107 protein-coding genes (2 of these 107 running past the window's edge) are annotated in these 115,343 nt (G+C 63.4%); 62 read left to right on the forward strand and 45 right to left on the reverse strand.

Annotated elements, in window-relative coordinates; translation table 11 throughout:
• From AAFG16_RS30825 to AAFG16_RS30835, 3 genes are all read right to left on the reverse strand, one after another.
• Positions 1-816: the 5' portion of a pyridoxal phosphate-dependent aminotransferase gene (locus tag AAFG16_RS30825; protein WP_342731324.1), read on the reverse strand. It extends 330 nt beyond the left edge of the window; 816 of the gene's 1,146 nt are visible here — the first part of the coding sequence; it begins with the start codon at positions 814-816; its stop codon lies off the left edge, out of view.
• 7 nt (positions 817-823) lie between these two features.
• On the reverse strand, positions 824-1,603 hold the full coding sequence (locus AAFG16_RS30830; protein WP_342731326.1) for an SDR family oxidoreductase: 780 nt from the start codon (positions 1,601-1,603) through the stop codon (positions 824-826).
• 67 nt (positions 1,604-1,670) lie between these two features.
• The gene (locus tag AAFG16_RS30835) at positions 1,671-2,348 is read right to left on the reverse strand and encodes a GntR family transcriptional regulator (protein WP_342731328.1); all 678 of its coding nucleotides are present in this window, start codon (positions 2,346-2,348) and stop codon (positions 1,671-1,673) included.
• 257 nt (positions 2,349-2,605) lie between these two features.
• On the opposite strand from AAFG16_RS30835, the gene AAFG16_RS30840 reads away from it, so the two are divergent.
• From AAFG16_RS30840 to AAFG16_RS30870, 7 genes are all read left to right on the forward strand, one after another.
• Complete coding sequence (locus tag AAFG16_RS30840) at positions 2,606-3,475, forward strand: ABC transporter ATP-binding protein (RefSeq protein WP_342731330.1); 870 nt, start codon at positions 2,606-2,608, stop codon at positions 3,473-3,475.
• On the forward strand, positions 3,472-4,257 hold the full coding sequence (locus AAFG16_RS30845) for a class II aldolase/adducin family protein (protein WP_342731332.1): 786 nt from the start codon (positions 3,472-3,474) through the stop codon (positions 4,255-4,257). Before AAFG16_RS30840 ends, AAFG16_RS30845 begins: the two co-directional genes overlap by 4 nt.
• Positions 4,258-4,280: 23 nt before the next feature.
• Positions 4,281-5,297: an ABC transporter substrate-binding protein gene (locus AAFG16_RS30850; protein ID WP_283080241.1), complete on the forward strand. Its 1,017-nt coding sequence runs from the start codon at positions 4,281-4,283 to the stop codon at positions 5,295-5,297.
• Positions 5,294-6,109: an ABC transporter permease gene (locus AAFG16_RS30855; protein WP_283080242.1), complete on the forward strand. Its 816-nt coding sequence runs from the start codon at positions 5,294-5,296 to the stop codon at positions 6,107-6,109. Before AAFG16_RS30850 ends, AAFG16_RS30855 begins: the two co-directional genes overlap by 4 nt.
• On the forward strand, positions 6,106-6,864 hold the full coding sequence (locus tag AAFG16_RS30860) for an ABC transporter permease subunit (protein ID WP_342731334.1): 759 nt from the start codon (positions 6,106-6,108) through the stop codon (positions 6,862-6,864). Before AAFG16_RS30855 ends, AAFG16_RS30860 begins: the two co-directional genes overlap by 4 nt.
• A 4-nt stretch (positions 6,865-6,868) precedes the next feature.
• Positions 6,869-8,173 carry an LLM class flavin-dependent oxidoreductase gene (locus AAFG16_RS30865; protein WP_342731336.1) on the forward strand — a complete coding sequence of 435 codons (1,305 nt, stop codon included), beginning with the start codon at positions 6,869-6,871 and terminating at the stop codon, positions 8,171-8,173.
• A gap of 69 nt (positions 8,174-8,242) precedes the next feature.
• Positions 8,243-9,103 carry an alpha/beta hydrolase gene (locus AAFG16_RS30870; protein WP_342731338.1) on the forward strand — a complete coding sequence of 287 codons (861 nt, stop codon included), beginning with the start codon at positions 8,243-8,245 and terminating at the stop codon, positions 9,101-9,103.
• An 80-nt stretch (positions 9,104-9,183) separates the two neighbouring features.
• On the opposite strand, the gene AAFG16_RS30875 is transcribed toward AAFG16_RS30870, so the two are convergent.
• The 10 genes from AAFG16_RS30875 to AAFG16_RS30920 all read right to left on the reverse strand — a co-directional run bounded on the left by AAFG16_RS30875 (position 9,184) and on the right by AAFG16_RS30920 (position 20,045).
• Positions 9,184-9,591 carry a Rieske (2Fe-2S) protein gene (locus tag AAFG16_RS30875; RefSeq protein WP_342731340.1) on the reverse strand — a complete coding sequence of 136 codons (408 nt, stop codon included), beginning with the start codon at positions 9,589-9,591 and terminating at the stop codon, positions 9,184-9,186.
• Positions 9,563-10,267, reverse strand: coding sequence for an ABC transporter ATP-binding protein (locus AAFG16_RS30880; RefSeq protein ID WP_342731342.1), 705 nt, complete (start codon positions 10,265-10,267; stop codon positions 9,563-9,565). The genes AAFG16_RS30875 and AAFG16_RS30880 overlap by 29 nt, the downstream gene beginning before the upstream one ends.
• Positions 10,260-11,042: an ABC transporter ATP-binding protein gene (locus AAFG16_RS30885; RefSeq protein WP_342731344.1), complete on the reverse strand. Its 783-nt coding sequence runs from the start codon at positions 11,040-11,042 to the stop codon at positions 10,260-10,262. The genes AAFG16_RS30880 and AAFG16_RS30885 overlap by 8 nt, the downstream gene beginning before the upstream one ends.
• Entirely contained in the window at positions 11,042-12,088 is a 1,047-nt protein-coding gene (locus AAFG16_RS30890) for a branched-chain amino acid ABC transporter permease (protein ID WP_342731346.1), read from the reverse strand. The genes AAFG16_RS30885 and AAFG16_RS30890 overlap by 1 nt, the downstream gene beginning before the upstream one ends.
• Positions 12,085-12,957, reverse strand: coding sequence for a branched-chain amino acid ABC transporter permease (locus AAFG16_RS30895; RefSeq protein ID WP_283080250.1), 873 nt, complete (start codon positions 12,955-12,957; stop codon positions 12,085-12,087). The genes AAFG16_RS30890 and AAFG16_RS30895 overlap by 4 nt, the downstream gene beginning before the upstream one ends.
• A 131-nt stretch (positions 12,958-13,088) precedes the next feature.
• A complete protein-coding gene (locus tag AAFG16_RS30900; RefSeq protein WP_342731349.1) occupies positions 13,089-14,243 on the reverse strand; it encodes an ABC transporter substrate-binding protein in 1,155 nt (384 codons plus the stop codon).
• Positions 14,244-14,335: 92 nt separating this feature from the next.
• Positions 14,336-15,535, reverse strand: coding sequence for a 2Fe-2S iron-sulfur cluster-binding protein (locus AAFG16_RS30905; protein WP_342731351.1), 1,200 nt, complete (start codon positions 15,533-15,535; stop codon positions 14,336-14,338).
• Positions 15,532-16,368 carry an FAD binding domain-containing protein gene (locus AAFG16_RS30910; RefSeq protein ID WP_342731353.1) on the reverse strand — a complete coding sequence of 279 codons (837 nt, stop codon included), beginning with the start codon at positions 16,366-16,368 and terminating at the stop codon, positions 15,532-15,534. Before AAFG16_RS30910 ends, AAFG16_RS30905 begins: the two co-directional genes overlap by 4 nt.
• Positions 16,365-18,758 (reverse strand): xanthine dehydrogenase family protein molybdopterin-binding subunit, encoded by a 2,394-nt coding sequence (locus AAFG16_RS30915; protein ID WP_342731355.1) that lies wholly within the window; start codon positions 18,756-18,758, stop codon positions 16,365-16,367. The genes AAFG16_RS30910 and AAFG16_RS30915 overlap by 4 nt, the downstream gene beginning before the upstream one ends.
• A gap of 9 nt (positions 18,759-18,767) precedes the next feature.
• Positions 18,768-20,045: an amidohydrolase/deacetylase family metallohydrolase gene (locus tag AAFG16_RS30920; RefSeq protein WP_342731357.1), complete on the reverse strand. Its 1,278-nt coding sequence runs from the start codon at positions 20,043-20,045 to the stop codon at positions 18,768-18,770.
• A gap of 156 nt (positions 20,046-20,201) precedes the next feature.
• On the opposite strand from AAFG16_RS30920, the gene AAFG16_RS30925 reads away from it, so the two are divergent.
• From AAFG16_RS30925 to AAFG16_RS30935, 3 genes are all read left to right on the forward strand, one after another.
• Positions 20,202-20,696 carry a MarR family transcriptional regulator gene (locus tag AAFG16_RS30925; protein ID WP_342731359.1) on the forward strand — a complete coding sequence of 165 codons (495 nt, stop codon included), beginning with the start codon at positions 20,202-20,204 and terminating at the stop codon, positions 20,694-20,696.
• A gap of 287 nt (positions 20,697-20,983) precedes the next feature.
• On the forward strand, positions 20,984-22,402 hold the full coding sequence (locus tag AAFG16_RS30930; protein WP_342731361.1) for a cytosine permease: 1,419 nt from the start codon (positions 20,984-20,986) through the stop codon (positions 22,400-22,402).
• A 21-nt stretch (positions 22,403-22,423) separates the two neighbouring features.
• On the forward strand, positions 22,424-23,362 hold the full coding sequence (locus AAFG16_RS30935) for an acetamidase/formamidase family protein (protein ID WP_342731363.1): 939 nt from the start codon (positions 22,424-22,426) through the stop codon (positions 23,360-23,362).
• 43 nt (positions 23,363-23,405) lie between these two features.
• Here the strand turns inward: AAFG16_RS30935 and hydA are convergent, their stop codons facing one another.
• The 5 genes from hydA to AAFG16_RS30960 are packed head-to-tail and all read right to left on the reverse strand — an operon-like array spanning position 23,406 to position 28,183.
• A complete protein-coding gene (gene hydA, locus AAFG16_RS30940) occupies positions 23,406-24,815 on the reverse strand; it encodes a dihydropyrimidinase (protein WP_342731365.1) in 1,410 nt (469 codons plus the stop codon).
• An 11-nt stretch (positions 24,816-24,826) separates the two neighbouring features.
• On the reverse strand, positions 24,827-25,564 hold the full coding sequence (locus AAFG16_RS30945) for an aspartate/glutamate racemase family protein (protein WP_342731367.1): 738 nt from the start codon (positions 25,562-25,564) through the stop codon (positions 24,827-24,829).
• 3 nt (positions 25,565-25,567) lie between these two features.
• The gene (locus AAFG16_RS30950) at positions 25,568-26,344 is read right to left on the reverse strand and encodes an ABC transporter ATP-binding protein (protein WP_342731369.1); all 777 of its coding nucleotides are present in this window, start codon (positions 26,342-26,344) and stop codon (positions 25,568-25,570) included.
• Positions 26,344-27,195, reverse strand: a complete 852-nt coding sequence (locus tag AAFG16_RS30955) for an ABC transporter permease (protein WP_235547275.1) — start codon at positions 27,193-27,195, stop codon at positions 26,344-26,346. The genes AAFG16_RS30950 and AAFG16_RS30955 overlap by 1 nt, the downstream gene beginning before the upstream one ends.
• Positions 27,179-28,183 (reverse strand): ABC transporter substrate-binding protein, encoded by a 1,005-nt coding sequence (locus AAFG16_RS30960; protein ID WP_283080262.1) that lies wholly within the window; start codon positions 28,181-28,183, stop codon positions 27,179-27,181. Before AAFG16_RS30960 ends, AAFG16_RS30955 begins: the two co-directional genes overlap by 17 nt.
• Before the next feature lie 202 nt (positions 28,184-28,385).
• On the opposite strand from AAFG16_RS30960, the gene AAFG16_RS30965 reads away from it, so the two are divergent.
• The 4 genes from AAFG16_RS30965 (at position 28,386) to AAFG16_RS30980 (ending at position 30,347) form a co-directional block, all read left to right on the forward strand.
• On the forward strand, positions 28,386-29,093 hold the full coding sequence (locus tag AAFG16_RS30965) for a GntR family transcriptional regulator (protein WP_342731374.1): 708 nt from the start codon (positions 28,386-28,388) through the stop codon (positions 29,091-29,093).
• A gap of 2 nt (positions 29,094-29,095) precedes the next feature.
• Complete coding sequence (locus AAFG16_RS30970; protein WP_342731376.1) at positions 29,096-29,845, forward strand: aspartate/glutamate racemase family protein; 750 nt, start codon at positions 29,096-29,098, stop codon at positions 29,843-29,845.
• A 95-nt stretch (positions 29,846-29,940) separates the two neighbouring features.
• Positions 29,941-30,078: a hypothetical protein gene (locus AAFG16_RS30975; RefSeq protein WP_283080265.1), complete on the forward strand. Its 138-nt coding sequence runs from the start codon at positions 29,941-29,943 to the stop codon at positions 30,076-30,078.
• 146 nt (positions 30,079-30,224) lie between these two features.
• On the forward strand, positions 30,225-30,347 hold the full coding sequence (locus AAFG16_RS30980; RefSeq protein ID WP_283080266.1) for a hypothetical protein: 123 nt from the start codon (positions 30,225-30,227) through the stop codon (positions 30,345-30,347).
• Between the two features lie 17 nt (positions 30,348-30,364).
• Here the strand turns inward: AAFG16_RS30980 and AAFG16_RS30985 are convergent, their stop codons facing one another.
• The 10 genes from AAFG16_RS30985 to AAFG16_RS31030 all read right to left on the reverse strand — a co-directional run bounded on the left by AAFG16_RS30985 (position 30,365) and on the right by AAFG16_RS31030 (position 39,562).
• On the reverse strand, positions 30,365-31,378 hold the full coding sequence (locus AAFG16_RS30985; RefSeq protein ID WP_283087012.1) for a formate dehydrogenase subunit gamma: 1,014 nt from the start codon (positions 31,376-31,378) through the stop codon (positions 30,365-30,367).
• 43 nt (positions 31,379-31,421) lie between these two features.
• A complete protein-coding gene (gene fdh3B, locus AAFG16_RS30990) occupies positions 31,422-32,018 on the reverse strand; it encodes a formate dehydrogenase FDH3 subunit beta (RefSeq protein ID WP_011088224.1) in 597 nt (198 codons plus the stop codon).
• A 12-nt stretch (positions 32,019-32,030) separates the two neighbouring features.
• Complete coding sequence (locus AAFG16_RS30995) at positions 32,031-34,973, reverse strand: formate dehydrogenase subunit alpha (RefSeq protein WP_342731380.1); 2,943 nt, start codon at positions 34,971-34,973, stop codon at positions 32,031-32,033.
• A gap of 2 nt (positions 34,974-34,975) precedes the next feature.
• Positions 34,976-35,194 (reverse strand): twin-arginine translocation signal domain-containing protein, encoded by a 219-nt coding sequence (locus AAFG16_RS31000; protein WP_283080268.1) that lies wholly within the window; start codon positions 35,192-35,194, stop codon positions 34,976-34,978.
• A 29-nt stretch (positions 35,195-35,223) separates the two neighbouring features.
• Positions 35,224-36,003 (reverse strand): Cro/CI family transcriptional regulator, encoded by a 780-nt coding sequence (locus AAFG16_RS31005; protein WP_342731382.1) that lies wholly within the window; start codon positions 36,001-36,003, stop codon positions 35,224-35,226.
• A 128-nt stretch (positions 36,004-36,131) separates the two neighbouring features.
• A complete protein-coding gene (locus tag AAFG16_RS31010) occupies positions 36,132-36,758 on the reverse strand; it encodes a DUF3306 domain-containing protein (RefSeq protein ID WP_342731384.1) in 627 nt (208 codons plus the stop codon).
• Positions 36,755-37,270, reverse strand: a complete 516-nt coding sequence (locus AAFG16_RS31015; RefSeq protein ID WP_342731386.1) for a DUF3305 domain-containing protein — start codon at positions 37,268-37,270, stop codon at positions 36,755-36,757. The genes AAFG16_RS31010 and AAFG16_RS31015 overlap by 4 nt, the downstream gene beginning before the upstream one ends.
• Positions 37,267-38,274, reverse strand: coding sequence for a DUF6352 family protein (locus AAFG16_RS31020; RefSeq protein WP_342731388.1), 1,008 nt, complete (start codon positions 38,272-38,274; stop codon positions 37,267-37,269). Before AAFG16_RS31020 ends, AAFG16_RS31015 begins: the two co-directional genes overlap by 4 nt.
• Positions 38,271-38,810 (reverse strand): DUF6505 family protein, encoded by a 540-nt coding sequence (locus AAFG16_RS31025; RefSeq protein WP_342731390.1) that lies wholly within the window; start codon positions 38,808-38,810, stop codon positions 38,271-38,273. Before AAFG16_RS31025 ends, AAFG16_RS31020 begins: the two co-directional genes overlap by 4 nt.
• Entirely contained in the window at positions 38,807-39,562 is a 756-nt protein-coding gene (locus tag AAFG16_RS31030; RefSeq protein ID WP_283080274.1) for a biotin/lipoate--protein ligase family protein, read from the reverse strand. The genes AAFG16_RS31025 and AAFG16_RS31030 overlap by 4 nt, the downstream gene beginning before the upstream one ends.
• Before the next feature lie 152 nt (positions 39,563-39,714).
• On the opposite strand from AAFG16_RS31030, the gene AAFG16_RS31035 reads away from it, so the two are divergent.
• Both AAFG16_RS31035 and AAFG16_RS31040 read left to right on the forward strand, forming a co-directional pair.
• Positions 39,715-41,685 carry a 4Fe-4S binding protein gene (locus AAFG16_RS31035; RefSeq protein WP_342731392.1) on the forward strand — a complete coding sequence of 657 codons (1,971 nt, stop codon included), beginning with the start codon at positions 39,715-39,717 and terminating at the stop codon, positions 41,683-41,685.
• 4 nt (positions 41,686-41,689) lie between these two features.
• On the forward strand, positions 41,690-41,983 hold the full coding sequence (locus tag AAFG16_RS31040; protein ID WP_283080276.1) for a hypothetical protein: 294 nt from the start codon (positions 41,690-41,692) through the stop codon (positions 41,981-41,983).
• Positions 41,984-41,987: 4 nt separating this feature from the next.
• Here the strand turns inward: AAFG16_RS31040 and AAFG16_RS31045 are convergent, their stop codons facing one another.
• Positions 41,988-43,268, reverse strand: coding sequence for a c-type cytochrome (locus AAFG16_RS31045; protein ID WP_283080277.1), 1,281 nt, complete (start codon positions 43,266-43,268; stop codon positions 41,988-41,990).
• A 198-nt stretch (positions 43,269-43,466) separates the two neighbouring features.
• On the opposite strand from AAFG16_RS31045, the gene AAFG16_RS31050 reads away from it, so the two are divergent.
• The gene (locus tag AAFG16_RS31050) at positions 43,467-43,703 is read left to right on the forward strand and encodes a hypothetical protein (RefSeq protein WP_283080278.1); all 237 of its coding nucleotides are present in this window, start codon (positions 43,467-43,469) and stop codon (positions 43,701-43,703) included.
• A gap of 760 nt (positions 43,704-44,463) precedes the next feature.
• On the opposite strand, the gene AAFG16_RS31055 is transcribed toward AAFG16_RS31050, so the two are convergent.
• The 4 genes from AAFG16_RS31055 to AAFG16_RS31070 all read right to left on the reverse strand — a co-directional run bounded on the left by AAFG16_RS31055 (position 44,464) and on the right by AAFG16_RS31070 (position 49,561).
• The gene (locus AAFG16_RS31055; protein ID WP_342731396.1) at positions 44,464-45,813 is read right to left on the reverse strand and encodes a carbohydrate porin; all 1,350 of its coding nucleotides are present in this window, start codon (positions 45,811-45,813) and stop codon (positions 44,464-44,466) included.
• Between the two features lie 142 nt (positions 45,814-45,955).
• On the reverse strand, positions 45,956-47,014 hold the full coding sequence (locus AAFG16_RS31060; RefSeq protein ID WP_283080281.1) for an ABC transporter permease: 1,059 nt from the start codon (positions 47,012-47,014) through the stop codon (positions 45,956-45,958).
• Entirely contained in the window at positions 47,011-48,537 is a 1,527-nt protein-coding gene (locus AAFG16_RS31065; protein WP_283080282.1) for a sugar ABC transporter ATP-binding protein, read from the reverse strand. The genes AAFG16_RS31060 and AAFG16_RS31065 overlap by 4 nt, the downstream gene beginning before the upstream one ends.
• Before the next feature lie 61 nt (positions 48,538-48,598).
• Positions 48,599-49,561, reverse strand: coding sequence for a sugar-binding protein (locus AAFG16_RS31070; RefSeq protein ID WP_283080283.1), 963 nt, complete (start codon positions 49,559-49,561; stop codon positions 48,599-48,601).
• 254 nt (positions 49,562-49,815) lie between these two features.
• Between AAFG16_RS31070 and AAFG16_RS31075 the strand changes: the two genes are divergently transcribed.
• Positions 49,816-51,084: an ROK family protein gene (locus AAFG16_RS31075; protein ID WP_342731399.1), complete on the forward strand. Its 1,269-nt coding sequence runs from the start codon at positions 49,816-49,818 to the stop codon at positions 51,082-51,084.
• Positions 51,085-51,201: 117 nt separating this feature from the next.
• On the opposite strand, the gene AAFG16_RS31080 is transcribed toward AAFG16_RS31075, so the two are convergent.
• The 6 genes from AAFG16_RS31080 to AAFG16_RS31105 are packed head-to-tail and all read right to left on the reverse strand — an operon-like array spanning position 51,202 to position 57,065.
• On the reverse strand, positions 51,202-52,251 hold the full coding sequence (locus AAFG16_RS31080; RefSeq protein ID WP_283080285.1) for a LacI family DNA-binding transcriptional regulator: 1,050 nt from the start codon (positions 52,249-52,251) through the stop codon (positions 51,202-51,204).
• Positions 52,248-52,892: a ThuA domain-containing protein gene (locus AAFG16_RS31085; RefSeq protein WP_342731401.1), complete on the reverse strand. Its 645-nt coding sequence runs from the start codon at positions 52,890-52,892 to the stop codon at positions 52,248-52,250. The genes AAFG16_RS31080 and AAFG16_RS31085 overlap by 4 nt, the downstream gene beginning before the upstream one ends.
• A gap of 10 nt (positions 52,893-52,902) precedes the next feature.
• Positions 52,903-54,000, reverse strand: a complete 1,098-nt coding sequence (locus AAFG16_RS31090; protein ID WP_342731403.1) for a Gfo/Idh/MocA family oxidoreductase — start codon at positions 53,998-54,000, stop codon at positions 52,903-52,905.
• Positions 54,001-54,023: 23 nt separating this feature from the next.
• Positions 54,024-54,872, reverse strand: coding sequence for a carbohydrate ABC transporter permease (locus AAFG16_RS31095; RefSeq protein ID WP_342731405.1), 849 nt, complete (start codon positions 54,870-54,872; stop codon positions 54,024-54,026).
• The gene (locus tag AAFG16_RS31100) at positions 54,865-55,803 is read right to left on the reverse strand and encodes a sugar ABC transporter permease (RefSeq protein ID WP_342731407.1); all 939 of its coding nucleotides are present in this window, start codon (positions 55,801-55,803) and stop codon (positions 54,865-54,867) included. Before AAFG16_RS31100 ends, AAFG16_RS31095 begins: the two co-directional genes overlap by 8 nt.
• Before the next feature lie 2 nt (positions 55,804-55,805).
• The gene (locus AAFG16_RS31105; protein WP_342731409.1) at positions 55,806-57,065 is read right to left on the reverse strand and encodes an extracellular solute-binding protein; all 1,260 of its coding nucleotides are present in this window, start codon (positions 57,063-57,065) and stop codon (positions 55,806-55,808) included.
• A gap of 162 nt (positions 57,066-57,227) precedes the next feature.
• Here AAFG16_RS31105 and AAFG16_RS31110 point away from each other — a divergent pair, with 162 nt between their 5' ends.
• The 22 genes from AAFG16_RS31110 (at position 57,228) to AAFG16_RS31215 (ending at position 80,719) form a co-directional block, all read left to right on the forward strand.
• Positions 57,228-57,986, forward strand: a complete 759-nt coding sequence (locus AAFG16_RS31110; RefSeq protein ID WP_342731411.1) for an SDR family NAD(P)-dependent oxidoreductase — start codon at positions 57,228-57,230, stop codon at positions 57,984-57,986.
• A gap of 249 nt (positions 57,987-58,235) precedes the next feature.
• Positions 58,236-59,486: an ABC transporter substrate-binding protein gene (locus AAFG16_RS31115; RefSeq protein WP_283080292.1), complete on the forward strand. Its 1,251-nt coding sequence runs from the start codon at positions 58,236-58,238 to the stop codon at positions 59,484-59,486.
• Between the two features lie 123 nt (positions 59,487-59,609).
• Positions 59,610-60,437 carry an AraC family transcriptional regulator gene (locus tag AAFG16_RS31120; protein WP_283080293.1) on the forward strand — a complete coding sequence of 276 codons (828 nt, stop codon included), beginning with the start codon at positions 59,610-59,612 and terminating at the stop codon, positions 60,435-60,437.
• 191 nt (positions 60,438-60,628) lie between these two features.
• Positions 60,629-61,639 (forward strand): branched-chain amino acid ABC transporter permease, encoded by a 1,011-nt coding sequence (locus AAFG16_RS31125; protein WP_342731415.1) that lies wholly within the window; start codon positions 60,629-60,631, stop codon positions 61,637-61,639.
• Between the two features lies 1 nt (position 61,640).
• Positions 61,641-62,723 carry a branched-chain amino acid ABC transporter permease gene (locus AAFG16_RS31130; protein ID WP_342731417.1) on the forward strand — a complete coding sequence of 361 codons (1,083 nt, stop codon included), beginning with the start codon at positions 61,641-61,643 and terminating at the stop codon, positions 62,721-62,723.
• Positions 62,716-63,498 carry an ABC transporter ATP-binding protein gene (locus AAFG16_RS31135; protein ID WP_342731419.1) on the forward strand — a complete coding sequence of 261 codons (783 nt, stop codon included), beginning with the start codon at positions 62,716-62,718 and terminating at the stop codon, positions 63,496-63,498. Before AAFG16_RS31130 ends, AAFG16_RS31135 begins: the two co-directional genes overlap by 8 nt.
• On the forward strand, positions 63,491-65,704 hold the full coding sequence (locus tag AAFG16_RS31140) for an ABC transporter permease (protein WP_342731421.1): 2,214 nt from the start codon (positions 63,491-63,493) through the stop codon (positions 65,702-65,704). The genes AAFG16_RS31135 and AAFG16_RS31140 overlap by 8 nt, the downstream gene beginning before the upstream one ends.
• Before the next feature lie 3 nt (positions 65,705-65,707).
• Positions 65,708-66,541: a phosphoenolpyruvate hydrolase family protein gene (locus tag AAFG16_RS31145; RefSeq protein ID WP_283080298.1), complete on the forward strand. Its 834-nt coding sequence runs from the start codon at positions 65,708-65,710 to the stop codon at positions 66,539-66,541.
• A gap of 26 nt (positions 66,542-66,567) precedes the next feature.
• A complete protein-coding gene (locus tag AAFG16_RS31150; RefSeq protein WP_342731424.1) occupies positions 66,568-69,474 on the forward strand; it encodes a flotillin domain-containing protein in 2,907 nt (968 codons plus the stop codon).
• A 9-nt stretch (positions 69,475-69,483) separates the two neighbouring features.
• A complete protein-coding gene (locus tag AAFG16_RS31155; RefSeq protein WP_157331006.1) occupies positions 69,484-69,921 on the forward strand; it encodes an SRPBCC family protein in 438 nt (145 codons plus the stop codon).
• Between the two features lie 2 nt (positions 69,922-69,923).
• Positions 69,924-70,367: an SRPBCC family protein gene (locus AAFG16_RS31160; protein ID WP_283080300.1), complete on the forward strand. Its 444-nt coding sequence runs from the start codon at positions 69,924-69,926 to the stop codon at positions 70,365-70,367.
• Between the two features lie 3 nt (positions 70,368-70,370).
• The gene (locus AAFG16_RS31165) at positions 70,371-71,189 is read left to right on the forward strand and encodes an FAD binding domain-containing protein (protein WP_283080301.1); all 819 of its coding nucleotides are present in this window, start codon (positions 70,371-70,373) and stop codon (positions 71,187-71,189) included.
• A 6-nt stretch (positions 71,190-71,195) separates the two neighbouring features.
• Positions 71,196-71,672, forward strand: a complete 477-nt coding sequence (locus AAFG16_RS31170; protein WP_342731430.1) for a (2Fe-2S)-binding protein — start codon at positions 71,196-71,198, stop codon at positions 71,670-71,672.
• Positions 71,673-71,684: 12 nt separating this feature from the next.
• Entirely contained in the window at positions 71,685-73,277 is a 1,593-nt protein-coding gene (locus tag AAFG16_RS31175) for a molybdopterin cofactor-binding domain-containing protein (protein ID WP_342731432.1), read from the forward strand.
• 1 nt (position 73,278) lies between these two features.
• Positions 73,279-74,301 carry a molybdopterin cofactor-binding domain-containing protein gene (locus AAFG16_RS31180; RefSeq protein ID WP_342731435.1) on the forward strand — a complete coding sequence of 341 codons (1,023 nt, stop codon included), beginning with the start codon at positions 73,279-73,281 and terminating at the stop codon, positions 74,299-74,301.
• A 10-nt stretch (positions 74,302-74,311) separates the two neighbouring features.
• Positions 74,312-75,193 carry a MoxR family ATPase gene (locus AAFG16_RS31185; RefSeq protein WP_342731437.1) on the forward strand — a complete coding sequence of 294 codons (882 nt, stop codon included), beginning with the start codon at positions 74,312-74,314 and terminating at the stop codon, positions 75,191-75,193.
• Complete coding sequence (locus tag AAFG16_RS31190; RefSeq protein WP_342731439.1) at positions 75,190-76,311, forward strand: VWA domain-containing protein; 1,122 nt, start codon at positions 75,190-75,192, stop codon at positions 76,309-76,311. Before AAFG16_RS31185 ends, AAFG16_RS31190 begins: the two co-directional genes overlap by 4 nt.
• A complete protein-coding gene (locus tag AAFG16_RS31195) occupies positions 76,308-77,192 on the forward strand; it encodes an amidohydrolase family protein (protein ID WP_342731441.1) in 885 nt (294 codons plus the stop codon). Before AAFG16_RS31190 ends, AAFG16_RS31195 begins: the two co-directional genes overlap by 4 nt.
• A gap of 30 nt (positions 77,193-77,222) precedes the next feature.
• Positions 77,223-78,071 (forward strand): MBL fold metallo-hydrolase, encoded by an 849-nt coding sequence (locus AAFG16_RS31200; RefSeq protein ID WP_063694536.1) that lies wholly within the window; start codon positions 77,223-77,225, stop codon positions 78,069-78,071.
• A 72-nt stretch (positions 78,072-78,143) separates the two neighbouring features.
• Complete coding sequence (locus AAFG16_RS31205; RefSeq protein WP_342731447.1) at positions 78,144-79,718, forward strand: isochorismatase family protein; 1,575 nt, start codon at positions 78,144-78,146, stop codon at positions 79,716-79,718.
• Between the two features lie 3 nt (positions 79,719-79,721).
• Positions 79,722-80,348, forward strand: a complete 627-nt coding sequence (locus AAFG16_RS31210) for an NAD(P)H-dependent oxidoreductase (RefSeq protein WP_342731449.1) — start codon at positions 79,722-79,724, stop codon at positions 80,346-80,348.
• 26 nt (positions 80,349-80,374) lie between these two features.
• Complete coding sequence (locus AAFG16_RS31215) at positions 80,375-80,719, forward strand: hypothetical protein (RefSeq protein ID WP_342731451.1); 345 nt, start codon at positions 80,375-80,377, stop codon at positions 80,717-80,719.
• A 35-nt stretch (positions 80,720-80,754) separates the two neighbouring features.
• On the opposite strand, the gene AAFG16_RS31220 is transcribed toward AAFG16_RS31215, so the two are convergent.
• The 3 genes from AAFG16_RS31220 to AAFG16_RS31230 all read right to left on the reverse strand — a co-directional run bounded on the left by AAFG16_RS31220 (position 80,755) and on the right by AAFG16_RS31230 (position 84,451).
• On the reverse strand, positions 80,755-80,955 hold the full coding sequence (locus tag AAFG16_RS31220) for a hypothetical protein (protein WP_283080311.1): 201 nt from the start codon (positions 80,953-80,955) through the stop codon (positions 80,755-80,757).
• Between the two features lie 481 nt (positions 80,956-81,436).
• Positions 81,437-83,260, reverse strand: coding sequence for a glutamine--fructose-6-phosphate transaminase (isomerizing) (glmS, locus tag AAFG16_RS31225; RefSeq protein ID WP_342731453.1), 1,824 nt, complete (start codon positions 83,258-83,260; stop codon positions 81,437-81,439).
• A 207-nt stretch (positions 83,261-83,467) separates the two neighbouring features.
• Complete coding sequence (locus AAFG16_RS31230; protein WP_342731455.1) at positions 83,468-84,451, reverse strand: aldo/keto reductase; 984 nt, start codon at positions 84,449-84,451, stop codon at positions 83,468-83,470.
• 350 nt (positions 84,452-84,801) lie between these two features.
• Between AAFG16_RS31230 and AAFG16_RS31235 the strand changes: the two genes are divergently transcribed.
• Both AAFG16_RS31235 and AAFG16_RS31240 read left to right on the forward strand, forming a co-directional pair.
• Positions 84,802-85,809, forward strand: a complete 1,008-nt coding sequence (locus AAFG16_RS31235) for an SDR family NAD(P)-dependent oxidoreductase (RefSeq protein ID WP_342731457.1) — start codon at positions 84,802-84,804, stop codon at positions 85,807-85,809.
• Between the two features lie 404 nt (positions 85,810-86,213).
• Entirely contained in the window at positions 86,214-86,450 is a 237-nt protein-coding gene (locus AAFG16_RS31240; protein WP_283080315.1) for a hypothetical protein, read from the forward strand.
• A gap of 102 nt (positions 86,451-86,552) precedes the next feature.
• On the opposite strand, the gene AAFG16_RS31245 is transcribed toward AAFG16_RS31240, so the two are convergent.
• Positions 86,553-87,206, reverse strand: a complete 654-nt coding sequence (locus AAFG16_RS31245) for a response regulator transcription factor (protein WP_283080316.1) — start codon at positions 87,204-87,206, stop codon at positions 86,553-86,555.
• Between the two features lie 296 nt (positions 87,207-87,502).
• Here AAFG16_RS31245 and AAFG16_RS31250 point away from each other — a divergent pair, with 296 nt between their 5' ends.
• Positions 87,503-88,576, forward strand: coding sequence for a response regulator transcription factor (locus AAFG16_RS31250; RefSeq protein WP_342731460.1), 1,074 nt, complete (start codon positions 87,503-87,505; stop codon positions 88,574-88,576).
• A 265-nt stretch (positions 88,577-88,841) separates the two neighbouring features.
• Positions 88,842-90,089, forward strand: coding sequence for a hypothetical protein (locus AAFG16_RS31255; RefSeq protein ID WP_342731462.1), 1,248 nt, complete (start codon positions 88,842-88,844; stop codon positions 90,087-90,089).
• Between the two features lie 18 nt (positions 90,090-90,107).
• Here the strand turns inward: AAFG16_RS31255 and AAFG16_RS31260 are convergent, their stop codons facing one another.
• Positions 90,108-91,106 carry a glycosyltransferase gene (locus tag AAFG16_RS31260; RefSeq protein WP_342731464.1) on the reverse strand — a complete coding sequence of 333 codons (999 nt, stop codon included), beginning with the start codon at positions 91,104-91,106 and terminating at the stop codon, positions 90,108-90,110.
• Positions 91,107-91,531: 425 nt separating this feature from the next.
• Between AAFG16_RS31260 and AAFG16_RS31265 the strand changes: the two genes are divergently transcribed.
• From AAFG16_RS31265 to AAFG16_RS31330, 14 genes are all read left to right on the forward strand, one after another.
• The gene (locus AAFG16_RS31265; protein ID WP_342731466.1) at positions 91,532-92,302 is read left to right on the forward strand and encodes an FkbM family methyltransferase; all 771 of its coding nucleotides are present in this window, start codon (positions 91,532-91,534) and stop codon (positions 92,300-92,302) included.
• Between the two features lie 265 nt (positions 92,303-92,567).
• Complete coding sequence (locus AAFG16_RS31270; RefSeq protein ID WP_342731468.1) at positions 92,568-93,872, forward strand: lipopolysaccharide biosynthesis protein; 1,305 nt, start codon at positions 92,568-92,570, stop codon at positions 93,870-93,872.
• A gap of 199 nt (positions 93,873-94,071) precedes the next feature.
• Positions 94,072-94,974, forward strand: coding sequence for a thioesterase domain-containing protein (locus AAFG16_RS31275; protein ID WP_342731470.1), 903 nt, complete (start codon positions 94,072-94,074; stop codon positions 94,972-94,974).
• Positions 94,928-95,938 (forward strand): NAD(+) synthase, encoded by a 1,011-nt coding sequence (gene nadE, locus AAFG16_RS31280; RefSeq protein WP_342731472.1) that lies wholly within the window; start codon positions 94,928-94,930, stop codon positions 95,936-95,938. The genes AAFG16_RS31275 and nadE overlap by 47 nt, the downstream gene beginning before the upstream one ends.
• A gap of 5 nt (positions 95,939-95,943) precedes the next feature.
• The gene (asnB, locus tag AAFG16_RS31285) at positions 95,944-97,959 is read left to right on the forward strand and encodes an asparagine synthase (glutamine-hydrolyzing) (protein WP_342731474.1); all 2,016 of its coding nucleotides are present in this window, start codon (positions 95,944-95,946) and stop codon (positions 97,957-97,959) included.
• Positions 97,956-99,521, forward strand: coding sequence for an AMP-binding protein (locus AAFG16_RS31290; RefSeq protein ID WP_342731476.1), 1,566 nt, complete (start codon positions 97,956-97,958; stop codon positions 99,519-99,521). The genes asnB (AAFG16_RS31285) and AAFG16_RS31290 overlap by 4 nt, the downstream gene beginning before the upstream one ends.
• Positions 99,522-99,573: 52 nt before the next feature.
• Entirely contained in the window at positions 99,574-99,852 is a 279-nt protein-coding gene (locus AAFG16_RS31295; protein WP_283080326.1) for an acyl carrier protein, read from the forward strand.
• A 314-nt stretch (positions 99,853-100,166) separates the two neighbouring features.
• Positions 100,167-100,883 (forward strand): sugar phosphate nucleotidyltransferase, encoded by a 717-nt coding sequence (locus tag AAFG16_RS31300; protein WP_283087013.1) that lies wholly within the window; start codon positions 100,167-100,169, stop codon positions 100,881-100,883.
• Between the two features lie 44 nt (positions 100,884-100,927).
• Positions 100,928-102,067, forward strand: coding sequence for a DegT/DnrJ/EryC1/StrS family aminotransferase (locus AAFG16_RS31305; RefSeq protein ID WP_342731479.1), 1,140 nt, complete (start codon positions 100,928-100,930; stop codon positions 102,065-102,067).
• A complete protein-coding gene (locus tag AAFG16_RS31310) occupies positions 102,064-102,819 on the forward strand; it encodes a sugar transferase (protein ID WP_342731481.1) in 756 nt (251 codons plus the stop codon). The genes AAFG16_RS31305 and AAFG16_RS31310 overlap by 4 nt, the downstream gene beginning before the upstream one ends.
• Positions 102,773-103,846, forward strand: coding sequence for an NAD(P)-dependent oxidoreductase (locus AAFG16_RS31315; RefSeq protein ID WP_283080329.1), 1,074 nt, complete (start codon positions 102,773-102,775; stop codon positions 103,844-103,846). Before AAFG16_RS31310 ends, AAFG16_RS31315 begins: the two co-directional genes overlap by 47 nt.
• Positions 103,847-103,907: 61 nt before the next feature.
• Positions 103,908-105,179 (forward strand): polysaccharide biosynthesis/export family protein, encoded by a 1,272-nt coding sequence (locus AAFG16_RS31320; protein WP_283080330.1) that lies wholly within the window; start codon positions 103,908-103,910, stop codon positions 105,177-105,179.
• 267 nt (positions 105,180-105,446) lie between these two features.
• Positions 105,447-106,106, forward strand: a complete 660-nt coding sequence (locus AAFG16_RS31325; RefSeq protein ID WP_283080331.1) for a helix-turn-helix transcriptional regulator — start codon at positions 105,447-105,449, stop codon at positions 106,104-106,106.
• Positions 106,107-106,352: 246 nt separating this feature from the next.
• A complete protein-coding gene (locus AAFG16_RS31330; protein WP_342731485.1) occupies positions 106,353-107,540 on the forward strand; it encodes a glycosyltransferase in 1,188 nt (395 codons plus the stop codon).
• On the opposite strand, the gene AAFG16_RS31335 is transcribed toward AAFG16_RS31330, so the two are convergent.
• Positions 107,516-107,809, reverse strand: coding sequence for a hypothetical protein (locus AAFG16_RS31335; protein ID WP_342731487.1), 294 nt, complete (start codon positions 107,807-107,809; stop codon positions 107,516-107,518). The genes AAFG16_RS31330 and AAFG16_RS31335 overlap by 25 nt on opposite strands.
• Here AAFG16_RS31335 and AAFG16_RS31340 point away from each other — a divergent pair.
• From AAFG16_RS31340 to AAFG16_RS31355, 4 genes are all read left to right on the forward strand, one after another.
• Positions 107,801-108,793: an O-antigen ligase family protein gene (locus tag AAFG16_RS31340; protein ID WP_342731489.1), complete on the forward strand. Its 993-nt coding sequence runs from the start codon at positions 107,801-107,803 to the stop codon at positions 108,791-108,793. The two genes, AAFG16_RS31335 and AAFG16_RS31340, sit on opposite strands and share 9 nt — an antisense overlap.
• Before the next feature lie 3 nt (positions 108,794-108,796).
• Positions 108,797-110,785 (forward strand): asparagine synthase (glutamine-hydrolyzing), encoded by a 1,989-nt coding sequence (asnB, locus tag AAFG16_RS31345; RefSeq protein ID WP_342731491.1) that lies wholly within the window; start codon positions 108,797-108,799, stop codon positions 110,783-110,785.
• Between the two features lie 11 nt (positions 110,786-110,796).
• Positions 110,797-112,671 carry a hypothetical protein gene (locus AAFG16_RS31350; RefSeq protein ID WP_342731493.1) on the forward strand — a complete coding sequence of 625 codons (1,875 nt, stop codon included), beginning with the start codon at positions 110,797-110,799 and terminating at the stop codon, positions 112,669-112,671.
• 329 nt (positions 112,672-113,000) lie between these two features.
• Positions 113,001-115,343, forward strand: the 5' portion of a protein-coding gene (locus AAFG16_RS31355) for an AMP-binding protein (protein WP_342731495.1). 264 nt of this gene lie beyond the right edge of the window; the window shows 2,343 of its 2,607 coding nt (coding positions 1-2,343); it begins with the start codon at positions 113,001-113,003; its stop codon lies off the right edge, out of view.

Below are 115,343 nucleotides of genomic sequence, written 5' to 3' on the forward strand. Positions count from 1 at the left end.
CTTCTTCATCCACTCGGCCTTGACCGACAGTCCCGCCTGCGCTGCGCGCTGGGCGATGACGCTCGCACCGAGCACGCTGGTGGAGGTCTGCGCCAGCTCCTCGAACAGATCAGGCGCTGCGACGAGCGCGCCGATCCGAAGGCCGGCAAGCCCGAGCCATTTGGAAAAGCTGGTCGAGACCACCGAGCCTTGCGGCGCTACGTGGAGCGCCGGCGTGTGGCCGTCGGCGAAATCGCGGTAGGTGCAGTCGTGCACCAGCAGCGCGCCGCAATCGCGCGCGATCGCGGCAAAGCTCTCGATCTCCTCTCTTGTGTAGCGGATGCCGAGCGGATTGTTGGGATCGACGAGGTAGATGATTGCGGTGCGCTCGTCGACATTCGCCTTCAAGGCTTCCGGCGTCAGGCGGTAATTGCAGGCGGGATCGTAGATGGGGATCTCGATCACCTCGGCGCCCTGCTGACGCGCGAACAGGCATGGCCATTTCCAGGTCGGATCGGTGGTGACAAGCGTGGTGCCGGGCTTGCAGCGTGCACGGCAGATCATCGCCAGTGCGTTGACACCGCCCTCGGTCACCAGCGCTTCCGCACCCGGTGTGCCGAGATCGGCGACGATCGCCTCGCGCAACGCCTCGAAGCCGAGCGGCGGGGCATAGGCGTTGAACTCGCCCGCCTCGATCGAGCGCAGCATCGCCTCGCGCACAGCGGGGTGGCTCTCGATATGGTTGGTGTTCTGGCCGAGCCAATAGAGTCCCGGCGTCGCCGAGAGCTCGTCGAAATAGCGGTTGCGGACCAGTGCGGTGGATTGAGGCTTCGACATCGACGCCTCAGATCACCGAGCCACGTGCGGCGATGCCGCCGTCGATCGTCACCACGGTGCCGGTAATGTAGCCGGACCGCGGCGACGACAGGAAGGCGACGAGATCGGCGACCTCTTCCGATGTCGCAGGCCGTTTGCCCGGATATTTGTCGAACAGCTCCTCCCAGCGGCTTTCGTCGCCGAGCATGTCGATCGCCTTGCGCTTCATGATCTTGAGCATACGGTCGGTGGCAACCGGCCCCGGATTGACCGCGACGACGCGCACGCCGTGGTCGAGGCTGCGGCCGCCGAGCGCCTTGGTGAAGGACATCAGCGCGGCATTGCCGGTCGAGCCTGCGATGTAGCTTGCGTCCCAGTTCTCGCCGGAATTACCGATGATGTTGATGATGACGCCGTCCTTACCCTTCATGCGCGGATAATAGAGACGCGACAGCGTGATGTAGCCGAACACCTTGAGATCGAAGCCGCGCCGCCAGGCGGCGTCGTCGAGAATTTCCAGCGAGCCTGCGGGGATGTCGCCGGCATTGTTGATCAGGATGTCGATGTCGCCGACCTCGGCCGCGAGCTTCTCCATCGCAGCCGTGCTCGACAGATCCAGCGCATGGATGGTGATCTTCACACCATGACGGGCCTCGAGCTGCTTCTTGGCCTCGAGCATCGCCTCGCCGTTGCGGGCGGCGAGATGCAAATGGCACCCCTCCGCGGCGAAGAGTTCGGCAACCGCAAGTCCAATTCCTTTCGACGCGCCGGTAATCAAGGCGATCTTCTTCGTCAGCTTCAGGTCCACTCCGGGTCTCCAGGATGCGAGCTAGATATACAATGTCTAGCAATTTGCATACCAAGAGGCCGAGAGGTCATTCGAAGGCGGCGAGGAAGTCCAAGAGGTTGTCGCCGAGCAGATTGACGTGGTCCCTCATGGCGCTGTGCGCCCGCTCGGGATCGTGGGCCAGGATCGCCTGCATGATCGCCTCATGCTCGCGGACGGTGTCGGCAATCCGGTTCGGCATGCGCGTCACCCGGCGGCGATAGGCAGCCACCTGATTGCGCAGCTTGCGGGTCTGATCGGCCAGGAAGCTGTTGCGCGAAGCCTCGTAGATCGCTTCGTGGAATTCCTGGTTGATGTCGTAGAAAACGTCTATGTCGCCAGTTTCACCCGCCGCCACAAGCCGCTGGTGAATCTCGTTAATTTCTGCGCCCCAAGCCTGAGAGACCCGCCGGGCGGCGAGCCTTGCACACAGCCCCTCCAGCTCCGCCATCACCTGAAACATCTCGATCAGCGCCTGCGCCTTGATGCTGCGGACCGTCGCGCCCTGTCGGCCGCGCAGCTCGACCAGATTGTTGGCGGCCATCAGGCGGAACGCCTCCCGCACCGGTGTGCGCGAGACGCCAAAACGCTGGGCGATCTCCTGCTCGTCGAGCCGGCTACCCGGCCCGAGATGGCCTGCCGCGATCGCCCCCTCGAGCTTCTGGCGCAGGCTCTCGGCGAGCGTCATTCCGGGGCTCGCGGCAAGCGTTTCGTGCCCATTTTTCACGCGTCTGCCTCCGCCATGTGCACCAATATCCGCCACTATGTTTCTCCGATGCCAATATAAGTATACATATTGACGCTCACATCTCAACGAAACGAGCTGTTTTCTCTCGGAGATGCGCGTGTCTCCGACAGATCCACCGTCCATCTCGCAAGTCTTATGCCTGATTTGCCCGGAAATCGCACTGGCACACGAGTTGCTAAGAGATTTTAACGCGGCCCGCTTTCGTATGCGAATGGCCGCCGCCATTATACAAGGACATGCTGGTGCAGGCCGCTCGCCTCCCCGATCCCGGACCGACTATCGAAGCCCCGCAGGCTCACCCGAAGCCCGAGCCGCTGCTCGAGCTGCGCGCGATCAGCAAGACCTTCGGTGCTGTCGCGGCCCTTTCGGGGCTTCAGGCGAGCATCGCCCCCGGCGAGTTCGTCACGGTCGTCGGTCCCAGCGGCTGCGGCAAGAGTACCCTTTTCAACATCGTCGCAGGCCTGGAAGAGCCGGATGCCGGTGGCATCCTGCGTTTCGAGGGCAAGAGCTGCCACGCCGCCGACCTGCTCGGCCGCGTCTCCTTCATGCCGCAGCGCGATTTGCTGTTTCCCTGGCGCAACGTCGTGGACAACGCCATCCTCGCGCTCGAGGTCGAGGGCATACCGCGCGATCAGGCGCGCGCCAAGGCGCTGAAGATGCTGCCCGAGTTCGGCCTCGCCGGCTTCGAGAAACAATATCCCAATCAATTGTCCGGCGGCATGCGCCAGCGCGTCGCCTTGATGCGCACCTTCCTGTTCGAGCGCGACCTGATGCTGCTCGACGAGCCGTTCGGCGCACTCGACGCGCTGACGCGAGCGATGATGCAGCGCTGGCTGCTCGATGTCTGGCAGAAATACCGCCGCACCATTCTCTTCATCACCCATGACGTCGATGAAGCGATCTTCCTCGGCGACCGTGTGCTGGTCATGACCGCGCGTCCCGGCTCGGTGAAGCTCGAACAAATCGTCGATCTGCCGCGACCGCGTAAGCCCGAGATCGTCACCTCTCCCGAATTCGTGCGGCTCAAGCGCACGCTGCTCGATGCGATCGAGGAGGAAAGCATGAAATCGTTCCAGTCCTCGATCGCTCAGGAGAAGTCGCAGTGAACGCGATGTCAGCCAGAGAGCACGCGCCACATGGCATCGAACCCGCCGAGTGGGATGCCCGCATCAAGCTCGCGGCCTGTTATCGCATGGTCGCCAAGCTCGGCATGGACGATCTGATCTACAATCACATCTCCCTGCGCGTGCCCGGTAACGACGATCAGTTCCTGATCAATCCCTACGGGCTGCTGTTCGACGAGATCACGGCGTCGAGCCTCGTCAAGATCGACACCAAGGGCAACAAGCTCGACGACAGTCCGCAGGCCGTCAACGTCGCGGCCTTCGTGATCCATGCTGCGATTCACACGTCGAACCATGACGCGGCCTGCGTGCTGCACACCCATTCCGACGCGAGCGTCGCAGTCTCCGGGCAGGAGAAGGGCCTGCTGCCACTTAGCCAGTTCGCCATGCGCTTCTACCACCGCCAGGCCTTCCACGACTACGAAGGCGTCGCCATCGACCTCGACGAGCAGACGCGCCTCGTGCGCGACCTCGGCCCGCACAAGGTGATGCTGATGCGCAATCACGGCATCCTCACCGTCGGCCGGACGCCGGGCGAGGCCTTCATGCTGCTCTATTATTTCGAGCGCGCCGCGCGGATCCAGCTTCAGATGCAGGCGGCGGCCGCAGCCGGCGCCACGCTGGTGATGCCGCCGCACGAGATCTGCGAAAAGGCCGCTCGCCAGTTCTGGCAATTGCAGGGCGACATCCTCGTGCCAGGCGAACGCGAATGGCCGGCGCTGATGCGCCAGCTCGACCGCACCGATCCGTCTTACCGCAATTGATTTTCACCGCCTGGAGTATGACCATGTTGAGCCGACGCCACGCCTTCGCCGTCCTCTCCGCCATCGCACTGGCGACCGGCTCCCTTGTCACGGCTGCGCCAGCAGCCGACTTGCAGAAGGCGAGCCTGCGCCTGAAATGGTTGCCGCAGGCGCAGTTTGCAGGTTTTTACGTCGCGGCCGCCAAAGGCTACTACAAGGCCGAAGGCATCGACCTCACCATCAATCCCGGCGGCCCCAATCTGCTCACCGAGAACCTGGTCGCGACCGGCGCCGACACATTTGGCTTGTCCGGCGGCACCGACAGCGTGTTCGCGGCGCGCGACAAGGGCCTGCCGATCGTCTGCATCGGCGTGTCGCACCAGATCACTCCCTTCATCTTCGTCACCCGCAAGGACGGGCCGGTGAAGACGATCCAGGACTTCAAAGGCAAGACCGTCACCACCTGGTTCACCGGCGCCAACCACGTGCTCAACGGCATGCTGGCCAAGGAAGGCGTCAAGCCGGACGAGCTGAAGATCCAGCCGCAACAGGTTTCGGTGACGCCCTTCGTCGACGGCAGCGTCGATGTGGTCACCGCAACCTATTACAACGAGTTTTACACAATCCAGTCGCGCATGCCGAAGGACAGCCTGAAGACCTTCGTCGCCGAGGATTACGGCATCACCTTCCCGCGCGACACGCTGATCGTCGCCGAGGCGACCGCCAAGGAGAAGCCGGAGCTCGTCAAGGCATTCCTGCGCGCTTCGCTGAAGGGCTGGAAGGACGCGTTCTCGGATCCCAAGGGCGCCGTCGACACCGTGATGGCCGCAGCCCCGACGCTCGACCGCGCGCAGCAGGAGTTCATGCTCACCGAGGTGAAGCGCTTGATGACATCTGGCGCGGCCGCCAAGAACGGCATGTTCTGGATCGACGCGGACGCGGTCAAGACCGCCCACGACTTCTTCCTGAAGTACGGCGTGATCTCCAAGCCGGTCGATCTCGCCGCGGCCTATGACGCCAGCTTCATCCAGAGCGTCCCGCAGGCGGACCGGCTGCCGTGAGCAGCCCTGCGGCGACATCGCTTGATGACGGGCGAGCGGCTGCACGGTCGATCACCATGCCGGATCCACTGCGCAAGGTGATCCGGCTGCTGCTCGGCCTTGCCATTGCGGCGGTGATCTGGGAAGGCGCGGTGCTGCTGTTCGGCATCCGCCCCTATTATCTGCCGCGCCTCAGCACGATCCTGATGGCCATGGCGGCGACGCCGCGCGCCTATGTTGACGGCTTCCTGCGGACGCTTGCCGAGACGCTGATCGGCTTCGCCTCCGGCGGCGCTTTCGGCGTGCTCATGGGCATCCTGTTCTTCCGTATCCGGGCGCTGCGCGAGATGATCTTCCCGATCTTCGTGGTGTCGCAGACCATTCCGGTCATCGCCTTCGGCGCGCTGGTGGTGCTCTGGTTCGGCAACACCTTACTCGCCAAGGCAATCATCGCATTCTACCTGACTTTCTTTCCGGTAACCGTGAACACGTTGCTGGGCCTCGAGACGGTCGACCCCAAGCAGGTGGCGCTGATGCGCAGCTTCGGCGCCTCCAACCGCCAGCTCCTGCTGCGCCTGCAGTTGCCAACCGCGCTGCCGCAAATCTTCGTGGCGTTGCGGCTCGCAGCGTCATTGAGCCTCGTCGGCGCCATCGTCGGCGAATGGTTCGGCGACACCACCGGCCTCGGCGTTCTGCTGCTCCAGGCCATGTTCACCGAGAACGTCGTGGCGATCTGGGGCGCTCTGCTCGCCGCGGCCCTGCTCGGCACGGGCTTCTATGCGGTGGTCGCCGCGGTCGAGCGGCGGCTGGTGTTCTGGAGCGCCGAGCAATGAGCCGCGCGATCGCCTCCCCCTCGCTCGCCGTTCAGCGCGGCTTTTTGGGCGCCGTCCTCCTGATCGCGTGCTGGGAAGGCACTGCGCGCGGACTGCATCTGCCGGCCTATGTGCTTCCCGCGGTCAGCGACATCCTCGTCGGCCTCTGGGCCAAGCGCGCAATCCTCATTGACGCCGCCGGCTACACGCTGCTCGAAGCGCTGGCCGGCTATGGGCTCGGCTGCCTGATCGGAATTGGCCTTGCCGTTGCCATCGCACTTGTGCCGGCGCTTCGCTCAGCAATACTTCCGCTCGCCACCGCGATCAATTCGGTGCCCGTGGTCGGCTATTCACCGCTGATCCTGCTGTGGTTCGGCATCGGCGTCAGCTCGAAGATCGTGATGGTGGCGATGGCGGTGAGCTTCACCATCCTGCTGTCGATGCTGGCCGGGCTCGACCGGGTCGATCGCCGCGCCGTCGACCTCATGAAGAGTTTTGGTGCCAGCCGCCTCAGCGTGCTCTGGCGATTGCGACTGCCAACCGCCCTGCCGCTGCTGCTCGCCGGCATGCGCGTCTCCACCGTACGCAGCGTCATCGTGGCGATCGTCACCGAGATGCTCGGCGCGCATGGCGGGCTCGGCTGGGTGATCTACCAGGCCGTGCTCCAGATCGATTTCGTCCAGGTCTGGTCGGCGATCTTCGTGGCGTCTGCGGCGAGCCTCGCCTTCTTCGGCCTGGTCGGCTTCCTTGAGCGAAAACTCTTGTTCTGGACATGACGCCATGAAACGACAGATGCATCTCGGCCTGTTCATCCTCGGCACCGGCAGTCATGTCGCGGGCTGGCGTTATCCCGGCGCAGTCGACAGTTTTCAAGACTTTACGGCGATCCAGGAGATCGGCCGCACTGCCGAGCGCGGCAAGTTCGACCTGATCTTCATGGGCGATAATCTCTATGCCGATGCGGCGGCCCATCCATCCTACACGCTGCGGCTGGAGCCGCTGACGATGCTGGCGGCGCTTTCGACATCCACCAGCCATATCGGCCTCGGCGCCACCGTCTCCACCACCTACAGCGATCCGTTCTCGGTCGCTCGCATCTTCGCGTCGCTCGATCACATCTCTAAGGGCCGCGCCGCGTGGAATGCCGTGACGACGGCCAATCCGGCCACGGCCGCGAATTTCGGCACCACCCATCCCGATCACGCCCGCCGCTACGAGATGGCCGGCGAATTCCTCGATGTGGTCAAGGGCCTGTGGGACGGCTGGGCCGATGACGCCATCGTCGCCGACCGCAGCAGCGGCCTCTACATCGATCCGGCAAAACTTCGCCCGATCGACCATGACGGCGCGTTCTTCAAGGTGAAAGGCCCGCTCAACATCGGCCGCAGCCCGCAAGGCCGTCCCGTCGTGCTGCAGGCCGGCGGGTCCGAGGCCGGTCAGGCGCTTGCCGCGCGCACCGCCGACATCGTGTTCTCGGTGGTACAGGATATCGAGGAAGCCAAGGCCGGCTACGCCTCGCTGAAGACCCGCCTGCCGGCGTTCGGCCGCGAGGCGGAGGATGTCACGGTGCTGCCGGGTGTGATGCCCGTCGTCGGCCGCACCGACAAGGAGGCCTTCGAGAAGCTCAACGTGCTCCAGAGCTTCGTCAGCGGCAGCAACGCGCTCGCGATTCTCTCCGACCGGTTCGGGCGTGACATGTCAGCCTACGATCTCGACGGGCCGATCCCCGACATCGCGCCATCAGACAGCTATCACAGCTTTGCCAGCGTCATGCTGGCCAAGGGCCGCCGCGAGAACATGACGCTGCGCGATCTCTACAATCTCACCGCCGCCGCCCGCGGCCATTGGGTGCTGTGCGGCTCGGCCGAGCGCATCGCCGACACGCTCCAGCAATGGTTCGAGGAGCACGCCGCCGACGGCTTCAACGTGATGCCGCCTTACTTCCACGAGGGCTTCGAGGACTTCGTTGAGCTCGTCGTGCCGATCCTGCAGGAGCGCGGGCTGTTCCGCAGCGATTATGAGGGCACGACCTTACGCGAACATCTCGGCCTAGCGCGGCCCGCCAATCCGTTCTTCACAGCTTAGAGCACGCGGGCGATCCGCAGTGCCACGGAAAACCGCAACAGTGGTGCGGACAAGCGCATCGGAGTGATTATGATTGAGAATGCTCATTCGACAGGTCGACCGCTCGATCCCCGTTCCGCATGGTCCGGGTTATCCCAGGCAGAACGCGACGCCGCCTACGACAACAACGCGGCCGTCAAGAACAGCACGGCCCTGATCGCCGAACGGAACGAAGCCTCCAGCCGGCTGCGAGGCACGCTGAAATCCCATCTCGATCTGGCTTACGGTCAGCGGGCGAACAACAAGATCGATCTCTACCCGGCCGCGAGGCCTGAGGCGCCCTGCCTGGTGTTCCTGCATGGCGGCTATTGGCAGCGCAATTCGCGCGAGTTGTTCGCCATGCTCGTCGAAGGCATCGCTGCCCATGGCTGGTCGGTTGCCATTCCCGGCTATTCGCTGGCGCCGGAGGTTTCCCTCACCGACATCGTCGCCGAAGTCCCGCGCGCGCTCGACTGGCTTGCCGCAAATGGCGCGTCCTATGGCGTTGCCGGACCGGTCGTCTTGTCGGGTTGGTCCGCCGGAGCCCATCTCGCAGCGATGGCGCTGAACCATCCGAGTGTCCATGCGGGACTGGCGATCTCAGGCGTGTACGAGCTCGCACCAATCCGCGATACCGGCCTCAACAACGCGCTGAAGCTGACGGACGAGGAAATCGCCGCGCTGTCGCCGCTGCGCCTGCCCGTCACACCGAAGCGGCTCGACATCGCCTATGGCAGCAACGAGCTGCCGGCGCTCGTGTACGATTCCATCAATCTCCACGACAAGCGCGCGGCGGCGAAGGCCCCCGGCAAGCTCATTCCGGTCGACGGCGCCGACCATTTCACCATTCTCGAGGCCCTGCGGCGGCCAGACGGGGTCCTCGTCGATGCCGTCCGCCAGTTGTTGGACTAAACGCGCGAAAACAACCCCATGCACAGTAGAGATGCCGTTGTTTTCAAAGACGAATTTTGCAGGCACGTCGACACCATCGATCATTTTGACTCGTCGGGCAAAACAGGGGCCTGACGCCGCGCTTGCTGCTGTCGCGCTTCCACGCAGATCTGGTCGCCCGTGATCCTTATCGGGTAAAGCCGCAACGGCGGGCTCGGCCATCCCGGATTGATCGCCCCGTCGCGCAAATCGAACGATGCCGCGTGACGCGGACAGAACAGCCGGCCGGCCCTCACCTGTCCGAAAGCCAGATCCGCCTGTTCATGCGGACACGCGCGCTCGCATGCGACGGCATCGCCGTCGTTCCAGATCACCAGCAGGTCGAGGCCTGCTATATGTACGCGAACGATCTTCTCCGCTCTCAGGCGGTCGAGATTGCAGACCGGCGTCCAGCCGAAGCCAGCCGAGCCGGCGGCATCGTCATCCACCGAGATAGGCCTTCCGCACATGCTCGTTCTCGATCAGCTCGGAGCCTGCGCCTGACAGCACGATGCGGCCATTCTCGAGCAGATAGGCGTGGTCGCACATCTCGAGCGCGGCGAACGCATTCTGCTCGACCAGCAGCACCGTGGTGCCGGCATCGCGGATAGCGCGGATGATCGCGAAGGTGCGCTCGACGATGTTGGGCGCAAGGCCGAGCGAGGGCTCGTCGAACATGATCAGCCGCGGTCGCGACATCAGCGCGCGCCCGATCGCCAGCATCTGCTGCTCGCCGCCCGACAGCGTGCCCGCCGCCTGCCGGCGCCGCTCGGCGAGCCGCGGAAATTCCGCGTAGATGCGGTCGCGGTCGGCCGCGATCTCGCCCGAACCACGGCGGAGGTAAGCCCCCATGTCGAGATTCTCCTCGACGCTCATGTGCGGAAACACGCGCCGGCCTTCCGGACAATGTGCAATTCCGCTGGCGAGCACGCGCGGAGGTCTCGCCCCGGTGATGTCGATGCCCTCGAACCGCATTTGCCCTGCGCGCGGCGGCACGAGGCCGGAAATCGCACGCAGCGTCGTGCTCTTGCCGGCGCCGTTGGCGCCAATCAGGGCGACGAGCTGGCCGGCCTTCACGTCGAGCGAGATGCCGCGCAGCGCCGTGACGCCGCCATAGCCGCACACCATGTCCCGGATCTCAAGCACGTCCCGCTCCATGTCCGAGATAGGCCTCGATCACGGCCGGATCGTTGCGGATCACATCCGGGGTCCCCTCGGCAATGATGCGGCCATAGTTCAGCACCACGATGCGGTCCGAAACGGTCATCACCATCGGCATGTCGTGCTCGACCAGCAGGATGGTGATGCCGCGGTCGCGGATGCTGCGGATCAGCTCGACGAAGCGGTGGGTTTCCGAGGCGTTCATGCCCGAGACGGGCTCGTCGAGCAGCAGCATCGAGGGCTCCGCCGCCAGCGCCAGCGCGACACCGACAAGGCGCTGCTCACCGTAGGACAGCGAGCCGGCCGCATCATGGGCGCGGCGTTCGAGGCCGACCCATTCGATCAACTCGCTGGCGCGCTGCCGCAGCCTGCGTTCCGAGGCGCGCGCGCCCGGCAGCCCGAGGATGGCATCGAGCAGCCGCACCCGGCCCTGACGATGCAGGCCGATCAGGAGGTTGTCGTAGACCGTGTCGTTGGGAAACACGCTGGTGCGCTGAAAGGTGCGTATCAGGCCGAGATCAGCGATCTGGTGCGGCTTCAACCCGGTCAGCGTCGTACCCTGATAGGTGATCTGGCCTGCGCTCGGCGTCAGGAAACCAGTCATGACGTTGAAGGCGGTGGTCTTGCCGGCGCCGTTCGGCCCGATCAGGCTGACGATCTCGCCCTCACCGACCGTAAAACTCATGTCGGAGATCGCGACCAGCCCGCCGAAGCGGACGGCGACCTGCTCGATGGTCATGGCAATGCTGCGGGCGGTCATCACGCCGGCTCCTTGGCACCGGTTTCGGTGAGCGCAACTGATGCCAACGGCGGCGCGCCGCTGCGCCGTCGGATGAAGCGCTGTGCGAGCGATGGCACGATGCCGCGGGGCAACACGAACAGGATTGCGATCAGCACGCCGCCATAGGCGATCCACTGCGCCTCCGGCGCCATGACCGGCCGCAGCGCGACCGGCAGCAGCCCGAAGATCAGGCCGCCGACCACGGGCCCGGCCAGCGAGCCCTTGCCGCCGCTGATCACCATGATGACCATGGTGACGGTGTTGATGAAGGCGAACACTTCGGGGTCGATGATCCGGATGTAGTGCGCATAGAGGCTGCCGGCCGCGCCCGCGATCGCGGCCGAGATCACGGCTGCAAGCGTCAGCGTCCTGGTGACGTCGATGCCGACAGAGACGGCAAGCGTCTCGTTCTCCATCAGCCCCCGCATCGCACGGCCGAAATGGGAATGAACGAGGCGGGCGATCAAGAGATAGGCGACCAGCGCCACGACCAGCACCAGATAGTAGTTCTGCATCTTGGTGCGCAGCGTCAGCTCACCAATCCAGGGCAAGGGCAGCGCGATGGATGGACTGTTGGTCAGTGCGAGCGGCCCCTGCGTCAGCTCGACCCAGTTCAGCGCGACCAGCCGGACGACCTCGGCAAAGGAGATGGTCACGATGACGAAATAGGCGCCGCGGACGCGGAAGGAGAGCAACCCGACGAAATAACCGCACAATCCGGCGACCAGGATTGCCAGCAAGAAGCCCGCAATCGGTGGCCAAGGCGCGTGAACCAGGCGGACGTCTCCGGGCAAACTGACGTCAAAGCCGAGCGACGTCAGCGCGCTGACATAGGCACCGATGCCGAAGAAAGCGATGTGGCCGAGGCTGAGCTGGCCTGTGAAGCCCAGCAGCAGATTGAGGCTCATCGCGCCGATGACGAAGATGCCGGTCGTGATCAGCGCGTTCAGGAGATAGGGATCGCGCAGCCAGAGCGGCACTGAGGCCAGGGCCGCGACGGCGAGAATGGTGACGGCGGCTCTCATCCAACCCGCTCCGCGCGCGCAAACAGGCCGGTCGGCCGGAAGATCAGGACTGCGATGATGATCACGAAACCCATGGCATCGCGGTAACCCGATGAGACGTAGCCCGCCCCCAATTCCTCGGCCAGCGCCAGGATGAAGCCACCGATCACTGCGCCCGTGATGTTGCCGAGGCCTCCAAGGATGACGATGGCGAAGGCCTTGACGGCGGCGAGATCGCCCATTTGCGGGAAGATCACGTAGACAGGCCCAAGCAGAGCGCCGGCGGCGGCGGCAAGGCTGGAGCCGATCGCGAAGGTCGAGGTGTAGATCATGTCCACGTTGACACCCATCAGCGACGCCGTGTCATGGTCCTGGAACGTCGCCCGCATCGCACGTCCCAGGCTGGTCTTGTTGATCAGCAGATAGGTGACCAAGATGAGCAGCGCTGCCGCAGCCAGAACAAACAGGCGCAACCAGGAGACCGACACCGGCCCGAGCACCAGCGGCGCCTCGGGGAATGGCGTGGCCACCGATTTGGCGACACCGCCCCAGATCCACAGCGTGCCGGACTGCATCGCGATCCAGGCGCCGATCATGACCAGCATCGTGGTATCGATGTCGGAGCCGCGCAGCGGTCGCAGCAATGTCAGTTCGATGGCTGCCCCGAGCAGCCACCCGGCAAGCACCGCAACGGGCAACGCCAGGAAGAAATTCAGCCCGAGCTGCTGCACCACGATGAACATGATGTAGGCGCCAAACGTGTAGAGCACGCCGTGCGTAAAGTTCACGACGTTCATGATGCCGAAGATCAAGGTCAGCCCGATGCCCAGCAGCGCGTAGGTGCCGCCGAGCACGAGCATATTGACCAGATGCTGAAGGAATTCGCTCAAAGCCGTTCCCGAATAAGTCGCACATGACGAGGGCGGTGATGCACCGCCCTCGTCGTCGACGAAGCGCGTTATTGTTTGAGCACGATCTTGCCGGAAAACCGTTTCACACTTTTCCGGATCATGCTCTAGATCTAGAGCGTCTTCAGCTCGACCTTGCCGTCGTTGATCTCGATGAGATAGACGTTCGGCTGGCTCTGCCCGCTCTCCTTGCCCTCGGGACCGGACTTGCGGAACACGATATCGCCGTTCAGTCCCTTGATATTGATGTCCCAGAGCGCCGCCTTGATTGCGGCTGGATCAGCCTTGCCGGCCTTCTCGATCGCCGCCGCCGCAGTGCGGATGCCGTCATAGCCGCGAAAACTCTCGGTGCAGCCGGCGAACTCGAAACCGCGCTTCTTCCATTCCGTGATGAAATAATTGGTGGCTTCCGGATTAGGCGTCTTGTCCGGGAACCACGGCAGGAACGTGGTCAGATGCATGGTGCCATTGGCGGCGGCACCGGCCTGGGCGATGATCTGGTCCGGGTTCTGCGAGCCGCCGGTGGTGATGATGCGCTTCTTCAGGCCCAGCGCGGCCGCCTGCTTGAAGATCAGGGTGAGCTGATCGACCGCTGTCGTGACGATCACCGTCTCGGAATCCGAGCTCTTGATCTTGGAGAGCTGCGCGCTCATGTCCTGCGCGCCCTGGTCCATGGTCTCGACCAGGCCGATGCTGATGCCCTTGTCCTTCATCATCTTGCTGAAGTCCTCGGCCGTGCCGCGGCCCCAGTCGTTGTTGATGACGAGGAAATCGACCTTCTTGAGCGCTAGTTTGTCGACGATGCCCTTGAACGCGGCGGCCTCGACCGCCGAGGGCGGCGAGATCCGGAAGATGAAGGGATTGCCCGTCGTCGTGATCTTGCCGGAGGACGAGGTTTCCACCACCATCGGGGTCTCGTATTCCATCAGCTTGGGCATCACCGCCAGCGTCAGGCTCGAGCCCCAGGCACCCATCAGCACCGGCACCTTGTCGCTGGTGATGAGTTTTTCGGCGACGGCGGCAGCCTCCGTGGGGTTGCTCTTGTTGTCCTCGATGACGAGCTCGATCTTCTTGCCCAAGATGCCGCCCTTGGCATTGATCTCGTCGGCGGCGATCTTCGCGCCGTTGACGACATAGGTCCCGGAGGCCGCGAACGCGCCGGTGAGCGGCTCATTGACGCCGATCTTGATGGTCTGCGCCCCTGCCGTGCCGCCGAACAAGGCCGTCGCGAGCGCGATGGCCGGAACCAGTCCGAGTGCTCGTGTCATGTTGTCTCTCCAAATCCCACGCTGTTGATATCCAGGGTCGTCCAATCCAAGGTCGTTCAAGGCTTCGTCACTCCACGGCGCCGGCTCGCCGATCATTCCGCGTCACCTTTTCCAGTGAGGACGCGGCCAAACATGCGCGCCAGCCGGGCACGCAAAACGTCCGAGACAATCGACCAGCCACTGAGCTCTGCCGCGGCCGCTTGCACCGACGGCGCGCCGGACATGTGGCGGTCGAGATTGCCCGCGAACTCCGCAACGAGCCGCTTGGCAAGATCCCGCACCAGGCCGGGCCGGCCGACCTGCGCCAGCATTCCCGTGAGCGTGTAGCCGATCGAGAGCTCGACGGCGGTCGCAGCGCCGCCTTCGAGCGGAAGCAGGCGATAGCGGATCTCTCCTTGCGTGGCCGAATGGCTGCGCTGGTCGGTGCCGACGCCGACGATGCGTCCCGATAGTGTTGCGGGATCGCGTTCGACGCGCGCGGCGCCCTCGAAGGACGCCGCGATCGGTCCGAGCCTGACGCTGATCATGCCCTCCACGCGCGCCGGCGTCGGCGGCGCCGTCAGCGATACGCCGGGCAGGCAGGACGCAATACCGGCGATGTCATCGAACATCGCGAACACCTTTGTGGGTGGGTGCGGCAGCGTGAAGCTCTGATCGAGAACGGTCGCCGGAAGGAAATCGGCAATTCTGACCTGTGCGGCGCCGTCTGATGCCGGCACTGGGACCTGCCGCGCAGGCCTCGGCTCGTCGCCACTGAACGTGGCTCGCCCCGATCCGGCGGGGCCGAGACTGGTCCGGCCGCCATCGGCAAGCGGCGCGATGTTGCGCGCACGCCTCGCCTCGATGACGGACTGGACGGCCCGCACAATCCCGACATAGCCGGTACAGCGGCAGAGATTGCCGCTGAGGCCGACACGGATGCGCCGCTCATCGGCATCGGGCAGACGCAACACCAGGTCGCGCGCCGAGACCAGCATCCCCGGAGTGCAATAGCCGCACTGAAGCGCATGCTCGCGGGTGAAGGCTGCGCGCAACTCGGTCGTGACCTCGTCATCATCGAGCCCCTCGATGGTGGTGATGTCGGCGCCCGCACAGGCCACCGCATAGGTGATGCAGGAGCGCGCCGGCACGCCGTCGAGCAGCACGGTGCAGCCGCCGCAGACGCCGTGCTCGCAACCGAGATGGGTGCCGGTCAAGTCCAGTTCATCGCGGACGAAATCGGCCAAGCTGGTCCGCGGCTCGGCCGAGACTTCGACCGCACGGCGATTGACCTGTAGTGCGATCGTGGTCATGCCGCGGCCTCCAGGACGGCGCGCTTCAACACGCTGACATGGATATGACGCTGCGCGGTGTCGTCGATGCCGGCTTTGGTCAGAAGGCTATCCGCGACGCGAGCGTCGAAGCGCTGCTTGTAGTCGGCCGCGATCCGCCCGCCGAACAGCTCCGCGGCATCGGTGACGACGATCGGCGTCGTGTCAATCGCACCGATCACGACACGCGCCGAGGCCGCAACTGGGTCGATCAGCACCGCGCCGATCGCGTGGGCGAACTCGCCGGTCTTGCGGCAGCTCTTGGCATAACCCCAATGGGCCGAGGCCGCGCGTGACGGGACGTGAATCGCCTCGACGATTTCGCCCGCATGCAGCGCCGATTCCAGGGCGCCGACGACGAAGGCCTCGATCGCCATCGAGCGAGCGCCGGCAAGGCTGCGCAGCGTCACGCGCGCACCCAGGGCGGCGAGCGACGAGATCCAGTCAGCGGCGGGATCGGCATGACTGAGCGAGCCGCCGATCGTGCCGCGGTTGCGCACCGCACGGTATGCGATGTTGGCGGCGACGCCGCGCATAGCGCCGCGAGTCACGTCGGCCGTGCGCCCGTCCTCGATGTCGGCATGGGTGACCAAGGCGCCGAGCACGAGTTCGCCACGAGAAACCTCGGCCCGCTTGAGCTCGGCCAGGCCGGAGATGTCCACGATCAGCTCCGGCTGCACCAGCCGCAGATTGAGCATCGGTCCAAGCGACTGGCCGCCGGCGATGATCTTTGCCGAACCGCCGCTTGCGGCCAGCATCGACAGCGCGGCGTCGAGATCGCCCGGCCGCTCATAACTGAAGGGCGCCGGTTTCATGCCGCGCTCCTCTCAGTCGCACGTGCAGCCAGAACGGCTTCGACGACGCGATGCGGCGTGATCGGCGACTGCATCAGCTCGACGCCGAGCGGACGCAGCGCGTCGTTGACGGCGTTGGCGATGGCGGCCGGCGGCGCAATCGCACCGCCCTCCCCGATGCCCTTCACGCCGAACTGCGTATAGGGCGACGGCGTTTCCATGTGATCGAGCCGCGCGGCCGGAACCTCGGTCGGGCCCGGCAGCAGATAGTCGGCGAGCGTCGTCGCCAGCGGCTGGCCGGAGGCATCGAACGGCATCTCCTCGTAGAGCGCGGTGCCGATGCCTTGCGCCAGACCGCCATAGATCTGGCCGTCGACCACCAGCGGATTGACCAGCACGCCGCCGTCCTCGACGATCACATAGTCGAGGATTTCCACCTCGCCGAGATCGGGATCGACCGCGACCACGGCCGCGTGCGCGGCATAGCTGAAGGTCCCGCTGTCGCGGACAGGCTTGTAGCCTTGCGTCACCTCGAGCCCGCCGGGATCGACATCGGCCGGGAGATCCTGGGGGCGACGATACCAGGTGTGGGCGATCGCCCTTAGGCTGACATTGCCATTGACGCCGCGCACTTCGCCATTCTGCAACACCACGGCGGCCGGATCGTGCTGCAACAGCTTGGCGCCGATGCGTCTTGCGCGTTCGCCAAGCTCGCGGCAAGCCGTCGCCACCGCGCCGCCGGCCATCACCATCGAACGTGAGCCCCAGGTTCCCGTCGAATAGGGCGTCATCGCGGTGTCGCCGAGGATGATGCGGATCTTTGCAACGTCGACGCCGAGGATCTCGTGCGCGACCTGGGCAAGCGTCGTTTCCATGCCTTGCCCGTGCGAATGCACACCGACGCGCAATTCGAGGCCGCCGTCCGGCGTCAAGCGTGCCGAGGCCTGCTCATGACCCGGCACCATGGGGATGCCCCAGCCGGAATAGACCGAGGTGCCGTGCGCCGCCTGCTCGCAATAGATGGAGACGCCGACGCCGATGCGGCGACCGTCAACCTCGCCCAGGCTCTGTTTGGCACGAATGGACTCGATGTCGATGGCGGCGAGCGCGCGCCGCATCGCTTCCGGGTAATCGCCGCTGTCAAAGTGCTTCCTGGTGATGTTGTCGAACGGCATCTGCTCCGGCAGCACGAGGTTGCGCAGCCGCACCTCGCCGGGCTCAAGCCCGGCTTCGGCCGCCACGAGATCAAGCATCAGCTCCAGCGCGAAGCAGACGCCGGTGCGCGCAACGCCGCGATACGGCAGGATCGGGCATTTGTTGGTAGCAACCGAGAAGGTGCGGCAGCGATAGGCCGGCATCTTGTAAGGGCCGGGCAAAATGCTCGCGACCTGCGCGGCCTCGAGACAGGCCGAGAACGGATAGGACGAGTAGGCCCCGGAATCCACGGTAGCCTCGCAGTCGATGCCGCGCAGCGTACCGTCACGGTCCGCATAGACTGTGATCTTGTAATGATGCTCGCGGCAATTGGAGCTGGCGACGAGATGCTCGCGGCGATCTTCGAGCCAGCGCACGGGATGCCCATTACGCATGGTCAGCCAGGACAGGCAGACCTCTTCCGGCAGCAGAATGCCCTTGTGGCCAAAGCCGCCACCGACATCGGGCGAGATGACGCGGATCTGGCCTTCTTCCATGCCGAGGCATTCGGCAAGGCCGCTGCGGGTGATGTGTGGCATCTGCGCCGCGGAATGCAGCGTGAGCTGATCGAGCCGTCGGTCGAAGGTCGCAACCACGCCGCGGCCCTCCAGCGGCGACATGCATTGCCGTGCCGTCGAGATCTCGCGCGTCACCTTGATCGGCGCATCGAGCGCGGCGGAGATGTCGACCTCGTAATTGGTCTCGAGGAAGACGTTGTCGCCCCAATGCTCATGCACCAGCGCCGAGCCGGGCTCGCGCGCCTTCAACATGTCGTAGACGGCCGGCAACTCCTCCAGGTCGAGCGTCACGGAGGCCGCGATGTCCTCGGCCTCGGCGCGCGTCGGCGCAAGGCACATCGCAACGAGCTCGCCGACCTGGCGCCCCTTGCCGGTGGCCAGCACCGGTTGTTCGGAGATCTTGAAGCCCGGCAGGCCTGATACCGCGCGGATCGGCTTGATCCCGACGAGATCGGCCGCCGTGAACACGCTGCCGCGATAACGCTCGGGCACATGGATGCCGCGAATGCGCGCATGCGCCATCGGGCTGCGCACGAAGGCAACGTCCTGAAGGCCCGCGAGCCTGATGTCGGCGACGTATTGGCCGCGGCCGCGCATCAGGCGGTCATCCTCCTTCCGCGGCAGCCGTGCGCCAACGCCCTGCCCTGACTTGCCCGAAGGAAACTCTCGTTCGTTGCGCACGCCGGCGTTCTCCCTCACCGCGCGGACTTATGCCGCGACGGCCTGCGGCAGGATCGGTGCGACCGCGTCGAAGCGCGTGCCGGCGCGCAGGCAGAAGGCCGGCTGCAGCAGGCGCTCGGCGATGACCTCGTTCTTCTCGTTGTCCTTCAGCACGAACCGGCCGTTCTTCTCCGTGAGCACGGAGACGTCGGCACCCATGCCGACCTTGAGCGCGCCGATCTCTTCGCTGCGGCCGAGCATCTTTGCGGGATTGGAGGTGACCATCGGCACCACCTGCTCCAGCGACAGACCGAGCGCCATCATCGAGCTCATCGCCTGCACCAGGCTGAACTTGGCCTGTCCTGCGAACGGATGGTTCTCCTCGTCCTCGTGCTGGTCGGGCGTTCCGGCCGGCGCGGGCACATGCGTGTTGTAGCCGTGAATATCGGCGCCGAGCGTGGTCGGGATGATGCCGGCAGCAATCGCCTTCTTGGCGAGCCGGTAAGAGAAGTGGCTACCGTGACCGACATCGACCTTCAGGCCGCGGTCGAGCGCGGCCTGGATCACCGGATGCACCTCACCCTCCCGGTTGACGAAGCCGCCAGGATGACGCGTGAACGGATGAGCGAGAACATCGCCTTCACGCAAGAGCGGGATCACGCGCGTAAGAATGGTGTCGGCATCCTCGCCATTGGCGCCGCTCTCGGGCAGGCCCCAGAGCTGGCCGAAATGCACGTAGACCGGAAGATCGGCGCGCTTGCCGATCTCAGCCGCCATCTCGATGACGCGAATGCCCCAGCGCGCGAAACCACCGATCTCGGCATGCGCCTTGATGCCGCGTACAATGTCGAGATTGGCCGTCGCCGCCTTGACCGTGGCGTCGATGTCGACGCCATCGGGACTGTAGAGCTGCGGATAGAAGTGCCCTTCGAGGCCGCCGACGAGGTAGGCGGACAGAAAGGCATAAACTCGTGAGGCCGCAGGCTCCGCGATGAAGTGACGAAAGCCGGGCAGCGTCATGCAGGACGGGCCGCCCTGGTCGACCAGCGTCGTCACGCCCGACTGCACGCCGACCATGTCCGGATTCATGCCGAAGCGGCCGGAGACATATTGATAGACATGTGCGTGGGTGTCGATCAGCCCGGGCAGCACCAGCTTGCCGCTGACGTCGACGACCTCCTTGGCGCTGGTCGGCAGAATGTCGGGCGCGATGGCTGCAATCCTGCCGTTGCGAATGGCGATGTCCCTGATGCCATCAACGCCGGAGGCCGGACAGATCACGCGACCGCCTCGCAGCAGAAGGTCGAAGCTGGCAGTAACGGACATGGGCGCTTTCCTCTTCTTGAACGAGCGACGCATCGCCCGAATTACGAAGCATGCTTCGCATTTTGACAAAAGCAAGCTTCGTGCCATGATCCGGCGGTGGCGGGCGCACTCGAATCGAGCTAAGCGCGGCGGGGTTTTGGCTTGGGAGAGTGTGCATTGCGGCAGGCGAAGACACGTCGCAGCGGGGGCAAACATCGCCCCTGGCCATTATCGCAACGTCCCGGATATCTGATCCGCCGGCTGCACCAGATTCACGTCGCGCTGTTTCAGGAGGCCTGCGGCGCGTTCGAGGTCACGCCGCTGCAATACAGCCTCCTCTCGGCGTTGGCGGTGCGCGAAACCGCCGATCAGACCACTTTGGCGGCCGATATCGCCCTCGATCGCACCACCACGACCGGGGCATTGAAACGTCTCGCGGCACGAAACCTGGTCGAGCGCGCAGTCAACAAGGACGATCGTCGGGCGCGCCTGTGCCGATTGACCCCGGCGGGCGCAGCCTTGCTGATCAAGATCGAGGGCGCGGCGCGACGGGCACATCGCGCAACGCTGGGAGACCTCAGCGAGCGGGAACAGGCGCAGTTCATCGAAATGATGCAGCGCATCGTGGCCGGCCACCCCAGTCGCGACAGTGCCACTGCCTTATTCGACTAGACGGAGCTGCCGCGCTTTTGGGTTGGGCTGCCCAATTTATCATCGTACCGCTGCTCAGTCATGCAACGTCCCTTGCCTCTCGCCCACCGGCTCGCGGAGGGGTCGCCACCTCGTGGTTGCGGCGACCATTTCATGCGCGAGGTCGAAGCGCGCTTGAGAATCCAACAGCAATCCGACGCAAGCGAGGATGCATCCGGCATCGATGCAGACCCTGCTCCGGCCGGCCACAACCGATGGCACGATTTATGCTGCGATGATGCGAAGCGTGCTTCGTATTGGGGGATGTCATGACGGATTCCGAACTTCGCGCTGATCTTCACAGCATCGAGCCAATTCCCGATGCGGACCGGGACTCAACCGGGCCGCAGCAGATGTGGATCTGGGCCGGCGCCAACATCGCGCCGGTGAACTGGGCGCTCGGCGCGCTCGGCATCATCCTCAAGCTTGGCCTGATGGAGACGATCGCGGTCATCGTGCTCGGCAATATCGTCGGCTGCGCGATCTTCGCGACCTTCACGGTGATGGGGCACAAGACCGGCGTCAACCAGATGGTGCTGAGCCGGTCCGCGTTCGGGGTCCGCGGCGCCTACCTGCCGAGCATCCTGATGTTCGTGATGACGCTGGGCTGGATCGGGGTCAACACGTACTTCCCGGTCAAAGTCTCGATGGGCATCCTCGGGCAGTTCGGCGTTCCCGACACATGGCCGGTCGAGATCGCCGTCATCACGCTGGTGATGGCCGTGCAGGTGCTGATCGGAATCTACGGCTTCTACGCGATCCGCACCTTCGAGAAGTACACGGTGCCGCCGACCATCGCCATCATGGTGCTGATGAGCGTTTTGGCGTGGACGCGTCCCGGCGTCGTCAACTGGAACTTGACGACCTCGCTGCCGCCGGGCGCGCATCTGGCGATGCTGACGCTGCTGATGACCGCGATCGGGGTCGGCTGGGGCATTTCCTGGGTGACCTGGGCCTCCGACTATTCGCGCTTCGTGCCGAAGAGCGTGTCGTCGAAGTCCGTGTTCTGGTACAGCTATATCGGCATGTTCGTGCCGACGGTCTGGCTCGGCATCCTCGGCGCGACCATCGCCTCGACGACGCTGGATACCGATCCCGCCAAGATGGTGAGCGCGGTATTTGGAGGCCCCGTCAGCATCCTGGTCCTCCTGATGGTGCTGCACGGCCCGATCGCGACCAACATCCTCAACGTCTATTCGGCGACGCTGGCGGCGCTGAGCGCGGGGCTGAAGTTCTCGCGCTTCTGGCTCACCGTCATCGTCGGCGTCGCCGGCTATCTGGTCACGCTGTACTTCATCTTCGCGCCGTCTTTCGCGAAAGCGTTCGACAACTGGATGGTCAGCTTGCTCTTGTGGATGAGCCCGTGGGCCGGGGTGGTGCTGGCCGACTTCTTCATCAAGCGGAAAGGCAAGATCGACATCGCCGAGCTCTATCGCTCGCCGGAGACCAGCGCCTATGGCGACATCAACTGGGCCGGCATGATCGCCTTCTTTGCGGGCCTCGTCGCCGGATGGCTGGTCGAAGACGGTCTCGTCGGCGCGCTGCAGGGGCCGGTCTCGATCAACCTGCTCGGCGGTGCCGACCTGAGCTGGCTGTTCGGCATCGGGGTTGCGGGCCTTGTCTATCTCGGATTGGGCAAGCTCGTGACGTCGCCCTCCTCAATCGTTGCGAGCAGCGCAGGCAGCTAGCACGGCAGTGACGGTAGATCTATGGACCACGTTCTGCGATCCATTCCCGGAAACGTCCAGTGGGGACTCTGGGACGGACGATTGAAGCCGGTGCTCCGGATCGCATCCGGAGACCGGGTGACCATCGAGACGCTTTCGGGCGAGTCGGACGATCTGCCCGATCCGTCGCTCGGCTTTGACATCGTTCCCGGACATGCGGAGGTGCTGGCAAGCACCGTTCGCGGTCCGGGGCCGCACCTTCTCACCGGGCCGATCCACGTCGAGGGCGCCGAGCCCGGCGACGTGCTGGAAGTGCGCGTGCTGAGTATCGAACTACGCTGCAATTGGGGCTGGAACCTCCAGGTGCCGATGCTCGGCACGCTGCCCGAGGATTTTCCCGAATTCCGTCGCATCCACATTCCGCTCGACCGCGCGCGCAACGTGGCGCGCCTGCCGTGGGGACAGGAGCTGCCGCTATCCCCGTTCTTCGGCAATTTCGGCGTCGCGCCGCCGCTCGCCTGGGGCCGGCTGTCGTCGAAGGAGCCGCGGGCGTTCGGCGGCAACATGGACAACAAGGAGCTCGGCGCCGGCAGCACGATTTATTTTCCTGTCTTCGTGCCGGGCGCGTTGTTCTCCGCCGGCGACGGCCATGCGCTGCAGGGCGATGGCGAGGTCTGCCTGACGGCGATCGAGGCCGCGCTGGCCGGCACCTTCGAATTCCACGTCCGGCGCGACCTTCGCCTCGCCTCCCCGCGCGCGGAAACCGCGGTCGACTGGATCACGATGGGATTCGATGAAGACCTCGACGATGCGGCCAAGGCGGCGCTGCGCGACATGATCGCGCTGATCCGCGAGAGGAGCGGCCTCAGCGCGCAGGACGCCTATACGCTTTGCTCGATCGCCGCCGACCTCAGGGTTACGCAGATGGTCGACGGCAACAAGGGCGTCCACTGCGTCCTGGCAAAATCCCGCATGCCCTGACTGCGTCCTTCGCCAGACCAGGCGCCGCGCGAGCTGCGCCTGGTCAGATCAGGCTCGACTTGCCGCGGCTCAGCACCTCACCCGAGCCCTTGTCGCCGACGATCTCGCCCTGGTCGTATACGACCCGGCCGCGGGCAATGGTGGTGACGGGCCAACCGGTGACATCAAAGCCCTCCCAGGGCGTATAGTCCGAGCCGTGGTGCAGATCGGCCTGCTGAACCTTCTTCTTCAGCCTGGGGTCCCACAGCGCGATATCGGCATCGAAGCCGATGCCGATCGAGCCCTTGCGCGGATAGAGACCGTAGATCCTCGCGTGGTTGGTCGCGGTCAGCTCGACGAACTTTTGCAGGGTGATGCGGCCCTTCGAGACGCCCTCGGAGAACAGGATCGGCAGCCGCGTCTCGACGCCGGGAATGCCGTTCGGCACCCAGCGGAACGAGGTGCGAGCGTTCGGCGTCAGCTTACCCTTGGGATCATCGTAGCGGAACGGGCAGTGATCGGACGAGAAGGTCTGGAACACGCCTGACGTGATGCCTTCCCAGATCGCCTGCTGGCTCTCGACATCGCGTGGCGGCGGCGAGCAGACATACTTCGCGCCCGTGATGTCCATGTTCAGGCCCTTCATGTCATCGGCCGTGAGCGTGATGTATTGCGGGCAGGTCTCGGCATGAACAGGCAAGCCGCGCTGCTGGGCCCAGCGCACCTGCTCCATCGCCTCGCGCCCGGAGACGTGCACGATCATGATGGGAACACCGATCACCTCGGCATGGCTGATGGCGCGATGCGTCGCCTCGCGCTCGACCGCCTGGGGCCGCGACGTGCCGTGATAGTAGGGCGCGATGTGGCCCTCGCGCTCGAGCCTGTTGGTGAGGAAGCGAATGGCGTCGTAGCCCTCGCAATGGACCATCACCAGCGCCTCCTCGCGGCGCGCAACCTCGAACACCTCGAGCAGCTGCCTGTCGCTGAGCACGAGGTCGTCATAGGTCATGAACACCTTGAACGAGGTGTAGCCGTCCTTGACGAGCGCAGGCAGTTCCTGGCCGAGCACGACCGCAGTCGGATCGGAGATGATAAGGTGGAATGCCGTGTCGATATAGCACTCGCCCTCGGCGAGCTTGCGATAGTTCTCGACACAGGTGCGCAGCGAGGTGCCTTTCTCCTGCAGCGCGAAGGGCAGCACCATGGTGTTGCCGCCGGCCGCCGCCGCGCGCGTGGCCGAGGCGAAGTCGTCGGCCATCACCACGTCGGGGCCTGAAGCTTGCGAGATGTGGACGTGGCTGTCGATGCCGCCCGGCAGCGCCAGAAGGCCCGTCGCGTCGATCTCACGGGCCGCGCCCTCGATGCGGTCCGAGATGCTGACGATGCGGCCGCCGCGAATGCCGATATCGGCGCGAAACTCGTCGCTAGCCGTCACGATAGTTCCGCCGCGAATGGCGAGATCGAGCTGCGTCACGTGCGTCTCCGTCACTTGATGATCGCCGATGTCTGGAAAATGCGTCCCCACTGCGCGAGGGCTGCGGTGTCGCCGCCGGCCAGCTCCAGCGTTCGCCACAGCGTGACCGCCACCGAATCGAGCACGGCAATGTTCAATTCCCGCTCGAGCGAGGCCGCAAGCGCCGCTCCATCGAGATTGGTGCAGAGCACAATTGCGGCATCGGCCCCCTCCGCCGCGACGGCGCGGATCATGCCCGCTATCGCCGCGGGCGTGACCTCGCCGAAGGAAAAGTTGTCACGCAGGCCGAGATGCCGCTCGGCATGCGGCGCGATGCCTTCCGTCGCCCAGACGTCGGCGATCCGTCGCTGCACATCGTCCGTGTAGGGCGATACGAGGCCGACGCGCTTGGCGCCGAGCGCGCGGGCCGCATCGATGCAGGCGAGCGTCGACGTCGTCGCGGGCTTGCCGGTGCGTGCGGTGATCGCCTCGCAAAGACTTCGGTCGCGGCCGATGCCGAGCCAACTCGCCGAGGTGCCGTTCCAGGCGATGGCATCGACCTTGGCGTCGGCCAGCAGATCCGCCGCCGGCAGCATCGCCGAGGCGTCGAACTGGCTCAGCGCCGCGGCATCGAGCGCGATCTCGGTGACCCGGAAACGCGAGAAATGCGCGGTGACATCCGTCACACCACGCAGCATGGCACTGGTGACGGGCTCGAGCACCGAGTTGGACGACGGCGTGATCATGCCGAGACGCTTGCGCATGGCCATACCTTACGACGCCTGCGCAAGGCGCGTCGACTCCTCCCGGATCAAAGCCAGGATGTGGCGCTTGGCATCGTTGAATTCGGGGCTGGTGATGTCGCGCGGGCGCGCCAGGTCGAAATTGACGGCCTCGCGGATCCGGCCCGGTCGCTTGGTCATCACCACGATCTTGTTGCCGAGCACCAGCGCCTCGTCGACGCTGTGGGTGACGAACACGATGGTGCAGCGGCGCTTCTGCCAGATCGCGACCAGCTCCTCCTGCATTTCGAGCTTGGTCTGGGCGTCCAGCGCCGCGAACGGCTCGTCCATCAGGATGACGCTGGGGTTCATGAGCAGCGCGCGTGCGATGCCGACGCGCTGGTTCATGCCGCCGGACATTTCAGAGGGATGATGGTGCTCGAAGCCGCGCAGGCCCACGAGATCGATGAACTCCATGGCGCGGTCGTAGCGTTCGGCCTTGGCGACGCCCTTGAGCTTGAGATGGAAGGCGATGTTGTCGATCGCGGTCAGCCACGGCATCAGGGTCGGCTGCTGGAACACCACGCCGCGGTCCGAGCCGGGCCGCTCCACCTGCTTGCCGTCGACCAGCGTGCGGCCGGAGGTCGCCTGCTCGAAGCCGGCGATGATGTTCAGGAGTGTCGACTTGCCGCAGCCGGACGGGCCGAGCAGGCAGACGAAATCATTGGCCTCGATGTCGAGATTGATGTTGTCCAGCGTCAAGAGGTCACGGCCGCGCCGCTTGTCGGAGAACACCTTGACGATGTTGCGAAGCTCGATTGCCGCCATCAGCCCGCCCTGCCCTGCACGGTGGTTGCCTGCTGCCAGCGCAGCGTGCGCGCCATGATCGCCTTGAGGCCGAGGTCGGAGAGATAGCCGAGCAGCCCGATCGAGATCATCGCCGCGAGCACGATGTCATAGCGCAGGAAGTAATAGGAATCCCACAGCACGTAGCCGAGGCCGCTCTTCACCGCGACCATCTCGGCCGTGACCGTCAGCATCCAGGCCGAGCCGACGGCGATGCGCAGGCCGGCGAAGATCGAGGGCAGCGCCGCCGGCAGCACGATGTCGGTCAGCATTTGGCGGCTATTGGCGCCCATCATCGCGCCGGCGCGGACGAGATTATGATCCACGGTCTTTACGCCGTGGATGCTGTTCATCAGCACGGGAAAGAAGGCGCCGAGGAAGACGAGGAAGATCGCCGGCTTGTCGGCAATGCCGAACCAGATGATGGCCAGCGGAATCCAGGACACCGGTGGGATCGGACGCAGCATCTGCAGCGTCGGCTCCAGCGTCTTCTCGAACAGGCGCGACCAGCCGATCGCGACGCCGGCGAGAATGCCGAGCAGGCTTGCCAGCGCAAAGCCGCCGAACACGCGCAAGGCGCTTGCGAGCGCATCGCGCAGCCAGTGCCCGGAATAGGTTTGCGTGGTCTCGTCGAAGCCGAACACCCAGTCGCCGAGCGCATGCAGCACCGCGCTCGGCGCCGGAAGCAGCGCCGGCGGCAGCATGCCGCTGCGGGCAAAGGCTTCCCAGCCCGCAATCAGCAGCACGGGCACGATGAGGCGTTCGAGCCCCTGGAACGCCCGCGTCAGCCGAAACGCCGGCCTTGCGGGCGAAACGTCAGTAACCGAGGTCATTCTTGGCTTTTCCCGTGGCCTTCTCCAGGAACGAATAATCCATGTTCTTCTCCGCTTCCGCGGAGACGTCCTTCGAGATGTATTTGAGGTCGCGCATCATCGCGGCGATTGCGAGCGTCTGCGAACGATGGATCGCAGGATCGGGCGAAGCATTGTTCAGCGCTTCGGTCGCCACCGCCTTGTCGAGACCGGTGAGCTTGTTGATGACATCGATCCACGGGCCCTTGTCGGCGATCAGCTTGTTGTCGAGCTCGACCACAGCGCCGACGACACCCTGCACGCCGGCGCGCTGGCTGGCGATGACGTCGGAGCGGGTGACGATCAGGTTGGTGAGATTCCCAGCCGCCTGATCATACGGCAACACAAAGTGCTTGCCGGCGCCGGCGAGCCGGATCTGCGAGGCGAACGGCTCCACCGAGCAGATCATGTCGACCTCGCCGCGCTGGAGCGCTGCAAGATGGTCGGAAGGGTTGGGGATGTTGATGAACTGGATGTCCTTGTTGGGGTCGACGCCCTGCTTGAGGAACGCGCCGCGCATGTGGATGTCCTGCGCATTGCCGCGGGAGGCCGCGACCTTCAGCGGCTGGCCGTCGCTCTTCGCCTTTGCGACGGTCGCCTTGAATGCGGCCCAGTCTTCCGGGGGCAGGCTCAACTTCGCCGAGGACAGACATTCCGAGCCGCCATTGATCTGGCCGGAGACGGCGACGACATCGAAGCCCTTGTCGAGCGCGGTGATATAATGGAGGTAGGTGACCTGCGCGACGTCAATGCTCTTCGACACCAACGCGGTGAGCACGTCATTGCCGGAGTTGAAGCCGGTGGCCTCGACCTCGACGCCCTTCGCCATTCCTGGAATCAGCGACATCGGCAGGCAGTGCGCGCACTTGGCGTAGCCGAGCTTGATCTTCGCGGTCTGCGCCATGGCGAGATCGTCACTGCCGAACATCGCCGCCATCACCACGAGGCCCAGTCGCAAACTCGTCCGCATCGCCAACTCCGTTTCGGAAAGCGCGCGAGATCTCGCGCGTCGTGCGGTGATCATCCGTCGGCCCTCGCAGCAGTGCAATCTACTTTTTGCATGCTGCATACAATTTCCGCTCTATGCCATTGTTTTCAGCTACATGCGTCGGTATTTTGGGCAAGCCAAGGGGCCGGAAACGGCTAGGATGAACTGAAGCAACGAGGCGCGCGTGCAGCAGAAGCCGGACACCCCGAAGGGACGAAAGTCGCCCAAACTCAAGAGGATGGGGCTGCATGAGCGCGCCGCCGCGCGGATGCGGACGATGATCATTCGCGGCGAGCTCCCGCCGGGATCGCAGACCCAGGAAACAAAGCTGTCGAAGGAGCTCGGCGTGTCGCGCACCCCGCTGCGCGAGGCGATGAAGGTGCTCGCGGCCGAAGGACTGATCGAGCTTCGCCCCAATCGCAGCCCACGTATCGCCGACATCGCGGTCGAGGATATCTCGGAACTATTCGAGGCCCTCGCCGGCATCGAGCGGCTCGCGGCAGAGCTTGCCGCGGAGCGCGCCACCGAACGCGATCTCGCCCGCCTGCGCACCTTGCAGACCCGCATGGAAGGTCATCATCGCAACGGCAAGCTCGACGATTATTTTGCGATCAACGGCGAGATCCACAACACCATCGTCCGCATGGCCCGCAACACGCCGCTCCGCGAAGCGCACGAGACGTTGATCTCCCGCGCTGAGCGCGCGCGCTATCTCGCGCTGGGCGCCGCCAAGCGCTGGAGCAATTCGGTCGACGAGCACGCCAATATTCTCGCCGCGCTCGAAGCGCGGGACAGCGAGGCCGCGGGACGCCTGCTCGGCGCCCATGTCCGTCAGACCGGCATCGCATTGCTCGAGACCCTCGCCCTCAAGCCCAAGCTGACGGCGGCCTGACCATGAAGCTGCTGCTGCTCAACCCCAACACCAGCACCGCGGTCACGCAATTGATGACCGAGGTCGGGCAGCGCGCGGCCGCGCCCGGCACCGAGATCATCCCCTGCACCGCCACGCGCGGCGTGCCCTATATCGCAACGCGCACCGAGGCGCAGATCGGCGGCGCCATTGCGCTGGAGATGCTGGCCGAGCAACACACAAAGGTCGACGCTGCAATCATCGCAGCCTTCGGCGATCCTGGCCTGTTCGCCGCGCGCGAGACTTTTGACATTCCCGTGGTGGGCATGGCTGAAGCCGCGATGCTGACCGCCTGTATGGCCGGACGGCGCTTTGCCATTGTCACCTTCGCCCAGGCACTCGGGCCCTGGTACGAAGAGTGCGTCCGCGACCACGGGCTGCGGGAGCGCTGCGCCGGCATCCGCATGCTCGATACGCCATTCAAGGCGATTTCGGAGGTCGGCACCGAGAAGGAGGATCTGCTCGTCGACCTCGCGCAACGCGCCATCGTCGAAGACGAGGCTGATGTCCTGATCTTCGCAGGCGCGCCGCTCTCGGGCCTTGCCGAACGCGTCGCCGACCGGATCCCCGTACCCGTCGTCGATCAGGTCGTCGCCGCCGTGAAGCAGGCCGAGGCGCTGGTGGCACTGCGCCTGCGCAAGGCCACCGCAGGCACTTACCGCCGGCCCGCCGCCAAACCGACGATTGGTCTTCCCGACGTGCTCGCCGCCAGGCTTGAGCATCGCGACAACTGATCAGAGAGGCGGCCGGCGATGCGAAAAACCCAATTCGTTTTCGATGGCACGGCCAAAACCGACTAGCGACGATGAAGGTGACAGCGAGATAATCGATGGGCGTCTCCAGCGCCGTGCTGTCGATCGCGGTGACATCACTGATCTCGTTCGGCCAGGGGAAGACGGACGCACACGCCGCCCCAAATTCATTGATGATATTGAGCTTTCACTCCAATCCATCACTGGCCAATTGAGCAGGTTTCAGCAAAGCCGCACAAGTAAGCGGCATTCTAAGCCCACGACCGTGACAGCGGCACCTTGGCTACGGCCCACATTGGCCTGCCCCAAGCGTTTATTCGCGGTCAGACATCCTGTATAACGCCTGCAAGGAGGGATCGCGATGAAGGCTTTCATCCTTGCCTGTATTGCGACGATCGTCATCGCAATGGTTGGAGTTGCGGTGCTCAACAGCGTACAGCAACCGGTCGCAGAAGCGTTTGCGACGACGGGCGTACGTCTTTAGGCAACGATCCGTCAGCTCTATTCGGCTGCGGACGCAGCATGGCGAGGCTGCGGCCGAGAATCGTTCGGGCCGCTCCGCGCCAACTCCTGGTCGAGCCACAGGCTATGGTGCTCGCGCGCCCAGTTGACATCCACCTCGCCTGATCCCATCGCCTCGAAGGCCCCTTCCATCCCGATGGTGCCGATGTAGATGTGAGCGAGCATCGCGGCGATAAACAGTACGGCCACGATGGAGTGGATGATCTGGGCAATCTGCATGCCCTCGATCCCATTCAGGTAGAACGGGAACATGAGCAGATACCCGGTCGCCGCAACGATGCCACCGCCAATCACGACGATCCAGTAGATCCCCTTTTGACCGGCATTGAAGCGTCGTGCCGGCGGATGATCGTGGCCAATAAGGCCGCCACCGCGCTTGACCCACTCCACGTCCACCTTGTTCGGAATGTTGCCGGCGATCCACATCAGAAAGATCAGCACGACGCCAATCGTGAAGGGGAAGCTCAGGTAGTTGTGGGCAAATTTCGCCCATTGCGACCATTCCGAGAAAGCGTCGAATCCAATCAGCGGGAGCAGCAGCGGCCGCCCGAACGTGATGTTCAGACCCGAGATTGCCAGGATGACGAAGCAAGTCGCCGTCATCCAGTGCACGAAACGTTCAAATGCGTTGAACCGCACGATGGTGCGGCCCGATCGTCCGCTTTCGAGGCGGACCATGCCGCGCGCCAGATAGAAGATCACGAGCGCCGCCAGCATGCCGAGCACGGCAACGCCGCCGATCCACCGCAGCGCGACGTTGCGGAATTCACGCCACTCGCGGCCAGCCGGTTGCATCAGCACGCTGGAGCGCTGGTCGGGAATGCTGACGCGCCCCTGGATCCGATCCATCTCCTGGAGCAACTGGCGTTCGTTGACCGAACTCGCCGTCGGATTGACCTGCTGGGCCACTGACGGCGCCGGAACTGCCATGATCAACAGAAGCAACGCCCACGCGCCGACGGCTGGACGAATGAACCTTGCAAATGGGGACATGAACTCCTCCCGGCATTTGTACCGCGTCGCACGCGGCCTGTTTTCAGGACTCGATCGTCTCGCGATAGGCAGTCTTCCAGCCCCACGCGCCTGAGCCGTAGCCGCGCTTCAGCACGCGCTCCTTATAGATCTGGGCGATGATCTCGCCGTCGCCGGCGAGCAGCGACTTGGTCGAGCACATCTCGGCGCACAGCGGCAACTTGCCTTCGGCGAGGCGGTTCGCACCGTATTTCTCGTATTCCTCCTTGCTGCCATCGGCCTCGGGGCCACCGGCGCAATAGGTACATTTGTCCATCTTGCCGCGCGAGCCGAAATTGCCGACCTTCGGATATTGCGGCGCGCCGAACGGACAGGCGTAGAAGCAATAACCGCAGCCAATGCAGAGATCCTTGGAGTGCAGCACCACGCCGTCGGCGGTGGTGTAGAAGCAGTTCACCGGACACACTGCCGCACAGGGCGCATCCGTGCAGTGCATACAGGCCATCGAGACCGACCGTTCGCCCGGTTTGCCGTCGGCGATGGTGACGACCCGGCGCCGATTGATGCCCCAGGGCACCTCGTGCTCGTTCTTGCAGGCCGTGACGCAGGCGTTGCACTCGATGCAACGGTCGGCGTCGCAGAGAAATTTCATACGTGCCATCGTCGTTGCTCCTTATGCCGCCGCGATCTGGCAGAGAGTGACCTTCGGCTCCTGCATGCCCGTCGCGGGGTCGTATCCGTAGGTGGTGATCGTGTTCGCGCTTTCGCCGAGCACGATCGGGTCGGTGCCCTTGGGGTAGTTGCCGCGAAGATCCTTGCCCGCAAGCCAGCCACCGAAGTGGAAGGGCATCCAGGCAACACCTTTGCCGACCCGCTCGGTGACGAGCGCCTTCATCCTTGCCCTGGAATTGTTCTCGGCACCCGTGACCCAGACCCAGCCGCCGTCCTTGACACCGCGCTCGGCGGCGTCGGCGGGATTGATCTCGATGAACATGTCCTGCTGCAATTCGGCGAGCCACGGATTGGTGCGCGTCTCCTCGCCGCCCCCCTCATACTCGACCAGACGGCCGGACGACAGGATGAGCGGGAACTGTTTCGCAACGCCTTTCTCCACCGCAGCCTTCTGCACGGAGAACCCGATATTGGGCATCCGGAATTGCTTGGCGTCGGGCAGCGTCGGATATTTGGCGACGAGGTCGACGCGCGGCGTGTAGATCGGCTCACGATGGACCGGAATGGGATCGGGCAAGCCGAACGCATTCATGCGCGCCTTGCCGTTGCCGTAGGGAACACAGCCATGCGCCAGTGCAACGCGCTGGATGCCGCCCGACAGATCGAGCGACCACGACACTGTGTCCGGATTGGCGGGATTGACCTTGTTGATCACGGCCATTTCCGCTTCAGTGAGGTCGGTGTCCCAGCCCAGCTTCTTCAGGCTCGCCAGCGTGAATTCCGGGTAGCCGTCCTGGATTGCCGATCCCAGCGAGTACGAGCCGTCCGCGAGCAGACTGACTTTCCGCGTCGTGCCGTCCGGCAGCTTCTCCTCGCGCTCGATGCCAAACCGCGGCCGGAACGTGCCGCCGCCATCCATCACGTGCAGATTGGTGTTGTAGAGCAACGGCGTGCCGGGATGCTTGACCTCCGGTGATCCCCAGCACGGCCAGGGCAGACCGTAATAATCGCCGCCGACCTCGGGATCGTCCTTCGGCGCCCGCATCGTCAGCATGTCGAACTTCGCCTGGTTCTTCATGTGCGCCTTGAGGCGCTCGGGTGATTGCCCGCAATAGCCGGTCGACCAGCTGCCGCGGTTCATCTCGCGCAGTACATCCTCTGCTTCAGGAAGATTGTTCTCGACCTTGATATTCTTGAACATTTGGTCGGCGAAGCCGAACTTCTTCGCCAAGCGATAGATGATTTCGAGATCATCCTTCGACTCGAAGATCGGCTTCACGATCTGCTCGCCCCATTGCAGCGAGCGGTTGGAGGCGACGCGCGATCCCTTGCACTCGAACTGCGTGGCGACCGGCAGAATGTAGACGCCATCCTTGCGTCCTGCCTCAACGGAGAGCGAGGCCCAGGTCGTCGGATGCGGATCGGCGATGACGAGCAGCTCGAGCGCCTTCAAGCCATTGAGGGATTCAGGGATGCGGGTGATGCTGTTGGAGGCATGTCCCTGCACGAACACCGCCTTCACATTGTCTTTCTGCGCGACCTGATCCTTCGGCAGCGTCACCGCCTCGAACCAGCGGGTCAGCGGGATGCCGGGTGTTTCCATGATCTGCTTGGTATCGAAGCGCGACTTCAGGAATTCGTAGTCGACCTCCCATACCCGCGACCAGTGCTTCCAGGCGCCCTCGGCGAGGCCGTAGTAGAAGGGCAGCGTGACGATATCGAGCCCGACATCGGTCGCGCCCTGCACGTTGTCGTGGCCACGGAAGATGTTGGCGCCCATGCCCGCTCCGCCGACATTGCCGGTCATCAGAAGCGCGATGCAACTCGCCCGCACATTGGCGGTGCCGACGGTCTTCTGGGTCTGGCCCATGGCCCAGATCAACGTCGCCGGCTTCTCGGTGGCGAACATCTTGGCGACGCGCTTGAGCTGCTCGCCAGGAATGCCGGTGACGCGTTCGACCTCGTCCGGAGGCCATTTCTCAACCTCCTTCTTGAGGTCGTCGAACCCGTAGACGCGCTGCCGGATGAATTCCTTGTCCTCCCAACCGTTCTGGAGGATGTGCCACATCAGGCCGTAGAGCACCGGGATGTCGGTGCCCGGCCGCATGCGCACATAGTCGGTCGCGTGTGCGGCCGTGCGCGTCAGACGCGGGTCGATGACGACAAAGTTGGCCTTTTGCAGCTCCTTGCCCTCGAGCAGATGCTGCAACGAGACCGGATGAGCCTCGGCCGGATTGCCGCCCAAGATGACCTGTGTCTTCGCATTGCGGATATCATTGTAGCTGTTGGTCATCGCGCCGTAGCCCCAGGTATTGGCGACGCCGGTGACGGTCGTTGAATGGCAGATGCGGGCCTGGTGATCGGTGTTGTTGGTTCCCCAGAACGCCCCCAGCTTGCGGAACAGGTAGGCGCCTTCATTGGTCATCTTGGCCGAGCCGAGCCAATAAACGGAATCGGGGCCCGACTTCTCACGTACTGCTTGAAGTTTGTCGCCGATCTCGTTGATCGCAGTGTCCCAGGACACGCGGGTCCACTGCCCGTCCACCAGCTTCATCGGATAGCGCAGCCGCCGCTCGCTATGCACGAGTTCGCGCACGGAGGCGCCCTTGGCGCAATGCGAGCCGCGATTGATCGGGGAATCCCAGCTTGGCTCCTGGCCGATCCATACCCCGTTCAGGACCTCAGCCGTCACCGTGCACCCAACCGAGCAATGCGTGCAGATGGTCTTGCGCACGGTCGCGCCGGCAGTAAGCGGACCGGCCATCGCTGCCTCCGCCCTGCGCACGTTGCCGACCGGCAGGGTGCCAAGCGCTGCGAGCGCGCCGCCGGCAAGACCGGATTTGCGCAGGAAACTACGGCGGTCGAGACCGCCACCCTGACCTGCAAGGGACTCTGCGACGGAGCCGTGGCGCGGGGAATGCTGGTGTGTTCGCTTGATCAGCACGGTCAGCCTCCCTTAGCCGGATAGCGATTGACGCGGTAGAAGGCCTTGACGTGATCGGTCTCCTTGTAGCGCGCCTTGCGCTTCTCATCGTTGGTTTCGCTGTCGGCCTCGGCGGACCCGACCAGCGGTGTCGCGAGGGTCGCGCCGGCACCCACCGTGCCGATGCCGACCTTGCGCAGAAAGTCGCGGCGCCCGACCGTGGTTTTGCTGTCTTCACTCATCGCATCTCTCCCGGACCCGCGCGTGCGGGTCAGTTGGCGAATGTGAATGCTTCTGTCTCGATCTCCATAAAAGCGCGACCGAGCGCGCCGACCGCACGATAGAAGGTGGCGCCCCCAGCGCGCTCGATGTCGGCGAACAATCGCCCCATCCAGGGCGCGAGGTGCTTCTCGAAGAAGGCGCGCTGCGTATCTGATGACGCCGCGAAGCGCCCTGCCGCAAAGCCGGCCATGATCTCGCACAGGATCGCGGCGTGGTCCTCCGGCTCCGAATTGATCGCGACGCGCTCGATCCCGAGCGCTGCGAGGTCGGCGCGCAGGCGCGACAGTGGCCGCTCGTTGAGAAACCCAGTCAGGTAGTAGGAGGCATAGGGCAAGATCTCGCCGCGGCCGAGACCGACGAACAGGTCGAAATATTCGCGCTCGATCTTGGCTGCGACCGCACCGGCCGCCGCTTCGGCCAGCTCAACATGTGCGCGCCCGAGCGGCGTCGTATCGCCGGTCAATGCGGAGAGTTGATCGAGCAGCCTTCTTGACGGTGCTGCGGACAACAGCGTCGCGAGCAATAGATACTCCTGCGCACGCGCCGCATCGACGGGATCAATCGCCTCTTCGAGCAAAAGCGGCTCGCTGTAGAGATCCGGCCGCAGGTGATTGCGCGATACGCCTGTGACCGCTTCGACCGCAATCACCCGTTGTGCGGGCACTTTGTTCCAGTTCGAAACGGAGGGCTGGCTGATGCCGATTTTGCGCGCAAGCTCAGCAACGCCGCCAACGGCGTTAATGGCTCGCTCAAGGCCATCATCACGCACGTGGACCTCCCATCCAAGTCCCAGGTGCTGATTTTGCTTTTGTTACAAAGCGCTAGCGAAGCGTAGTCCCGGCCTGACGGGGGGTCAATTGCCCCATAGTCCGAGGCTATGGCCTTTCGTCGGGGGACCTAGCAGGGCAGCGCGCCGCCGTGCGCGCGGCGCCGAGCCGATGCCTGTTCGGTCTTAGTGCTTTCGGCGTCCGTTAGTTGCGTTGCAGCAGGAGCAGGTACGGGTTCGGTGGTCGCCGCCTTTTCGGCGACGAGGTCATCGCGCGGCGTCTCGGCTCGGCTCAATTCTGACGAAGAATCCGTGACTTCAACAGGAGCCTCAGACAGCGTCTCGGCCGACTTGCTGAGGCCACCGACGATCCTGTCCACGAGTGCGGCCAGTTCTCCCTCGGAACAATCCAGCGGGCCAAAACCCGGCATCGCAGAGGGATCGTTGAAATCCCAGGCGTTCTCCGCGAGCCCGACGAAGTCGCGAATGGCCGGATCGGCGCTCCAGGCGCGACGAAGCGCCGCACGCGTCAGCTCCCGCGGAATACCTTTGTGCAGAAAGGCCTTGATGTCAGTTGCCGACGTGATCGAGTCGATCGAGGGCAAGCTCGACAGGTCGAACTCCGCTTCGTCGGCTTTCGCGACGGACACCGGTGCCGACTGCATGTCGTCGCGCACTGCCGGGTCCGGCTGCGTGGCGTTCGCGCTTGCCTCGTGCTTACGACGGGACCAGCGCGCCAGGAACTTGTCATCACTCATTCGTGTCCGCCCTCGTGCTGCCGGCGCGCCAGCGCCTCTGGATCGGCCTGCCGCCGCTTGCGCTTGAAGAACTCACGTTCGACGTGGTGCTCGGCCACGAACCTTTCAATCGCCGCGCGCAGCACCTCCGGCATCGGCACCGCCTCGACGAGATTGGCGCCGGCCTCGGTGAACGCCTCGCCCTCCGCAGGATCGGCGGTGGCGGCCGCCACCGAATAAGGCCAGATGCCTTCCGCGGGTGACAGCACGGTCCAGATGCACGGCGCCCCCGAGGCGAGATTGTCGCGGTAGCGCGCAGTCTCGGATGGATAGAGATCAACCGCCGCGCTGCCGGCATAAAACAGGATTTTGCCGTCCTCTTCGCGGAGCACCGTCCAGGGCTTTGTCTCGGGCTCATCTGGCAGCACGGCGACGCAGCGCCAGACGAAGTCAGCCCACGGCGAGTCCGCCTTGCGCCGCTCGACCACGATGCCGACGGGAATGCACATAACCGGCAGCGCGGCGGGGGTCACGTTACCATCTCCAGGCGTTTGATCGGCAGCCCCGTGAGCAGATTCTGCGGCTTCATCCGGAGCTTCTGGTCCGGCGTCATCGCCAGGATGAGATGGACCGGCTCGCCCTGCATACTCGCTATGGCTGCACCGCTGTCCGCAAACGTCAGGCGAAACAACGCGAGCACGCGTCCGGCGCTGAGTTCGTCGAGCTGCTCGCCATGCCAGAGACGGTCGCCGAGAGCCGTGGCGTCCGTGTCCAGCCCCACATACCAGCTGAGTTGCTCATCCTGCAGCTCGCGCAACGGCTCGATGGCGACGTCGACCGCTAGCAGATGGGAAATCCAGCGTCGCATCGCCTGCGCCAGCGCATGCGGGCCGCGGTCACCCGCGGTGAGGTCGAACGCCATGTCGAAATGGTCGCTGCGCTGCCAATACTCGTCGGCATTCTCCTCGTTCAGCACGTCAAGCTGGGCGTCGGTTACGGCTCCCAGCATTGACATCAGCGAGAGCACTGGGGTCGGGCTCTGGCCGCCGACCACCTCTTCATCGCCGAGCAGCAAGGCCTGCTCGTGCGGCAGGACGCGCTGCGGCCGGAAGAACAGTTCGGCGGCACGCGGTACGAATGGATCATCGCAGCCATCCAGCGCATTGCGCAGAATCACGTGCACGAGCTGATTGACGAACAGCGGCGGCAGATCGTTGGTCCGCGACCGGACCGTAGCAAGGTAAGCAGCCTCGAGCGTCGGATGCCGCAGCAGGAGATCGCGAAAGGCGAGCACGAACCGCCAGTTTTCGCGTGCGTCCGCATCGGCGATCGCAGCGATCTCGTCAACGTCCACTGGCTGGCGCGGACCAGCGAGCAACTCGCGGTGCAGCCTTCGTTCGACCGGGCATGCGTCGTCCGGCGGCATCAGCTCGGGACGGGCAAAATAAGCCTTCAGGAATTCATCCGTGACGCAGAGTCCACCGCTCTCGTCGCGATCGAGCAGATGGTGACCACACGCGATCCAGAAATCCTTCATCGATTCCGCGGCTCCTGGCCCATATCGGCAGGGTGAAGATCATGGTCGTGCTCGACGTCGTCCTCCACCTCCATGAATGAGAATGCCTTGCCATGGCCCTGCCCTTCCCGCAGTTGCAGCCTCCGGAAGGACTCGCGGACCTCGCCGTCGCTCACCGAGCGGTGGACGGCAATGAGCGAACTAACTGGATGCGTGCAAAGGGCTTGCGCAAAGGCAACCTCCTCTTCCGCAGCCCCCCGCGCGGTTGCCAGATCCGGCGCGCCGAAACGATCCATGAGTTGCCCGGCGAGGAGCTCGATCAGCGTCCGGCAATCGTCCTCCGTTGCCGGCACAATCTGCACCAGCGTCGACCAGCCCCAGGATTGCACTCCAAGGAACCCGCCGCGGAACGCCGCGCGTGCCTTGCCGCTCAGCCTCGCCGGATCCAGATCGCAGAAGCGGAAGGCGCCGGATACGGCCCATTCGCCTGATACGGACGCCACGTCGAACACGAAGGTGTCGGAAGGATCGAGCGCGATGGTGCGCAAGAGTCTCACAGCCTTGGCCCTCCGAGCTTCGGATCGAGCCAAGACGGCGTGGCTAGCGCTTTGACGAGTTCGCTCCTCTCAGTCCGGTCAGTGTTGAGACGGCGTGTGAGGAGATCGCCGCAATCATCGATCCGCAATACCATTTTCCGCTCGCGGGCCATGCGACTGAGATAGTCCCGCGCAACGCTGTCGAAGCCATCGACCTGCCAACCATCGAAGACCCTCATCAGATGCCGCGCGAAGCTCTCGGTCACCTGCACCGCTCCGGCTTCGCCAAACCCCTCCTCGTCGAGCGCGGATGCGAGCGGATGAACGCCGGGCCCCTGGTCGGCCATTGCGACCGTCCGGATCATGGCGCCAAACACCAGCCAGGCGGGCGGCTCGTCCTCGCGCGCCGTCGACGGCCACCCCATCCGCCCACCGCCGACCAGCCCGCCGTCGATGTTGACCGCGTCGGGCCAGTCGATCGCCACTGTCTTGTTCGGCGGTGCATAGGCGCGGAGCGCGTCGGTGAGCGCGACCATGCCGGCGTAGAAGGCGCGTCGCGCGGTCCTCAAGGGTTCGCCCGGCTCGAGCACCACGGCGAACTCGGCAAGATCGAACCGCCCGACATAGACCAGCGTGCCAGCGCCGTTTTCGGGTGCAGTGCGGCAAGCGTGGGCAAAGGCGTCCCCGGCCTCGCGCAACCGGACGAGCGCGAACGGCGGCGGCAGATGGATCGGTTCCGCCAGGGAAACATGGCTGGTAGGGCGCGACGGCAAGGCCGTCCTCCACTTTCCTTTTCTTCCCGATAGTGAAAATCTATACGAGGCAAGGGAACGGCGCGAGTCCGCTAAGCCCGGGCCGCACTGACGGAGGGATTCACCTGGAGCAACCAGCGAAGACCGTCCTGATCTGCTCGTGTGAGGACACGATGCGCCTCGACACGGCGGCGATCCGGCGTGGCTGCCCCAATTGTGAGATCAAGAGCTTTCGACATCTCTGCGGTGCGGAGCTCGATCATTTCCGCACCGCCGCAAAAGTGGATGGCCCGCTGACGGTCGCCTGCACGCAGCAGGCGGCTCAGTTCTCCGATGAGGCCGGCGAACGCCCTAACGGGATCACTTACGTCAATATCCGCGAGACGGCGGGCTGGTCGCGCGATGGCGCGGATACGGGTGCCAAGATGTCCGCGCTGCTCGCGGCGGCTGCGATTCCGAGACCGGACTATCCGCTCGTCACGATGTCGAGCGACGGCGTCATCCTGATCTATGGACGCGACGAGGCCGCAATCGAGGCCGGACGGCTGCTTGCGGACCATCTTGATGTCACGGTCATGCTCAAGCAACCGACAGACATCACACCGCCTGCAGCGACGGTCTTCCCGATCGTGAAGGGAACCATCCGCGACGCGAAAGGACATTTCGGCGCCTTCGAGTTCACGATCGACGACTATGCGCGGCCCCGCCCCTCCTCGCGCGACCGCTTCGTGTTCGAACCCCCACGCAACGCCGCAACTTCGCGCTGCGATCTCATGCTTGACCTCTCCGGCGAGCCGCCGCTGTTTCCCGCGCATGATCTGCGCGACGGCTACTTGCGCGCAGATCCCAAGGATCCCGCCGCCGTGCTGCGCGCGGTACTTGCTGCGCGAGATCTCATCGGCAGCTTTGACAAGCCGAGATATGTCGACTTCACGCCCGGCCTTTGCGCACATTCGCGCTCGAAGCTGACCGGGTGCCATCGCTGCCTCGATTTGTGCCCGACCGGCGCGATCACGCCTGCTGGCGACCATGTCGCTGTCAACGCGGAAGTCTGCGCAGGCTGCGGGCAATGCGCTGCCGCCTGCCCCACGGGCGCCGTATCCTACGCGCTGCCGCCCGCCGATACCCAGTTACAGATCCTGCGCGCCATGTTGCTCACTTATCACGAGGCCGGCGGCGCGCATCCGGTGGTGATGCTGCATGACAGCCAGCACGGTACGCCGCTGATCGATGCGCTCGCCCGTCACGGCGACGGATTGCCGGCTAACGTGCTTCCCCTCGCCGTCAACGAGCTGACACAGGTCGGGCTCGAAGCGGTGATCGGCGCATTTGCCTATGGTGCGTCAGCCGTGCGTTTTCTGCTGCGCGCAAGACCGCGTCACGAGGTGACCGGACTATTGCAGACGATCGCGATGGCCGAAGCCATTCTTGCGGGCCTCGGATTCGATGGACACCGTGTCGCGACGATCGAAACGGACGATCCCGACGCGCTGGGTGCGCAACTGGGCGGAATCGAGATGCTTGCAACGGTCGAGCCGCCCGCGACCTTTAGGACTGTCGGAAAGCGGCGCGATCTGCTGCGATTTGCCCTCAGCGAATTGCACCGCCTGGCACCAAAGCCGGTCGATGTGATCGCTTTGCCGCAGGGCGCTCCGATTGGCGCGATCAGCGTCAAGACGGATGGCTGCACACTGTGCCTGTCCTGTGTTTCGGCGTGCCCGACCGGCGCGCTTCGCGACGATCCCGAGCGGCCTGTGCTCAAGTTCGTCGAAGACGCCTGCGTGCAATGCGGCCTGTGCCAGAGCACCTGCCCCGAAAAGGTCATCACGCTGAAGCCGCAGATCGATTTCCGCGCAGCGCGCGCGTCTACGGTCGTGATCAAGGAAGAAGAGCCCGCGCTGTGTATCCGTTGCGGCATCCCGTTCGGCGTGAAGAGCACGATCGATCGGATTGCGGCAAAGCTCGAGGGTCGGCACTGGATGTATCCTGCCGGCGACAAGAGGCTCGAGGCCTTGCGAATGTGCGCCGACTGTCGCGTCATCCTGATGAGCGAACAGCAGTTCGATCCGTTCCAGGGCGTGCCGGAACGCGCGCCGCCACGGACGACTGATGATTACCTGCGCCGACGCGAGAACAAGGATTAGCCGCATGCCACGTTTCATGATGCTCCTGCTGCCGTGCCTTGTCGCCACTGTCCTTGCCGCCGGTGCAGCAGAGGCTGCCGCCCTCACCAAGGCCGAGAAGATTGCGCTCAAGCAGGCGATCGTTGCCTGCAAGGCAGAGGCGAAGGGCAAGCAGATCAAGTGGCTGTCGCGCCGGAAATATGTCAATCAGTGTGTCGTGGAGGCGCTCAAGGAGCATCCCAGCGTCGACGTCGCCCGCATGTTTAGAGAGCGCCCGGAGTTAACGAACATTCCCGTGGAGCAATGGCCGGCGTATTAGCGCCCTACTTCGATGCCGCGCGGCCGAGAAAATCCGTGAGCGCCCGGCGATCCTCGGCCGAGCCGATGTGTTGTTCCGGCATCTTCGTGCCGGGCGTATAGGCGTTCGGCCCGATCTCGAACAGCTTGGAGACGGTCTCCGGCGTCCAGACGATGTCCATCGCCTTGAGCGCTTCGGAGAAGCGATAGCCCGGCAGCGAGGCGATCTTCCGACCGTAAAGTCGGGCAAGCGTCGGGCCGGCGCGCTGGACCTCCGTCTCCGACAACGTGTGGCAGGCGACGCAGGCCCTGAAGACTTCGGCGCCGTGATCGCCGGCATAGGCGGCAAGCGGATCCGCCGGCGTGCCCAGGAGGTTAGAGCCGGTGGCTTCGCCAGTTAGCACATTCCAGCGCCTGATCTTGCCGTCGGCGCCGCCGGTCAGCAACGTTGCGCCATCGGGCAGGAACGCAACTGACCAGACCGGCATTCCGGGCCCAACGAGCGTGCGCAGCACGCTGCGCGCCTTGCGATCGACGATCGCCACGGTTCCGCCAATTCCGGCCGCGGCGATCAAGACGCCGTCATGCGAAACCGCCAAGGACACGATCGGCGCAGCGGCGGCCATGACCTCGCCGCTCTCCCTGCCATCCGAGGTCATCATGCGCAGCTTGCCGTCTGCCGCGCCCGCGACGATTTCGCCATCCGGCGCTATCGCAACTGCGTTCAATGACGCCGGCAACGTTGCAATCTCCGATGTCCCATCCGCCAAATGCCAGACCCGCGCCGTCAGGTCGTAGCCGACACTCACGAGCGATAGTCGATCCGGCGTAAAGGCAACGGCATTGACGTTTTGCGAATGCCCCTCCAGCACGCGCGACGTACCATCCAAAAGAGACCATAGCCGCACGGTATGGTCCCACGAGGCCGATGCAAGCTCCGACGCATCGGGCGAAACGGCGAGCCCGACAATGGGCCCCGTATGGCCTTCGAGAACCCGGTCGGGCTGCGGCCGGCCTGGCGTCCAAATCGCAATCTGGCCGTCCGCGCCAGCCGTTGCCATTCTTCCATCTCCGAGGAAGGCAACCGCATTCACCGCATCCGAATGGAAGCGAAGGACCTGCTCGGCGGACTCGGTCGCCAGCGACCATCGGATCGCTGCAGTGTCGAAGCTACCCGACAAAACAGTCTTGCCATCGGCCGAGACGGCGATCGCACGGACAGGTCCGCCGTGTCCCGCCAACTGCGCTTGCGCGGGTTGCAGCGCCGGGAGCAGCGATGCTGTCAAAAGCAGGGTCGCGAGGCGCAAGGTCCCAATCCACTGCCGCCGGAGATGATCACAGCGAAACACCCGGCAGGCTCGGCTCCCGGGGAGAAAACCATCCCACTTGATCCAGCTCAACGAAGGGAGCTCATGTCCGGTTCCAGGCTGCGACAAGCGGCGCCTTGAATGGCGAGCTGCGTGGTCGCAGGCTTGCCAAAGGCCCCTCACCAATTGAGGCCGAACATGCAACTGCATCCGAAAGCATATCGGCAGCTTATCTCGCGGTTGTGGCACTTTCGCACTTTGCCGCGAAATCGCGATCCCGCCAGCCAGGCCGCGTCGCCCGTGCTCATCTACATCGTCGCCGCGCTCGGGTTACTATTGGCTGTCCTTGAGATCGACCTCCACCGTGCGGAGCTTCAATCCTTCGGACTGTCCGGGGATCCTGTTGGGATCAACCCGATCTTCATGAGTCCTTAGGAAGACACTTGAGATATTGCTGCTCTCGCAAGCGGACCAGCCGCCAGCCCCATCAAGCTGTTCGATAGCACGCGAGCTGCGCAACGCACGCTCGAACCGTGGTTGGTTCGAGATGCCATGGCAGCATTCTCTCTACCGCTGTGTTCCCCTTGGAAACACCAGTGATCGATCCTCGAAATCCTCAACTGGCAGTTTGCTTTGTTGCGCCATCTTTTGCATCTCTTGCACAGTGGGCATCTCTGTATGACTCACCGATGGCGGATGTGCTCGCGGAATGCTCGTTGCAGCCAAGAAGAGTGCGAGGGCGGTCAGGCCTGAGATCATCAGAAGTTTCATGTGAACCCCGATTGAGACTGTCTCAGTCCTGACTAGTGCAAGGCTCGGGGCCGCCGTGTGAAGTCCTTCACATCTCTCCTCTTCTTGATCACCGCTGGGCTCCGATCATCCGATGCGCTGATCCTGGCCGACAAGTCCTTTCCGGACGCAATGTGCGTATAATTGTCGTGCTTCTGGAAGCCCGGCGCACCGCAAGTCGCTCGACCGCTGCACGCTTTCCCGCGCGGATCTACGCATCCATGGCCTGAACGCGCGCGCCGTTCGACTAAAATGAGGTTCGTATCGCGCAAGGGACAGCAATGTCGATCCCGCAGCTCCAACCGGTTGCGGATCGAATCCGGGCTCGGCATGCCCGTATCCGGGCATGCACTCACCTTTCGAGTCAGAGTCGTCTAGGCTTTTGACCCGGACGGCTAGCACAGCATCAGAAGTGGACCTCGGTTCGCATGCCAAGGACCCAGGCATTGTCGGTCTTCACGCCGGCAGCATTAAACCCGCGCCCGCCAGGATTGATGACATACTGCGCATCGAACTTGAGGTTCATCCAGCCGGTTGCCTGCCAGCCGTACCAGACTTCGATCGGAACTTCGTTTCCGCCCGCATTAGGACTGAGGGCGGCCGTATTGACGTGGGTCGTGCCTACCGCGAACCCAACTTCGTCCTGGGGACGCCAGGAGAACGTTCCGGTGTGCCTGAAGCCCAAGGCGATCTGGTAGTCCTGGAACGCTGTCCTGTGATCGGCGACGGTCGTATTGAGGAAGGTATACCAACCCACCGCCCCGGGCCCGTCAACGGTCAAGCGCTGCAGGATCGACTCATAGACGCCGTAGCGGCCTCTTTGATCTCCCAGAAACTGGTCCGGGACACCACCGACGCCAGGGATGACCTGAATGACACCTGGAAGGCCACCATCGATCGTCGACGCGCTGTCATACCAGCCGCCCAATCTCCAGGTCCCGTTGAGGGGACCCTTCGGCGCCCAGACCAACTCCACCGGCACCATCACACCCGAGGCGCGGTTCGAGCCAGGGACGCCCGGCAAGAAGTAGATGCTGGGATCCGACGTGGTCAGATAAGTCGGATTGGCGTCGTAGACGCCGACCGACAATTGGAAATCCCTGGCGAAGTTGTAGTGGACGACACCGGCCCATTGGCTCACCGGCCAGTTATAGATGTAGCCGCCCTGGATGTTGCCGGGCTGGCCGCCGCAGAAGGTCAGGTTGATGAACTCGCACAGACCGAAGAAGAAGTCGGAGCCGACTGGAAGACGGCCGCCCTTGAGTTCAAGCTGATCATTGAAAAGCTTCTGCGAATAATAGAGTTGGGTCAGGCGAAAGATATTGCCGCGGCCGAAAACTTCGTTGGTCAGCTGCAAGGCCGGAATGCCAGCCTCGGTATTCAGGTTGTCGCCGAAACGCTGGACCAGCGTGAGGCCGACCGTGCCGCCCGGGATGCCGGCAAGCTTCGCCATATCGAGCTTGGCACCGAACCACAATTGTCCAGCATTGGCCGCGGTGTTCCTGTCTCCGCCCGACAGGTTGCCGACGGTTTCATTACCCAGCGTCAGGCCCAGATCGATGCCCTGCTCCTTGAGCCTGGTCCTGCCGAGATCGCCAAACAAGTATGGTCTTGTCCAGAAATCTTCGGTCTCAGCATAAGGAACAGGCGGCGCTTTCGTTGAAAAATCGGCCGCGTGTACCGCACCGCCAATCAGCGATGACAAAGCAATCCCCACACCCCACGCACATGCGGTGTTCACAAACCTGGGCAACATTTTTCTCCTCCCGCCGTCTCAGGCTTTGTCATTCGTGCCTCACGTTCCCGCCAAGCCCTCGAGCCTGGAACGCGCTCCTTCCCCAGCACACCGTCGCAGCCGCGCCCACGAAGCCGCTCTGTGTCAACTGGAGCCGAATCCCTCATGCTTGGTCGCCCGTTCTCGCCGGCAGCGCGTCCACGCCGCGCGGTGCTGCGCCCTGCTGTCGTTCAAGTGTCGATCTCGGCGCCATGCGGGCGAGGCCGGCCAGCGCCATGTTGCGCCGCCGTCGGGCCTGCAACTGATGATCCGCCAGCACGCCGATCAGAATCACCGTCCCCATCACCGCGAAGTTCAGGGAATTGGGAATGCCCAGGATATTCACGAGGTTCTGCAACACCTGCAGCAGCGCGGTCCCCAGGACGATGCCGAGAATGGAGCCTTCGCCGCCGCGCAGGCTGCACCCGCCGAGGACGGCGGCAGCGATCGCGTAGAGCTCATAGAAATTGCCGAATGAGCTCGGCGACACCGAGTTCGTGTAGAACACGAACAATACTGTGGAAACTCCGGCGAGCCCGCCGCTGATGATGTAGGCGGTTGCGATCACGAAATTCGTGTTGATGCCCGAGAAGCGAGCCGCTTCCTCGTTCTTGCCGACGGCATAGAGCCAGCGCCCGTAGACCGAGCGGTGCAGCACCACACCGAGGACGAGCGCAAGGATGATCAGAAGGATGAAGGTGTTCGGGATGCCCGCCACATTGCCGGAGGCAATGCTGCTCAGCGTTCCGGCCTCGTCGCCATAGCCGAAGCCGCGTGTCGAGTCGCTCGTGTAGTAGCGGGCGGCGCCGCGATAGATCAGCAACCCGCACAGCGTCACGATGAAGGGCTGCATCTTCAGCCGGGTGACGAGCAACCCCTGAATTGCGCCCAGCGCCAGACCGCCCAGCAACACGGCCAGCAGCGCCAAGGGCCAAGGGACCTGAAAAGTCGTCAGAAGGTCGATGAATACGACGCCGAGCAGCGCGAACATCGAGCCAAGCGAGAGGTCAATGCCGCCGGTGATGATCACCAGCCCCTCGCCAAGCGCAAATACACCGAACAGGCCGATCAGGTTGGCCATGTTCAGCAAGTTCACCAGCGACAGGAATGCCGGATTGATCGCGCCCGTCACGGCGGAGATCACCACGAGCAGCAGACCCAGGCCGAGTTCTTTCTTGTTCATGGCGCGGCCGCTTCCACGGTGTCCGGCGCCTGCCCGATTGCAAGCTGCAACACGTTGTATTCGCTGAACTGCGGGCGCTCGAGCACGCCGCTGACGCTCCCTTCATGCATCACCGCGATCCGATCGGAGACGCCTATGACTTCCTCCATGTCCGAAGAAATCATCACGATCGCAACGCCCTGGTCCGCAAGCTCGCGCATCAGCGCGTAGATCTCGCTCTTGGCACCGACATCGACGCCACGGGTCGGCTCGTCGAAGAACATCACGCGCGGCTGCATCGAAAGCCACTTGCCCAGGACGACCTTTTGCTGGTTGCCGCCGGAGAGCGTCACGGCCTCCATATCGATGCTCGGCACCTTGATGGAGAGGCGCCTCACCTGCTCTTTCGCGACCTTGCGCTCGGCCGGGCCACTGACCAGCCACATCCGCGCATAATTCAGCAGGCTGGCGAGCGTCACGTTCTCCCGGATCGGCAGCTCCAGCACGAGCCCGGATTTCTTGCGGTCCTCCGGCATCAGATAGATGCCTTGCCTGATCGCGTCCTGCGGCGATGCGACATCGACCGGCGCGTTGTCGATCCTGATCTCGCCACCGAGCGGCGGGTCAATGCCGAAAGCCGCACGAGCCAAGGAAGTGCGACCGGCACCGACGAGCCCTGCCAGCCCGAGGATCTCGCCATGCCGCACGGAAAGATCGATCTGCCGGTCGGGAAAGGCCGATGTCACGAGGCCGACGATGTCGCAGCCGCCCGGCTGCGGCGGCCGTTTCGGCGGCGAATGCAGCGCTTTGAGGTCGCGACCGATCATCAGCCGGATCATGGCGGCATGGCTCAGCCTGTCCCGCGGCAGCTCTCCCACCGTGCGCCCGTCGCGGAGCACCACGACGCGGTCGGCGCAGGTCATGATCTCGCAGAGCCGGTGAGAGATGTAGATCACCGAGATACCGTGCGCCTTAAGGTCGGCAATCACCTCGAGCAGCCGTTCAGTCTCCGAAATCGTCAGGCTGGAGGTCGGCTCGTCCATGATGATCACGCGGGCGTCGATCGAGAGCGCCTTGGCGATCTCCACCAGCTGACGCTCGGCGATCGACAGGTTGTCGACCAGCGTGTCCGGGGTGAAATCGGCGCCCAGCCGCTCCAGCAGCGGAGTGACGCGGGCGCGCATCTCCGCGTCGTCCACCAGCTTCAGCGGACCGCCAACAAGCCTCTCGCGTCCAATGAAGACGTTCGCGGCGACGTCGAGATTTTCGAAAAGGTTCAGCTCCTGATGCACGAAGGCGATGCCGGCCTGCGTCGCCTCGTTCACGGTCATGCGGGCGTGGTCGACGCCGCCAATGCGGATCACGCCCTTGCTCGGCGCGACCACGCCTCCCAGCACGCGCATCAGCGTCGATTTGCCGGCACCGTTCTCGCCGATCAAGCCCAACACCTCGCCGCGGTACACGCGCAGGCTGACGTCGTCGAGGGCCATGACCCCGGGATAGGACTTGCTGATTCCGGCGAGTTCGAACAGGATTTCCGCCATTCATTTCCTCCCGCCTCGACGCCCGGCGGCCGTGCCACCGGGCGTCGAAAGGCGCTGAAAGTCACTTCTTCAACAGGCCTTTCAGATTTGCGGTGAATTCCGCGACGTTGGATTTGCTGATCACTTGGGTTGGCACGATCAGCTTGCTGTCAGCCGGAATCCAGGACTTGTCGCCGTTCAGCGTCTTGATGATGTTGGTGGCGGAGAGGTACCCGAATTCGTACGGCTGCTGCACGACAGTGGATTCGATTGTGCCGTCGGATATTCCCCGCAGCGTGCGCTGGTCCTCGTCGAAGCCGACGATCTTCACCTTGCCGGCCTTGCCCGCCGCCTTGACCGCGTCATAGATCAGCGGTGTCTCGTAGCTCCAAAGGCCGGACAACAGCGCAATGTCGGGATATTTGACGAGCACGTTCTCGATGTTCGCCTTGGCCTTGGCGAAGTCCACCTGGTCGGTGAACACGTCGACCAGCTCGACCTTGGTGCCGGCGATCGCGTCCTTGATCCCCTGTACCCGCTCGCGGGCATTGTCCGCGTCCATCGTGCCGACGAACAGCGCGATCTTGCCGCCGTTCGGCAGCGCCTTCTTGATCTCTTCGCCTGCTTGTCGCCCGGCCGCGACGTTGTCGGTGCCGATATAGGCGAGACGATTGCTCTGCGGCGCGTCGCTATCGGTCGTGATCAAAACGGTCTTGGCCGCAACCTTGTTGAGCTGTTCGGTCGCATGCGGTGCATCGTCGACCGAGATGGAGATGCCGGCGACGCCGCGCACCAAGAGGTCGTCCAGCTCGCGCCGCTGGCCCGCGGCCGTGCCTTCGTTGGTGACGATCAGTTCGATATTGTATTCCGGGTGTTCTTTCTGCGCCTTTTCGAGCCCGCGGCCGGCGATGGTCCAGAAGTCGGCCGCAACGTTGGTGACCAGCGCGATGGTCTTCTTCTGCTGGGCCTGCGCCATCCCCGTCACCATCGCGAGCGCGGCGGTCGCGAGCAACGGGACTAGCAATTTCTTCATTGATCCGTTCATGTTCACCTCCCTTTGACACCCCGGATGAGGGCTTCAGGCTGCTTTTGCGCCTTATTTTATTTACGAAGCGAAGAAATGTCGCAGAGCAAAAACATCGGAATCGGGATGTACTGGCCCCTTCTTCAAGCGGAGATAGTACATGACGCTTTTTATTAGTAAATATCGCCAGGAGACGTCGCCTTCTTGTTGTGCTTTTTCGATCACATCCCCCACCGCCCCCATATTAACTTCACATAATGAATAAAAGAGACAACATGGCTGACCAAATTGAGCCGACGAGACGCATTTCAAGCACCGTCCGCGGCTCGAACCGCGGCCGCCTCGTCGAAGTCTTGCGACGCCAGGGGCCGTTGCCGCGTGTGGAGCTCGCTCGGAGCACGGGATTGAGCTTCCCTGCCGTTTCTGGCCTGACGTCGCGCCTGATCGCGGAAGAGTTGCTGTGCGAGACCGAGACAGCGGCAACCTCATGGCCCGACGACACGGACGAAGACGATGCGGACGGGCTGAACGGCCGCCGCCGTGGCCGGCCCGCCGTGCTGCTGACCCTGAACCCGGAGTTCGGCCGCATCATTGCGGTCTCGCTGCGCATGAATCTGATTGAAACGCTGATCGCGGATTTCAGCGGCTCCGGCCTGGCACAATCGCGGCTCGAAATCGCAACGCGAGCTCTCGATGCGGGTGCGCTGTGCGATCTCGTGATAGCGCAGATCGACGCGATGCTTGAGGCGACGGCCACACCGCGGCATCGCCTGTTGGGAATTGGGATTGCCCTGCAGGGGATCGTGAACGCGGATACTGGCCGGCACCTGTGGAGTCCGGCGCTCTCCGTCACCGATGTCGATCTGGTGAAGCCGGTGCGCGAGGCCTTCAACGCCGAAGTCGTGATGGCGAATGACGCTGTCGCGGTTGCGCTCGCCCTCACCGCCGCGGATCCATCACTGGCGCAGGGCCTCTCGGCCACGATCATGGTCGGCCACGGCGTCGGCATGGGCGTCGTTGTCGACGGCGAAGCGCGCTGGGGCGCCGGCGCCGGCAGCGAGATCGGCCATATCAAACTGGGATCGAACGGGCCGCAATGCCGCTGCGGCCAGCGCGGCTGTATCGAGGCCCATCTTGCAGACTACGCGCTCTACCGCGACGCTCGCACTTTCCTCGACCTGCCGCCGGCGGCGGCGCAACAGCCTTCCGAGGCGCAGATGGCCCTCCTGCGCGAGCGAGCGCGGGGCGGCGATCCCCGTCTCGAGCACGTATTCCAGCAGGCAGGTCGCGCGCTTGCCGAGGCGGTCGCGGCAACGATATCATTGCTGCGCCCACACCATGTGATCCTGGCGGGACCCGGCCTGCAGGCATTTGACATGATGCGCCGCGCCTATGAGGAGCGGCTCGAGCAAGCGGTGCTGCCATGGCTGCTCAAGTCCACGGCGATCTATCTGCGTCCAAGCGAGTCGGCAGCGATTGTCGAGGGCATGATGCGACGGACGCTGTGGGTGGTGGACCGAAACCGCATGGAGGCGACCGAGTGAACATGGGAGGCTGCGGCTCTTGCCTGAGCCGTCGCAAGGCAACCGAGGCTTGCCGCGATTGATGGGCGGCGCAATCGTTGCCGCCAAGCACCCTGCGGATCTCGGACGCGCTCGCCATTACGGCAGATTGTCGCGCAGAAAAATGTCGATGCGGATGCGCTCCTGGTCGGGGCTGATGGGCTCACCCGAGCAATGCGCCAGCAGGATGCGCGCCGCGGAGCGCGCCTCGTGGCCGGGATCCTGGTTGATGATGGCATCGAGCGTGCCGTGCACCAGAAAACGCCGCGTGTGCCGCGTCAGCTCATGGGTGATCCAGACCACCTCGCGCGCGCGGCCCGAGGCCTCGAGCGCGTCGGCGATGCCGCGGTTCCCGGCACCGCAGCAATAGATGCCGCGGAGATCGGCATGACGCGCGAGCAGCGCGGCCGTGAGCTCCCGTGTGCGGTCGCTGTCGTCGCGGCCTTCGAGGACCGGGAGCGCGCGCAGCTTCGGATACTCGCTGGACAGAATCTGATGGAAGCCGAACTGCCGCTCGGTGTGATCTCGCAGCGACAACGATCCCGCGATCACCGCAACCGTCCCCTCGCCCCCGGCGAGAAAACGTCCCATCAGCGTTGCCGCAGTCCGGCCCGCGGCCGGATTGTCTATTCCGACATAATGGAGCCGGCGCGAGCTCGGTGCGTCCGACACAAGGGTCACCACGGCGACCCCGCGCGATGCGAGCTCGTCGATCGCGGCGCGCACCCTGGGATGGTCGAGCGCGATGACGGCCACCCCCTGATAGGCCGGCGACAAGGTCTCCAGCGCGCCGGCGAGCACGTCCGGATCGAACACATCGACATGGTGGATGTCGATGAAGCCGCGCTGGCCGGCGAGCCACTCTGCGGTGCGCTGGACCTGCTCGGTCAGGCTGGTCATGAAGCTGTTGCTGCCGCTCGGCAGCACGAAGGCGAAGCGAAAACTCTGCCCGCGCGCGAGCCGTGCCGCCGCGACGTCGGCGCGATAGCCGAGCTTGGCGACCGCGGCCTCGACACGCGCGACAGTCTTGGCGCGCACGCCCTCGCGCCGGTTGACGACGCGATCTACGGTGGCGAGCGAGACGCCCGCCGCACGCGCGACGTCCTCCAGCGTGGCGCGAACCGCCGGCTGCGTCGCGCCAGCTGTCATTCGCGCGCCGCCCACAGCATGCCGCGGGTCATCAACGTCCGGATTTCCGGCACGTCGAGTTCGTAGGCGCGGTGCCCGAGCGAAGAATAGAACACCTTCCCCGCGCCGTAACGCTTCTTCCAGACCACCGGCATCACCACGCCCTCGATCCAGGATGCGTGCTCGCCGGTGAAAGTGGTCGTCGCCAACACCTCGTTGGCGGGGTCGACATGCATATAGTATTGCTCGGACCGATGCTCGAAACTCTTCAGGCCTTTCATGATGGGGTCATCCGGCTTCGTCAAGTCGACCTTGTAGTCGATGATGTTGCCGGGATGCGCGACCCATTGCCCGCCGCACAGGAACTGGTACTCGACGGACTCGCGGAATGCATCGCACATGCCGCCATGATGGCCCGCGAGCCCAACGCCACCACGCACCGCGGCGCAGAGATTGAGCGCGTCCGCCTTCTCGATCTTCGACATGGTGTAGATCGGGATGATCAACGAGAGGTCATGGATCTTGGGATCGCCGAATGCCTCTGTCGTCGTTTCGATCCGCACCTCGAAACCTTCCGCCTTAAGCCAGCCGCGGATCGTCGAGGCACAGAGATCGGGATCGTGTCCTGGCCAGCCGCCCCATACAATCATTGCCTTGCGCATGCTTCTATCCTCAGTCGATCTGTCCGGTTTCACGTCCGGCCGGCAGCATCGCCGGCCGCTCGACGCGGCTCTCGATCTTGACGCGCCGCCCTTCGTCGGCAGAGGTCTGGAATGCCTCCATCACCTCCAACACGTGGAAGGCTAGCGCGCCGCTAGCGCGATGTGGCCGGTTGTTCAGGATCGCGGAAGCCATGTCGGCGACACCGATGGAACGGAACTCGCCTTCGACATGACCGTGCGTCGACGGCACCGTCTCAAATTCGCCGCCCGTCTTCGCGACCTGCACCTCGCCGCCGAAGCGGTTCGGGTCCGGCACCAGCATGCTGCCCTTGTCGCCATAGATCTCGATCGGCGCGTGCCGGTGCTTCGGCACATCGAAGCTCATCGCGATCGAGACGACGGCTCCGCTCTCGAACTCGAGCGTCCCTGCGACGTGGGTCGAGACTTCGACCGGAATCCAGGTGCCGTTCATCGGCTGGCTGGTGACCAGACGCTCCGATTTTGGGCGCGAGGTCGAGCCCATCACACTGGCGACCGGGCCCAGCAGCTGCACGAGATCGGTGATGTAGTACGGGCCCATGTCGAGCATCGGCCCGCCGCCGCGTAAATAATAGAAACCCGGCGCTGGATGCCAGCGCTCATGACCGGGGCAGCCGAAGAAGGCGCTCCCCGCCACGGGCGTGCCGATCGCGCCGTCGTCAATCAGCTTGCGCGCGGTCTGGTGCCCGCCGCCGAGGAACGTGTCGGGCGCGCAGCCGACGCGAAGGCCCTTCTGCGCGGCGAGATCCATCACTTTGCGGGCTTCCGCGACGTTGATGCCGAGCGGCTTCTCGGAGTGAACGTGCTTGCCCGCGTTCAACACCGCGAGGCTGATGTCGGTGTGGGCCAGCGGCACGGTGAGATTGACGACGATCTCGACGTCGTCGCGTTTGAGCAACTGGTCGACCCGCATCGCCGGTAGCCCAAAGGCAACGCCCTGCCTCTCCGCGACGTCGCTCCGCATGTCGGCCAACGCCCTGACCTCCATCACCGGGAAGCGCTGTGCCGCCTTGAGGTAGGCGGTGCTGATCACACCGCAGCCAATGATTCCGACGCCAACTTTTCTCATTTTCTGTCTCCGTGAGGTGTCGTTCATCCCTTGACCGCGCCCGCGGTGAGGCCGGCGACGATATGCTTCTGCGCCAGCAGGAACAGAATGATCGTCGGCAGGATGGTGAGCGTGATGAAGGCGAGGATCAGATGCCATTCGGACGAATATTCGCCCTGGTAAATCATGATGCCGAGCGGCCAGGGATAGAGCGCATCGGTGTTGAGCATCACCAGCGGCAGCAGATAGGCGTTCCAGCTGTTGACGAAAGTGATGGTTCCGACCGTCGCCAGGATCGGCCGTGACAGAGGCAACGTCACATAGCGGAAGAACTTGATGTAGGTGCACCCGTCGACCAGCGCTGCTTCCAGCAGCTCGTAAGGGATGTCCTTGAAGAAGCGCCGCAATAACAGAACGCTCATCGCCAGGCTGAAGGCCACCTGCGGCAGCGCGACGCCGAAATAGGTATCGAGCAGCCCGAGATCGCGCACCTTGATGAACAGCGGCAGCACGGCGGTCGCCGCCGGAAACAGCAGGCCGAGCGTCAGGTAGCTCAGCAGCATCGAGCTGCCGTAGAACCTGACATGGGCGAAGGTGAACGCCGCCATCGAGGCGGTGATCAGCGTCAACGTCACCGTGAGCGTCGAGATGATCAGCGAGTTGCGCAGGAGCTGCCAATAACGGGCAGAGAACAGGATGTCGGCATAATTCTGCCATTCCCAGTGCCGCGGCAGGCCGAACGGATTGACGCGCAATTCGCCGAGCGACTTGAAGCCGCCGAGCAAGGTCGCTAGCAGCGGCACCAGCACGAAGATGGCAACGACGGCGAGGAACGCCACCTTGAACAGCCCAGCGGGATCGAACGGCGCGCGGGTGGCATCGGCGTTACTCATCGCGCATGAACCATCGCTTGTAGGTGAACGCAAAGGTCACGCAGATCACGAATAGGATGACGCCGATGGCGCTGCCATAGCCGACCCGCATCCGAGAAATGCCGTTGTTGTAGAGGAAGCTCACCATTGTGTTCGAGGAATCCGCCGGTCCCCCGCGCGTCAGCGGCATCACCAGATCGAACAGCTGCAGCGAGCCGACGATGGCGAAGAATACGGAGAGCCGGATTGTCGGATAGAGCAAGGGGATGACGACATGGCGCAGCGCTTGCGAGCGCGTTGCCCCGTCGATGCGTGCTGCCTCGATCAGGCTTTTGTCGAGGCTCTGCAGCGCCGCGATGAACAGCATCATGTGGAAGCCAAAATACTTCCACACGATCACGATCAGCACGGCCAGCATCGCGGTGTCGGTCGAGGCCAAGAGATGCGGCGGCTCGGCGCCAAAGGTGCGCCAGATCGAGGCGACAAGACCGTAGTCGCCATCGTAGACGAAGCTGAAGATCAGCCCGGTCGCGATCTCGGCCAGGATGTAGGGCATGAAGAACAGCATGCGCAGCGCTACCGCACCGCGAAAGCGCTCGGCGAGCATCAGCGCCAGCGTGAGCGCGAGCGGCAGCTGGATCGCGAGCGAGACCGCGATGATCAGCCCGTTGTTGCGCAGCGCCAGCCAGAAGGCACGCGTTTCCAGCACGAAGCGATAATTATCAAAGCCGATCCAGTTGGTCGGCCTGCCGAAGCCGTTCCAGTTGAAGCCCGAGTACCACGCCGCCTCGCCGATCGGCAGCACCACGAACAGCGTGAACAGCAGCAGCGCCGGCGGCAGGAACAGGATCAGGACGGTGAAGCGGCCGTCCCAGCCCGGGCCACGCAGCGCCTGCGGAGCCGCCTCACGGGCAATGCCGATCGGCGAAGTGATCGCGATCCGTCGCGCCACCGTCAGTTACCTTGCTTGAAGGCCGCTTCGATCGCTTTCGCAGCGTCCTGCGGGCTCATGCTGCCACCGGCGATCTCCGCCGTGACGTCGTTGACGACGCGACCAACCGAGGGGCCGAGACTCTGATCGTAGAAGTTCTGGTGGTAGTTCGACTTTGCCAGATTGGCCGCGATCAGCTTCATGAAGGAATTGTTGAGGCCGGCGTCCGCGCCCTGCACCACGGGGATGATGTAGCTGCCCGCGGCGAGCCGCATTTGCACATCCTTGGAGATGAAGTACTTGAGGAAATCGACCGCTTCCTTCGGCGAGCCCTTGGTGACCAGCCAGCCAGTGATGCCGCCGAGCGTATCCGTGGGCGTGCCCTTGCCGCCGGGTACGACAGGGAAATCGAACCAGCAGATCTTGTCCTCACTCAATCCGACTTTGTCGGCAGCCAGCGCGCGCTGCAAATTATAGACTGAGCTGATCGCGAGCGTCATCGCGGCCTTGCCGTCGCCGAAATAGCCGACGGCCTGAGGGTTCTTGAAGCCGAGAAAGCCGTTCTGGAACGGCTGGAGATCGACGAGCTGCTTGAACAGTTCGCCGGATTTCTGGAAGGTCTCGCCGGCGAAGCCGCCATTCTCGCCGCGCAATGCAGCGTCGAAGGCCGCCTTGCCGCCGATGCGCACTGCAAGATGGGTCCAGTAGAAGTGCAGCGGCCATTTGTCGGCGCCGCCGACCACGATCGGCGTCACGCCTGCTGCTTTGATTGTCTTCACCGCGGCGAGCAGATCGTCCCAGGTCTTGATGGAAGCGGGATCGACCTTCGCCTTGGCCATCAGTTCCTTGTTGCAGAGGAAGCCGACCTGCGACAGCGCGATCGGCAGGCCGTAGACGCGGCCATCGCGCGTGAATGCAGCGAGCGCCGCCGGCGTGATGCTGTCGCTATAGCCCTTCACCTGGTCGGTGATGTCGTCGAGGACGCCGGCATCGATCTGCGTCTTCAAGACGCCGCCGGCCCAGCTATAGATGATGTTCGGCCGGTCCTTGGATTGCAGGATGGTCGGCAGCTTGGCCTTGTAGGCCTCGTTCTCGAGGAACTGCATCTCGACCTTCACACCGGGATGCGACGCCTCATAGCTGCGTGCGACCTCCTCCCAGATCTTCACCTGGGCCGGATTCACCTCGATGTGCAGCCATTTAACGATCGTGTCGGCGGACGCGGAATTGGCCCAAAGCAGGCATGCGGCGGCGGTGAGTCCCAGCTTGGCGAGCAGCCTCATCACGTCCTCCCAATCGGCTCTTGTTCTTTGGGCGCAATCCTGCCTTCAGTTTTTGAGGTACGCAACTAAAATTCTGACCTATGCACCTCACGAGCGAAATGGCTAAGGTCCACCAAAGAGTCGGGGCGGCCTTCGCCGCTCGTAACAAACTGAAAGGTTCCCATGGCCGCCATCTATTCCGACCTCGCCGGCAAGGTCGTGCTCGTCACCGGAGGCGCAGCGGGAATTGGCGCTGCGATCGTGCGGCGGTTCGCGGAGCAGAAATCGAAGGTCGTGTTCTTTGACATCAAGATCGACGAGGGCCAGCGCCTGGCGCGCGAGCTATCGGATCAAGGTTTGGCTGCGCATTTCCTGCACGTCGACCTGACCGACATCCCCGCGCTGCGCGCTGGCGTCGCGGAGGCACGCAAGGCGCACGGCGCGATCAACATCCTGATCAACAACGCCGCGCATGACGAACGGCACAAAACCGAGGAGATGACGCCGGAATATTGGGACGACCGCATCGCGGTGAATCTGAAGCACCAGTTCTTTGCCTCGCAAGCCGTGCTCCCCGACATGAAGGCCGCGAATGCGGGCGCCATCATCAATTTCGGCTCGGTGTCGTGGATCGCCGGACAAGGCGGCATGGCGGCCTACACCGCCAGCAAATCCGGCGTGATCGGCCTGACGCGCTCGCTGGCGCGCGACTACGGTCCCTACAACATCCGCGTGAACGCAATCGCCCCGGGTTGGATCATGACCGAACGCCAGCTCGAGAAATGGATGACGCCGGCCGGCGAGGTCGAACTGCAACAGCGGCAGTGCCTGAAGCGTCGGCTCGTACCGGACGAGGTCGCGAAATTCACCATCTTTCTCGCATCCGACGAGGCCTCCGCCTGCACCGCTCAACACTACATCGTCGATGGCGGCTGGGTGTGACACGCTCTGAGAATGGTCGCAGCACCTGGACCCAAACCAGGGGCTGCTGAATCCTTCGCCTGCTGCACCGCGAAACCATCTGCGCCGCAACATTCAAAAATGAGACTGCCCGTCAAGCCGGACGAGGCGTCCACGCATGCACCGCATTCGACTTCGGTTAGCTTCCTTCTAAAGCCGCGGGCCATCGAGAGCCACGGGCGTCACGCCGGTTCGGCGCGGCAACAAATCGACGACACAGGGAGGAGCACAATGTCGAAATGCAGTATCGGACTGCTCGCGCTGAGCAGCCTGTTTCTTTCAGGCGCGGCGATCGCCCAGGAAAAAATCAAGGTCGGCGTGACCGCGACCCTCGAAGGCACCTACACGGTGCTCGGCGAGGACGGTATGCGCGGCCATCAGACGGCGCTCAACGTGCTGGGCAAGAAGATCGGCGACAAGGAGCTCGAATTCATTGTCGCCTCGACCGACGCGACCCCGGACTCCGCGGTGCGCGCGGTCCGCAAGCTGATCGAACAGGACAAGGTGCAGATCCTGCTGTCGCCGCTCTCCGGCGACGAGGGCATCGCGGTGAAGAACTTCGCAAAGACCCACCCGGAGCTGACCTTCGTCAACGCGGCATCGGGCGCGCAGGAAACCACCTATGTCGATCCTGCCCCGAACTTCTTCCGCTACAACATGGACGGCGCGCAGTGGCAGGTGGGCCTTGGGAAATATGCCTATGACGAGAAGAAGTATCGCAAGATCGCAACCGTCGGCGAGGACTATTCCTTCATCTACACCCAGGTGTTCGGGCTGGTGCTCGAGTTCTGCGGCGCCGGCGGACAGGTCACCAACCGGCAGTGGGTGCCGCTCGGCACCAAGGATTTTGCCTCGGTGATCGCCGCCCTGCCCGACGACGTCGACGCGATCTATCTCGGGCTTGGCGGCGCGGACGCCGTCAACTTCCTCAACCAGTATCAGCAGGCCGGCGGCAAAGCGCATCTGATGGGTGGTTCCATCATGATCGACCAGACCATCCTGTCGTCAAAGGGCAATGCCAAGAACGCCCTCGTCGGCACCATCGCGGCGAGCGGCCAAGCCGACACCTGGGAGGATCCGGGCTGGCAAAAATTCGTGAAGGCCTATCAGGACGCGTTCCCGCCGAACAAGCGCTTCCCAAGCCCCTCGCTGCTGGCCACCAACTACTATGGCTCCACGATGGCCTTGATCCTCGCGCTGCGCGAGGTCAACGGCGATCTCAGCGACAACCAGTCGAAATTCAAGGCTGCGCTGGCGAAGATCGAGCTCGACGCGCCGAATGGCAAGATCAAGCTCGACTCCAACCGCCAGGCGATCGGCACCAACTTCGTCACCGAGGTCGTCGATGACGGCAAGGGCGCGCTGTTCAGCAAGGTCGTGAAGGTGATCCCGAACGTGAACCAGACGCTCGGCTATGATCCTGCGGTGTTCTCGAAGATCGGCCTGCCGAGCCGCACCGTGCCGGAATGTAAGAAGTACTGACGCATCACGTCGGCAAGACGCAATCGGGGAGCGACCAGCGGACGCGGTCGCTCTCTGCTCTTGCAATCTCGGCGGCGTTGTTGAACGCTGGCTGAAAAGAAAAAACATTCGGGAGGGGAAGGCATGAGCCGTGCGCTCGCCGTCTTCCACGGCCGGTTCGGCCGGGCGACGGTTTATCAGCTGAACCGGCCTTTCAATATCCACGCCCATCGCGAAGGTCATCTGATCTTCCATGTCGGCGGCCTGCCGGCATGCATCGATGTCTCCGACGGACATTATGATCTCACCGAGACCTCCGTCGTCGCCGTCAATCCCTGGGAGCCGCACAACTTCCTGCCGACCGATCTCGATGGCGGCGCCATCTTCTTCGTGCTCTACGTCAACGCCGAGTGGTTCGCGCCCGATACCCCGGGCACCGACCGCCTACGGTTCGGCCGCACCCAGTTCAGGCGCACGCCTGCACTCGACAAGCACATCCGACGGACCGCCGCGCTCGTGTGCGGCGCACCATCCCTCTCCAGTCTCGATTCCGAGCTGAGGCGGCTGATCGACATCTGCTACGACGAAAGCTGGCAACAGGCCGAGATCGCGCGCGATCCGCGCGCAAGCGGCTCCGTCACCGATTTCCGCGTACGCAAATGCATCAGGATGATGTCGGAAAGCCCCGGCGCCGAGATCGAGCTCGATACGATCGCCCGCGAGTCCGGCCTGTCGCGGCCGCACTTCTACCGATTGTTCCGCGTCCAGACCGGCGTCACCCCGAACCTCTACCTCAACACGCTGATCATGGAACAGGCGCTCGAAGCGCTGGTGGCCAGCGAGACGCCGATCGCCGACATCGGCTTCGATCTCGGCTTCTCCTCGCAGAGTGGTTTCACCCGCTTCTTCGCCGCCAATGTGGGGATGGCCCCGACCGATTATCGCCGCGCAGCCAAGGTTTTGCGCGCCTAACCGCTGCACGAAAAGATACTCACGATCAAACGTTGCCCTCGCCGCCCGGTTAGGATGCGGGCAACGCGATCCCGAGATGATCGCGACCGACGGGAGCGCACGTCCATGGCAAGGCCTGCAGCCGCTATAGGGCTGTCCGACCTGCATTCTATGAACTTTCGGCGTGTCGCCCGGACAAGCGGACGGCGCACATGAGCCGTTTCATCGAACGCCATCCCGCCTGGGCCCTGATCACGATCATCGCCATCGCCGTCGTGCTCTGGCTCATCTTCGCGGTCTGGCCGCCGGGTCTCGAAGAGGCGGTCGGCCGCAAGCGCGTCTTCCTCAACGCCGTCTTCAACGGCATCACGCTCGGGGGCCTCTACTTCCTCGTCGCCAGCGGCTTCACGCTGATCTTCGGCCTGATGCGCAACGTCAATCTTGCGCACGGCTCGCTCTATCTGTTCGGCGGCTATGTCGGCTACGCCATCAGCACGGCGACGGGCTCTTGGCTGCTCAGCTTCATCGTCGCCTTCGTCCTGACTGCCTTGGTCGGCGTGCTGCTGCAGGTGATCGTGTTCCGGCGTATGGAGGGTCAGGACCTCAGGCAGACCATGGTGACGATCGGGTTGTCGATCGTGTTTGCCGATCTCATGCTGTGGGCCTGCGGCGGCGATTTCTACCAGATCCAGACCCCGAGCTGGCTGATCGGACCCGTGGACCTGCCGCTGATCACAGCAGTGAAGTCCTCGGGCGAGCCGGTCTATCTCAGATATCCGATGGTCCGGCTCGTGATCTTCGCCGCGTCCGTGGTCATTGGCGTTGCGATGTGGCTCGCGCTCAACCGCACCCGGATCGGCATGATCATCCGCGCCGGCGTCGACGATCGCGATATCCTGGCTGCGACCGGCGTGCGCATCCAGCTCGTCTTCGTCCTGGTGTTCGCGTTCGGCGCGGCGCTTGCCGGTATCGCCGGCGTGGTCGGCGGCACGTTCCAGTCATTGTCGCCCGGCGAGGACATTCGCTTCCTGCTCGCCTCGCTCGTTGTCGTAATCGTCGGCGGCATGGGCTCGATCCCCGGTGCGGCGCTCGGCGCGCTGATCATCGGCCTCGCCGAGCAGCTCGGCTCGGTCTACATCCCGACCTACGCCATCGTCGTGACCTTCCTGATCATGGTGCTGGTGCTGGCGATCCGGCCGCAAGGCCTGTTGGCGAGGCGCTGACATGTCGCTCGCACACGACGCTCGCGTTGCCGTTCGTCCCGCTGCCCAAGCAGAGCGCCCCGCGCGGGCCTGGCCGGAGATCGACAATCCCGCCGCCTGGATCGTTGGGGCCATTCTTCTCATCATGCCGCTGATTGCCAACGGCTTCTTCCTGATCGAGATCTTCGCGACCACGCTGATCCTCGGCATCATGGCGCTGAGCCTGATGTTCCTCGCCGGCTATGGCGGCATGGTCAGCCTGATGCAGCTCACCATCGCGGGCTTCTCGGCCTACATGGTCGCCGTGTTCGGCGTCAGCGGCAACGCCAATATCAGCCTGGGCTGGCCGTGGTGGCTCGCTGTTCCGATGGCGCTGGCGCTGGCGACTGCCTTCGGCACGCTGGGCGGCGCACTCGCGGTGCGCACCGAAGGCATCTACACCATCATGATCACGCTCGCGATTGGAGCTGCCTTCTATTATTTCACCAACCAGAACTGGGCGATCTTCAACGGCCATACCGGCATCAACACCGTTGCGACGCCGCACTTCTGGGGCGTCAACTGGCGCGCCGACATCCCCTTCTATTATGTGGTGCTCGCGGTCGCCGCGCTCTGCTATTTCGCCGTCGAATATATCTCGCGCGCGCCCTTCGGCCTCGCGCTTCAGGGCGTGCGCGACAATCCGCGACGCATGGCCGCGCTGGGCTTCAACGTCAATGCGCACCGCATCGCCGCCTATGCTTTTGCGTCCTTCGTGGCCGCGCTCGCCGGCGTCCTCCAGGTCTGGAACTACCGGCAGATCTCGCCGGGCTCGGTCAGCGTCGGCGCCTGCATCGACGTGCTGATCATCGCCGTGGTTGGCGGCATTACGCGACCGATCGGTCCCTTCATCGGCGCGCTGATCTTCGTACTGCTCCGCACCTTCGCACTCGACTTCCTGGTCAGGCTCGGACTCGACGGCAACCGCTTCCGCCTGTTGATCGGACTCGGCTTCCTCGCCATCGTGTTCTGGTCGTCGGACGGCGTCGTCGGCCTATGGCAGCGCTGGCGCCAGAGTCAGCGTCCTCGCGCGGACCGCCCAGGCGGAGGGCACGGCCATGGATAGCGTCGCTCATCGCCTTTCCGCCGTCGGCGCCGGCGCCGCGCTGGAGCTGCGCGGGGTCACGCGGCTGTTCGGCGCGCTCGCGGCGCTGACCGACGTCACCATCACGGTAAAGCCGGGCGAGCGGCGTGCCGTGCTCGGCTCGAACGGCGCCGGCAAGACTACGCTGTTCAACTGTATCACCGGCGACTTCCCGCCATCCTCCGGCACCATCCGCTTCTTCGGCGAGGACGTCACGCACTTCCCGCCCTATGAACGCATCCGCCGTGGGCTGCGCCGGACCTACCAGATCTCGGCGCTGTTCCCGGGCCTCACCGTGCAGGACAACGTCTATCTCGCCTGCCGCGGCGTCTCGCGCGGACGTTTCTCGTTCCTGCGCCCCGGGCAGAACGACGCGCTGATGCATGCCGCCGACAACCTCGTCCAGGCCGTGCATCTGTCGGCCGTGAAGAACCAGCGCGTGGCCGAGCTCGCACACGGCCAGCAGCGCCAGCTCGAAATCGCACTCGCGCTCGCCGGTGCGCCGCGCTTCGTCCTGTTCGACGAGCCGGCCGCGGGCCTGTCGCCGACCGAGCGGGCCGAGCTGATCGAGATCCTGACCTCGCTGCCGGCCCATATCGGCTACATCATCATCGAGCACGACATGGACGTGGCGCTGCGCGTCGTCGAGAGCGTCACGATGATGCACAACGGCCGCGTCTTCAAGGAAGGCCTGCCGCAGGAGATCCAGTCCGATCCCGAGGTGCAGGAACTCTATCTCGGAGGCGGCCATGAATGAGGCCCGCCGAACTTCCGCCGCGCTCGAGGTCCGTGGCCTCGACGTCTATTACGGCCACTCGCACGCGCTACAAGGCGTCGATCTCACGCTGGAGAGCGGCGTGTTCTCGGTCGTCGGCCGCAACGGCATGGGCAAGACCACGCTGTGCAAGGCGATCATGGGGCTCGTCGGCGTGAGCGGCGGATCGATCCGGGTCCGCGGCGAGGATGTCACGCGGCGGCCGCCGGCCCAGATCGCCCGGCTCGGCGTCGGTTATGTGCCGCAAGGACGCCGTCTCTGGCGCTCGCTCAGCGTCGACGAGCATTTGCGGCTCGCCGGCGGGCTGCGCTCCGGCGCCTGGACCGTCGAGCGCATCTATGACACCTTCCCGCGGCTCGCCGAACGGAAGGACCACGGCGGTGGCCAGCTCTCCGGCGGCGAGCAGCAGATGCTGGCGATCTCGCGCGCGCTGCTCACCAATCCGCATCTCCTCATCATGGACGAGCCGACCGAGGGCCTTGCGCCCGTCATCGTCGCCCAGGTCGAGGAGATGCTGCTGCGGCTGGGCGAGGACAGTGACATGTCCGTGCTCGTGATCGAGCAGAACATCGGTGTTGCCACCGCGATCTCGCGCAACGTCGCGATCATGGTCAACGGCCGCGTCCACCGGATCATTGACTCCGCGCGGCTCGCCGCCGACCGCGAGCTGCAGCAGCGCCTGCTCGGCGTTGGGATTCATGCCGAGCTGGAACCAGATGTCGATCTATCTACGGCCGCCGCCGGCCCGAAACCGGCGCCTGCGCCACGCCGCGACGGTCCGGTGCGGATCTACATCTCCAACCCGGCGCTCCCGACGCGATGGTCGCAGCCGGTGCCGATCGCCCGCATCGAGGCGGCGGCCCGCACACGGTCGACAGAGGTCACGCGACTGGAGGAGACGACGCGGCGCAGGCGCGAGCCCGTGGCGGCGCAGACCGCCGGCCCGCCTGTCGTGCTGGTTGTCGGCACACTCGATACCAAAGGCCAGGAGCTGAGGTTCATTCGCGACATCATCGCAGCAACCGGCCTTCGCACCCGGCTGGTCGACGTCTCGACCAGCGGCAAGCACTCCAGCTGCGATGTCTCCGCGCAGGAGATCGCGCTGAACCACGGCCGGGGCGGTGCGGCCGTGTTCGGCGCTGACCGCGGCGCCGCCGTGACCGCGATGGCCGATGCGTTCGCGAACTGGCTGCGGCGCCAGGGCAATGTCGCCGGCGTGATCTCGGCCGGCGGCTCGGGCGCGGCGTCGCTGGTTGCGCCGGGGATGCGCACGCTTCCCGTCGGCGTGCCCAAGCTGATGATCTCCTCCATCGCCTCGGGCGATGTCGGGCCCTATGTCGGCCCCGCCGACATAACGATGATGTACTCGGTCACCGACGTGCAGGGACTGAACGCGATCTCGCGCGCTGTGCTCGCCAATGGCGCCAATGCGCTCGCCGGCATGGTCAAGGCGCGGCTCGATGATGCGCGTGCTGCGACGACGCGCGAGGCCAGCGCCCTACCCGCGGTCGGCATCACCATGTTCGGCGTCACCACGCCCGCCGTCCAGAAGATCGCCGCCGATTTGCACGACAGTTTCGAGTGCCTCGTCTTCCACGCCACCGGCGTCGGCGGCCGTTCCATGGAAAAGCTCGTCGAATCCGGCCAGCTCGCGGGCGTGATCGACCTCACCACGACCGAGATCTGCGACCTGCTGATGGGCGGCGTGTTTCCGGCGACTGAAGACCGCTTCGGTGCGATCATCCGCAGCCGGCTGCCTTTTGTCGGCTCGGTCGGCGCGCTCGATATGGTCAATTTCGGCGCGCCCGACACCATTCCCGAACGCTATCGCGGCCGCAAGTTCCACGTCCACAATCCTCAGGTCACGCTGATGCGGACGACGGCCGAGGAGAACGAGCGTATGGGCCGCTGGATCGCCGAACGGCTCAACCAGATGGACGGCCCTGTGCGCTTCTTCCTGCCCGAGGGCGGCGTCTCCGCGCTCGATGCGCGAGGCCAGCCGTTCTGGGATCCCGACGCCGACGCCGCGCTGTTCCGCGCGCTGGAGCGCGACGTGCGCCAGTCCGGCAACCGCCAGCTCATTCGCACGCCTAAGAACATCAACGATCCCGACTTCGCCGCCGCCATCGTCAGCGCGTTCCGAACGCTGTTCGGCCGCACCGGCGCGCGGCGGAGACTAGCGAGGTGACCGATGGCCAGGTTTGAACGCGCAGCCCTCCTGAAGAAGTTCCGCGGCATGGCGAAGCGCGGCGAGCCGATCGTCGGCGGCGGTGCCGGCACCGGCCTGTCGGCCAAATGCGAGGAGGCCGGCGGCGTCGACCTCATCGTCATCTACAATTCCGGCCGCTATCGCATGGCCGGGCGCGGCTCGCTCGCCGGCCTGATGGCCTATGGTGATGCCAATGCCATCGTGCTGGAGATGGCGAGCGAGGTGCTCCCGGTGGTCGACCAGACTCCGGTGCTTGCTGGCGTCAACGGCACCGATCCGTTCCGCGACATGGACGTCTTCCTCGACCAGCTCAAGGCACTCGGGTTTGCTGGCGTCCAGAACTTTCCGACGGTTGGGCTGATCGACGGCACCTTCCGCGCCAATCTCGAGGAGACCGGCATGTCCTATGCGCTCGAGATCGACATGATCGCGAAGGCGCACGACAAGGACATGCTGACCACCCCCTACGTGTTCAGCGAGAAGGAGGCCGCCGCGATGGCGATCGCCGGCGCCGACATCATTGTCTGCCACATGGGCCTGACGACGGGCGGCACGATCGGCGCTCAGACGGCCTTGAAGCTCAAGGACTGCCCTGCGCGGATCGATACCTGGGCCGCGGCCGCGCTCAGCATCAATCCGGACATCCTGGTGCTGGCCCATGGCGGCCCGATCGCGGATCCCGCCGATGCCGATTTCATCATGAAGAACACCCGCCATTGCCACGGCTTCTACGGCGCCTCCTCGATGGAGCGGCTTCCAGTGGAGCGGGCGCTGACGGAACAGGTGCGTCAATTCAAGGCGATCGGCGCGCGGTAACGCCGGAAGGTTCGAGGGAGAGAAAGATGTCAGGGATATTGGTCGGCGAATTGATCCTCTGGCTGATCATCGCGATCATCGTGATCGTGGTCGGCGTCTACATCGTGAACTGGCTGTACCACCGCTCCTCCAAGGAAACCTCGTTCGTCCGCACCGGCTTCCTCGGCGAGCGTGTGGTGATCAACGGCGGCGCCTTCGTGCTGCCGTTCATCCACGACTACACGCCGGTCAACATGAACGTGTTGCCGATGGGCATCGTACGTTCGAAGCAGGATGCTGTGATCACCCGCGACCGCATGCGCGTCGATATCGAAGCCGATTTTTATGTCCGGGTGCAGCCGACCCGGGAGGCCGTCTCGATCGCAGCGGCGACGCTCGGCCGCCGCACCATGGAGCCGGAGCAGCTGCACGCCCTGCTCGCCGGCAAGTTCATCTCGGCGATCCGTTCGGTCGCCTCCGAAATGACGATGGAGGAGATGCATGAGCGGCGCGGCGACTATGTCGCGCGGGTCAAGACAAATGCAGCCGAGGCGCTCGCGCAGAACGGCCTCGAGCTGGAATCGGTCGCGATCACCGATCTCGACCAGACCGACCTCGAATTCTTCAACCCCTCGAACAGGTTCGACGCCGAAGGTCTGACCCGGCTGATGGAGGATATCGAGGCGAAGCGGAAGCTGCGCAACGACATCGAGCAGGACTCGATGATCAAGATCCGCTCCCGCAACCTGGAAGCCGAGCGGCAGGCACTCGAGATCGAGCGCGAGAGCGAAACCGCGCGGCTGGAACAGGAGCGCGACATCGAAATGCGCCGCGCGCTTCAACGCACGGAAGTGGCTCGAGAGCGCGCGCTCCGCGAGACCGAGGCCGAGCAGGCGCAGATCTCGGCGCGCGAGGCCATCGAGCGCGCCCGCATCGCCAACGACCAGGCGATCGCCGAGGCCCGCATCGCCTCCGAACGCGAGACCCGCCAGAAAGAGATCGAGCGGACCCGGACGATCGAGGAGAAGGAGCTGCTGGCCCGGGAGGAAATCGAGAAAACCCGGATCGCCAACCAGCGCTCGATCGACACGACCCGCATTGCCTCCGAGCGTGAGGTCCGCCAGCGCGAGATCGAGCGCATGCGCACGGTCGAGGAAGCCGAGATCGCCGCCCGCGAAGCCATCGAGAAGGCCCGCATCCAGCAGGATCGCGTCGTCACCGATGCCCGTATCGCCAATGAAGAGGAAACGCGGCGCCGTGAGATCGAGCGCACCCGTGCCGTCGACGAGGCCGAGATCGCCGCGCGCGAGGCCACCGAAAAGGCCCGCATCGCCCAGACGATGACGGTCAACGTCGAGCGCATCTCCTCGGATGAACGCACCCGCGCGCTGGAGATCCAGCAGGTGCGCACCATCCAGGAAGCCGAGATCGAGGCGCAGCGCGCAGTCGAGGCCGCCCGCATCGCCCGCGAGCGGACGCTGGCCGCAGAGCGCATTGCCGCCGAGCAGAACACCCGGCAGCTGGAGATCGAGCGCAACCAGACGCTGGACGTCGCCGGCATCACGGCGCGCGAAGCCACGGAAGCCAGCCGCATCGCGCAGGAGGAGCGCGTGCGTTCGCTCGAGATCGCCCGCAACCGCGCCGTCGAGGAAGCGGACATCGCCTCGCGCGAGGCGATCGAGGCGGCCCGCATCGCCCAGGAGAAGGCGGTCGCGGCCGAGCGTATCCAGGCCGACCGTGAGACCAGGGCGCTCGAGATCGAGCGGACCGGCACATTGGAGGCGGCCGAACTGAAGCGGCGCGACGCCATCGAGCGCCAGCGCATCACGGTCGATCTGGCGCTCGAGGCCGAGCGCATCAACTCCTCCAAGAAGCGCGAGGTGCTCAACATCGAGCAGAAGAAGGCCGTCGAGATCGCGGACGAAGACCGCGTCATCGCCCTCTCCACCAAGCGCTCCGAACGCATCGACGCCGACCGGCAGGTCAAGCAGGCCGAGATCGTCGCGCGCAAGGAGGTCGAAACCACGGACGTCTCGCGCGAACAGGCGCTCGAGGCGGCCCGCATCGAGCGGCGGCGTGCGATCGAGCAGCTCGAGGTCGCCCGCGTTCAATCGCTGCAGGAGGCCGAAATCGCCGCGCGCGAGGAGGTCGAGCGTGCCCGCATCGCCTCCGATCGCGGGCTGGACGAGGCCCGCGTCGGCCGCGAGCGCGAGCTGCGCAAGCTCGAGGTCAATCGCGAGAAGGATGTCGAGACGGTTCTGATGGAGAAGGCAATCGCCATCCATCAGAAATCGCTGGAGGAGTCGGCCGCGCGCGCCGCCGCCGAGGAGGCACGGATGCGTGCGACCGAAGCGGCCGAGCGCGTCGTCACCGCGCGCGAGAGCGAGATCGCCAAGCGCCGCAAGACCGTCGAGGTCCTGCTGGCCGAGAAACAGGCCGAGGAGACCCGGATCGCGGCCGAAGCCGAGCGTGTGCGCGCCGCTGTCGAGGCCGAGGCCCAGCGGATGCTCAACGAGGCCGAGAACGTGCTGACGGATCAGGCGCGCTACTCGCTGTTCCGCCGCAAGCTGCTCGACCGCATCGAGGGCATCGTGCGCGAGAGCGTCAAGCCGATGGAGAAAATCGAGGGCATTCGCATCCTCCAGGTCGACGGCCTCAACGGCAACGGACACGGCGGCGGCAATGGCGGCCGCAGCGCCACCGACGAGGTGATCGACTCTGCCCTGCGCTACCGCGTCCAGGCCCCGCTGATCGATTCCATCCTGTCAGACATCGGCGTCGAAGGCGGCAGCCTGGCAAAAATGCCCGGCCTGATCCGCGAGGCCCGCGATATGCAAGGCATCAAGGATGCCGCGCGCAAGGGTGGCGGTGGCGACAAGCCTGCGCCCTCCCCGCCCGCGGCTGAGGGCGGCGGCGAACCGCCGGCCGAGCGCGGTCCGCGGAAGAAGAGCTGAGGTCGCGCCATGGCCCGCGTCTACGTCTCCACCGTCGTCAATGCCCGCAACGACCGCGTCTGGGCGCGGGTTCGCGATTTCAATGGCATGCCGAACTGGCACCCGGCCATCGCCGAAAGCCGCATCGAGGGCGGCGAGCCCTCCGACAAGATCGGCTGCGTCAGAGACTTTCGCCTCCGCAACGGCGATCGCATCCGCGAGAAGCTGCTCGGGCTCTCCGACTACGACATGTTCTGCACCTATTCGATCCTGGAATCGCCGATGGGCGTCGAGAACTACGTCGCGACCCTGCGGCTCACGCCCGTCACCGATGGCGACCAGACCTTCATGGAATGGACCGCGGAATTCGACTGCGCGCCCGAACGCGAGACCGAGCTCGTCAACAATATCGGCGGCGGCGTGTTCCAGGGCGGCTTCGACGCGCTGAAGCGTGTGTTCGGAGGCTAGCCGTGCCGCATGTCGTCAAGAGCACGATTTTGAACGCGCCGACCGACGCGGTGTGGGACGTGCTGCGCGATTTCAACGGGCACGATCGCTGGCATCCGGCGGTCGCGACCTCCTCCATCGAACGCGCGCAGTCCGCCGACAAGATCGGCTGCGTCAGGCGGTTCAAGCTCAAGGATGGCTCCGAGCTGCGCGAACAGTTGCTGGCGCTGTCCGACCTCGAACAGACCTTCAGCTATTGTCTGCTGGATACGCCAATCCCGATGTTCAACTACGTCGCCCATGTCCGCCTGCTGCCCGTCACCGACGGCGATCGCACCTTCTGGCATTGGGAGTCGCGGTTCACCACGAAGCCGGAGGATCGCGATCGCATCACCCACATGGTCGCCGAAGACATTTACCAGGCCGGTTTCGAAGCGATCCGCCGGCACATGAAGGAGGCCGCTTAAGCCATGGCCGTGACGGTAAAGACCTTTGCGAATGCGAGCGAGGCGGCTGGGGTGCTGTCCTCGGACCGCAGCGCGCGCTATCTCGGCGGCGGCACGCTGGTGATGCGGGCGCTGAACGAGGGCGACGTCTCGATCTCGACGATCGTTCGCGCCAGCGACCAGGCGTTGAGCCGGATCGACGCTTCCGGCCCGCGCGTGACGCTGGGCGCCGGCGTCACCTTCGCGCGCGTCCTCGCCGAACGCGATCTCGCCTTCCTCCACGCTCCCGCCCGCTCGATCGGCGGCCCCGCCGTACGCAATATGGGGACCGTCGGCGGCAATCTATTCGCGCCAAGCCCCTACGGCGATTTCACCGTGGCGCTGCTCGCGCTCGACGCCACCGTCGCTGTCGCGGGCGGCTTCGGCGCGCGCGACATCCCGATCGAGGAGTTTCTGCAGGCGCGGGACCGGCAAGCCGGCACTCTGGTTCTCTCGGTCTCCTGCACCCGGCCGGCCAGCAGCGAGGCCTTCCGCTATCGCAAGATCGCGCGCATCAAGCCCAAAGGCGGCTCGGTGATCACGCTCGCCGCGCATCTGCCGATCTCTGGTGGCCGGATCGCGGGCGCCCGCATCGCGCTGGGCTCGATGGCGCCGACGCAGATCCGCGCCCGCGCCGCCGAGCGCGCACTGGAGGGCCGCTCGCTGGATGCCGCAACCATCGCGGCTGCCGCATCGGCGGCGAGCGAAGGAACATCGCCGTCGGACAACGCGCTCGGCAGCGCCTGGTACCGCCGCGAGATCGTCGGCGTGCATCTGCGGCGTCTGCTGTCGGGACAGGAATAGATCGCCATGTCGAAGATCCCCCTGCAATTTCGCCACAACGGCCGCGACGTCGCGATCTTCGTCGACGGTGGCACCAATCTCCTCGTGGCACTTCGCGAGCTGATCGGCGACATGACGCCGAAATTCGGCTGCGGCCAGGGCGGCTGCGGCACTTGCAGCGTGCTGATCGACGGCGAGCTGCACCTGTCCTGCCTGACGCTCGCCGAGACGGTCGCCGGCCGCTCGATCGAGACGCTCGACGGCATGAAGCAGGGCCCGAACCTGCATCCGCTGCAGCGCGCCTTCGCCGACCATTTTGCCGCCCAGTGCGGTTATTGCACGCCGGGCATGCTGATGGCGGCAAAAGCCCTGCTCGACCGCAACCCCTCGCCCAGCCGCGACGAGGTCGTCGAGGCGATCTCCGGCAACATCTGCCGCTGCACCGGCTACGAGCCGATCATCAATGCCATCCTCGCCGCCGCGGGCGGCCGGGTCAGCGCCTAAGGGAACGCGACCATGCTGGAACTGCGCAAGGACATCTTCGCCGACGAGCGCGACGATAATCTCAAGGAGATCGGCAAGGGCACCCAGCGCCAGGACATGCTCGGCCACGTCACGGGCACCTCGAGCTATTTCAATGACCACAAGCTGCAGGGCATGCTGCATCTGAAGGTCGTGCGCTCGACACATCCGCATGCAAAGCTGCGCCGCATCGACACCACGGAGGCCGAGCGGTCGGCCGGCGTGCGCCGCATCATTCGCGGGGCCGATGTGCCGGTCAATCTCAACACGCTGCTCAGCCTGATCAACTTCGGCAAGGACGACGAGCCGTCGCTGGCCGTCGACAAGGTCCGCTACAAGGGCGAGCCGATCGTCGCCATCGTCGCCGACAGCGAGCGCGAGGCGTTCGAGGCGGTGGCCAAGGTCAAGGTCGACTACGAACCGCTGCCGTCGGTGTTCGACGTCGAGGATGCGCTGAAGCCTGGTGCACCCGTGGTCAACGAGACCTATCCCAAGAACACCTTTACCTATCACGACGTTTACGACCACCAGAAGCTGCGCTTTGGCGATGCCGATGCGGCGCTCGCGACCGCCGACCACGTGCTCGAGCAGCGCTACCAGATGTCGCCGATCGAGCACGCGCCGACCGAGACCAACGGCGCGATCGCCGCGCCTGACACCAACGGCCGCTACGTCGTCTACACCTCGACCCAGGCGCTGTTCTTCTCGGTCGACACCTGCGCCAAGATCCTGGATGTGCCCTCCAACACCTTCCACTTCATCGGCGGCACCGTCGGCGGCGGCTTCGGCGGCAAGGTGGACACCTTGACCGAGCCGCTCGCGATCCTCGGCGCCATGCTGACGGGACGCCCCGTCCGCTACGTGTTCGGCCGCGAGGAGGAGATGCAATACGGCCCGCCGCGCGGCGCCGAACGCATCTACATCAAGGACGGCGTGATGCGCGACGGCCGCATCGTCGCGCGCAAGATCCGCGCCTATTTCGACAGCGGCGCCTATACGCGGCTGTCGAGCTATGCCGCGGTGAAATGCGCCGCGCATCTGCCGGGTCCGTATACGATCCCGAACGTCTATGGCGACGTCTATTGCGTCTTCACCAACCGCACGCCGGCCACCGCCATGCGCGGCTTCGGCGTCACCGCGATGGACTTCGCCATCGAGTGTCAGATGGACAAGCTGGCGAACCTCGTCGGCATGGACCCGATGGAGTTCCGCATCCTCAACGCCTACCGCGACGGCGACATGAAGGCCCACCGGCGCGAGGCCAAGAACACCGCCTTGATCGAGTGCGTGCAGGTCGCCGCGGAAAAAGCCAAATGGCCGATCCGCGAGGAGTTCAAGCGGGCCTCCTCGCGCAAGGACGGTGGCGGCAGCCGCGCCGTGATCCCGCCTACGCCGACGGATTCGCGCAGCCGGCCGGCCGCGCCAGTCCAACAGCGCACCAGCTATGACCGGCTCCCGCCCACCGTCACCCGCGAACCGCCGCGCGAGCCGCCACCACCAACTCCGCCGGCCCCCTCGCCACGGCCCACCGCGCCTTCGCATGGCGCGACTCGTTTCTCCTCCGTCTTCGGCACCAGGAGACGCTAAGATGACCTGGCATCGCGGACGCGGCATGGCGTCGATCAATTATCCCATCGGCATGAATCTCGGCGGCGACCCCAGCCAGGCGCTGGTGCATTCCAATCCCAGCGGCAAGTTCACAGTGGCGCTGTCGTCGATCGATCTTGGGCAGGGCATGAAATCGGTGACGCGGCAGATCTGCGCGGAGACACTGGGCGTGCCGGTCGAGGACGTCTATGTCGACACCGCCGATTCCGACACCGGTCCGCACTGCATGGGCTCGTTCGCCTCACGCGGCACCCACCGTGTCGGCAATGCGGTGATGGCCGCCGCCCGCGAGGCGCGCGGCGTGATGATGGAGGCGGCGGCCGAGGAGCTCGAGGTCAACGCCGCCGATCTCGACACCGACGGCCGTGGCAACATCCACGTCAAGGGTGCGCCGCATCGCTCGATCTCGACCAAGGATGTCGCGATTGCCGCCCAGTTCAAGCAGGGCAAGACCATCTCCGGTCGCGGCATCTTTCTCGTGCCGCTCTCCGACGTCGATCCCGAAACGGGCGAGATGTCGCCGGCGACCTGCTACGCCCACGCCTGCCTCGTCGCTGAAGTCGAGGTCGACGACGAGACCGGCGAGGTTGCGATGGTCCGCATGGACTCGGCCTATGAGCTCGGCCGCGCGCTCAACCCGCGCCTGGTGGAGCAGCAACTGGTTGGTGGCGCCTGGATGGGTGTCAGTCACGCGCTCTACGAGACGCCCGAGCCCTATTACCCCGAACCGGTTCACGGGCCCCGCGACTTCGTCGAATATCTGATGCCTGGCCCGGGCGACATCTGTCCGCACGACATCGCCGTGCTGGAACGCCCCGCGCCCGACGGCCCCTTCGGTGCCAAAGGCCCCGGCGAGATGTGTGCCAACCCGGTGCTGCCGGCCGTCGCGAATGCGATCTTCAACGCCGTCGGCGTACGCATCGACGATCTGCCGATCACGCCGGAAAAGGTGCTGCGGGCGATCAAAGCCCAAGGCGGCGCGCGGCCGCAGGCACGGCGCTGAGGGAGACACCGTGGCCGTTCGCAGCAACATCGTCGGCATCGACAGCCCGGAGGCGCTGGAGAAGGCGCTGCGGGCGGCCTATTACCTCGCCGACGAGGGGCTCGCGACCGCCGCTTATCTCGGGCTCGCCCTCGGCAAGCCGCTGCTGCTGGAAGGCGCGCCCGGTGTCGGCAAGACAGAAGCGGCGAAAGCCATCGCTGCCGTGCTCGGCCGGCAATTGATCCGCCTGCAGTGCTATGAGGGCATCGACGCATCTGCCGCGCTCTACGAATGGAACTACCCGCGCCAGATGCTCGCGATCCGCCAGGCCGGCGACGACAGCATCGACATCTACGGGGAAACCTTCCTGATCGAGCGACCGATGCTGGCAGCGCTGCGCGCGCCTGACTCCACCGTGCTCTTGATCGACGAAATCGACCGTGCCGACCAGGAGTTCGAGGCATTCCTGCTGGAATTCCTCTCCGACTTCCAGATCTCCATTCCCGAGCGCGGCACGGTCCGCGCCGCGGAGCGGCCGGTCGTCGTGCTCACCTCGAACCGGACGCGCGATCTGCACGAAGCCCTGCGGCGCCGCTGTGTCTACCACTGGATCGACTATCCCACCGCCGAGCGGGAGGCGCGGATCATCATGATGCGCGCGTCCAGCGTCGCCGATGCCACAGCCCGGGCCGTCGTTGCGGCCGTCGAGAAATTGCGGCGAGAACCGCTGAGCAAGGCGCCTGGCATCGCCGAAGCCGTCGATTGGGCCGAGGCCGCAACGCTCCTCCATAAAGGCGGCGCGCGCTGGCCCGATGCCTTCAAGCGTTCGATCGGCGTCGCGCTCAAGGACGAGGAGGATCTGCACTTCATCGCGCCCCGGCTCGATGCGATGCTCGCGGAGGCAACCGCATGAGCGAACAGCTCCAGCTTCCGCGCGCTGCCCGAATCTTCATCTCGTTCGCCGCACTGCTGCGCGCCAACAGTTTCGCCGTCGCGCCGGAACAGACCACTGCATTTCTCTCCGCGATCGAGTTGCTCGGTCCGCGCGACCTCGAGCATATCAGGCAGGCCGCACTGGCCACCCTCGCCCCGCCGCCCGAACGCCGCGCGACCTTCGACCGGCTGTTCGACCTCCACTTCCGCGGCAGCGATGCGATCGAACACGCCGACGACGGCGAGGACGATGAGACCGTCCGGCTCCAGGAGGAAGGACGCGGCGAGGAGGAGCCGCAGCTCTCAGACGACGCCAACGAATCCGGCCTCACCGCGACCCGCACCGAAGCGCTGGTCGAGCGCCGCTTCGCCCAGCTCTCCACCTCCGATCCGCTCCGCCGCTTGGCACGCGAGGCACCGCGGCGCCTGCCGCGGCGGCGTGGCCACCGCCGCATGCGGGCGCGCCGCGGCCCCTTCGCCGATCTGCGCCGCACCCTGCGCGACAGCGTCCGCAGTGATGGCGAGATCCTGCGGCTCGGCCACATGAAACGGCGCCAGCGCCTGCGCAAGATCCTGCTGCTGATCGACGTCTCCGGCTCGATGAAGAGCCGCACCGAGGAGAACATGAAGCTTGCGCATACGCTGGTGCAGGCTGCCCCCAATGTCGAGGTCTTCACCTTCGGTACCCGCCTGACCCGTGTCACCCGCGCACTACGGATGAAGCGCCGCGAGCAGGCCCTGAACGCCGCGGCGCATCTGGTCAGCGACTGGGACGGCGGCACACGCATTGGCGACGCGCTGCAGGCGTTCCTCGCGGTGCCGCGGTTCGCCGGTTATGCCCGCGGCGCCGCCGTAGTTGTCGTCTCGGACGGGCTCGAGCGCGGCGAACCCGATGCTCTTCGCGACGCTGTAGCGAAATTGTCGCGCCGGGCCTGGCGCCTGAGCTGGCTGACGCCGCTCGCGACAGGACCGGGCTTCCGCCCGCAGACCGAAGCGCTCGTCGCGATCGAACGCTTCGTCGACGATCTCGTCGACGGCGGATCGAGCGTCTCGATCGTAGCCCATGTACTGGCACTGGGACGAAGGAGAGCTGCGTGAACGATATTGTCGACGGCCATCATCACATCTGGCGGCAGGCCGACCTGCCTTGGCTGATCGGCCCCATGCAGCCGCGCATCTTCGGACCGTACGAGCCGATCCGCCGCGACTATCCGATCGAGGAGTATCTCGGCGATCTCAAGGGTGCCGGCGTCACCCGCTCGGTCTATGTGCAGACCAATTGGGCGCCTGAGCACTTCGAGGACGAAGCAGCCTGGGTGCAGCGGACCGCCGAAGAGCGCGGCTGGCCGCATGCCATCGTCGCCTACGCCAATTTCGCAGCCGACGACGTGCGCCCGCAGCTCGACCGCCTGAAGCGTTATTCCCTGGTGCGTGGCGTGCGGATGCAGCTGCACTGGCATGAGAACCCGCTCTACCGCTTCGCGTCCAAGCCCGATCTCTGCATCGATCCGACGCTTCGCCGTAACATTGCGCACCTCGCCGACTACGGCTGGAGCTTCGATCTCCAGGTCTTCACGCCGCAGATGCCGGATGCGGCGCAGCTCGCCGAGTCCTGCCCCAAGGTGACTTTCATCCTTCAGCATGCAGGCATGCTCGAAGACCTTTCCCCGGCCGGGCGCGCCGCTTGGCGCGCAGGGATGGCCCGGCTTGCGACTTGCCCGAACGTCGTCTCAAAGCTCTCCGGGCTCGGCACTTTCATCCATCGCAACGACCCCGCGCATATCGCCGCCGTGCTCACCGACACCGTCGCGATCTTTGGCGCCGATCGCTGCCTGTTCGGCTCCAATTTTCCGATCGAGAAATTGTGGACCAGCTATCGCGAGCTCATCGGTGCCTTTCGCGCCGCCGCCGCGTCGCTGCGCGCCGAGCAGCAGGATGCGATCTTCCGGGCAACGGCGACGCGCGTCTACCGGCTTTGACAGACGAGAAACGAGACAGGAGGGAAACGTATGGCGCTGGAGATCAAGATCCTGGACTATGGCGATATCGAGCTGGAATCGAGCTTCCTGGTGCTCGGCCGTGACTGCGGCCGCACCCGCCGCGTCCTCACCCTCGGCTTCCTGATCCTCGGCGGTCCCTATCCAGTCGTAGTCGACACCGGCTATCGCTCCAACCAGATCATGGAGACGCTGGGCATGCGGGGGCTTCAGTACCATGAGCACATGATCGAGAACCAACTCGCGCGCCACGGCGTGCGCATGGGCGACGTGCGCTTCGTCTGCCACACCCATCTGCACATCGACCATGCCGGCAAGGACGATCTGTTCCCGATGAACACGACCGTCGTCGTCAATCGGAAGGAGCTCGAATATTCCGTCTCCGGCCTGATGCATCCGCAATATCCGGCGCCCGACATCAAGCACCTGATCGACCGCCTGCACACCAAGAGCGCGCTGCGTTTCCTCGACCTCGAAATCACCGGCCCGATCGAGCTGATGCCCGGCGTCTATTGCGATGCCGCCAACGCCCACACCGAGGGATCGATGAACATCATCGTCCATACCGCCGACGGCATCGCGACCATCTGCGGCGACGTGATCTACGACTTCAACGACCAGATCGTCACGCCCTTCCACGAGATCCACGACTGGGAGCCGCGCACCACCGGCAACCACGGCACCAGCAAGCGCGCGGAAAAGGCGGCGATCAAGAAACTCTTGAGCAATTCGCGCTACCTGCTCCCGGTCCACGACCGGCCCGCCAAGATCGAAGGCGGCAACGTGGTCGGACGGCTGCACGATCAAGTTCCTGGCCCGATCGTGCAGTCCCTCCCCCAGCGCAACTGGTTCCCGGCGTGAGGCTTTTTTGCGCATGATCCTTTCGGAAAACCGCTCCACACTTTTCCGGATCATGCGTCCGAGGATCGACCGATGACGCATGTCACCCTGCGAAGCGAGTTCGAGAACCTGATTGATCCCTATGCGCCGATCGCACAGATCGGCACCGGCTTCGACTTCACGGAAGGGCCGATCTGGCATCCGGTCGATCATTATCTGCTGTTCTCGGACATGCCCGGCGATGTGCGCCGTCGCTGGGATGCGCGGCGCGGCGTGATCGAGGTCAAGCGTCCTTCGAACAAATGCAACGGCATGACCTATGACGCCGAGCTCAATTTGATCGTCTGCGAGCACGCGACATCGTCGCTGGTCCGCGAACGCCCGGACGGGCGGCGCGAGGTGCTGGCTTCGCACTTCGGGGGACAGGAGCTCAACAGCCCCAATGACGTCTGCGTGCACTCGTCAGGTGCGATCTATTTTTCCGATCCCTGGTATGGCCGCATGCCGGTCTATGGCGTCGAGCGGCCGCGCCAGCTCGGCTTTCAGGGCGTTTATCGCGTCATGCCCGGCGGCGAGCCGAAGCTCGTGGTGGACCGCAACCTGTTCGACCAGCCGAACGGACTGTGCTTCTCTCCGGACGAGAAGCTGCTCTATGTCAACGACACCGTGCAGGCGCTGATCCGCGTGTTCGACGTCAACGGCGACGGCTCGCTGTCCAGCGCGCGGGTGTTCACGAGCGGCATCAAGTCCGAGCTGGAGCCGGGCGTTCCGGACGGCATGAAGTGCGACCAGCACGGCAATGTCTGGGTCACCGCGCCCGGCGGCGTCTGGGTCTATTCGCCGCGCGGCGAGCTGCTCGGCAAGATCCGCGTGCCGGAGCTGGTCGCGAATCTCGCCTGGGGCGCCCCGGATTTCCGCACGCTCTATCTCACCTCGACCCATTCGGTGTACGCGATCCCGACCAGGGTCGGCCCGCGTCACGAGCCCTATATGAGCGGCCGGCACGCCGGCGGCGGAGCGGCCCCGAGCTCGTCACCGGCCTCGCCCGTACTCACCGAGGGCGAGATGCGGCTCGATCCACAGCGCTGCGCCATGATCATCCAGGACCTCCAGAACGACGTCATCATGGACGGCGGCGCTTTCGCCGAGTCCGGCGCGCCGGGGCACGCAAAACAACAGCATGTGGTGGAAAACGTACGCCGCGTTGCCGAGGCCGCGCGCTCCCGCGGCGTCGCCATCATCCATGTCTGGTTTGTCGTCGAACCCGGTGCGCCTGGCGTCACGCTGAACGCACCTTTGTTCGAGGGGCTGGTCGACAGCAAGGCAATGGTACGCGGGAGCTGGGGCGCCGCGCCCGTCTCCGGCCTCGAGCCCCGGCCCGGCGATTTCGTGGTCGAGAAGATGCGGATGAGCGCCTGGGAGGGCACGCGGCTGGAGACGATCCTGAAAGCCACCGGCCGCGACATGATCATCAACACGGGCGCATGGACCAACATGTCGGTCGAGCACACGGCGCGGACCGGCGCCGACAAGGGCTATTTCATGATCGTGCCAGAGGATTGCTGCTCAACCATGAACGCCGACTGGCACAACGCCTCGATCAATTTTGCCATGCAAAACGTCGCGGTCGTGACCAGGGCCGATACCGTCATCAGAGCGCTGGGATGAGATGTGGCAAAGCTCCTGCATCTGTCGTGCTCGCCTCGCGCCGAGTCCGCATCGACTGCCGGCGCGCGCGTCTTTCTTGACGGCTTCCGCCAGGCCCGGCCGGATTGGGATATCGATGTCGTTGACATTTGGCGAGAACGGATGCCGGAGTTCACGGGCCCCATCGTCGAGGCCAAATATGCACGCATGAAGGCTCAGACCTTCAACGAGGCACAACGCAACAGTTTTGCCGAGGCCGAGCGAATGGCGCTGCGCTTTTCGCTTGCCGATCGGGTGTTGATCTCGACCCCGATGTGGAACTTCGGCATTCCCTACAAGCTCAAGCAGTGGTTCGACATCATCGTCCAGCCCGGGCTCACCTTTCGGTTCGATCCGTCGCAAGGGTATTTCCCGCTGCTGCAGGACCGGCCGACGCTGGTCATCCTCGCCAGCGGCAGCGACTTCGCCACTGGCATGAACCGCGGCCGCATCGACATGGCAACGCCTTACCTGCGGGAAATCCTGCGCTTTGTTGGAATCAGCGATGTCCGCTTCTTGCTGATCGGTCCAACCACCGGACCGCAGCAGCCGATCGATGCTGCCCGTGAAAGGGCTTATCGACGCCTCGCGGCAATGGCCGCGACCTTCTAGCGCGGGGTGGTGTAAAGGAGAGAGCGATGCCGAGCTCCAACTACCGCTTGTTCGAACAAGCCATACGCAAGCGCAAGCCGGTCTTCTGCGTATATGACGGCTATCCCCGTGAACTCTGTCCCGTCATCCTCGGCCATTCGCAACAGCAGGAGAAAGCGCTCACCTATCAGTTCGGCGGCCAAAGCAAGTCGGGTCTCCCGCTGCAAGGCGAGTGGCGCTGTCTATGGCTTGCAAAGGTAAGCGCGGTCCAGCTTCGCGATGGGCCTTGGCGAACCGGCTCCAGCCATACCCAGCCACAAGGCTGCGTCGAGATCGTCGAGCTCGATGTGAACCCTCACAGCCCATATCGGCCGAAGCATCCGCTTTCCTAGCCGTCGCGCCAGCGGTAAGCGCGCCCCAGCCGTCTCTAGGACGGACGAAAGCCGGGCGGCATCGCTCGCCAGATTCTGTCGTTGCGACAATAGGCACGAGCGCCCTCGGGAATGTCTTCGCCGGCGCTTCCGTCGTATGGCTCGTACAGGAGCGCCGGGAACAGTTCGCCGTTAACAATTTTGACCATATCGCCACGTCGAATGTCGGCGCCGGCCGTTCTGGTCGAAACAGACATGAATCCTCGCGAAAGCGTACGCCTATGCCGAATGAGCCCGTCGACTGGACGGGCTCAATCTGAGGCTATCTCCACGCTGATCTGTGTTCCAATACACGAAAGGGCTACTCCCCCGACGAGCGGCCAACGCTTCCGCGCGATGCTGGATCGACCGATCCGAATGATTGCGCACATCGCGTTCGAGCCAAGAACTCTTTCGACACTCCGGCAGATCGTTCTGCGTCAACGGGGACCGCTGCTGGCCCTGGCTGGCTCCTGAGAAGCAGCGGCCCCGCCAACGCTCTTACAAGATGGCGGGGCCGCCCGGCGCCGCGGACTTCGGCGCTGAGCTTCGGTCCGAAGGCCGGAGGATTTTACGCAGAACGGCCCGGGATAAGGATTGCTCAAAAGAGGCACCCAGTCCGGAGCGCCCTGGCCTGTCACACCGGCATCATCGGACATCGTCCTGAAGTGCACGCGCAGAGACCGTGCGCCTGACGGCTCATTCCACGGTCACGGACTTCGCGAGATTGCGCGGCTGATCTACGTCGGTGCCGAGAGCGGCGGCGCTGTGATAAGCCAGGAGCTGTAGCGGCACGGCAAAAGCCAGCGGCGCCACGACCTCGGGCATCTCGGGCAAGCTCAACGTCGCGCAAGCACCGGATGCTCCGAGTGACGCGCCTCTCTGATCGGTCAACAGGATGATGCGACCGCCACGGGCGATGACCTCCTGCATGTTGGATATGGTCTTCTCGAACGTCGCGTCGCTCGGCGCTATGACGATGACAGGCAGGTCCTGATCTATTAGCGCGATGGGTCCATGTTTGAGCTCGCCCGCCGCATATCCCTCGGCGTGTATATAGGTTACCTCTTTGAGCTTGAGGGCGCCTTCCAGGGCCAGCGGATAATTGGTGCCCCGACCGATGAATAGAGCGTCGCTTGCCGAACAGAGCTTGCCCGCGATCTCGCGGACTTTCGGCTCCAATTCGAGCGCACGGGCCATATAGCTTGGGGCCTTGGCAAGATCTCGGACAAGCGAGCTCTCGTCTTCGGCTGAGAGCACGCCACGACTGCGGCCGGCCGCTATTGCAATGCAGATCAAGGTCGCAAGCTGACAGGTGAACGCCTTTGTGGATGCGACACCGATCTCGGGACCCGCCAGCGTCGGCAGTACCACATGGCTCGCACGGGCCATGGTTGAGGTTTGCACGTTGACGACCGAAAGAACACGCTGACCGCGGGTCTTGGCGAACTCCAACGAGGCGAGTGTATCGGCCGTTTCGCCCGACTGCGACACAAAGATCGCCAGATTGCCCGCACCAAGAGGTACATCGCGATAGCGGAACTCCGATGCAACATCGATTTCGACCGGGAGCTTGGCGTAGCGTTCAAACCAGTACTTCGCAACCAAACCGGCGTAGAAGGCGGTCCCGCAAGCAACGATCGAGACACGATCGACCTTCCTGAACTCGGCGTCCAAGCCGGCCGGCAGCCTGATTGAACCGTTGCGCTGGACATACTGTGCGAGCGTATGCGCGACCACCTTCGGCTGCTCGTGGATCTCCTTGGCCATGAAGTGGCGATGTCCACCTTTGCGAACAACGACCGCCGAGCTTGCGATCTTGGTCGATTCACGACGTAGAGGCGCGCCAGTTACGTCCAAGAACTCGATTTGCTCTCGCGTAACGATGGCTACATCGCCGTCCTCGAGGTAGGCCACGATATCCGTGAGAGGTGCGAGGGCGATCGCATCCGAGCCGAGGTACATTTCGCCCCGACCGTAGCCGACCGCAAGGGGGGAGCCCTTTCGGGCTCCTATCAGCAGATTCTCGTGCCCTTCGAACAGGAACACGAGTGCGAACGTTCCTTTCAAGCGCGGGAGCACCTTGCGTACCGCCGCGGCCGGCTCGCACCCGTTCTTCCGCTCGCGACTGACGAGATGCGCAACCACCTCGGAATCAGTGTCGGTCGCAAGGTAGGCGCCGGTCGCCTGGAGATGCTCGCGCAGCTCCCGATGATTTTCGATGATTCCATTGTGCACAATGGCAACCCCGTCAACCATGTGGGGATGCGCATTGTTCTCATCTGGACGGCCATGCGTTGCCCAGCGCGTGTGACCGATTCCAATCCGGCCCGAAAGCGGCTCCGAGGCGAGCAGATTGTTGAGGTTCGCGAGCTTTCCGACTGCACGACGCCGGGTCAACGAGCCGTTTTCGAGTGTCGCAATACCCGCGGAGTCATATCCACGATATTCAAGCCGTTTGAGCGCATCCAATAAAACAGCAGACGCCGGGCCCTGTCCGACAACACCAACAATTCCGCACATCATCTGTCTCCGAGCGATTACCGGACCCGCACACCGTAGACCAAGGTCACCGCCTCACGCCGCTGAGGCCGCCCACGCGCTTCTCGACCATCGTTGCACAACCAGTCGAAGCATCGCGGGTGCCAATGTTAGCAGACGCAGCCGTCCATTGAATGATCATGACGGAGTAGACCTCATGCTCACAATACGGCCGTCACTCCCACTACTTCAATTTGAAGCGCCGATAAGTCGATCGGCTCGCCTCGGCGCACCCGATAGCTCGGTGGCGACGCGGTTCAACAGATGAAGCTTCGGCGATTGCGTCAGGCGCAGCAGATTGAACGCTAGGTGCTCCTTCCGAAGCATCGAAAACAGCGCGACTCCTGCCGAATTTGTCGCAAGCGCATAGTCCACGACAAAGGCGACCACAACCTCGGCAGGGCTGCCTCGGTATCCCGCGTCATGAAGGTGCTTCAACAGGCATGGCGTTGCACTTACTTTTGCGACCAGCGGACCGACGCTCGCAAATGATCCATACGTCACAAACGTCGTCCGACGCCCGGAGCCATTTGACCTCTGCAGATTGGGTTCGAGCGGGTTGTTTGCGACCTGCATCAGTCGATATGGCAATGATTCATCGAGGCTCTCCGCTTCGATTTCGTTGTTGCCTGCAATCGAAATTGCCCGGGCCTTACCATCCTGGACGACGCGTTCAACCGCTCGGATGATATCTTCGCGAACGGCTTCCTCCCGAGTAGGACGGTGGAGCGCAAGCACATCCACATAATCCGTCCGAAGACGCCTCAGGCTGTCCTCCACGCTCGTCCTAATCAGCTCGGCGGTCAGTGGCACCTTGAACGGCTTCGGCTTGATCGCCGAGAGGCGAGGCTGAAGCCCGGGAAGTAGAGCCAGGGAGGCGCGCGCTATGGGCTTCAGGAAGCGCATGGTGGCGGAAGTCGCACCTGGGCGCATCCCAACCTTCGTGCAGATATGGACGCTGCCGCGCTTACTGGATGCGAACTGGCCGCAAATCGATTCTGCCATCCCATCGCCGTACGACGGCGCGACATCGTACCAGGTTATTCCGGCGTCGTAGGCGCGCTCCAGCGCTTCAACACCCGCGCGGGCGCCAACGCGGCCTCCGAGCGACGCGCAGCCAAAGCCAATGCTTGAAACCCTGGCCCCGAGGGCCTCAACGAAAACCGTCTTCATTGAAATCTTCGTTAAGCATGACGCTCCTGCTCATCCTACCCGTGCCGCGTTCACTGGCGCGCACGCCCGGACCGGCCGCCTCTATCGAGCGACTCTGCAGATTTGCGCGGCTTCATCGTCATGCAAATGGATGATGACGGGTTTGGTCGGACCCTCTACCCCCGTGGGCACTTCGGCATCGGACGAAGTGGTGAGGACGTGCGGCAGTCGGCCGTTCGACTAGTCATCGGCAACTCGGATCGATCGTAATGATCGGTAGCGCTCATTTGAGCGATGGAGACGCGGCGACCACAGAGCTTTCCTGCAGCGCTCAATGATGGCCGCTCGGCCGTCGAAATCGAGACTATAGAATGGCAGCACGCTCAGAATCAGTTGCAGACGAAGTTCTGGTAACGGGAGCGGCGGGATTCATAGGCTTTCATGTTGCGCGCCGGCTGCTCGATGAAGGACGCCGGGTCGTCGGATTGGACAACCTCAATCACTACTACGACCCCTCCCTGAAGCGCGCTCGTCTCGACATTTTGCGCCGCAATCCCGCATTTTCCTTCATGCAGATCGACCTCGGAGATCGATCGACGATGGCGGACTTGTTTGCGCGACATCGCTTTCCGAGAGTCATCCATCTTGCCGCTCAGGCCGGCGTTCGGCATTCAATCGACCATCCGCACGCCTATGTCGACGCCAATCTGGTGGGATTCTTGAACGTCCTTGAGGGATGCAGGCGTAACGGCTGTGAACATTTGATCTACGCGTCATCGTCGTCCGTCTATGGCGCCAATACGGAGTTTCCTTTCTCGACTCTGCATAGAACCGATTCCCCCATCAGCCTCTATGCCGCGACAAAGAAGGCAAATGAGCTGATGGCCCATTCTTACAGCCACCTGTATCGTCTCCCCGTCACCGGCCTGCGGTTCTTTACGATCTACGGTCCGTGGGGCCGACCCGACATGGCAATGTTTCTGTTCGCTGACGCGATCATGAAGGGCACGCCAATCAAGCTCTTCAACCACGGCAGGATGCGGCGCGACTTCACCTATATCGACGACGTCACTCGCGTTGTCTCGCGGCTGATCGACCGCGTCCCAGAAGACAGCGCCGGTGCGGCCACTGCACCGGCCAAACTCTATAATGTCGGCAATAACCGCCCGGAACCCTTGATGCACGTGGTCAGCTTGCTCGAGACAGAGCTCGGACGAACGGCCCACAAGGAGATGCTGGCGATGCAGCCCGGAGATGTTCCGGAAACCTTTGCCGACGTGGGCGACCTGATGCAGGATGCCGGCTTTTCCCCGTCCACGGCAATCGAAACGGGCGTTCGTCACTTCGCCCGCTGGTACCGCGAGCACTATGGAATATGACGGATCCCGATCTGCATGCTTCGAGCGCCAACATCACAGCCCCATATGTCGTCCGACCGAAAGACCATCAGACTACACGATCTGCGTGATGGTCGGCGGAAGGGCGATCAGGCATAACTCGCCGAAAGATCGCGGCCCCGGCGGGGGGCTAGGATTCGCAGGAGCCGGGGCCGCAACGCTGCGCCGAAGTGGGCTCCGTCGACGCAACACGATCGTAACGACAAACAAGCGACCATTCACCTTGGATTCGTGATCAATCGGGTCAACGTCGGGGTACCCATCAATGATGATGTATCCTCCTCTAATAACGGCTTGCTATCTGTTCATTGTGGTACGATGACCCAATTGTGACGCGTGGGGCTCGCTGCAGTCATCGGAATGGTTCGGGTGATCCGGAGACACCAATGCCGCGATATTTCTTCCATATCCACGATGGGAATTCAGTTCTCGACGACGTCGGGTTGGATCTCCCTGACATTATCGCCGCGCGTACCGCAGCGATCGAACTGAGCGGCGAGATCCTCAAGCATGACTTGACGGAACGGCTCTTGCCTCATGTCTTCTGGCAAGTGGAGGTCAGCGACAGCCCCGCTCTTGGCGGCCGGTCGCTATTCATTCTTCAGTTCTCGGTGGCAGAATAAGCTCCCCTTTTTCACTGGCCTGCGCTTCGAGGACGCTTCTGCCTGTCGCGTCGCAATCATCGCGGGATGATATCGTGGTGCGCCCGGCCAGCGGGATTGGTCCTACCTGCGCTGCCTGTCATTGGCGCCGTCATCCTGCGAGATGGCGAGCGCAGCAAGCGCCGTGCGATTGCCGACTTCGAGCTTTTGGAAAATCTTGTGGAGGTGCACCTTGATGGTGCCGTCAGCAATGTTGAGCCGGCGGCCAATCTCCTTGTTGGAGAGACCGCGAGAGACGAGGCGGATGATCTGCCGCTCCCGCTCGGTGAGCACAGCGAGTGCATTTTCGGGATTTGCGCTCTGCTCTTGAGGCGGGACCTGATCTGTAGGCGCTCCCGAAACGACAGTCGCGCCATGGATAATCTCACGCAAGCACTGCACCAGCGCCTGGCCCGTCATCTCCTTTGGAAGAACACTGTGCCCCGCCGGGAGTCCCGACGAGACAAGATCGCAGTCCTCGCTGGCTGTGAAGAACACCAGACGGGTCGATCGGTTTTCCGAGCGGTCGAGCGAGTCGTTCAGCAGCGCGATCAACTCCGGCATTGCCGCATCGATGATCGCAATGTCGGGAGCAAGATCCAGAACTGCCGTGATGCAGTTCCCGGCGTCGCCGCAGGACGCAATGACCTCGAAATCAGGTTCTGAGCCGAGTAGATTTGCGAGACCGTGCAAGACCACCGGATGTCGGTCCGCAATCACCACAGTCGCACGACGCATCGGGCGCTCCCTGGCCAGCCGCCCCCCATTTCTGTGATTGAAGCTACGGGCCCCCGCCCTGGCCGCTCCAATATTGCTTGAACACCAAAAACCTCATCAATATTCCGAAGTGTCAGTCACTAGAGCAAAGCGCGTAAACCATAAGGCAGATGACGTAAACCATAAGTCAGATGATCGCATGAGTCTGAAGCAGCAGTATACAGCAAGTTTGCCGCATAGAGGCCCGTAGGACTCCGGTGGTCAATACTTAAGACGGGCGCAAGTCTTCTCTCTATTTGCGAAGCTGGAATGACAGTGTGCTGCAGTGCATCGTAAACGCGCATTCGAGGTTGAAGGCGAACTCACCCGCCATCTCCGGCGGCGGCAACGCCGTGTCACTCGACCGCGTCGATGCCGGCCAGCCCTATAACCAAAGGTATATAGGCAAAACCGAAGATTCAAATCTAACCTTCAGCAAATCTTATCGAAACAAAATCGGGAGGCTTAGCACACTCAAGCTTTTTCCTACTTTGTCTTTTCACAAGCCTTGTTTGTTCAAGTTGTATCGTTGCGTTGACGTGGAGGGTGATATGAGGAGACGACAATCCTGCAAAGTCGTTTTGATTGGACGGCACATTCTACTACGAGAAGGTATTTCCCGAATCCTGCATGCCGCAGATTTCCACATCGTAATGTCGGTCTTGGGTACCGACGAATTGCCAAGCACACTCCAAGCACACCAGCTTCTGTTTGTGATTGTCCATGACACCGACGAATTCGATCTCGCGCTGAAGCACATCGGATTTGTAAGGGAGCATTATCCAGACGCCCGCGTGGCGATCGTTTCGGACCATTACCGGCCGGAAGAGTTGATTTCAGCCTACAAGGCAGGCGCCAGCGGCTACTTCGCCGACGTCAATTCATGCGACACCTTCACAAAGTCGATCGAGCTCGTGACAATGGGCGAAACGGTATTTCCGCCTGCATTTCTGTCGTTCGTGCTTGATCTCGAGCCTAGCCGCAAGGCTCTGCCGCCGGCGAGCGAAGAGCGATCGAGCGTCCTCATTCCTGCCGAGGGACCGATCGCCCCCCACCTCTCACCGCGCGAGCAGGCAATCCTCTCCTTCTTGGTTGAAGGCAATTCCAACAAATGCATTGCGCGAAAGATCGATATTGCCGAAGCGACGGTGAAGGTTCACGTCAAGGCGATCCTGCGCAAGATACGGGTCCAGAATAGAACGCAGGCCGCGATTTGGGGAATGAACAACGGACCACTGGTCCGGCCTTCCAATGGGCACGCGCTGGCGCTGTCAATCGATCGGGCGACAGCTCCTAACCAGGTCCCAAACGGGCACGGACATCAGGAGGCCGACATCTCCGACATCCACTAGACCAGGCAGTCAGTTCTAATGCGCGTCGATCGTTGAGACGCGCCCGCTGACTGCGCAGCGAAAATGACTTCGAGGTTGCGCGAAGATCGGCAACGCTCCGCGGGAGCATCCTGCGTTTGGATGATGTGCGCCAGGACGTAATGGACAAAAACATCATCGACATCCGTGGTCGCTGCAAGATCGTCGTGATCGGCAGGGACCCGAACGTCGGCCGTCTACCAACCCGAAACGCCCGAATCCCCTGGTTGTCGTGGAGCATGATACGATGTCTCCGTCCCTCAGCGCTCGAATTGCATTGGCCGGCGGCGCATTGGTCGTGCTCGCGTTGGCAGGCTTCGCCGCCGCACAGACGCTGACAAGAGCCAAACTTGCTGTGGCCAGCAGCCTGAACCTGCCCGACTATCTCGTTCCGGTCACCGACCCGGACACCGGCGCCACGATCATCCGGATAACGACTCCGGGGCCCCTGGGCGCAGGCTTGGCGTGTCAGCGCGCCTATTGCACCCACCGCTATTCGAGTGCGCAGGCGTGGAACGCCGATCAAACTCTGGTTTTGATCGCCAACGGCTGCAACGGCCTCTGCTTTCTTGACGGGAAGACGTTCGTTCCCTTGTTCCGTCGGCAAAGAGAGGACGAGTGCGAATGGCACCCGCGGGACCCCGAGCGCATGATATGCGTGATCGGGCGCAAGATCTCGCTCTGGCAGCCGCGAACCAATGCCGAGGAAATCATGTTGACGGCCGAGGGCTATCGCGGCCTTCAGTTCGGGCCAGGCAAGGGCAATCCCTCTCGAGACGGAAGCCGTATCGCCGTGCGAGGCACGCGTGCAGACGGTATGGTGGTTGCGTTCGCCTTTGATCTCGTGACCCGACAGAAGTTTCCGGACATCGAAGTGGGGAAATTGCCCGGTCGAGAGGGCGTCTGCGAGATATCGACCCTGGGCAGCTATATCAGGTGCAGCCGATGGGTCGACGGAAAGGATGAGGCATTCATCTTCAGCGTCGCTGGAGACCTGGTCCAAAGTTGGACCGAACATCATCGGCCGAGCCACGGCGACATGGCCGTTGATGCTGACGGACGCGAGGTCTACGTCGGAATCAGCAAATCGGATCCCGACATATATCAGGTGATCAAGCGCCGGCTGGATGACGGTAAGGTTACCGCCCTGGCTCCGCGCGGGGAGGCCTCACATGCGTCCACGCGCGCGATCGACCGGCCCGGCTGGGTGATCTTGAGCTATGGCGGCGATCCATCCGAAATTGCCCAACTTCCATCCTTTGCCCCGTTTGCTCGGGAAGTGATCGCTCTGCGAATTGACGGCAGCGGCGAATTTCGGCGTATTGCACACACGCGCAACGTCCCGTACGACTACTGGAACGAGACCCACGCTTCGCCATCGCCGGATGGATCGCAAATCATCTGGTCGAGCAATTGGGGGGTACCGGGCGGCCCGGTCTTCGACTTTGTAACCCGTCTCGATCAACCCGATCAGACCAGCGCCCTGTCCCGATGATGGCCTCGGCGGCTCTTCTCAGGCGTGCCCCACACGAACCAACGGGCTGTCCGCCGGCGTACGCGTTCGCGCCCGGAGCGCCTTGTTGGCCGCATTAATAACCGAGGGCCGCAGGATCTGGAGCGCGTCCTTGACCGTTGCCCACCAGGACTGGTAGCGGAATCTTCCGCGCAATCTTGCAACCCGCAATGCGCGTACGACCGTTTCGGGACCTGGAAGTCCTTGCTTGTCCTGGATGAGGCTCCAGGTCAGATGCTTCAGATCAAGTGTCTCCTGATCGATCTGGGAGAATGACTTCGAAGCTGTAATATTATCGTGGGACGTCATGTCATAGAAGATCAAGCCATCGTCGATCGCCACCATGTCGCCGAAACAGGCGAGGTCGACGAAGAACAGCTGGTCCACCCCCCACCTGATCGACTTGTAGTTTCGCATCCGACAGCCGGCCCGGATGACGTCGCTGTTGATCAGCAACGTCGACGGAACAATGCCCAGCACCCGCGTCTTGCCGACCAGGTAGAGGTCGGCCAGGCATTGCTGGCTCGAATACACCGTGATGCTCCCTCCCCGTCGACATCTCGTTCCGCTGTCCTGGACGAGATGAGATGTGGAGGTCATGAAGGCAGCGGTTGGATGCTTCCTCGCTATCTCCGCGAAAGTCTCGAGCGAACCTGGCGTCAGCCAGTCATCGTCATGCAACAATTTAATCCAGCTGCCACGGCATGCGAGCATCGCGTTGTTCGTGTTCTCGACTTGGCCCGATTCTCCGCGGTTCTCGACAATGCGAATACGCGGATCGTTCCGCGCGTACTCGGAAAGAATCCCCCATGTCGAGCCTTCCGGCCCTTCGTCGTCGCTGATCACCATTTCCCAATCGGAATACTGCTGCTGCAGCACGCTTTCGATCGTGCGGCGGATCAAATCCGGTCGGCGAAAGGTCGGAATCGCGACTGAAATGAACGGGCGGACGTCCCCATCTCGAATGCCGTCGGTCCCGCCGAGTTGCAACAAGTTCATCGCCTTCTTCCCTCAGGCCCAATTCATCAAGCTGTCCGGCCCGGACAAGCCTCGAGCGATGCCTTTTTGACTCTACGAAGCGGTCCGAACATGCCACGTGGCACGACGGGGCCAACGCTAGGAACCCGGGTCGGTCCGGTCATCCTGCATTCGCATGACGATGACCACGCGAGGCGCAACGTTTTCGAAGGTAGAGCTGATCAATCGATTCTTATCGTGCAAACGAAGGATGGCTGGACGCTTAGATCAGCCTACGCTCTGCCGACAAGCCAATCGCATAGGTGAAGAGTCCTTTGCACAGATTGCACCAACTTCTCGCTCGAATCCGGCAAGAGCCTGACAAGGTCCGGTTTCTGCTGTCGCGCGCACTGTGGGTGAGCGGGTTGTGCCGGTTCATCACCTTCAGCTTTCCTGCCGGATATAGAATGCGGTTCTATCCGAGCTCCATGTCTGCCGGGCTCTGGCGGAGGCGCGATTTTCGGGCCGATGACGCCGACTTCGTGGGAACCTACCTGCAACCCGGAGAAACCTTCGTCGACGTCGGTGCGAACGTAGGGCAGTTGAGCCTCGCCGCTGCCGTTCGGGTCACCCGATCTGGACGGGTCATCGCAATCGAAGCGCATCCGCGTATCTGCAGGTACCTGCAGGGCAACGTCCGTCTCAACGGATTGACGGTCGAGGTCCACAACACGGCAGTCGGCAGCAAGGACGGAGAGCTCGTCTTCACGGACTTTCGCAGCGATGACATGAACTTCGCATCCGTGACGCCGCCACCCAGCGGCGCAACGCTCCGGGTTCCGGTTCGCCCTCTGGACTCGATTATTGGAGATCGACGGGTGGATCTTCTGAAGGTCGACGTCGAAGGATTCGAAGTTGACCTTCTCAAGGGCGCGGCGAAGACCGTATCCAATTGTCGGTGTCTCTACATAGAGGACTCTGAGCTCAACCTTCGGAGAGCTGGCACCTCGCGTACGGAGCTATATGACCGCCTCATCGATCACGGATTTGAGCTCTTTCATCTCAGGCAGGGACGGCTCGAGCGGGCGTTTCCTGACATTCCGGGCCCGGACGATGACAACCTGATCGCCGTCAGACCACCTGCCCTGCCGGATCTGCTCGCGCGGACCGGCCTTCGGTTGGCACAGTCATCCCCGCGGCCGTTAGACGACCGTCTGCCCTCCGCGCGCCTTGCGTGACTCTCAGGCAGCTCATTTCCTTCATCGTATGCGATCACGCCAGCCTTTCTGGACCAGGCGCCAATGACGATCGATCATTAACTGTTCGGCAAGGCACAAGCTTCTTGTGCAAGCCTTCTCGCGAATTCGGCGCGACAGCTCGGTGACCGTCATGCGAACGAATGATGGCGCCCGCCGCCATCGGTTCTACGATCCAGCCAGAGTGGTTCGCTGCAGCATATGGTCTTGCGTTTTAGAAATGAATTCTGAACCGAGGAAGCGTGTCATGGCCGCCAAAACGGCTCCGGCTCCGACGCGGACAGGAGCCCTTGTTCGTATGGCGGCCGGCGTATCTGCCCTCGCGCTTACCGGCCAGCTCACGCTCGTTGCGGCCATTCCCGTCCTCACGCGGCTGTACTCGCCGGAGGATTTTGGAATCTTTACGATCTATCTCTCGATCGTGAACATCCTCGGTGCAATAGCCGGGCTTCGCTTCAGCACCTCCCTGTACGTCGTTGAGGACAGGGCCGGGGCGCTCATCGCGCTCAAGCTCGTGCTCCTCGCGGTCTGCGGTACCAGCCTGGTCGTGCTTACCGCCGGATACCTGCTCTCGGCCATGATGCCGCCGTCACTGCAACATCTGGTCTGCCTCGTACCGATCGGGATGGCGGCGGTCGGCGTTGCCGACGCAATGAACTGCTGGTGCTTGCGCTTCAATCACATACGCGACTTCGGCATGGGCCGCCTGATCCTACCGGCAACGATGGCGCTGCTCCAGGTGGGCTTTGGCCTCGCCGGCATCGGCGACGATGCAATGGTCCGAGCTCACATCCTGAGCCAGGTCGTGCTGATCGCATTTCTCTGCATCCGGCTCCTGAAATGGGAAGATATCCGCCACATCAAGCAGGCCTCGTGGCAATCGGTCGCGGCGACGGCACGGCGGGAGTACAAGTTTCCTCTGTTCGAGCTGCCCTCGGCCTTCGTGGGATTTGCCATCATCAATCTCCCCGCAATCTTCATAGGCTCGCTGTTCGGTACCGCATTCGCTGGTCATTTTGGTGTCGCCGCCCGCCTTGTGACCGGCCCAGTCACCCTGATCGCCTTGCCGCTCAGCAATGTCTTCGTGGCCGAGGCCAGCAAGGGTTTCGATCGCCAGCATCTGCTCAGCACCGCATTCGGCCTGCTGGCCGTTGCAGCCGTCCTGATCGCTCTGCCGGTACTCGGCCTGGGGTTTGTTTCACCCTTCGTCGTCGTTCCGCTGCTCGGGCCGTCCTGGATGCCTACGGGTCAAATCATGGCCGCCCTGGCGCTCATGTGCGCCGCGCAGGCCCTGTCGACGCCCATTCAAGAAGTCCCTACTCTTTTTCGTCGTCAAGAACTGCGCCTGGCCGTCGACGTGGTGCGGGCCATGTTTGTATTTGCGCCGCTCCTGATCGGCGCTCGCCTCGGCCAGGATCCGTTGCAGGTGATCTTCGCGATGGCTGCAGGAGGAGCTACCGGCTACACCCTGGGAATTGCCGTGGCGCTGATCCTTCTGAGCCGCCCAGGCGGAGCGCGGCCATCGGGTGCGCCCGTCAATGGGCCCGTATGAACCGGAAGGCCGAGGGCGTCTGCCCGGCCTTCACGTCGACTTGTGGAGGCATGACATGGACGAAAGATCTCGGGCGGAAGCCGCCGAGTCTCCCAGCGCGACCATATGCTTCATGCGAATGAATGATGAGAAGATCTCGCTCCTCTTCATACTGTGACATTGATACTCGGTCGGTTGCATTCCAATGACGTTACGGCCATTGATTGATACGGACCAGGATCCGGAATCTCCGCCTTTGCAGGCAGCAGCGGCGGCGCAACCAGTGCTTTTCCTGCTGCCCGGCTCGCTCGGCTACGGAGCCAGCCTCGCAGCCCTCGCCGCTTCGATCCGCGAGATGGCCCATGTTGTTCCGATCCGATACCCAGAACTCGGCAAGATATTACAGGGGCAGGACAGCGTTTGCGATATGGCTGCTGCCGCACTGGAGCAGATCAGTCGTGTCCAGCCTCGAGGGTCCGTCAGACTTCTCGGCCATTCGCTGGGTGGAGCGGTCGCCTTCGAGGTCGCAACGCGACTAGTTGCCTCCGGCCGGTCCGTGACGTTCTTTGGAATTCTCGACACCAGCCTCATGGGCGAGCGCAGCTCTGCATGGGAGACGTTGAGCCGCACGGTCCACCGTGTCCGCAGCAACCGTGTCACGGCGTCCCGTATGGTCTGTCGCGCCTTCGCCAAAGCAGCCGTCGCGATCGGCCGTGAAGCCGACCTCGCCCGGATGATCGATCGCCGTGCAAAGGGCCAGTTCAGCCTTACCACCTTCAGACTCAAGCAGGAGTTGCAGGAGGTCTTGCGAGCGAAGGCTTACTTCCGCTGGTTGGCGGAGCCGAAATCGACACTGCCGATATCCGCCGTTCTGTTCCGGTGCAAGCGGAAGAAAATGCCGCAAGCGCTGGGGTGGGACCGGGCGTTTACGCACGTCGACGTCGTCCCAACCGCAGGGACTCATACTGATCTCGTGATGCCTCCGTACCTTACGATGAACTTGCACCTCGTCCAGAATGCGTTGTCGCAAGCCTACTCACCAGCCGAGCTTCCCGACAGAGAGGGGGATTGTTCTCGTGTCCCTACAAGCAAGTCACAGCCGAACCGAACGAGCGTTCAGTAGCGACGCCCTGGTCGTTGACGCACCATTGGAGGTCGCGCGCATCGTCGCGTTTTTGCGCGACCAGGTTCTTGGCGTGCTTGGCCGGCGCGGAGCCATCGTCGGGCTTTCCGGTGGCATCGATAGCTCCGTGGTGGCCGCGCTCTGCGCGCGCGCCTTTGGAAACACGAAGGTCCTGGGGCTGCTCATGCCCGAACGCGATTCGTCCGACGATTCACTGCGGCTGGGTCGGGTCGTTGCCACGCAGCTGCGCTTGACCACGGTGGTCGAAGACATCGCTCCGGCCCTCGAAGCGTTGGGCGCATACGCACGGCAGCGAGAGGCGATCCAAGCCATCGTACCCGAGTACGGGGCCAACTGGAAATGCAAGCTGGTATTGGGATCCGTTTTGGAGCGTGACGGTATCAACTTCACGCGTCTGACCGTCCAGGACCCGAACGGCAACACTTCCACCGTACGTCTTCCGCCCGAGGTCTACCTACAGATCGTCGCCGCAACCAACTACAAGCAACGCGTTCGCAAAATGACGGAGTACTATCACGCCGACCGCCTGAAATACGCGGTCATCGGCACGCCAAACCGGCTCGAGCATGATCAAGGCTTCTTCGTGAAGCAGGGTGACGGTGATGCGGACGTCATGCCGATTGCGCATCTCTACAAGAGCCAAGTCTACCAGCTCGCCGAATACCTCGGCATCGATGAGGAAATCAGACGGCGCCCGCCAACATCCGACACCTTCTCGATGCCGCAGAGCCAGGAGGAATTCTATTTCGCCGCGCCGTATAAATTGACCGATGTTTGCATGTACGCCGTCAACCACGGCATTTCTGCCGACGAAGTCGCCGATGCCGTCGGCATGGCGGCAACGCAGGTGCAGAAGGTCTTCAAGGACATCGCTTCGAAGCGCCGGGCGACGCGCTATCTACACGCCCGGCCGCTGCTTGTGGATGCAGTGATCGAGGACTAAACGGCATGTGCGGCATCGCGGGAATCGTGGCGCTGAACGCGAACGCTCCGGGTCCTTCGCGGAAAGCGCTCTTGCGCATGCTGGGGACGCTTGCCCATCGCGGCCCGGACGAGCGGGGCCTCTACCGGGATGAACGCGCGGGTCTGGCGCACGCGCGGCTCTCGATCATCGACATCAAGAGCGGACAACAACCGCTCAATGATGCCGGCGGAGCCGCCTGGATCGTATTCAACGGCGAGATCTTCAACTATGTCGAGTTGCGCGCCCAGTTGATCTCACTCGGCCATCACTTCCACACCCGCAGTGACACGGAAGTGCTCTTGAAGGCCTATTGCGCCTGGGGCGAGGCGGCGTTCGAACGGATGAACGGACAATGGGCCGTTGCCATCTGGGACCCGTCCGCCCGCCGCCTCGTCTTGTCGCGCGACCGGAGCGGAATCTGCCCGCTCTATATCTGCGAGCATCAGGGCCAGCTGTACTTCGCCAGTGAAGTCAAGGCCATCTTCGCGGCAAATCCAGCCATCCCTCGGGCACTGGACCCAGTAGGCATCGACCAAACCTTCACCTTCTGGAGTACCGTGCCGCCCCAGACCGTGTTTCAGGGGGTCAGGGAGATTGAACCCGGACACGTCCGCAGTTACGCGCGGGGCGAGGTTCGGGATCACGCATTCTGGACCCCGCGCTATCCCACCTCTCCCGACGAACATTTCAGCTCAGACGTCGACAAGATCGATGCCGTGCGCAATGCACTGGAAACGGCCACGGCGTTCCGAATGGTGCGGGCCGACGTTCCCGTGGGAAGCTATCTCTCCGGCGGACTCGACAGCTCGCTTGTTGCCGCACTCGGGAGCCGCTTCGCAGAAGGCCGCTTTCAGACGTTCTCCCTGCGCTTCACCGACGCAGAATATGACGAGACGTCCTACCAGCGCCTGATGGCGCGCGCGATCGCAAGCGAGCACCACGAGCTGATGGTCTCGCGCCGGGACATTGCCGAGGCCTTTCCAAAAGTGATCTACCACACCGAGCGCCCTATCCTGAGGACCGCTCCTGTACCGTTGTTCCTGCTCTCAAAGCTCGTGCGCGAGCGCGGCATCAAGGTCGTCCTGACCGGCGAAGGGGCCGACGAAATGTTCGCCGGCTACGATCTGTTTCGCGAGGGCAAGATCCGCCGTTTCTGGGGCCGTCAGCCTTCGTCGACGCGGCGAGCAGCCCTCTTGAAGCGCCTCTATCCGTATATCTCCCGGTCGCCGGTCCACACGCAGGCCGTCGCTCTCAAGTTCTTCGGGCACGGCATTTCCGCGTTTGATGCACCTGGCTTCGCTCACCAGCCGCGCTGGCGAAGCACCAGTGCGATCAAACGCCTGTTCTCCGACGATATGCGTGGTGTTGCTTCGCGAGCGGACCCGGTGACCGAATTGCTCGATCGTCTGCCACCGGATTTCGCCCGCTGGACCTCGCTCGCACAGGATCAATACCTCGAGACCAAAACCCTCCTGGCTGGCTACCTGCTCTCCTCTCAGGGAGACAGGATGCTCATGGCACACTCGGTCGAGGGACGGTTTCCATTCCTCGACGACGATGTCGTCGAGCTCGCGAACTCGCTTCCCGACGCCTGCAAGCTTCGCATTCTCGATGAGAAGCATGTCCTAAAACGTGTCGCGCAGTCGCAGATGCCACCTGAGATCGTAAAGCGGAAGAAACAGCCCTACCGCGCTCCCAATGCGCTCTGCTTCGTCGACGGGGGTGGGTCCTCCTATGTCGACGAGGCGCTCTCGCGCAGGAGCATCCGCGCCGCCAACATCTTTGATCCGGTTGCGGTCGAGCGGCTCCACAGCAAGTGCCGGGCACACGCAGAAGCTGGCGCCGCCGACCTATCCAATTTCGACAACATGGCGCTCGTCGGCGTGCTGTCCACTCAGCTCCTATTCCAACAGTTCGTCACAGATCGCCCGGAGGGCGCGCACCGGATCGTGCTTGCCGTTGACGCCGACCACCAACACGCATCGGGAGCCTACGCATGATGAACGATCCCGTGCCGCTCCTGCATGATTACCTAGTCCACTCGACCCGCCGCAACGGCGCCAAGGTCGCACTCGTGTGTGACGGTCAGCGGGTGACCTACGACCAGCTCGAGGCGCGATCGAACTCGGTCGCACACCATCTGGTCGAAGCCGGCGTGGGGCGAGGCGATCGCGTAGTCATCTTCGCCGACAACACTGTCGAGGCCGCCGTCAGCTTCTGGGCCGTGCTCAAAGCCAATGCGATCGTGTGCCTCATCAATCCCCTCACGAAACGCGACAAGCTTTGCTATCTCCTGGACGACTGCCAGCCGGCTGCACTTATCGCGCAAGCGCGCCTTTACGAGACGTTCCACCAACCAGCAAACCATTGTCCCTCGTTGCACCGGGTCATCGTGTCCGGCACGATCGACGATACCGATCTGAACGCACTGCCGCATGCCGTCGGGTGGAGTGTCGCAACAGCCAGCACCCACAACACAGCTCCGGCGCGCCGCTGCATCGACATCGACCTCGCCGCGATCGTGTACACCTCGGGATCGACCGGTGAGCCCAAAGGGGTGATGCTGACGCACCGAAACATGATGACGGCGTGCACGTCCATAGCGTCATATCTGGATGTGCGCGAGGATGAGGTCATCCTCAACGCCCTGCCCCTCGCCTTCGATTACGGCCTGTACCAGATGATCATGGCTGTTCGTTCCGGAGCACGCCTCGTTCTGGAGCGCTCGTTCGCCTACCCTGCCGAGGTACTTCGGCATATCGCGGAAGAGAGAGTGACGGGCTTTCCCGGCGTGCCCACCATGTTCTCGACTCTGCTTCAGCTGGACCTGAAGAGTTGCGATCTTTCCAGCATTCGCTACGTGACCAGTACCGGCGCCGCGCTACCGGTCCAGCACCTGCGCCAATTGAGAGATACGTTTCCCGGCGCACGCATCTACTCCATGTACGGACTGACCGAATGCAAACGCTGCACCTATCTTCCGCCTGAAGATCTCGACCGGAAACCGTCGAGCGTCGGAATTGCGATCCCGAACACGGAAATGTGGATCGTCGACGAGCGCGGCCAGCGGGTGGGACCCGGCGTTGCCGGCCAGCTCGTCATTCGCGGTGCGACAGTCATGAAAGGCTACTGGCGAAAGCCAGAGGCTACCGCGAGGCGACTGAAGCCTGGGCCGCTTCCCGGCGAGCAAGTGCTGTATACCGGCGATTACTGCGAAATGGACGCGGAGGGATATCTCTACTTCATCAGCCGCAGCGACGAGATCATCAAATCGCGAGGCGAGAAGGTCGCGCCCAAGGAGGTCGAGAGCGCATTGCTGGACATTCCCGGAATACGGGAGGCGGCGGTCGTGGGCGTTCCCGACGAACTGCTCGGCCACGCCGTCAAGGCGTTTGTGGTCGTCGACGTCGACCAGGAGCAACCTATAAGCGAGAAGCAGATCAAGCAGGAGTGCCAGAAGCGCCTCGAGAGCTTCATGGTCCCCAAATACATCGTTATCGTACCGGAATTGGCGCGGACGAACGTAGGCAAGATCAACAAGAGAGAACTCATCACGGGATGATATTCAGACCAGGACTGAACGGCCCAAGAACTTCAGATGGAGCATGAATGCAATGACACTCGTCTCGCCGCTGGATCCCCTAAAGAAGCAAATTCGCGCATTCCTGACCGCCAATTTCTACATCAGCGACGTCGCCGCATTGAAGGACGATGCTTCCCTTCTCGACCAAGGGATCATCGACTCGACAGGGGTGCTCGAGGTCGTTGGATTCATCGAGACGACCTTCGGCATCGCGGTCGACGATAGCGAGATCCTGCCTGAGAACCTCGATACCATACAGGGCATGGCAAGCTACATCGACGGCAAAATCAGCGCCACCGTCGATACGTGAGCAGTCCGGCGATTTGAAGCAAGCGAGCGATCCGGTGGCTCGATAGCAGCTTGACACTCGGGCTCCGTTGGGCCTCGAGCGTACCGCGACGTCGCTGTTCGGAGACGGGTCTCCCACGTCAGTCGGTGGGCCAGGATCAAACGCTCGTTTTCGAAAGAGGTACGCAGCGAACGAATAATCTTCCGGCATATTCGCAGCGCGAGCGCGACGTTTTCATTCAAACGCACGAAGACGCAGGCACTGGTTTGCTCCTAGTTTTTCCTGGCGACGATGCCTCGGTCATTCTGCACAGTATCGAGTACAGGGAGGTGAAGATGAAAGCGGTAGTTCAGTGCGGCGGCAAAGGAACCCGGCTTCGCCCGCATACGTCCATTTTGCCAAAACCTTTGATGCCGATTGGCGCGCGTCCGGTCCTCGAACTCGTTCTCAAATGGCTGAGGCGAAACGGGATCGCCGACGTTTACGTCACGACCGGCTATCTCGGCCATTTGATCCGCAGCGTCTGCGGCGATGGCAACCAGTGGAATATGCGGATTACCTACACGCAAGAGCTCGAACCCCTCGGCACGATCGGTCCATTGTCATTGCTCCGAGAACAACTCGACGAGCCGTTCCTGGTCCTCAACGGCGATGTGCTGACTGACCTGAACTTGAGCCAGCTCATCCACAATCACCGAAAGTCCGACGCCCACATCACCATCGCCACTTCAGTTCGCCACACGAAGATGGACTTCGGCGTGATTGATGAAACGGACGGGCATGTGATCGGGTTTCGCGAGAAGCCGGAGCTGACGAATCTCGTCAGCATGGGGATCTACTGCATGAACCCCGTCGTTCTCGAGCGCATTCCGTCGGGCGTTCCGTTCGGATTCGACGACTTGATGTTCCAGATGCTCGAGGACGAGGCCCGAGTGAACGTCTTCAAGCACACTGGCCTTTGGCTCGACATCGGCCGGGTCGACGACTTCCTGAAAGCCCAGGACATTGCGTGGGACGAGCAGTCCGCGGCATTCGCAATTGCGGCTGCGTGATGTGCGGCATCACCTGCACAAGGAAATAACGGGAAGAGGAACACATGCTGTTGGTATCAGAACCGACCCTTGGACCTGATGAAAAGGAAGCTCTTGTCGCGGCGATCGATAGCGGCTGGATCACCATGGGAGATCGGGTGCGCGAATTCGAGCAAACATTTGCATCCATGCATGGTGCCGACGAAGCAGTTGCGGTCGGTTCGTGCACGGCCGCGCTTCACCTGATCCTGCATGCATTCGGGATCGGTCCGGGCGATGAGGTGCTCGTTCCGTCTCTCACGTTCGTTGCTACCGCCAATGCCGTGCTCTACGTCGGAGCACGGCCCGTGTTCGTCGATATCGAATCCGGAGCAGTCCCCCTGATGTCCGTGGCCGATGCGCAGCGAAAATGCACGTCGCGGACGAAGGCGGTGATCCTGATGCACTTTGCCGGCTATCTCGCCGATCGTGAGGAATGGCAAGCCTTCGCCCGCAGCAAGGGCCTGCTCCTGATCGAGGACGCCGCACATGCGCCCGGCGTGAAGGGCGTCGGCACGTTTGGCGATGCCGCCGCTTTCTCGTTCTACGGCAACAAGAACATGACGACCGCCGAAGGCGGCGCAATCATAACGCGACACCGGATCCTGAACGACATGATCAAGCGAGCCAGGTCGCACGGGATGACCAGCAACACGCGCCAACGTCTCGTCAGCCGCAGCCCCGAATACGATGTGACCATTCTCGGCTTCAACTACCGCATGGACGAATTGCGCGCCGCAGTCGGTCTGGTGCAACTGCGGAAGTTGCAGGGCTGGAACGACACGAGGCGCCGCCTGTCGTTGCATTATCGGCGGCGCCTTGCCGAGCGCTGTCCATCGGTTCTAGTACCATTCAAGGCATCGTGGACATCGGCTCACCATCTGCTCCCGGTCGTGCTTCCTGCGGCCAGCGCGAGGCAGCCGCTGATCGAGCACTTGAGCAAGCACGGCGTTCAGACGACCATTCACTATCCACCCGTGCACCGTTTGACGTTCTATCAGGATCTGTGCCCAGGCATCAGCCTGCCCAACACCGAGGATTTTTGCGGGCGTGAGCTCACTCTGCCGCTCCATCCTGCAATGACCACCGCCGATGTCGATCACGTGGCCGACAGCCTCGCGGATGGACTTCGTGCCAGCTGTCCCGCGGAGGTCGTACAGGCATGAGCGAACTGGCGAATACGGGGTGCGCACGAACAGCGGCTCCGGCACTGCGGTTGCGGCGCCTCGTCGATATCCTCTGTGCCGGAACGGCGATGGTGGTGTTCCTGCCGATCTTCTTGCTTACTGCGCTCGCAATCTGGACCGAAGGCGGGCGTCCGATCTTTTATTCCCAGTTGCGTCTTGGACTGAACGGATTGCCGTTCCGCATGTACAAGTTCAGGAAGTTCAGAGCCGATTGCGACGATCGCGGAAGTCCGCTTACGGCGATGAACGACGACCGCATGACAACGATCGGCAGAGTACTGGCTGCGTTCAAGCTGGACGAGTTTCCGCAGCTCTGGAACATCCTGCGGGGCGACATGTCATTCGTCGGTCCAAGGCCGGAAACGCTGGCATTTGCGGATTGTTTCCGAAACGGATTTGAAAAGATTCTCGAGCACAAGCCAGGCCTTGTCGGACCGTGCCAAATTCTGTTCCGACACGAAAATACGCTATTCCCTCAAGATGGCGATGTAGCTGACTACTATAGGAAGGTCTTGTTTCCCGCCAAGGCGAAGATCGACCTGGCATACTACCCCAATCGAACCATCATGTCCGATCTCTGGTGGGTTGTTCAAACCGCCTGGATCATTGTGGGAGAGCCGCTCCTCAGCTGCATACGAAAAGACCGGCCAGACGGCCGTGGCAGAAAGCCTACCGGATATATCGGTGGCACGCTCGTTTCAAAAGCCGATGGGTGTTCAAATGACGAATGAAAGGCGAACTGCGCTGCTCGTGGGTGGGGCCGGCTATGTGGGCTCAGTGATCACCGGTCATCTCCTTAGGAACGGCTGGCATGTTCGCTGCCTCGATCAGCTCATCTACAGGAACGAGAGCTGTGTCTGGCCTTATCTGAGCTATCCGCAATACGAATTCTTGCACGGCGATATTCGCGATCCGCGTCTCGCCGCCCAGGCCTTGAAGAACGTTGACGATGTCGTTCTGCTCGCCGGCCTCGTCGGCGACCCCATCACGAGCAAGTATCCTGACGAGAGCCACTCTATCAATCGAAACGGCGTCGGGTTCTTCATCGACGCCGTTCAACATCACCCTGTCGATCGGCTCGTCTTTGTGTCCACCTGCTCGAATTATGGCCTTGTGGAGGAGGACACCGCGGTCGACGAGAATTACCCGCTTGCGCCACTTTCCCTTTACGCCAAGCACAAGGTCGAGATGGAGCAGAAGATCCTAGGCCTCAAAGGAAAGGTTGATTTTCATCCAACGGTCCTGCGCTTTGCGACCGCTTTTGGTCTTTCCTCGCGAATGCGGTTCGATCTCACCGTCAACGAATTTGTGCGCGAACTCCATTTGGGGAACGAACTGCTGGTGTTCGACCCAAAGACCTGGCGCCCATACTGTCACGTTCGTGATTTTGCCCGCGCGATCGAACAAGTACTCCGCGCCCCCACCAGCAAAGTTGCTTTCGAAGTCTTCAACGTGGGCTGTGAGGAGAACAACTTCACCAAGCTGATGGTGGTCGAGGAGATCATGAGGCATATCCCGCGATCGAAAGTGACCTATCAGGAACGCGGCGCGGACCCCCGGAATTACCGGGTGAATTTCGACAAGATCCGGCGGGTGTTGAATTTCAGTCCTGAAATCAGCGTCCAGCAAGGCATCAGCGAGATTCTCGCGGCCTTGAGCCAGGGCCTGTTCGACAACGTCGAAGAGCAGAGACACTTCTTCGGGAACTACGAGATCTTCCTTCCCACCGCCCTCGCTGACCTGAAGAGGGCGGTCTAAGAAGGACCGTGGGTCTCCAAATCGCGAAGCAATAAGGGCTGGTTGCATTGGGAGTTCATCCATGAAGTGCAAAAAGCGGAGCAAGTGCTCTGCCGGCCTCCTGCTAGGTCCGTGCGCGGCAATTTTGCTCATCGCGACAAGTGGACAGTCCCTTGCCGCGCCTTACAAGCTCGAACCCGGCGATACCATCGAGATTTCGATCGGCGGCCTCCCGGACCAACGCAGCCGTACACAAATCCAGATGGACGGAACCATTCCCCTTCCGGGAGGGGGATCGGTTGAAGTTGCGGGCCTGACCCCCGCCCAGATGCAGAGCCGCATCGAGACGCTGCTGCAAGCAAGGATACTGCGTCAGCGGCTGACCGACGGACGCGACCAGGCATTCGTGGTCAAGCCGGGCGATGTCATGGCAACCGTAGCGGAATACCGGCCGGTCTACGTTTCCGGCGATGTACTCACACCTGGGCAGCAGGCCTATCGAGCTTCGATGACCGTGCGCCAGGCGGTGGCAGTCGCCGGCGGCTTCAGCCTGCTGCGATCACGCGGTGTGCAACCTGGCGCCGCCGACCCCGCGGATCTCGTGCGGGACTACCAGTCTCTCGCCACCGAATACACCAAGGAATACTTCCACATCGTCCGAACCGTTGCGGAGCTCGACGGCCGCGATACTTTCGATGCGACGCCCCCCACCGACATTTCGCTGCCTGCGAACGTGATCAGTTCGGTCGTTCAAGCCGAGAGCGACTCTCTGAAGACCTCCCAAAACGACTACCGCACGGAACGACGGTTCCTCGAGGACGCCGTCAAGCAAACGGACGCGCAGTTCGCCACCCTTAAGAAACAGCAGGAAGGTGAAGAGAAGGGCGTGCAGGCCGACGAAGAAGAGCTCGAACGGGTCATGAAGGCATTCGGCTCCGGACTGCTGGCCAGCCCTCGCGTCAGCGAGAGCCGGCGCGCTTTGTTGCTGTCCTCGACCCGGCGCCTGCAGACGAGCGTCGAACTCATGCGGCTCCAGCGCCAACGTGAGGACTTCCTGCGGCAGACCGAACGCGTGACCAGTCAGCGCACGATCAACCTGCTCAAGGAGCAGAAAGATTCGAATGTTCGATTGGCGGATCTGCGCGTCAGAATGCAGGCCCTCAGTCAAAAACTGCAACCGATCGGCGGCTCGGGTGCCATCCCGGTCAATGCAGGTGAACTCAATCCTGACGTGGTCGTCGTACGGCGGCAGGGTCAGAAATGGAGCAGGATTCCCGCATCCGTAGATTTTGACGTGGAGCCCGGTGACGTGATCGAAGTCGCATTGCGCCCAGCGGCGAGACTCTCCAATTGACGCGATAGGGGTACCCCTCCTGTACCCCTCATGGGTAAGCTCCACGTGCTCCTTCGGGAGTAGCGCGCGATTAACCCCCGGCTGCACGCGGGAAGCGTAGATCTGCCTCGCTACCCCTTACTTGATCAGGGTTAGGGTGGATGCCCTGCCCCGTCAGTAGCTGTCGGCCTCTCAGGCCGCAGTGGGGTACCCCCCATTCAGCGTTTACACGCTCCGCAGAGTTTGGAATCTCTGCGCCACATTCACTCCATGGCTGGGGGGATAAAAATGTTCAACTTGAGCCAAGCATTGCCAAGGACCATTGCCTTGCAAAGTCATTCATCGGAAGCGATATTCAATCCTACAAATCCCTTACCGTCTGTTCATTCTGGAGCCAACAACCACAAGCAGGATGGCCTGCGCGGGGTGCTGGCGCGGATCGGTTGCGGACAGGTCCTGCTCAGGCGCGGACGAGTCGTCGAACTCAGTCCAGCCGGACGCGCGATATTGGAACGTGAGTCTCGCGCCAATGCGACCCACGAAACGCTCTATGGCGCTGTCAAGGAGCTGGTCAATCGCGCAGGCGCACAATTTCCAGCGGGCTCGACATCCTGGCTGGCGACATCGACCAAGGAAGGGTTCACCGCTCTGATCAACCAGGTCGCAAACGCATGGTCCGACGAGACCATCGCGCTGATCCTGCTGGATCTCGACGCGCACCCGGAGCCTTCGCCACGAACGCTGCAGCGTCTGTTCGGATTCACTGCTGCGGAAACTCAGCTCGCAATCGAGTTGGCGAGAGGCAACAACCTGATCGATATTGCTCGTACGCGACGACTAAGTCGAACGACAGTACGCTCACAGCTTGCTTCCCTGTTCGCGAAAACGCAGACACGCCGGCAGGCCGACCTCATCGCGCTGTTGGGGCGTCTCGCCGTTTTGCCTTAGGCAGCAACGACGCACGGGGCAACCTTCGAATGTCGTGCCGCGGTCGCCCTGGTATTGCGCCCGCGTCACCCCACCTTTGCACGTTCTGCTCGAGCACGGGCCCGGCGCTATCCCTATCGCTCATTCGAACGAATGAAGACAACGCTCAAGCGCCTCCTAAGCTATTCTCGGCCTCCTTTCCGGGACGCAGATGACGTTCATGCAAACTAACACCTTGTCGAGCTTGTGAAGCCGAAAGGAACCAACATGGCGCCGCACTTGCTCTGCGTAGGAGGCGAGGATCACGCTCTGCGAATCCCTTTCCTGCTGGCTCTGCAGAACCGCGGCCTGCGGGTGAGCGCGGCGGGAACAGGTGCAGCAGGTGCATTCGCAGAGAATGGCATCTCCTATCATCAATATCAGTTCGACAGATTTGGCGTGGGTCTTTCCGACAGCGCTTCGATGGGACAGCTGGCGCAGGTCGTGAAGCGCGCCTGTCCCGACGTCATCCAGACGTTTGACACCAAGCCAAACCTGCTCGCACCATTGGCGCTTCGCGGCTCCGTGCCCGTTGTGCGTACGATTAACGGAATGGGATGGGTATTTTCCTCGACAGAACCGAGAGCTCTGGCCTTCCGTCCCTTCTATCTTGCCATGCAACGCCTGGCTGCTTGCTGGACCGCAGCAACGGTATTCCAGAACAAAGCCGACAAGAGCTTCTTCCACCGATACCGTCTTCTTGGAAAAAGCCTGTCAACGGTCATCGGAAGCTCGGGAATCGATACCGCCGCCTTCGAGACGGCTCAGGCGCGGATGGCTTCGCCTGCGGTGCTACGGGCCGAACTCGGGCTGGACGATGCCGAAATCGTGGTTACCGTAAGTCGCCTAACCGTACAGAAGGGCATCGCGACGCTGCTCGAAGCGGCGCAAATCGTTCATCAGGTCCGGCCAAAGGCTCGCTTCCTGCTGGTCGGTCCGCGCGAAAGTGAGGGCCCATTCGCCATAGACCAGGCACTGATTGAACGCCATGCACCCTATGTGGTCGCGACCGGTGCGAGATCCGATATCCCGGCGCTTCTGGGCATCGCCGACCTCTTTGCCTTTCCGACCGAATATCGCGAAGGCATTCCTCGCGTTCTACTGGAAGCAGGGCTGGCCGGCGTACCGATCGTCGCTTCCCGCATGCCTGGGTGCGATGATGTCGTCGTCGAGGACTGGAACGGCCGCCTTGTCCCCCCGCGCGACCCGCGCGCGCTCGCGGCAGCAATTCTCGATCTGCTCCAGGATTCCGCTCATGCCAGGATCATGGGTCGGCGCTCGATCGAGATGGTGCGGCAGGAGTTTGACCTGAACGTCGTGGCCGATCGCTATGCGGAGGTCTACAGCCACCTACTTTCTCTCAGCCGCTCATGTGACGAACGGGTGGCCGCCTACAGCAGCAGTGCAGTACAATGATCGGTAGTGCCCTTCTTGCGCTTGGCCTCGTGCTTGGGACAGCATCGCAGCTGCGCCTGCCCGGCGTCCCCCTGGGGATCGGCGAGGTGTGCCTCGTCCTCTGGCTCGGTCTCGCATCCCTGCATCTCCTGACCATTCCGAAAATCTGCAACGCTACAGCTCTGCTCTGCCTTCTTGCATTCTGGGCCTGTTTTGTCTGTATCCAGAGTTTCGGGGCATTCCTCGCGCTGCTGCGTCCGGAAATCGTCGATCCCGAGCTCGTGCTGCACGACATCTTCGCGTATCTCCTGGTGGCGGCCGTCACCTGCCTGGTTGCGGCGACGATGAAACCCGAAGGCGCTCTACGGCAATCGCTGTGGTTCCTGATCGGGTTCTGGATGATCGCGATGGCCGCCCAATTTGCGTTGGGCTGGAACTACCTCAGCATCTCTTCGGTCAATCCATGGTATTGGGATCGGTTTCGTGGATGGTCGGAGAATCCAAACCAGCTTGCAATCTACTGTGCGGTTTTCACGCCGCTGTCGCTCCACATGGCTCTCACAGCCAAGCGATTTGGCCGCCTCGTCGCAGTACTGAGCTGCATCGCAACGTTCGTCGTAGGCCGGCTGACGAAGAGCGACACCTTCCTCATCTCGATGTCGCTCTCGATTCCCCTCTTGCTTGCGCTGCGCCTGCGAAGCTGGCTCACGTCACCTGAACATCGCCGGAGCCTGCGTTTTGCAGCCGCAACGCTCGTCATGGTGGCCATGGTTCCCCTTTCACTCTCACTGCTGCCCTACGCAGCGGCGACGGCGAATGATGTCGAGGGGTTGGCGGCCGGCATGATGAAGGATCGCGGCGGCGAAGGAACGAAGGCGACCGCCAATCTGCGGCTGAGCCTTTGGCAGGACGCTTTGCATGCCGGACTGGAGTCCGGATCGCTCGGCCTTGGGCCTGGACCGCACCTGGAGAAACCAACTGGCATCACGGACAAGGGTGTCGCACTCCCGGTGGAAGCTCACAGCACGATCCTGGACGTCTTCACCCAGGCCGGGCTGCCTGGCGTCATCGTCATCTTCAGCTTGCTCGCGGGCACGCTTGCCGTCCTGCTCCGCGCGCGCCTTGACGCTTTGTCCGTGCTCATCTTTGCGCTTGCCGTCTTCAGCATCAGCCATTTCATCCTGCGTCATCCGACCGTGTGGTTTGCCGTCACTCTTGGCCTCATCCTGGGCTTCGATCGGCGATCATGGGCGCATGCGCGCACTAAAGGTTAAGCCATGTGCGGGATAACCGGGATACTTCAGACGCAACATGCTGCTCGATCCGCGGATCTGACGGCGATCGGAACGATGACAGCTCGTCTACGTCACCGCGGTCCCGATGCGGACGGATTCTGGAGCGACCGGGATGCCGGGATTGCGTTCGGACATCGGAGGCTCGCCATCATCGATCTTTCCGATGCTGGCCGGCAACCGATGCTTTCGGGCAGCGGCCGCTTCGTCATTACATTCAACGGCGAGATCTACAACTACAAGTCATTGCGCGGAGAGCTTGAGCGCGAAGGCAAACAGTTCGTCGGCAATAGCGATACGGAGGTGTTGCTGGGACTGATCGAGAGATGGGGTCTCGAGAAGGCTCTCCAGCGCAGCAATGGCATGTTTGCGCTCGCCGTGTGGGACCGCCGGACCCGCATTCTCCATCTGGCGCGCGATCGAATGGGAAAGAAGCCGCTCTATATCGCGCGGACGCCGCATGCGCTGGTGTTCGCGTCGGAGCTCAAGGCCATTGCTGCATTTCCCGACTTTCATCAAGAGATCGACTCAGGAGCCGTCGCCGAGTTTCTCACCCGCGGCTGGTTGCCGGAAGACCAGTGTATTTGGCGGGGCGTCTTCAAACTGCCTCCCGGAACCATCCTTTCCGTCCGCGCAGCGGATCTCGCGGTCTCGCGCGACGCGGCAGCGCTACGAGAGAACGCGCGCTCCTGGTGGTCCTTGAGCGATGTCGCTCGCGCCGGTCGCGGAATGCTGGCGCCGGCGGACGACCGACAGCTGGTCTCGCAGGCTTCCCAGCTACTGGAGGCCGCAGTCGCCGACCGAATGGTTGCGGACGTGCCGGTCGGGTTGTTCCTATCGGGCGGAATAGACAGCTCCACCGTCGTGGCTCTGATGCAGGCCCAATCCAGTCGGCCGGTGCGAACGTATACGATCGGTTTCGGCGAGCGCGCCTTTGACGAGACGGACAACGCCGCGGCCGTGGCACGGCATCTCGGCACCAGCCATACCGAGCTACGCGTCACGCCCGCCGAAGCCAGAGCGGTTATTCCCGAGCTTCCAACGGTCTGGGACGAGCCGTTTGCCGATGAGTCGCAGATCCCGACGCTGCTTCTGTCACGGCTCGCACGGCGGGAAGTCACCGTTGCGCTTTCGGGCGACGGAGGCGACGAGTGCTTCGCCGGCTATTCCAGGCACGTTCTGTGCGCCCGCCTTGCGCCTCTGCTGAACTCCAGCCAGCCAATAAGGACGATGGCCGCATCAGGCGTGGCGCTGCTCGGACGCGGCATGCGCGAAAGCGTCGTGGAAGCCCTCCATCTTCCAGGTTGGTTGCAGCGGATGACGCACAGCGACCGGATCAATCGCCTGGCAAACCTCATTGGCAGCGAGGACGTCGCCGGCATGTACCGCAGGTCGACACAGCTCACCGAGCTGCAGTTGACACAGGCTCATCCGGGTGGAGATTCTGACTCGATTCCGCCGCTCGACGATCTTCTGTCCGAGTTTATCGTTCGGGACATGCTCGGATATCTTCCGAGCGATATTCTCGTGAAGCTCGATCGTGCCAGCATGGCGACGAGCCTGGAGGCGCGCTGCCCCCTTCTCGACCATCGCGTTGTCGAGTTCAGCTGGTCGCTGCCGAACTCCGCGAAGGTGCGTCATGGCCAAGGGAAATGGCTCTTGCGCCAAGTTCTTGGCCGCTATCTGCCCCAGCATCTGTTCGAGCGACCGAAACAGGGCTTTGACGTACCCATCGGTGCCTGGCTGAAGGGACCGCTTCGTTCATGGGCGTCGGACCTCCTGTCGGAGTCGCGTCTTCGCAACCAGCATCTGCTGGACGCCGCGCGCGTGCAGGACTGCTGGCTTCAACATCTTAGCGGCCGCCGGGATTTTTCGCGCGCGCTGTGGGCTGTCCTCATGCTGCAATCTTGGCTCGACACGCTGGTTGCCTGCGAGACGTCCCCACTGGCGGGCGCGATGGAACCGGCGCAGTAAAGGAGTACGCGATGGAAGCGTTCGCAGGTAAACGAATTCTGCCGGTCACCGTTCTGTCGCAGGACCGATCGAGAGCCGACGAGGCTCGTCCCGATGACACAATCGCCGCATTCAAGCATGTCTTCGAAAGCATCAGGCAGTACAAGCGATTCATTCTCGGAATGATCGGCGTAGGCGCGCTGCTCGCCGTTGTCGGCAGTCTGTTGATGTCCCCGTCCTATGTCGCGATGGCGCAGCTGGTCGTGAGCACCCGAGGCCCCGGGGTCGCCGAGATTACCGGCGCGCCTGGCCCCACGCCTACAGGCGGGTCGGAAGATCCGACCATCGACACCCATGTGACCGTTATGTCGTCCGATGCCTATCTGCGACGCCTCCTACCAGCGCTGAGGATGCTCGATGCGCCCGCGCAGGGCAACGCTCCGGATTCGTTACTCCGCACCGCATGGTCGAAAACGAGAGAACTCCTCTCGTTCCGCAAGGATCAACCAAGCGATGGCGCGGCGGTGGCAGCATTGAAAGGGCGATTGAAGGTAAGTCAGGAGCGACGGTCCAGAGTTATCAGTGTCATCGCCACCGCCCCCAATCCGCAGCGAGCCGCCGACATCGCGAACCTGGTCGCGCAGTCCTACGCCGACGAGCTGATCCGGCAGAGACGGTCGGCAGAGGAGCAGGCCCTGAACGGCCTCGCTACACAATCCGCAGCCGTTCAGCACGACCTGTCGGTGGCAAACGCGGAATTGGATCGCTCACGTCAGACTCAGACCTCGTCAGAACAGAGTGCCGCGTTGGAGTGGAAAATCACCACACTGGCGCAGCAGTATGAAACACTGATACGGAAGCGGCAGGACCTCACCACGAAGGGCGTCGTCGCCGACCCCGACGTGACCGTCATCGCGGATGCCTCTCCACCGGATTTCCCCAGTTCGTTGAATCCTTTCCTCCTCGTTCCTCCAATCACGATCGTTTTCGCTCTCGTGGCCTGCTTCGCCGCGGTGATCTTGAAGCGCCTCGATCGAACCCTGCACACGGAGGCAGAAGCCGCAGAGGCATTGGGTATCCCGTGCCTTGGGTTGGTACCATCGATTCCGCCAGAGTTAAGCACCTCGCCACGGCGGTTCGTGGCGGAATCCGCTATCTCGTACAACAAGGCCGTCCGCTCCACCGTGGTATCTCTGATGGCCGCGGATCCGGTCGCGCCACCGCAGCGGCATGTCGTCCTTGTGACATCCAGCTTGCATGGTGAAGGCAAGAGCGCCATCGCGTGGAGCTTTGGATTTTGCTCCGCGCAACTGGGACAGCGCGTGCTGTTCATGGATTTCGCTCAAGCGCCGCCCCGGCGTGCGGCCGGCGACACTCCAGATATTTTGAAGCTGCTGGCGAACGACGGCGCGGCAGCCAAGGCCGTCCAGCACATCCCTGAGCTCGGTATCGATTATATGTCGTCACGATTGTCCGAGGGCAACCACCTTGGGCCGCTGGCAGGGCCCAAGCTCGCGACGTTGTTCGAGCATTTCAGAAAGACCTATGATCTGATCGTCATCAACGCTCCTTCTTTGGACGAGGCGCCTGAAGTGCGACTGCTCGCTTATTGGGCGGATCATGTCTTGCTCGCAGTCCGGGCCGGAAGCACGAGCCGCGACGTCGTGCGGAGCACGTTGAATCGGTTCACGCGAACATCGGATCTCGAGCCCGGCCTCAAGCTCTGGTGCGTCCTGACGCACGGAGGATCGACCGAGCTCGCGTCGCCGGATGTGGAACGGCCATCGTTCTCGGGCTTCGAGCTGTCCTACCGCAGTCTCAAAGCAGTGGCAGCACGGTGGATGAATATTGCAGCGCTCGTCCATGCTCCCGGAACCGCCAAACCCGGTTGGAGGCAGCGGAAATGATCAACAGTCGGCTGGCCGTGTGCTGACCGCTCGGCCCGCTGGACGGCAACAATCCCATCGGCCTAGCAGGCCGCTCGGCGTGCGTACCGGACTTTGAATCAGATGCCGCTGGGGCCCGGCAAAAATCAGCACTCAACCGCATCCTTCATTCGAAGTATGCGAGCCCAGGCCGGACTAACGTACGTTGGACAGGAAATAGAACGGGTCCTGTGATGCAGCTTCAGACAACTGGCAGTACATGTCCGTCTGGTGGGTCATGCGACACCGTCGAGACGACCCCGTCCTCGTTCCCACAGCCATCTGCTGCGGCGCTGCGCTGGCTCAGGCCCGTGGAGGTACCGCTCGACCTGCATGGCCCGGTGGATCGATCGTTCGTCCCCTTGGGAGCCGGCTTCGCCTGCGTCTCCGCTATCGATCACCTCATTGCGGTGACCGCGAAGTTCGCCAACAAGGTCGCGATCAGCGACGGCAATCATACCTTCACGTACTCACAGCTGCTGTCCCGGGTATTGACCTTGGCCGAGGCGATCGAGGCGCTGACCCCTGAGGGGGAGGCCGTCGGATGGCTATTGCGCAGCTCGGCCTGGCAGCCAATTGTCATGCTTGCCTGCATGGCAGTCGGTCGAACCCTCATCCCGCTCAATCCGCGCGATCCGGTCCAGCGGCTCATGGGTATCGCCACGAGCGCACGGATTTCTGTACTGATCGGACATGGCAGCGGCGCTTCCGCCGACTGGATCGAGCAATGCGGCCTGCTCTGGCTTGACGTTGCAAGCGCCTGCGAAGCTCCGGCAGCAACCGCGCCGAACGCGCGCGTCTCGGTCGATGCGCCTTCGGTAGTGCTCTATACCTCCGGCAGCACTGGAACGCCGAAGGGCGTCGTGAACAGCCAACGCAATTTGCTCCAGCGCGTTCAGCAGTACGTGGATGCATGTCACACAAGCTCCGCTGATGTCTTCATGCCTCTGAGCGGCCCCACCACGATCGCCGGCTGCCGAGAAATGCTGTCGGCAGTATTGACGGGAGCAACACTTCACGTCGTCGACGTCGAGGCGCTCGGCTTGCGCGGCGTACTTCGTCAGATCGCCGCTCAACAGGTCACGATTACCTATGTCGTACCAGCCTTGGTTCGTGCACTGATCAACGCCAGCCGGCAAGGCGATTTCGATTCGCTTCGCATTCTTCGCATCGGCGGGGAGAAGGTGTTATGGACGGACATTGAGCTCGTCCGAAGAGCGGTGAAGCCCAGCTGCTTCATTCAAGTCAGCTATTTGTCGACGGAAACCACCGGCACACAGTGGTTTCTTCCCAGGGAATGGCCAGAGGATGGCGTCAGCGTCCCGGTCGGCTATCTTCTTCCCGGCATATCCTATGCTGTGGTCGACGAAAGTGGAAAATCGGTCCAGTGCGGCGAGGTCGGCGAACTCGTCATCAAGAGCAAGTACGTCATGCTGGGATACTGGGAAGGCGGGCAACTTTCGCCGGCGTTGCCTGCCCCGGATGACCCAAAGGCTCGCATTTACCGGACCGGCGACCTCGTGGTCGTGGATACCCACGGACTGGTGCGCATCGTCGGACGGAAGGGACGCCAGCTCAAGATCAATGGTCAGCGCGTCGAGCCCGCCGAGCTCGAGAGTGCGCTGCGCAAGCTTACCTATGTGAAGGACGCTGTCGCCGTCGTGACGGACGCGAACGAGCTGGTTCTATTCGCGTCGCCGGCCAAACCGCCCAGGCCGCAGTTCCAGGCCGACATTCGCGACACGATCCGGCAGGCTGTTCCCGCGGCCCTGCATCCCACCAGACTGCACGAGATACAAGAGATTCCCCGTCTTCCCGGAGGAAAGATCGACCACGCCAGGCTGAAGCTGCTCGATGCGGAGAGCAAAAAGACCTCGTCCATGCCTTTGCCGACCACGCAGAGAATGGCCGAGGCAAACAAGGTCGTGCAACAGGTGTGGAGCAGTATCCTCGGTGCACAGGAAGCTGCCGGCCGCTGGGACGAGGCCGGCGGAGATTCCCTGAAGCTCCTGCGCTGTGTCATGGATCTCGAAGAGCTGATCGGTCGTGAACTCAGCATGGAAGCATTCACGGTGGATATGACCGCTGACGACATGGTCCAAGCCGTCGCCGCCGTCGACCAACCAGCGCCGCAGCGTCTTGACCACCCGATTCTGCCAGGTCTTGTCATACTGCCTGGCTCCATGGGATACGGCCCGAGTATGGCCGCCTTCGGCGCTCAGCTGAGCAAGGTGGCGCGCGTCATCCCCATTCGCTATCCAGACCTGAGCTGGAGCCTCGCTGGCGGCGATTCTGTCCAAGAGATGGCCGCACTGGCTGTCGAACAAATCAATGCCGTCCAACCGCGTGGCGACGTTCGAATGATCGGCTATTCCCTGGGCGGCGGCGTCGCCTTCGAAGTTGCGGCGCGATTGATCGAACAGGGTCGTGCAATCAAGTTTCTGGGCATCCTCGACACCAATGTGGGCCCGCGCAGGGCAAATCACCGGGAAGCCTTGTCGCGCACGATGCAACGGATCCGATCCCACCGGGTGACCATCTACCGCATGCTTTGCCGCTCAGTGGCGAAGTTGGCCGCTCGAATGGGTCAAGAGGTTCGATTCTGCAGGCTCGTCGACGCCATTACGTGGTCTCGCCTGGCAAGCACCCGTTTC

Source organism: Bradyrhizobium sp. B117, assembly GCF_038969555.1.
Lineage (GTDB): Bacteria > Pseudomonadota > Alphaproteobacteria > Rhizobiales > Xanthobacteraceae > Bradyrhizobium.

Coding starts and splice junctions, on each gene's coding strand:
- AAFG16_RS30945 (WP_342731367.1), bottom strand. CDS start 25,564: ATGGCCATGCGCAAGCGTCTCGGCATGATCACGCCGTCGTCCAACTCG.
- AAFG16_RS31095 (WP_342731405.1), bottom strand. CDS start 54,872: ATGAGTAACGCCGATGCCACCCGCGCGCCGTTCGATCCCGCTGGGCTG.
- AAFG16_RS31260 (WP_342731464.1), bottom strand. CDS start 91,106: ATGAACTTGTTGCAACTCGGCGGGACCGACGGCATTCGAGATGGGGAC.
- AAFG16_RS31090 (WP_342731403.1), bottom strand. CDS start 54,000: ATGAGAAAAGTTGGCGTCGGAATCATTGGCTGCGGTGTGATCAGCACC.
- AAFG16_RS31320 (WP_283080330.1), top strand. CDS start 103,908: ATGAAGTGCAAAAAGCGGAGCAAGTGCTCTGCCGGCCTCCTGCTAGGT.
- AAFG16_RS31310 (WP_342731481.1), top strand. CDS start 102,064: ATGAGCGAACTGGCGAATACGGGGTGCGCACGAACAGCGGCTCCGGCA.
- AAFG16_RS31255 (WP_342731462.1), top strand. CDS start 88,842: ATGTCTCCGTCCCTCAGCGCTCGAATTGCATTGGCCGGCGGCGCATTG.
- AAFG16_RS31085 (WP_342731401.1), bottom strand. CDS start 52,892: ATGCGCAAGGCAATGATTGTATGGGGCGGCTGGCCAGGACACGATCCC.
- AAFG16_RS31235 (WP_342731457.1), top strand. CDS start 84,802: ATGGCAGCACGCTCAGAATCAGTTGCAGACGAAGTTCTGGTAACGGGA.
- AAFG16_RS31165 (WP_283080301.1), top strand. CDS start 70,371: ATGGCCGTGACGGTAAAGACCTTTGCGAATGCGAGCGAGGCGGCTGGG.
- AAFG16_RS31020 (WP_342731388.1), bottom strand. CDS start 38,274: ATGAAGGATTTCTGGATCGCGTGTGGTCACCATCTGCTCGATCGCGAC.
- AAFG16_RS31175 (WP_342731432.1), top strand. CDS start 71,685: ATGCTGGAACTGCGCAAGGACATCTTCGCCGACGAGCGCGACGATAAT.
- AAFG16_RS30920 (WP_342731357.1), bottom strand. CDS start 20,045: ATGTCCGTTACTGCCAGCTTCGACCTTCTGCTGCGAGGCGGTCGCGTG.
- AAFG16_RS31330 (WP_342731485.1), top strand. CDS start 106,353: ATGGCGCCGCACTTGCTCTGCGTAGGAGGCGAGGATCACGCTCTGCGA.
- AAFG16_RS31035 (WP_342731392.1), top strand. CDS start 39,715: ATGCGCCTCGACACGGCGGCGATCCGGCGTGGCTGCCCCAATTGTGAG.
- AAFG16_RS31265 (WP_342731466.1), top strand. CDS start 91,532: ATGCGGTTCTATCCGAGCTCCATGTCTGCCGGGCTCTGGCGGAGGCGC.
- AAFG16_RS30980 (WP_283080266.1), top strand. CDS start 30,225: ATGAAGGCTTTCATCCTTGCCTGTATTGCGACGATCGTCATCGCAATG.
- AAFG16_RS30905 (WP_342731351.1), bottom strand. CDS start 15,535: ATGACCACGATCGCACTACAGGTCAATCGCCGTGCGGTCGAAGTCTCG.
- AAFG16_RS30885 (WP_342731344.1), bottom strand. CDS start 11,042: ATGACCGCCCGCAGCATTGCCATGACCATCGAGCAGGTCGCCGTCCGC.
- AAFG16_RS31070 (WP_283080283.1), bottom strand. CDS start 49,561: ATGAACGGATCAATGAAGAAATTGCTAGTCCCGTTGCTCGCGACCGCC.
- AAFG16_RS30970 (WP_342731376.1), top strand. CDS start 29,096: ATGAAGCTGCTGCTGCTCAACCCCAACACCAGCACCGCGGTCACGCAA.
- AAFG16_RS31110 (WP_342731411.1), top strand. CDS start 57,228: ATGGCCGCCATCTATTCCGACCTCGCCGGCAAGGTCGTGCTCGTCACC.
- AAFG16_RS31145 (WP_283080298.1), top strand. CDS start 65,708: ATGGCCAGGTTTGAACGCGCAGCCCTCCTGAAGAAGTTCCGCGGCATG.
- AAFG16_RS31065 (WP_283080282.1), bottom strand. CDS start 48,537: ATGGCGGAAATCCTGTTCGAACTCGCCGGAATCAGCAAGTCCTATCCC.
- AAFG16_RS30865 (WP_342731336.1), top strand. CDS start 6,869: ATGAAACGACAGATGCATCTCGGCCTGTTCATCCTCGGCACCGGCAGT.
- AAFG16_RS31055 (WP_342731396.1), bottom strand. CDS start 45,813: ATGTTGCCCAGGTTTGTGAACACCGCATGTGCGTGGGGTGTGGGGATT.
- AAFG16_RS30960 (WP_283080262.1), bottom strand. CDS start 28,183: ATGCGGACGAGTTTGCGACTGGGCCTCGTGGTGATGGCGGCGATGTTC.
- AAFG16_RS31170 (WP_342731430.1), top strand. CDS start 71,196: ATGTCGAAGATCCCCCTGCAATTTCGCCACAACGGCCGCGACGTCGCG.
- AAFG16_RS30975 (WP_283080265.1), top strand. CDS start 29,941: ATGGGCGTCTCCAGCGCCGTGCTGTCGATCGCGGTGACATCACTGATC.
- AAFG16_RS31350 (WP_342731493.1), top strand. CDS start 110,797: ATGGAAGCGTTCGCAGGTAAACGAATTCTGCCGGTCACCGTTCTGTCG.
- AAFG16_RS31115 (WP_283080292.1), top strand. CDS start 58,236: ATGTCGAAATGCAGTATCGGACTGCTCGCGCTGAGCAGCCTGTTTCTT.
- AAFG16_RS30930 (WP_342731361.1), top strand. CDS start 20,984: ATGACGGATTCCGAACTTCGCGCTGATCTTCACAGCATCGAGCCAATT.
- AAFG16_RS31295 (WP_283080326.1), top strand. CDS start 99,574: ATGACACTCGTCTCGCCGCTGGATCCCCTAAAGAAGCAAATTCGCGCA.
- AAFG16_RS30840 (WP_342731330.1), top strand. CDS start 2,606: ATGCTGGTGCAGGCCGCTCGCCTCCCCGATCCCGGACCGACTATCGAA.
- AAFG16_RS31040 (WP_283080276.1), top strand. CDS start 41,690: ATGCCACGTTTCATGATGCTCCTGCTGCCGTGCCTTGTCGCCACTGTC.
- AAFG16_RS31150 (WP_342731424.1), top strand. CDS start 66,568: ATGTCAGGGATATTGGTCGGCGAATTGATCCTCTGGCTGATCATCGCG.
- AAFG16_RS31230 (WP_342731455.1), bottom strand. CDS start 84,451: ATGAAGACGGTTTTCGTTGAGGCCCTCGGGGCCAGGGTTTCAAGCATT.
- AAFG16_RS30950 (WP_342731369.1), bottom strand. CDS start 26,344: ATGGCGGCAATCGAGCTTCGCAACATCGTCAAGGTGTTCTCCGACAAG.
- AAFG16_RS30870 (WP_342731338.1), top strand. CDS start 8,243: ATGATTGAGAATGCTCATTCGACAGGTCGACCGCTCGATCCCCGTTCC.
- AAFG16_RS30850 (WP_283080241.1), top strand. CDS start 4,281: ATGTTGAGCCGACGCCACGCCTTCGCCGTCCTCTCCGCCATCGCACTG.
- AAFG16_RS31000 (WP_283080268.1), bottom strand. CDS start 35,194: ATGAGTGAAGACAGCAAAACCACGGTCGGGCGCCGCGACTTTCTGCGC.
- AAFG16_RS31130 (WP_342731417.1), top strand. CDS start 61,641: ATGTCGCTCGCACACGACGCTCGCGTTGCCGTTCGTCCCGCTGCCCAA.
- asnB (WP_342731491.1), top strand. CDS start 108,797: ATGTGCGGGATAACCGGGATACTTCAGACGCAACATGCTGCTCGATCC.
- AAFG16_RS30890 (WP_342731346.1), bottom strand. CDS start 12,088: ATGAGAGCCGCCGTCACCATTCTCGCCGTCGCGGCCCTGGCCTCAGTG.
- AAFG16_RS31220 (WP_283080311.1), bottom strand. CDS start 80,955: ATGTCTGTTTCGACCAGAACGGCCGGCGCCGACATTCGACGTGGCGAT.
- AAFG16_RS31140 (WP_342731421.1), top strand. CDS start 63,491: ATGAATGAGGCCCGCCGAACTTCCGCCGCGCTCGAGGTCCGTGGCCTC.
- AAFG16_RS30860 (WP_342731334.1), top strand. CDS start 6,106: ATGAGCCGCGCGATCGCCTCCCCCTCGCTCGCCGTTCAGCGCGGCTTT.
- AAFG16_RS31290 (WP_342731476.1), top strand. CDS start 97,956: ATGATGAACGATCCCGTGCCGCTCCTGCATGATTACCTAGTCCACTCG.
- AAFG16_RS31180 (WP_342731435.1), top strand. CDS start 73,279: ATGACCTGGCATCGCGGACGCGGCATGGCGTCGATCAATTATCCCATC.
- AAFG16_RS30985 (WP_283087012.1), bottom strand. CDS start 31,378: ATGTCCCCATTTGCAAGGTTCATTCGTCCAGCCGTCGGCGCGTGGGCG.
- AAFG16_RS30935 (WP_342731363.1), top strand. CDS start 22,424: ATGGACCACGTTCTGCGATCCATTCCCGGAAACGTCCAGTGGGGACTC.
- AAFG16_RS31120 (WP_283080293.1), top strand. CDS start 59,610: ATGAGCCGTGCGCTCGCCGTCTTCCACGGCCGGTTCGGCCGGGCGACG.
- AAFG16_RS31205 (WP_342731447.1), top strand. CDS start 78,144: ATGACGCATGTCACCCTGCGAAGCGAGTTCGAGAACCTGATTGATCCC.
- AAFG16_RS31105 (WP_342731409.1), bottom strand. CDS start 57,065: ATGAGGCTGCTCGCCAAGCTGGGACTCACCGCCGCCGCATGCCTGCTT.
- glmS (WP_342731453.1), bottom strand. CDS start 83,260: ATGTGCGGAATTGTTGGTGTTGTCGGACAGGGCCCGGCGTCTGCTGTT.
- AAFG16_RS30875 (WP_342731340.1), bottom strand. CDS start 9,591: ATGTGCGGAAGGCCTATCTCGGTGGATGACGATGCCGCCGGCTCGGCT.
- AAFG16_RS31215 (WP_342731451.1), top strand. CDS start 80,375: ATGCCGAGCTCCAACTACCGCTTGTTCGAACAAGCCATACGCAAGCGC.
- AAFG16_RS31060 (WP_283080281.1), bottom strand. CDS start 47,014: ATGAACAAGAAAGAACTCGGCCTGGGTCTGCTGCTCGTGGTGATCTCC.
- AAFG16_RS31270 (WP_342731468.1), top strand. CDS start 92,568: ATGGCCGCCAAAACGGCTCCGGCTCCGACGCGGACAGGAGCCCTTGTT.
- AAFG16_RS31010 (WP_342731384.1), bottom strand. CDS start 36,758: ATGAGTGATGACAAGTTCCTGGCGCGCTGGTCCCGTCGTAAGCACGAG.
- AAFG16_RS30900 (WP_342731349.1), bottom strand. CDS start 14,243: ATGACACGAGCACTCGGACTGGTTCCGGCCATCGCGCTCGCGACGGCC.
- AAFG16_RS31135 (WP_342731419.1), top strand. CDS start 62,716: ATGGATAGCGTCGCTCATCGCCTTTCCGCCGTCGGCGCCGGCGCCGCG.
- AAFG16_RS30910 (WP_342731353.1), bottom strand. CDS start 16,368: ATGAAACCGGCGCCCTTCAGTTATGAGCGGCCGGGCGATCTCGACGCC.
- AAFG16_RS31125 (WP_342731415.1), top strand. CDS start 60,629: ATGAGCCGTTTCATCGAACGCCATCCCGCCTGGGCCCTGATCACGATC.
- AAFG16_RS31325 (WP_283080331.1), top strand. CDS start 105,447: ATGTTCAACTTGAGCCAAGCATTGCCAAGGACCATTGCCTTGCAAAGT.
- AAFG16_RS31080 (WP_283080285.1), bottom strand. CDS start 52,251: ATGACAGCTGGCGCGACGCAGCCGGCGGTTCGCGCCACGCTGGAGGAC.
- AAFG16_RS31240 (WP_283080315.1), top strand. CDS start 86,214: ATGCCGCGATATTTCTTCCATATCCACGATGGGAATTCAGTTCTCGAC.
- AAFG16_RS31155 (WP_157331006.1), top strand. CDS start 69,484: ATGGCCCGCGTCTACGTCTCCACCGTCGTCAATGCCCGCAACGACCGC.
- AAFG16_RS31305 (WP_342731479.1), top strand. CDS start 100,928: ATGCTGTTGGTATCAGAACCGACCCTTGGACCTGATGAAAAGGAAGCT.
- AAFG16_RS31190 (WP_342731439.1), top strand. CDS start 75,190: ATGAGCGAACAGCTCCAGCTTCCGCGCGCTGCCCGAATCTTCATCTCG.
- AAFG16_RS31050 (WP_283080278.1), top strand. CDS start 43,467: ATGCAACTGCATCCGAAAGCATATCGGCAGCTTATCTCGCGGTTGTGG.
- AAFG16_RS31300 (WP_283087013.1), top strand. CDS start 100,167: ATGAAAGCGGTAGTTCAGTGCGGCGGCAAAGGAACCCGGCTTCGCCCG.
- AAFG16_RS31200 (WP_063694536.1), top strand. CDS start 77,223: ATGGCGCTGGAGATCAAGATCCTGGACTATGGCGATATCGAGCTGGAA.
- AAFG16_RS30955 (WP_235547275.1), bottom strand. CDS start 27,195: ATGACCTCGGTTACTGACGTTTCGCCCGCAAGGCCGGCGTTTCGGCTG.
- fdh3B (WP_011088224.1), bottom strand. CDS start 32,018: ATGGCACGTATGAAATTTCTCTGCGACGCCGACCGTTGCATCGAGTGC.
- asnB (WP_342731474.1), top strand. CDS start 95,944: ATGTGCGGCATCGCGGGAATCGTGGCGCTGAACGCGAACGCTCCGGGT.
- AAFG16_RS31245 (WP_283080316.1), bottom strand. CDS start 87,206: ATGCGTCGTGCGACTGTGGTGATTGCGGACCGACATCCGGTGGTCTTG.
- AAFG16_RS31075 (WP_342731399.1), top strand. CDS start 49,816: ATGGCTGACCAAATTGAGCCGACGAGACGCATTTCAAGCACCGTCCGC.